Raw genomic sequence first — 104,332 nt, 5'->3', positions numbered from 1 at the left:
GAACCCGGAAGCTAAGACCCACAGCGCCGATGGTACTGCACCCGGGAGGGTGTGGGAGAGTAGGTCACCGCCGGACAACCATTAGGTCGAGAGCCCCAACCAGCCATGGTCGGGGCTCTCCCGCATTTAACCCCCCTTCCACCTGCCCGGACGCCACAACGCTCTCCCACCTCCCGCACCCCTTAGCGTGTCCCTCTCCCACATCCTGCCGCCCAGAACGGGACGCTCTCCCACTACCTGTCGCCCGGAACGGGACGCACTCTCACTACCTGTCGCCCGGAACGTGACGCTCTCCCGCCACCCGTCGCGTAGAACGGGACGCACTCTCATTACCTGTCGCGTAGAACGGGACGCTCTCCCGCCCCCCGACGCCGGCGCGGCACCCCCAGGCCAGGCCGCCGCCCTCGACGCCGGCCACACTGGCAGAGCGTCGGAGATTTACCCGCCGGAAGTGACAGAGCGTCGGTGTTTATCCGGCAGGGAATGCTAGAGCGTGGCAGTGGGAGTGCGGAAGGTGGGAGAGGGTTTCGACTCGCTCAACCAGCGCCCTCCCGTGCCGTAGGCCGAAACCCGGTCCGCCGCCGTCGTGCCCTCAACCGTGCGTCGCCGCAGGCGAGTCTTGGAGAGTAGGTCACGGCCGGAGAACCATAAAAATGCCGAGAGCCCCATCCAGTCATGACTGGGGCTCTCGGCATTTAAGGCTCACCTGGTGCGCACCGTTGCCGACGCTGTGCCCCCTCGGCTCGAGTCCGCCCTGACCGCAGTGATCTGCCGCGAAGGCCCGGGCTTGGTTGTCCAGGACCAGATTCCCAGGGAGTTGATTGTGGTGGTGCCGATGCGGGTAGCCGCACGGCCCGGTGTGACGTCGTAGAGCGCCACGCTGGCGCCGGTCGCTGTGCCGGTGTACTTGGACGTTCCCGCGAAGGTGATGTCCTTGTTCAGCCGGTGCCTGGCGCTGGTGATCGTGACAACGTCCTTTTGGACCGTCGGCTCGGTAGTCACCGGTGCTGCAGGCTGCGACGTTACCGGCGCCGCAGCCTCCGTGGGCTGCGTGGAGCCGCCGGTGCCCTCGGTGGGCTGGGTGCTCCCCCCGTCCGTGGTTGGAACCGGCCCGATGTGATGCGGCCGCACGGCCTCGATGGGATCGTTGGGATCGGGGTCGTTGGGGTTGTAGCCAACGCTGAACTGGGCCATCATGTCGTGGTCCTCATGCGGCAGGTTGTGGCAGTGGATCATGTACCGGCCCCGGTGATGCTCGAACTTCATGAGCAGGCGCACCGTCTCGCCTTCGCCTACATACACGGTGTCCTTGGGGCCGCGCTCGTACGGGAAAGGCGGCCGCCCGTTGCGGCTAAGGATCTGGAAGTCCACCAGGTGAATATGCAGCGGGTGGAACCAGCCTCCCGAGCTGTTTTCAACTTCCCAGATTTCGACGTCGTTGAGGCCGGGGTCCGCCAGGACCTTCTTGTATCCGCTCTTGATGACTTCGTCCCAGGTCATGCCCCCAATGGTCCAGATGTCGTTGTCCCTCTTCACCCGCATGCGGCGGGTTTTGACGGACTGGGACGGGGTCAGGCTCATGGCCGTGCTGCCGGCTAGCTGCGTCGGCAGCACCTTCGCGGCGGGACCGGACGTGTCCACCGGATCGCCGGTGACGTCGAAGGCCATGATCCTGCCGGTGTTGTCGTAATCGACGTTGTTTTTGTTCGAGAGGTTCCGCAGCTCGACGCGCTTGCCTGCGGGGTACTTGGAGAAGTCAATGAGGATCTCGTAGCGTTCGGCACCTGACTGCCGCCATGACGTGACCTGCTGGGCGGACGGCATCAGGCCGCCGTCGGTCGCAACCATGGTTACCGGGTCTCCGGTGCTCAGCTGGAACCTGTAGGAGCGCGAGATGGACGCATTGAGGATGCGGAAGCGGTAAATGCGGCGCTGAACTTTCATGACCGGCCACGGCGCGCCGTTGACCAGGATCACGTCGCCCCACAGCCCGGAGTGGGTGTTGTCGTTGTAGCCTAGCTCTCCGCTGCGGGCAAACATGGCGTCGGAGATGGTCAGCGGCACATCGAACTTGCCCTGTGGCAGGAGGTTTCGCTCAACCTCGTCGTGAAGGTGGTACTGGCCGGCCAGGCCTGAGTACACGCTCTGGGCGGTGTTGTGGACAGCATGGTCGTGGTACCACAACGTGCGCGCGGGCTGGAAGTTCGGGTACTCGTAGTCCTTGCACATCCCGCGGCCGGTGATGTCGTTGGCGTACCCGTCGTACTGTGGCAAGGACGCGGAACCGTGAAGGTGGGTTGAAGTATCCAGGCGGTACCCCCACTGCGGGTGGAACAGCGGCAGGAGGTTATCCATTTCCAAGGTGATGCGTTCTCCCTGGTTCACCTTGATGGTGGGACCGGGGAAAGAGCCGTTGTAGCCCAGGATCGGCGTCTTCAGGCCTGGAACTATGCTGGCCATGCCGGCCGTCTGTTCGATCTGATAGAGGTGCGTCTTCTTGCCGTCGGCACCGATCGTATAGCTCTTAGGCTGGAGCACCGGCGGGATGGTGAGCTCCCGCTGGTAGGGCTTGGGCATGTTTCGCGGATCCAGCAGGCTTGCTGACTTGGCGCTGACCGACGACAACGGCACTGCGAGGCCTAAGGCCCCGATGATTCCGACGCCACCGATCTGGAGTGCTTGACGACGTGAAACTGGCATGATTTCCTCCGGCGGTCTGCTGAAAGTCCAATTGGTTTAGATGAAGAATGTAGGGTCCACCCTGCGAAAACCTTGCGAAAGCATGGGCCCTGAGGAATCAGGAACGGCTGGTTAGCTCCCGGGCACGATCGACTGCGCCGTGAGTTCTGTGCTGCGCCGTGGCGCGGCTTCGTGCTTGGACGACGACCGTCACGGCGGCGACGCCCAACGTGCCTGCCGCCAGGATCCACATCGCTGCGCCGGCAGGTTCGGGGACCCCCATGACGGAAAGATCCCACGGCTGCTGGACCGTAATCAGCCACTCCTGCTTCCTGCTGTCCGGCTGTTGGTCGGGCTGCTGTGACAGTGCCCAGCCATGAATGGCGTACAGGACCGCCGCCCCGCCGATGCTCATGAGCTTGGATGCCGGCCCTGAAGCCGGGCTGTCACCCGCGGACCCGGCCAGCGAAGCGACGAAGACGCAGCCGGACAGCAGCGCCAGCAGGGACATGGCTCCGTAACCGAGTTGCGTACGAGATGAGTATTCCAGCAGGGGCGTGTAGTACAAGACAGCCAGCACGGCAGCCAGCCCGACGGCGGGAACGTACGGCGTCGCTGTGGCGGCAAGAAACGGCCGGAGTGCAAGGCGGAGCACTTCCGCACCCCCAACAGATCCGTCAGCCCTGTGGTTTATGACCTGGGCGGCCAAGGTGAGCGGAGAAGCCGGAACCAGGAGGAGGGGAATGACCGTCATCAGAGCCATCTGGGTCAAGACATGTGCGCTGATGAGATACTCCTGTTGGACGCGGAGGCCTCCGCTTGTAACAGTGAAGAGGAGCGCCATGCCCAGGGTCCACAACATTAAGCGATAGCGAGGCCAGGGGCGGCCCTGCCGCCGCAGCCGTCGTGTTCCGGCCAGGTACAAGAAGACAGCAAAACCGCAGGCGAGGGTCCACATCGGGTCGGGTTTCCAGCTGAGGAACGGGTCGACGAGAGAAGGTATCCTCAGTGTCTCTTCCGAGAAGCCGGTACGGGTGACCGCGGGCGGCGGCGTACGGGCCAGCGCGGCCGCCATTCCCGACGCGGCCCCCATGACCGCCAGCTCGGCGACGGCCAGGACGGTGAATGTCATGGCGCCGCCGGCCGGATTTTTGTCCAGCCGGCGGATGACCCATCTTCGGTGCAGCGCCCCGAAAAGCCCCAGAACCACGAAGGCAACGCATTTGGCCGCGATGATGATTCCGTACGGCGACGCCAGTCCTTCGATGGAACCAACACCCGCCCACGCGGCCAAAAACCCTGTAACAGCCAAGGCCACGAAGGCGCCCAGCGCCAGCGTTGAGTAGCGCCGGACCACCGTGGAGACCCTGTCCGGGGTTAGCGCCCGGCGAAGGATGACGACGGCGATGAGGCCGCCGAGCCAGACGGCCGCCGCTCCCATGTGTATCACCACCGTGACAGTGCTGTCCGGGTGGCTCCCGCTTCCCGCGGCATGGGAGTTCAGAGCAAGCGGAAAGAGCCCGGCGAGGGCAAGCACCGCAGTGAGGGGCACATACCGCTGGCTCCGCGCTGCGAAACAAAGAAACGTCACGGCCGAGGCGATCAGAATGGTCAGGGCTCCCAGCCTGCCGGCGTCGACGTCGGCCAGGAAGCTGACGAATGCACCGCCGGAACCGTCCGAAAACAGCGCGAGGTTGGCCAGGGAGTGGAACGTCAGCAGGCTCGTCACCGAGGCGGCCGCCGTCCAGACCGCCGCCGAGAGGCCTGCGAGGTCAAGCGCCAGCCGAAAGGCATTTTCTTTGGGCCGGAGGGCGAAAAGTGCGAGCATAAGCGCCCCGATGGTGCAGGCGGCTGAGGCGTTGAATACCAGTTTGGCGATGGGCAGCCCCCACGCCACCGCCGGTCCGGTCCGATTCAGCGAGCCCGTATCGGCGCCCGCTTCGGCATAGTACGAAATCACCAAGGCAAGAAGGCCGCTTCCCAAAACTACCGCCGCGACGGCCACTGCCATTGTGCGTGACTTATTCATGGTTCTCCCTTAGCCGCTACCGTCGGGGAAAGTCTTGCCACGACTCCTTGGGATTTCCCTATGGACACCGGAGCCGGTCGCTGGTAATCGAGAGGCCGTCGGCAGCGCGTCGCAGGCGCGGGCCGGATCTGCACATGCAGCCGTTGTGAGGATTCACACGCCGGCCCCGCAAACGGCCTTGCCGTTAGTGGCAAGGACTGGCTCTCGCCTAGAATTGCAGGAGATACGCGGACGACGGGTGGTTTGCCCCGGGTCGCGCAGGACAATAAAACACGGACAAGAGCGGCTGCACATTGCGCCAGTGGTCGGCTCACTACAGGAGGAATCCACAATGGCTGAGCACAACGGCGGCAACCGCGGAGGAAATGACCGGGGACACTCGGGCAACAACCGCGGATCACAGGGCGGCCCATTCAGGGGGACCAACAACTCCGGTGGGGATCCCCGCGGATTCCGGGCCAAGGACGGCCGCGGCTCCGACGGTCCCCGCCGGGCTCCGGGAGGCGACGACCGTAAGCCGTTTGGCGACCGTCCGCGCCGTGAGGGCGAGGGCGAGCGCCGTAGCTTTGACAGCGGCGAGAAGAAGCCCTTTGGCGACCGTCCGCGCCGTGATGGCGGGGGTGATCGCCGCAGCTTTGGCGCTGGTGAGCGCAAGCCTTTTGGTGACAGGCCGCGGGGCGAGCGTGACGGCGAGCGTAAGCCGTTTGGCGATCGTCCGCGCCGTGAGGGTGAGGGTGAGCGCCGCAGCTTTGGCGCTGGTGAGCGTAAGCCTTTTGGTGACCGTCCGCGGGGCGAGCGTGACGGCGAACGTAAGCCGTTTGGCGACCGTGACCGTAAGCCGTTTGGTGACAGGCCGCGCGGCGAGCGTGACGGTGAGCGCAAGCCGTTCGGTGACCGTGACCGCAAGCCGTTTGGTGACCGTCCACGTCGTGAGGGCGAGGGTGAGCGCCGCAGCTTCGGTGACCGTGACCGTAAACCCTTCGGCGACCGTCCGCGCCGTGAGGGCGAGGGGGAGCGCCGCAGCTTCGGCGGCGGCGAGAACCGCAAGCCGTTCGGCGACCGGCCGGACCGGGCCCCGCGCAGCTTTGACCGCGGTGACCGCGGTGACCGCGGCGATCGCGGCGATCGCAGCTTTGACCGCGGCGATTCGGGGCCGCGTCAGTTCGGCCGCGACAGGGCAGAAGACCGCCCCGCCCGCGTGCCCAACGCCCGAGACCTCCGCAGCGCCAACCGCCCGGACCGCGAACGCTCTCCCGAGATTGACGAGGACGTCACGGGCAAGGAGCTGGACCGCGCCACGCAGCACCAGATCAAGACCCTCGAAGCGAAGAGTGCTGAATGGGTGGCACGCCACCTGGTCATGGCCGGACGCCTCATCGACGACGAGCCGGAGCTGGCCTTCCAGCACGCACTGGCAGCCAGCCGTCGCGGCGGCCGCCTTTCGGCCGTCCGCGAAGCCGTGGGCCTGACGGCCTACGCCGCCGGACACTACGGCGAGGCACTGCGCGAGTTCCGGACGTACCGCCGGATCAGCGGCTCCAACGTCCACCTTCCCGTCATGGCGGACTGCGAACGCGGACTGGGACGCCCGGACCGGGCGCTGGACGTCGTGCGCTCGGAAGAAGCCCAGGACCTCGACGCTCCCGGCAAGGTGGAACTGGCGATCGTTGCATCCGGCGCTCGCTCCGACCTTGGCCAGCTGGATGCGGCCGTAGCCGAACTTGAGATCCCGCAGCTGGACATTAACCGGGCCTTCTCCTACAGCCCCCGCCTGTTCCGCGCCTATGCAGACGCCCTCGCGGCAGTGGGCCGCGGAGCAGAATCCGAGAAGTGGCAGCGGCAGGCCGCCGTCGCCGAAGATGCCCTCGGCATGGGCATCTCCGAGGAGCCGGACATCATCGACCTCGGCTGGGATGAGGAAGAAGAAGCCCGCGAGGAAGCCGAGCGCAAGCGGCTGATCGCCCACGCCGCCGCAGACACGGCTCCCCAGGAGGCCCGGACTCCTGCCGCGCAGGCCGCCGGCATCACGGCGGCTGACGAAACTGCTCCTGCCGGGCCCGACGCTGCGTCCGCCGATGAAAACCTCGACGACGTTGAATCGGACTACTTTGAGTCCGACGACGCCGAGTCCGACGTCGACTCCGTAGAAGCGGAACTGGACGAGGACGAGGACGAAGACGCCGAGGCTGAGGCATCTGCCGAGGAGCCCCGGCACCAGGGTTCGGAGGACTAGGCGCGCATGAGTGAAGCCCATCTGATTTCGCGGTTCGACGCACTCCTCTCCGACCTGGACGGCGTAGTCTACGCCGGACCGCACGCCATCCCCGGAGCGGTCGAGTCGCTGCGGCGGCTGGCCGGCATCGGCGTTGGCCTCGGCTACGTGACCAACAACGCCTCGCGCACGCCGGCCCAGGTGGCCGCGCACCTGCGTGAGCTCGGGGCCCCCGCGGAAGACCACCAGGTGGTGAGTTCGTCGCAGGCGGCGGCGGAACTGCTGGCAACGCTCCTCCCCGCGGGCGCCGCAGTCCTGATCACCGGCAGTCCGGCGCTGGCCCACGAGATCGAGCTCGTGGGACTCAAGCCTGTGCACGGCGCCGAGGATAAGCCGGTGGCCGTGGTCCAGGGCTTCAATCCCGGAATCGGGTGGAAGGACCTCGCCGAAGCGTCCTACGTCGTGGCCGGCGGCGCTCTGTGGGTCGCCACGAACACCGACATGTCCATTCCGCAGGCCCGCGGGATTGCGCCTGGCAACGGTACCCTCGTGGCGGCCGTCGCCGCAGCAACACGCCAGACGCCCCTCGTCGCGGGCAAGCCCGAGGCGCCGCTCTTCCATGCCGCGGCGAAGCGGCTTTCCGCGGAGCGGCCGCTGGTGGTGGGCGACAGGCTGGACACGGACATCCTGGGCGGTAACAGGGCCGGCTTTGCCACGGTCGCCGTCCTGACCGGCGTCGACACCCTGGAAACCATCCTGGCTGCCAAGACGGACGAACGGCCCGGGTACATCATCCACGACCTGACCGGGCTGTACGAGCCGTATCCGGAGGTCAAGAGCGACGACGGAACGTACCGTTGCGGCGACGCAGCAGCGTCCGTGGACGGCAACGGCGTCCGGATCAGCGGTGACAAGGCGAACCTCGATTCGTGGCGTGCGGCATGCGCCGCATGGTGGGCGGCCCACCCGGATGCGGCGGAGCCCACGGCTCCCGGGCTCGAGTGGCTGGATCAATAGACTGGTGCCATGACCGAGCTGAATCAGAACGCCCTCGCCGGGGCCGCTCCGGACGTCGCCTGGCCCGAACTGCCACTTTCCCAAGCGGAAGACACCGAAGCCACGGTCACGGACTCCGCACCGTCCGCCAGCGCAGCTTCCGACAATACGGTCCAGGCAGTCCTCCGCCGGGTCAGGGACATTCCGGGGCTTCCGGTCTCCGAGCACCCTGCCACCTACGCGGACATGCATGACGCCCTGCTCGAAGCGCTGAACGAGGACACCCCGTCCGCGCCGGATGCCGGGCGCGGTGCCGCCTGACCATGGGCAGACTCGACCAGATACTCGTCAGCAGGGGACTGGCGCGGTCCCGCACGCATGCCGCGCGGCTCATCGCCGAGGGCAAGGTCTCGTCGGCGGGCGACGTGCTCGCTAAGGCGTCACTGCAAGTGGCCGATGACCGTGAGCTGACCGTGGCGGAAGACTCCACGGACGTGTACGTCAGCCGCGCCGGCCACAAGCTGGCCGGGGCGCTTGACGCGTTTCCCGCCGTCGCCGTCGCCGGCAAAAGGTGCCTTGACGCGGGTGCGTCCACCGGAGGTTTCACTGATGTCCTGCTGCGGCGGGGCGCCGCGCACGTGGTGGCGGTCGACGTCGGGCACGGCCAGATGGTGCCGCAGCTCCGAAGCGACCCCCGCGTGACTGTCCACGAAGGCCTGAACGTCCGCTACATGGATCCGGACGCGATCGGCGGCACGGCGGAGCTGACCGTGGCGGACCTGTCCTTCATTTCCCTGACGCTGGTGCTGGCACCGCTCGCAGCGTGCACCAGCCGCGGCGGCGACCTCGTGCTCATGGTCAAGCCGCAGTTCGAAATCGGCAAGGACAGGCTGGGGCGCACCGGCGTGGTCACGTCAGAGCGCGAACGGCGGATGGCTGTCGGTAAAGTGGCGGGAGCCGCCATCGACGCCGGGCTTGAACTGCGCGGACTGGCCGCGAGTCCCTTGCCCGGGCAGGACGGAAATGTCGAATACTTCCTGTGGATAAAACGAAGAATTGCCGAAGACTTGCCTAAGATCGAAGAGCGGGATGCAGCCGTGGCTGCGTTGCTGGGAAATATCTGGCCGAACCATTAGAGAGCGGAACCCGATGAGCAGGCGTGTACTGGTACTTGCCCACACCGGCCGCGAAGAATCCTTGAAGGCTGCCTGGGAGGCGTGCGCCCAGCTGCACGCCTCGGGCATCATCCCCGTGATGCAGAAGTCGGAGCTGGGGGACATGGAAGGGTTTTTCGGCCGGCTGGAGCAGCCGGTCGAGATCCTGCACGATCACATCCAGCTGCCCGACGTCGAACTGGTCATGGTGCTCGGCGGGGACGGCACCATCCTGCGCGCCGCGGAACTGGTGCGGGAAGTGGACGTACCGCTGCTCGGGGTGAACCTTGGCCACGTCGGCTTCCTGGCCGAAAGTGAGCGCGCGGACCTTGCCCAGACTGTCGAATGGATCGCCAGCCGTGAGTACACGGTGGAGGAGCGGATGACCATCGACGTCCAGGTCTGGGTCCGGGGCCACAAGATCTGGCACACCTGGGCGCTTAACGAGGCGGCCATCGAAAAGGGCAACCGGGAACGCATGCTTGAAGTGGTCACTGAGGTGGACGAACGTCCGTTGACGTCCTTCGGCTGCGACGGCGTGGTCCTGGCGACTCCTACGGGCTCCACCGCTTATGCCTTCTCCGCCGGCGGTCCCGTCGTGTGGCCGGAAGTGGAAGCCCTGTTGATCGTCCCCATCAGTGCCCATGCCCTGTTCGCGAAGCCCCTGGTGGTGTCGCCCCGGTCCCGGCTGGCCGTGGAAGTGCTGAACCGGACGGACGCCCAGGGCGTGCTGTGGTGTGACGGCCGGCGCTCGGTGGACCTGCCACCCGGCGCCCGCGTTGAGGTGACCAGATCCGCCACGCCGGTCCGGCTGGCCCGGACGCACCAGACGCCGTTCTCGGCGCGGCTGGTCCGCAAGTTTCAGCTGCCCATCCATGGCTGGCGCGGACCCGCTCCGCAGTCAGAGGCCATCCATACCGGCCCCGTGCCCATTGTGCACACGCCCCGGCCCATGACGCCCCCGTCCGCGCAGCATTTTGCCGCGCCCGGTGAAGAATCCGATCCGCCAACGGAGAAGTGAACCATGCTTGAAGAACTGCGAATCCGAGATCTGGGCGTCATCACCGACGCCACGTTGCCGCTGGGCCCCGGGCTCAGCGTGGTCACCGGCGAGACCGGTGCCGGCAAGACCATGGTGGTCACCGCCGTCGGACTGCTGCTCGGCGCGCGATCGGATGCGGGCGCCGTGCGCAGCGGAGCCAAGAGCGCCTCCGCCGAAGCCGTGGTGCGGCTCGACGCCGGGCACTTCGCCCTGGAACGAGCCAGGGACGCGGGCGCGGAGATCGAGGAGTTCGACGGCGGCGCGGAACTGCTGCTGGCCCGGCGCCTGGGCGCGGACGGACGCAGCCGGGCCTTCCTGGGCGGCCGGGGCGCGCCGGTGGGCGTGCTCGCCGAAATCGGCGAATCGCTGGTGGTGGTGCACGGCCAGTCGGACCAGATCCGGCTCAAGGGCTCCGCGGCGCAGCGTGAAGCCCTCGACAGGTTTGCGGGGGAGAACCTCGCCGCCACGCTAAGCGGCTTCCGGGAACTGTACGGCTCGTGGAAGTCCAGCCAGGCCGAGCTCGAATCGCTCCGCAGCGCCGCGAGGGACCGGCTGCGCGAGGCGGAGTCGCTGGAGGCGGCGCTGGCGGAGATTGATGCCGTGGACCCGCAACCGGGCGAGGACGACGCGCTCAAGGCCGAGGCCGTGAAGCTCGCCAACGTTGAAGAACTTCGCATCGCCGCCACCACGGCGCATCAGGCCATCATTGCCGAGGACTTCGCAGAGACCGGCGATGCCACGTCCCTCGTGGACGCGGCCAAGCGGACGCTGGAGCACGTGGCCGAGCACGACGAGGAGCTCGGCTCGGCGGCAGCGCGCCTCGCCGAAGTGGGCTTCCTGCTCAACGACATCGCCACGGAACTGGCCAGCTACCAGGCCGGGCTGGATTCGGAGGGCCCGGAGCGGCTGGCCGAGATCGAAGACCGCCGGGCGGCCCTGGCCAAGCTGGTCCGCAAGTACGCGCCGAGCATCGACGAAGTCCTCGTGTGGGCGGAAAACGCCCGTGTCCGCTTCGACGAACTCCAGGATGACTCCACCCGGATCGAGAGCCTCGACGCCGAAGTAGTGCGGGCCGAGGCTGAACTCAGGAAACAGGCCACGGCCATCAGCAAGATCCGGGCCAAGGCCGCCAAGGAGCTGTCAGCACGGGTCAGTGCTGAGCTGAAGGCCCTCGCTATGGCCGATGCCACGCTGGTGATCACCCTCGAAGCCGCCGGACAATTGGGGCCGCACGGCGCGGACGAGATTTCCTTCCTGCTGCGGCCTCACTCCGGCGCGCCTGCGCGGCCGCTGGGCAAGGGCGCCTCCGGTGGTGAACTTTCCCGCGTCATGCTCGCCATCGAGGTGGTGCTGGCTGCCGTTGACCCCGTGCCCACGTTCGTCTTCGATGAGGTGGACGCCGGGGTGGGCGGGCGCGCCGCCGTCGAGATCGGCCGGCGGCTGGCGATGCTGGCACAGCATGTGCAGGTTCTGGTGGTCACCCACCTGCCCCAGGTGGCGGCCTTCGCCGACCAGCACATCCGCGTGACCAAGACCTCCGTGCGGGGCTCCGACGGCGGCACCGCCACCGGGTTCACCTCCAGTGATGTTCAACTCCTCGACGAGGCGGAACGGGTCAGGGAACTGGCTCGGATGCTCGCCGGCCAGGAGGACTCCGAAACGGCCCAGGCCCACGCCCAGGAGCTGCTGGACGACGCCAAGCTGCTGCCGCAGCGCGCCTGAGGCGGGGCGGGGCGATGTGTGCCCGCTGATTCCCGACCGAACCGCCTGCCTGATCCGTGCCCGCCCTTGCCCACGGCGTGCGGACACGGGAGACTGAAGCGTTTGGGGATGCGTTATCCGACCCGTGGAAGGCTCAATTGATGATAGGCTCGAATTCCGTGGTGCAGCGATCAAATTCCCGTGTAAATTCCCGGTTCCCGGGCTCGTCCAAGACGACCAAACACATCTTCGTCACCGGCGGTGTGGCGTCCTCGCTAGGCAAGGGACTGACGGCTTCGAGCCTCGGCCACCTGCTGCGGGCACGCGGTTTGTCTGTAACTATGCAGAAGCTCGATCCCTATCTGAACGTGGATCCGGGCACGATGAACCCCTTCCAGCACGGCGAGGTCTTCGTCACAGACGACGGCGCCGAGACCGACCTCGACATCGGACACTACGAGCGCTTCCTCGACGAGAACCTCGAGGGCTCGGCCAACGTGACCACCGGCCAGGTCTACTCCACGGTGATTGCCAAGGAACGCCGCGGCGAATACCTCGGCGACACCGTCCAGGTCATCCCGCACATCACCGATGAGATCAAGCGCCGCATGCGGCTTCCCGCCGAGGGCAAGAACGCGCCGGACGTCATCATCACCGAGATCGGCGGCACGGTGGGCGACATCGAGTCGCAGCCTTTCCTTGAGTCCGCCCGCCAGGTCCGCCAGGACGTCGGCCGCGGCAACGTCTTCTTCCTCCACGTTTCGCTCGTCCCGTACATCGGTCCCTCGCAGGAGCTGAAGACCAAGCCGACGCAGCACTCCGTGGCAGCACTCCGCTCCATCGGCATCCAGCCCGAGGCGATCGTCATCCGTTCGGACCGCGAAGTTCCCGACGCCATGCGCGAGAAGATCGGCCGCATGTGCGACGTCGACATCGACGCCGTGGTGAACGCCGCCGATGCCCCCAGCATCTACGACATCCCCAAGACGCTGCATGGCCAGGGCCTGGACTCCTACATCGTCCGTGCTTTGGACCTGCCGTTCAAGGACGTCGACTGGACGAGCTGGGACAAGCTGCTCGAAGCCGTCCACAACCCCAAGCATGAGGTTGAGATCGCGCTCGTGGGCAAGTACATCGACCTTCCGGACGCGTACCTCTCCGTGACCGAGGCCCTGCGCGCCGGCGGCTTCGCCAACAACGCCAAGGTCAGGATCCGCTGGGTCCCCTCGGATGAGTGCGAGACGCATGAAGGCGCCGTCAGGTCGCTGGAGGGCGTTGACGCCATCTGCGTGCCGGGCGGTTTCGGCATCCGCGGGCTGGAAGGCAAGCTGGGCGCGCTGAAGTTCGCCCGCGAATCCCGGCTGCCGGTGCTGGGCCTGTGCCTGGGCCTGCAGTGCATGGTCATTGAGTACGCCCGCAACGTGGTGGGCCTCGAAGGAGCTTCCTCCAGCGAGTTCGAGCCGGACTCCAAGTATCCGGTGATCGCCACGATGGAAGAGCAGCTGGACATCGTTGAAGGCAGGGGCGACCTCGGCGGCACCATGCGCCTGGGCCTCTACGAAGCGAAGCTCGATGAAGGTTCCGTCATTGCCGAAACCTACGGCACCACCACGGTCAGCGAACGCCACCGCCACCGCTACGAGGTCAACAACAAGTACCGCGAGCAGATTGCCGCCCAGGGCCTGGTGTTCTCCGGAACATCGCCCGACGGCAAGCTCGTGGAATACGTGGAGCTGCCGCGCGAGGTGCACCCGTACTACGTGGCAACGCAGGCCCACCCGGAGCTGAGCTCACGGCCCACCAGGCCGCACCCGCTGTTCGCCGGACTGGTCAAGGCTGCCCTGGATCACCAGAGCGGCGGCGCCGACAACGGCACCCTGCCCAACGGAACAACGGCGCCCGGCGACGCGGCAACTGCGGACGCGGACGCCGCTGACGGCAACCCTGCCCGCACGGTCACCGCAAAGTAAATAGAGCCACAACGTAAGGACGGCGCGATGCCCGGTAATTCTGAAAATGCTCCTGCTGCCCGGCAGGTTTCGGATGCGCCGAGCCCGCGCCGTCTGTTGTCTACGGAAAAGGTCTACGAGGGACGGATCTGGGACGTCGTCAGTGACAGCTTTAAACTCACTGACGACGGCGATGCCCTGGTCCGCGACTACATCGCCCACCCGGGTGCCGTCGCCGTGCTGCCCATGAATGACGCCGGCGAGGTGCTGTTGATCAAGCAGTACCGGCATCCGGTGGGAATGGACCTCTGGGAGATCCCGGCCGGCCTACTGGACGTCGAGGGGGAAGACTTCGTCGCAGGCGCCGCGCGGGAACTCGCCGAGGAAGCCGACCTTGTGGCGGGCACCTGGAATGTCCTGGTGGATTTCTTCAATTCGCCCGGGTCCTCCAGCGAGGCGATCCGCATCTACCTGGCCCGCGGGATCACCGAGGTGCCGCATCACGAGCTCCACGTGCGCACGGACGAGGAAGCGGAAATCGAACTGCACTGGATTCCGCTCGAGGACGCCGTCGCGGCCGTCCTGGACGGCCGCCTGCACAACCCGTCCGCCGTCGTCGGGATCCTCGCTGCCGCGGCGGCGATGGCCGACGACTTCGGAAACCTCCGCCCGGCTGACGCGCCCTGGCCCGCCCATCCAAGCCAGCGCTGATGACCGCGGGCACGGCAGCAACAGAAAGGCCTCCGGCCGGCACCTCCGGGGAACCAGTGCAGGAAGGACCCGCGCCCCAGCAGGAAGGGCCCCGGCAACCGGCGCCCCCGCGCCCCCGAACGGCCATCGACCGTGCCGTGACCGACTACCTCCAGCACATGGGCGTCGAGCGCGGACTGGCCGCCAACACGCTCGCGGCTTACCGCCGTGACCTAGCCCGCTACTCGAATTACCTCGCCGCCGCGGGCCTCAGCCGCCCGGGCGATGTGACCCGCCACCACGTGACGGGCTTCGCGCAGGCGCTGTCCGACGGCTCCGACGGCGGGACGCCCCTGGGCGTGCGGTCCGCGGCCCGGACGGTGGTCGCCGTCCGCGGGCTGCACAAGTTCTGGGCGCTGGAAGGCACCACGACGGCGGATCCCGCCAGCGATGTCCACCCGCCCATGCCCGGGAAAAGGCTGCCCAAGGCCATCACCGTTGACGAGGTCACCAGGATCCTGGAAGCGGCCGGCACGGACACCGCCACCGGCCTGCGGGACCGGGCACTGCTCGAATTCCTCTACTCCACCGGGGCCCGCATCAGCGAAGCCGTGGGGCTCGACGTGGACGACATCTCGCTGCAGCCCGCCGAGCACGGGCCCGCCATTGTGCGCCTGTTCGGCAAGGGCTCCAAGGAGCGGCTCGTTCCGCTGGGTTCGTACGGGGCCCGGGCGCTGGACGCCTACCTGGTCCGCGGCCGCCCCCTGCTGGCAGCCAAGGGCAAGGGCACGCCGGCGCTTTTCCTTAACGCCCGGGGAGGCCGCATCAGCAGGCAGAGCGCTTGGACCATCCTGAAGGCCGCAGCGGACAAGGCCAACATCACCAAGGATGTTTCCCCCCACACCCTGCGCCACTCCTTCGCCACCCATCTGCTCGAGGGCGGGGCGGACGTGCGCGTGGTCCAGGAACTCCTCGGCCACGCGTCCGTGACCACCACGCAGGTCTACACCCTGGTGACCGCAGACACGCTGCGCGAAATCTACGCCGCCGCCCACCCGCGGGCGCTGGGCTAGCCCTCCGGCAATCGCCGATCCCGATGGGCCCCGTGCCTACCCACACCGCTGCGGTTTGCGCCGCGACGGCACTTCCGCGGCTAGGCTGGTCTGCATGACTTCTGCGCCCGTCACCCTGTGCTTCCTCCTCCGGGCGCGCCCGGATGACGGGACCGAAGTTCTGCTGGGCCTGAAAAAGACCGGATTCGGAATTGGGAAGATCGTCGGCCTGGGCGGGCACGTGGAAGCGGGGGAGACGGACGCCGAGGCCGCCTGCCGTGAGGTCTTTGAAGAAGCCGGCGTGGTGGTTCACGAGGAGGACCTGCTCGACGTCGGAACGGTCGAGTTTGTTTTTCCGGCCCGGCCCGATTGGAACATGTCCACCCGCTTGTTCACCGCGCGCCGATGGAGCGGCGACCCCGTGGAGAGTGCCGAAATTATTCCGGAATGGTTCCTGGTTTCCGCGCTTCCCCTGGAGCGCATGTGGCAGGATGCAGAGCACTGGCTCCCTGTGGCACTCCGGGGCGAAGTGGTCGATGCCGTCATCACCCTGAACGAGGACAACGAGACCGTGGCGTCCGCTGAATATTCTTCGCGCGGTGTGTAACCGCTCCGTAGATGGCGGAAACTAAACGGTTAGCCTGCCTCGTCAGGACACTTCTTCTTACGTTTGGGGGATGCGTGGAATCGGAACGCGAGCTGGCGTTCATCGCCGTTCACAGGGACAGCTATCCGCGGGTTTACAAGTTTGTGCGGCGGCGGGTGGAATCGGCGGAGCTTGCCGAAGAGCTCGCCGCGGACGTGTTCCGCGTTGTGTGGCAGAAATGGGGTGATGAGCCCAGAACGGACATCGCGTGGCTATTGACGGTGGCCCGCAACCTGATCGGAAATGCCTACCGTAGCCGTGACAGGCTCCTGGCGCTCCAGGCAAAACTCCGGGCATCCGCTGAGCTCTGCTCCGGCGCGGAGTCCGAGGACCTGGTGGTCCACGACGCGCTGGCCGCCCTGCGCGACAGTGAGCGTGACATCCTCCAAATGGCCTATTGGGACGAGCTGAGCACGGCTGAGATCGCCGGCGTTCTGGGGTGCGGCGAATCCGCTGCAAAGGTCCGCCTGCACCGTGCCAGGGCCGCTTTCCGTAAGCAAATGCCAGTGACCGCCGGGTTGGTCCCACAGAAGATGGGTGCATGAGATGGATCCGATCAAAAGCCTGATTTCCGGGTCAGACCCGCTCCGCCACGATCCCGCCGCGGTGCCCGACGCTGAGGTGGCTGTGCGCAGGGTGCTCAACGACGCTCCGATGTTCAGCGACAGCCTGTCGGCTAATGTTTTGCGGTTCGAGGACCGGAAAAGGCGCCGGGCGCGCATGGCCGGCGTGCTGACCTTGGCGGCAGTGGCTGTGACCGCCGGTGTGCTCGTGGCGACGAACCTCGGACCGCTGGTATCGGCTCCTGAACCTGCGCGCACGGTTGTGCCGTCGCCGGTTGAATCCACCGTGCCGGCCACACCAACTCCGACAGTTACGCCGTCCGCGACACGGGCTGCGACAGCAACGCCTACGCCGACACCGACACCAACCCCTCCTGCCGCCGCACTTACGTGGACCACCTTCACGGACGCCACCGGCCAGGCGACCTTCGAACACCCGCTGGGATGGACTATGTCCGAGGCGCCTAAAACAATCGAGGGGGCTCCCTATAACGTCGTCGAACTGAAGGATGCCGCGGGCAAGGCCAAGGCCACCCTGCGGTTGCTGTACGACTCGGCGGGTGGTCCGGCGTGCCCGGACCCGAAGCCATACCGGACCCTCGATTCAGTGGTCGTTGACATTCCGCAGCGAGTCGCGAAGCGTTCGGGCCAAGGTCCCTCCGCTTTTGTCTTCCGTATCATCGAGGGGGACAAGGTCTATGGCTCCCTGGCACTTGCTGACGAGGACCTCGCTCCGGCGCCCACGACGTGTGGTTTGCACAACGGCATCATTGGCCCGGAGAACGTTCCGATCCCTCAGTTTGGCGACACCGAATGGCTCATGGCAGACGGAAAGGACGCACCGCTCACGTTCGACTCCGTTGCCGAGGCGAAGGCGTACATGGGGACGCAGGAGTATCAGGACATGAAGCGCATGCTGATTTCCCTGTCCTTGACGCCGACCTTCACCCGCTTCTCATTCGACGGGGGCAAGTCCTCCTTCAATCTGCCGCTTGGCTGGACGGCCAGGAACGTTGCGGCCGGGAACGCTGACTTCCCTGCTACCGGCGTGGATGTCTTCGATGAATCCAACAAGCGGGTGGCCAGCCTCCTCATCGGTGGTGCCGGGGGCTTAGGCGGTGCCTGTACCGAGAAGTATCCGGTGACAGAACTGGACACGGGCCCGAGCTCGTTGAATGAACAGTGGGCTATGTCTGCCCAGGTCCGCTTCTCCTACCGCGTCCTGGACCGTACCGCTGCAGGCCAGGGTCTGAGCTACCAGGTGGGACTGGTGGACAAGGACAGCGGCACCCTGCAGGACAGCTGCCTGATGTACACGGTGGTTTCAGGTGAGCCGCGGGGCATGCTGACCTTCGCAGACAACGCTGTCCAGGACGCCGCCGAACCACGGTTTGCCAGCATGGCAGAGGCCCGGGCCTACCTGGAGACGCCTGAGTACAAGAAGCTGAAGGCCATGATCCAAAGCCTGCAGATCACCTCCTGAGCCCCAACGAACAACGCCGGGCGGGTCACCCCTGAAAGGTGACCGGCCCGGCGTCGTGCGTTCTGCGGAAGTGGAAGCTACGGAACGTGCCGTTCCTCCGCGCCGTTGTAGGCGCTCAGCGGACGGATCAGCGAGTTCGAGTCCAGCTGCTCCATGAAGTGGGCGGTCCAGCCGGTGATCCGGCTCGCGACGAACAGCGGCGTGAACATGAGCGTGTCGAAACCCATCAGGTGGTAGGTGGGGCCCGCTGGGTAGTCCAGGTTCGGCTTGATTCCCTTGGCCTCGTCCATGGCTGTCTCGAGCCCGTTGTACAGTCCGAGCAGTTCCGGGCGGCCGTAGTGCGCAATCATCTTGTCCAGGGCGGCCTTCATGGTGGGCACCCGGGAGTCACCGTGCTTGTAGACCCGGTGCCCGAAGCCCATCACCTTTTTCTTCTGTTCCAGGGCGTGTTCCATCCAGGCTTTGGCGCGGGTGGCTGCCTCTTCGAGCGATTCTTCGGGACGGATGCCGATCTCGTCGAAGGTGTGCATGACGGCTTCGTTGGCGCCGCCGTGCAGCGGTCCCTTGAGCGCACCGATGGCGCCGGTGACGGCCGAATGAAGATCGGACAGAGTGGACATGATCACGCGTCCGGCGAACGTGGAGGCGTTGAACGAGTGCTCCGCGTACAGGATCATCGAGACGTTGAAAGCGTCCACCACCTCGGGAACAGACTCCTCCCCGAACGCCATCCACAGGAAGTTGGCGGAGTAACCCAAGTCATCCCGGGGCTCCACCAGGTCCTGGCCGCGCCGGCGTCGCTGGTCGTAGGCAACCACCGCGGGCATGGCCGCGAACAGGTCCACGGCCTTGGCCATGTTGGCTTCCCTGGACGAATCCTCGGAGAGCTCATGCCGTGCGCCCATCACGGACGCCGCCGTCCGGCAGACATCCATGGGGTGTGCCGTGGTAGGGATGGCGTCAACCACCTGCTTGACCACCGGATCCAGGCGCCGGCCGGCCCGCTCGCGGGCTGTGAAGGCCGCCAGTTCCTCGGCGTTGGGGAGCTCGCCGTTCCACAGCAGGAAGGCGACCTCCTCGAAGCTGCACCGTGCTGCCAGTTCCTGGACGGGGTAGCCGCGGTACAGCAGTGAGTTGGTGTCGGGATTGACCTTGGAGACGGCGGTGTAGTCCACCACGACGCCGGCGAGGCCCTTCTTGATCTCTTCTTCAGCCATGCTGAACTCCTTCGTTCCTTGCGTCTGTACACCGGCCGCCGCGGCCGGTGATCGGGGGTGGAATGCGGTCAGTGGGTTCCGGGGACCCGGAAGTTGAAGACGCCGGTGTCAAAGCGGTTGTAAGCCTCGTAATCGACGAGGTCATACAGCCGCGCGCGCGTCAGCATACTTCCTACCTGTGCCTCCTGCGTTCCGTCAGCCTTGATCGATTCCAGCGTACGCTCCGCAGCGCCCATGGCACTACGGAGCAGGGTCACCGGATATATCACCATGTTCACGCCCACGCCCTGCAGCTGGTCCACGGTGAACAGCTCGCTCTTGCCGAACTCGGTCATGTTGGCCAGGATCGGCACGTCAACCGCGTCCCGGATGGCCTGGAATTCGCCGAGGTCCTTCATGGCTTCCGGGAAGATCGCGTCAGCGCCGGCATCCACCAGGGCCTTAGCCCGTTCCTGCGCTGCCTCCAGCCCGTCCACCGCACGGATGTCGGTGCGGGCCATGATTAGGAAGTTAGGATCGCGGCGCGCGTCGGCGGCGGCCCGGATGCGTTTCGTGGCGGTGTCCAGGTCCACCACGTTCTTGCCGTCCAGGTGGCCGCAGCGCTTCGGGTTGAACTGGTCCTCGATGTGGCAGCCGGCCAGACCCGCATTCTCGAGTTCCTGGACGCTCCGGGCCACGTTCATCGGCTCGCCGAAGCCGGTGTCGGCATCCACGATGGACGGCAGGTCGGTCATGCGCGCGATCTGCCCGGCGCGGGTGGCCACCTCGGTGAGGGTGGTCAGCCCGATGTCCGGCAGGCCGAGGTCGTTAGCCAGGACGGCGCCGGAAATGTAGACGCCGGCGAAGCCCTTTTCCTCGATCAGCCTGGCCGAGAGTGGGTTGAAGGCACCCGGGAACTGTTGGATGGTCCCGGACGTGAGCAGCTCACGGAAGCGGATGCGTTTCTGTTCCGGGGTGGTCTTGGAATACAGCATTTAGAACAGCCCCTTGGGCGCGGCGGCGAAGTCGATGACGCCTGGTGCGGCGCTGATGTTCAGCTGGTCAAGCTCGCCGGCCGCCAGCTGCGGAAGCCGGGCAGCGGCGTCGAGGAACCGTTCGATTTCCGCGTCCTCCACCAATCCGGCTGCGAGCGTGCGGAACTTGTTCACGTACTGCTCGCGGGCGAACGGCCGGGCGCCCAGCGGGTGGGCGTCGGCGACGGCGATCTCGTCGGTGACGACGGTGCCGTCGGCCAGCGTGATCTCCACGGAGCCGCCGAAGGCTTTCTCGGAGATGTCCAGGGAGTGATAGCGGCGGGTCCATTCGGGATCTTCCACCGTGGAAACCTTCTGCCACAGCTCCACGGTGGCCGGGCGGCTGGCGCGTTCGGGGGAGTAGGAGTCCACATGGTGCCAGGAGCCGTCCTGCAGGGCCACGGTGAAGATGTACGGGATGGAGTGGTCCAGGGTTTCGCGGCTGGCGGTGGGGCTGTACTTCTGCGGATCGTTCGCGCCGGAGCCGATCACGTAGTGCGTGTGGTGGCTCGTCCTGATCAGCACGGACTGCACGTTCGCCGGGTCTGTGGCTTCCGGGTGTTCCTTGTGGAGTTTCCGGGCGAGGTCGATCCAGGCCTGGGCCTGGTACTCGGCGGAGTGTTCCTTGGTGTAGGTGTCCAGGATGGCGCGCTTGGCCTCGCCCGCTTCAGGCAGCGGAACCGTGTAGGACGCGTCCGGGCCGTCGAGCATCCACGCGATCACGCCGTCTTCGCCCTCGTAGATCGGCACGGGGGACGTCTGGCCGCGCATGGACCTATCAACCGCCTCAACGGCCATCTTGCCGGCGAACGCGGGGGCGTGGGCCTTCCAGGTGGAGATCTCGCCCTTGCGGGACTGACGGGTTGCCGTGGTGGTGTGCAGGGCCTGGCCTACCGACTGGAAGATCGTTTCGACGTCGAGCCCCAGCAGTGTGCCGATGCCGGCCGCGGCGGACGGGCCGAGGTGCGCGACATGGTCAATCTTGTGCTTGTGCAGGCAGATCGCCTTCACCAGGTTGACCTGGATCTCATAGCCGGTGGCGATGCCCCGGATGAGGTCCTGGCCGGAGGAGCCCACGTGCTGCGCCACAGCGAGGATGGGCGGGACGTTGTCGCCGGGGTGGGAGTAGTCGGCAGCCAGGAAAGTGTCGTGGTAGTCCAGCTCGCGGACCGCCACTCCGTTGGCCCATGCGGCCCATTCGGGGGAAACGCGCTCGCCGATGCCGAACACCTTCGAGCCCTTGCCGTTGGTCGAGGGGCCATGGGTGAGCGCCTGTGCACGCGCGGCGATGATCGGGGCGCGGTTCAGCGAGGCAATCGCTACGGAGGCGTTGTCGATGATGCGGTTGATCACCATGTCGGTGACGTCGTCCGAGACCGCCACGGAATCGGCAGCCACCACGGCAATCTTGTGGGCGAGCTGGTCCTCGCGGGGGAGGTTTTCTTCGCTTTTGTATACGCGGACGTGGTGTTCCTTGACCATGGGGGCTCCTTCTTAGTGAGGTGTATGGGTGGCTTTTACGTGGGAAAGGCTGCGGTGCAGGTGCACAGTGGTGGCGGCCTGGGCCAGCCGCGGGTTGCCGGCCGCTATCGCCTCGGCGATGGCGGCGTGTTCGGCAGCGGCCGCCGTGAGCCGCGCGTGATCGTCGGCGGCCAGCCTGCGCACCCGGACCAGGTGCACCCGCAGGCTCCGCATCGCCTGCGCCAGGTAAGAGTTGGCGATGGCGGCATCGATCGCCGAATCAAGCCGGCCCACGAGCTCGTAGTACTGGTGGCGGGCCGGGTCCGAGGCATTGATGAGTGCCGGGGCTTGGAGCAGTTCGCCCTGCAGCTGCAGGAAGACGGCGGAATCACCGCGTTCGGCTGCCAGCGAGGCAGCCTTTCCTTCGAGCGTTTCGCGGAGCTCGAAGAGTTCGTCGATGTCATCCAGCGAGATGTCGGTGACGACGACGCCGCGGCCGCCCGCCGTCGTCGTGAGTCCTTCGGCGGTGAGCCTGCTCAAGGCCTCGCGGAGGGGCGTCCGGGAAATGCCCAGCCGCTCGGACTGCTCCACTTCGGCCAGGACGGTCCCGGGGCGGAGGCGCCATTCGATGATGTCGTCGCGCAGTGCCGCATACGCTCTGTCGCTGGCGCGCATCCCGCCTCCCTCCGTTGGTGACCGTCATCAGTGTATACATAGGTGGCCTCCTAAGCCTAGCTTTTGCAGAAAAGCAACAGAGAATGGCCAAGTTTGTATACACAGGCCGGAGGCGCTGCGTGGGATCTGCTGGTTGAGTCTGTCCGAAAACCTCAGGCCCTGGCCCAGCGGTATTCGTTTTCCGGGCGTCCCGGCGCGCCGTACCGGGCGGTCCTGGAGACCGTGCCGGCGTCGGCCAGATACTCCAGGTAGCGCCGGGCCGTCACGCGGGACATGCCGAGCGCCGTCATGACTTCGGTGGCCGAGACCGCCCCCGGCTGCTTTCGGATGAAGTCGCGGACGGCGCCGAGTGTCGAGGGCGCCAGGCCCTTCGGAAGGGGCAGCTCAGACGGCGCCCTGAGGCTGGCAAATGCCTGGTCGACGTCGCTCTGCGAGGCGCCGGCTTTCGCCGAGCCCGCTTCCGGGGTGGCAAGCTGCTCGCGGAACTGACGGTAGCTGTCCAGCTTGTCCGCGAACGTGGCAAACGTAAATGGCTTGATGAGGTACTGCACGACGCCGATCGACACGGCGTTGCGGACGATGGCCAGCTCCCGGACCGCCGTGATGGCGATGATGTCGGCAAAGTGGCCGGAGGAGCGCATCCGGCGTGCAATATCGAGTCCGTGCAGGTCCGGGAGGTTCATGTCGAGGAGCACCAGTTCCACGGGGCTGCCGGCGGCAGCGAATTCCGTGAGCATCCGCAGTGCAGACTGTCCGTCGGGAGCGGTGCCGGCCAGAGTGAAGCCCTCCAGCCTGCCCACATAGGCGGCATGGGCCGCCGACGCAATCGGCTCGTCCTCGACGACGAGGACTCGGATGTCTGTCACGCTTGTTCCTCCGGGAGGCTGTGGGGATCCGGCGCGGGCAGCGCGATGTGGAAACGTGCACCGCCGGTGCCGCCGGAGTTGGTGATGGTCATCGTACCGGCCAGACGCTGAACGGCCTGCTTCACGAGCGCCAGCCCCAGGCCGCGGCCGAAGGGGCCGGCCTCCTTGGTGCTGAAGCCGTACCGGAAGATGTGGTCGACGGCATCCGGTTCAATGCCCTTTCCGGAATCCTGCACGGTGACTTCCAGCCCGCCGCCGTCCGCATCCACCTGCAGCTCCACTCGCCTCGGCGTGGGGGCGTCGGCCGCGGCGTCGATGGCGTTGTCCAACAGGTTGCCAAGGATGGTGACGAGGTCCTGGACGGCGAGGCCTGCCGCGACTGCTGCGCCGGATGCCTTCACGGTAAGTTCCACACCGCGTTCGTGGGCCTCGGCGGCCTTGCCCATGATGAGCGCGCTGAGCACGGGCTCCTGCACTGAGCTCACCATGTCATCTGTCAGCTGCTGGCTCAGCTCGAGATCTTGGGTGGCGAATTCAAGCGCATCTCCGGTGCGGCCGAGCTCCAGGAGCGAAACCATGGTGTGGAGCCGGTTCGCGTGTTCGTGGGTCTGGGCCCGCAGCGCGTCCGATAGCGTCCGCATGGTCTCGAGCTCGCTTCCCAGGGACTCGATTTCGGTGCGGTCCCGGATCGTGGCTACTGTTCCGAACACCGCTGGTTGGCGCCCGGCGGGGGAGTCCGGACCTACCGCCGGGCCTTGGTTCACCACCAGGACGCCGGAGTCAGTCAGGTGGATCTCGTCGTGGGCCGTGCGGCCCGATTCGAAGAGGTTCTTCAGGCTGGGCGCCAGCGGAAAGTCGGCCAGGAACGGGGCCTGCGCCGGATCATCGCCGGAGTCCCGCGGCTCCAGCCCCAGCAGCTCGGCCGCCTGGTCGTTGTACATCACCACGCGCCCCTTGGGGTCGATCAGGATGACGCCTTCGCGGACGGAGTGGAGCACGGATTCGTAGTAGGCAAAGAGCTGGGCGAGCTGCTCTGGCCCCCAGCCGCGGGTTACCCGGCGGAGATATCGCCCCAGCAACCAGGATGTCAGCGATCCGCCCACCAGCAGGGCCCCCGCGATGGCCAGCAGGGCCGGGATTCTGCCGGCCACCGCAACGTCGATGTTCCTGACGGTAACTCCGGCCGCCACCAGGGCCTTTACCGAGCCGTCCGCGTCCTTGACCGGAGCGATCGTGCGTACCGAGGGGCCCAGGGTGCCGGCCGTGATCTCGGTGAACACGCGACCCTCGAGGGCATCGGAAATCGAGCCAATGTACGGCTGGCCGAGCTCCTCGTCCCGCGGGTGCGTCCACCGAGTCCGGTCCGGCGCCATGATGGTGATGAAGTCGGCGTCAGCGTCGTCCATCACTTTGAGCGCATAGGGCTGGAGCCGGGCGGACGGATCAGGTGACGCCGAGGCCTGGAGCACCAGGGGGTTGTCGGCAACGGAGATGGCCAGGGCCGCCATCCGGCGTCCCGTTTCGTCGTACGTGCGGTCCCGGGCGTCCACGAAGGCGGCGGTCCCCACGATTGCGGTGAGCGTCAGCACGAACAGCAGGTTGGCCACGAACAGCCGACTGGCAATGCTCCAACGGTGGATCACAACACCTCCTATGACCAATATGAACGCAACGGTGAGCCAAGTCACTTGGTGGCTAATGATGGAAATCACAAAGGACCGACGCGAAGAGCCCAGAGACTGTGCCGAAGCGTCTTCCAGATTATCCATAAGGAGACACATCATGGCTTCTCAACGAGGAGAGTCGGCTGCACCGGCCAAGACCGGGCGCAAGGGACTGGACAAGTCCCACTACCTGTACATTGCCGTCATCGCCGCCGTCATCCTGGGCGCAGTGGTGGGGCTGCTGTTCCCGGAGGTCGGCAAATCGCTGAAGCCGCTGGGGGACGGGTTCATCAAGCTCATCAAGATGATGATCGCCCCGATCATCTTCTGCACCATCGTTTTGGGCATCGGCTCCATCGCCAAGGCCGCCACGGTCGGCAAAGTCGGCGGGCTCGCCCTCGGCTACTTCGTTCTCATGTCGACGTTCGCACTGGCCATTGGACTTGTCGTCGGCAACCTGATCCACCCGGGCGAAGGCCTGAAGCTGGCGCCGTACGATCCCAACAAGAAGGCTGAAACCGACAGCACCGTAGCTTTCCTCCTTGGCATCATCCCGGGCGACATTCCGGTCCTGCCCACGCTCTTCGCCGCCATCCTCGTGGGCTTCGCCCTGCAGAAGATGGGCGCCCAGGGCGCCCCTGTCCTCAAGGCCATCGGACACGGCCAGGCTGTGGTGTTCCGCATCCTCATCATGATCATGTGGCTGGCTCCGGTCGGTGCCTTCGGCGCCATCGCCGCGGTTGTCGGCGCCACGGGCTTCCAGGCCATCGTGAGCATGTTCACCCTGATGGCCGCCTTCTACGTCACCTGTGCACTGTTCATCGTCGTGATCCTCGGCGGCCTCCTGCAGGCGGTGGCCGGCGTGAACATCTTCAAGCTGATGAAGTACCTGGCACGCGAATACCTCCTGATCTTCTCCACCTCATCTTCCGAGGCCGCACTGCCCCGCCTGATCGCCAAGCTCGAGCACCTGGGTGTCTCCAAACCGGTCGTCGGTGTCACCGTTCCCACCGGTTACTCCTTCAACCTTGACGGCACTGCCATCTACCTGACGATGGCCTCCCTGTTCGTGGCCAACGCCATGGGAACCCCGCTGGACCTCGGTGCCCAGGTCTCCCTGCTGATCTTCATGATCATCGCCTCCAAGGGCGCTGCCGGCGTCACCGGCGCAGGCCTGGCAACACTGGCCGCCGGCCTGCAAGCCCACAAGCCCGAACTCCTGGGCGGCGTCGGCATGATCGTCGGCATCGACCGCTTCATGTCCGAAGCCCGGGCCCTGACCAACTTCACCGGAAACGCCGTGGCCACGGTTCTGATCGGAACCTGGGTCAAGGAGATCGACAACCAGCAGGTTGGCCGCGTCCTGTCCGGCGAGGAGCCCTTCGACGAGCAGACCATGATCGCAGGCCACCACGAGGTCTCCGAGGTCCGCGAAGCACCGGCGCAGCCCGTTCCGGCCCACGCCTAAAGCCCCGAATACCAAAGGCGCTCCGGCGCCGGCCAACCGTCCGCACAGGCCCAGCCTGTGCGGGCGGTTCTGCGCAGGCGGAACAGCAACCTTCGACCTCAGGTAAAAGGTCAAGGCTCAAACGCCGTCAAAAGTCAAGTTCCACGGAATGCCGTGTCGGGCGCTGTAACCTTGGGTGGAAGCAGCATGGGCGCTAGGCAACTAGCGGCCCGGGCGTTCAGCGGCACAGAACAATCACCGTCATCGAAAGTGTGGATAGATACGTGAGCAGCGAACAGGGTTCAGCAACTCTGGAAGGCACGGAACTCGACTTGGAAGACGCCGTGATGGGTCCCACAGGACGTCCCCACCGCGAATTTCCGGAGCCCGCGCCGCTGTCCTCCCATGGACCGGCGCGCGTGATCGCCATGGTCAACCAGAAGGGCGGCGTGGGTAAGACCACGTCCACCATCAATCTCGCGGCAGCGCTGGCAGAATATGGCCGCCGCGTGCTCCTGGTGGACTTCGACCCCCAGGGTGCATTGTCCGCCGGGTTGGGCGTCAACCCCCACGAGCTGGACCTGACGGTATACAACGTCCTCATGGACCGCAAGGTGGACATCCGCGACGCCATCCACCAGACCGGCGTGGAAAACGTTGACCTACTGCCGGCCAACATCGACCTTTCTGCTGCCGAGGTCCAGCTGGTCAACGAGGTTGCCCGCGAACAGGTGCTGGACCGGGCGCTGAAAAAGGTCGAAGACGATTACGACGTCGTCCTCATCGACTGCCAGCCGTCCCTCGGACTGCTCACCGTCAACGCCCTGACAGCCGCCCACGGCGTCATCATCCCGCTGATCTGCGAATTCTTCGCGCTGCGGGCCGTGGCCCTCCTGGTCGAGACCATCGACAAAGTGCAGGACCGCCTCAACCCGCGGCTGCAGGTGGACGGCGTGCTCGCCACCATGTACGACGCCCGCACCCTCCACAGCCGTGAGGTCATCACTCGCCTGGTGGAGGCATTCGGCGACAAAGTCTTCGAGACCGTCATCAAGCGGTCCATCAAATTCGCAGATGCCACCGTGGCAGCCGAGCCCATCACCAGCTACGCCGGCAACCACATCGGCGCCGATGCCTACCGCCGCCTCGCCAAGGAACTCATCTCGCGCGGCGGCGCGCCCTAGCCTGGATGACAGCTGAGTCGGCGGCGCCGTTCGCGCAGCGCGGCCAGCAGGCGGACGCGGACGACGGCGGGACCCCGCCGGAGGCGGGCGGCGCACAGGGCGCGAAGAAGCCCGGCTTCGAGGTGCGGCTGGCCAACTTCACCGGCCCGTTCGACCTCCTCCTGGGCCTGATCTCCAAGCACCAGCTGGATATCACCGAGGTGGCACTTGCCACGGTGACCGATGAGTTCATCAAGTACATCCGGAACCTGCAGAAACTGGGGGAGGAGTGGGCGCTCGATGAGGCCAGCGAGTTCCTCGTCATCGCCGCCACCCTGCTGGACCTGAAAGCCGCGCGCCTTCTTCCGGCCGGCGAGGTCGAGGACGACGACGACATCGCCCTGCTGGAGGCGCGGGACCTGCTTTTTGCGCGGCTGCTGCAGTACAAGGCCTTCAAGCAGGTGGCCGCCCTGCTGGATGCCACGCTCGAGCTGGAGGCGCGGCGGTACCCGCGGCAGGTGGCGCTGGAGGAGCACTTTGCGGCCATGCTGCCGGAGCTCGTCTGGAAGCACACTCCGCAGCAGTTCGCGGCCCTTGCCGACACGGCACTGAAACCCAAGACCGCCGCGCCCACGGAAGTGGGGCTGGCCCACCTCCACGGCAGTCCCGTCAGCGTTAAGGAACAGGCGGAGCTGATCGGACTGCGCCTCCAGCAGGGGAGGCCGCTGTCCTTCCGGGCCTTGATTGCGGATGCGGAATCCACGCTGGTGGTGGTTGCCCGGTTCCTGGCCCTGCTTGAGCTGTTCCGGGACCAGGTAGTGGCCTTCGACCAGCTTGCGCCGCTGGGTGACCTCACCGTCCGCTGGACGGCGTCCGGCGATGAGTGGAGCAGCGACCACCTGACCGAAGAATATGAGGAGCAGCCGTGAGGAAACCCGTGCAGGAACCGTCGTCCGAGGACACCGGCGGCGGCACCGATATCGCGGCGCTGCCGGGCGGAGCACGCGCGGCGCTTGAGGCCGTGCTGATGATACTGGACCAGCCGGCATCGGCAACTGACCTCGCCGCCGGACTCAATCTGACGGTGGCCGCCGTGGAGGAGATGCTGCTGGAACTGCAGCGCGAGTATGACGGCTATACTGTTAAAGCCCCGGATATGGAAATTGCCAGTAACGCTGGCTTCACCTCCACCCCCCGGGGCTTTGAATTGCGGAATGTCGCCGGCGGCTGGCGCATCTACTCAAGGGCTGAATTCGCTGACATCGTCGGTGCGTTCGTCTTGGAGGGACAGACGGCCAGGCTGACGCAGGCGGCGCTCGAGACGCTCGCCGTCATCGCGTACCGGCAGCCCGTTTCCAGGGCGAGGGTGTCTGCAATTCGCGGAGTCAACGTTGACTCGGTCGTGCGGACGCTCACCCAGCGGGGGCTGATCGAGGACTCCGGAACAGATCCGGAGTCGGGCGCTCTCCTCTACCGCACGACGTCGTATTTCCTTGAACGTATGGGAATCGGCTCGGTGGCTGAGTTGCCTCAGCTTTCACCGCACCTTCCGGGGCTTGAAGGAATTGAAGAGTTCTACGACGCCGGAAGAATGTAGGCAGTTTGCCTGCGCAACAGTATTCACCAGGGCAGATTTAATCTGCACGGCTGGCTAGTGTTGTCCTAGGACAACCGTTGCCGGTCACCACAACGAAGGACGGGTCATGACACAGGCGGGACGCCAGGGTTCACCACGTAACAGTTCGGGACGCAAAGGTCCGGAACGAAATTCAGGGGGCAGCGCAGGACGCGGCGCCCCCAGCCCCCGGGGCGGCGGATTCGGCGCCGGCCAGCGGGACTTCTCCAAGGGCGGCGACCGCCCGTATAAGGCACCCAAGCCGCGGGAAGAGCGTTTTGTCGATCCCGACGAAGCGCCCGCAGGCCAGACGGGCCGGCCTGCCGCAGGCGACTGGAAATCCAGCGCCAAGCCGGCAGCCAGGAAGCCCGGAGCGCGCAAGCCCGGGGCAGGAAAGACGCCCGGCACTCCCGGCGCGCTCAAGCCCAAGCCGCGGTCCGCTGCAGCCAAGACGTTCGGCACGCGCGCCTTCGGCGGCGAACGGTTCGGCCAGAGCCTCGGCGCCGTCCGCAAGCCTTCGCGCAAGCGCGGCCCCAGCGGCCCCGTGCCGCAGTCCGAACTGCACGACGCCGACGGCGTCCGGCTGCAAAAGGTCATGGCGCAGGCAGGAGTGGCTTCGCGCCGCGTCTGTGAAGAGATGATCGCCGAAGGCCGCGTGGAAGTCGACGGCCAGGTAGTCACCGAACTCGGTGTCCGCGTCGATCCCAAGACATCCGTGATCCACGTTGACGGACTCCGCATCCAGCTGGATGAGTCCCTCGTATACATGGTCTTCAACAAGCCCAAGGGCGTTGTGTCCACCATGGAAGACCCGGACGGGCGTCCCTGCATCAGCGACTTCGTCCGCAACACCCACGGGGAGCGGCTCTTCCACGTCGGCCGGCTGGACGTCGCCACCGAGGGACTGCTGCTGCTGACGAACGACGGCGAACTCGCCAACCGCCTGACGCACCCTTCCTACGAGGTTCCCAAAACGTACCTGGTCCAGGTCCGGGGTCCGTTCCCGCAGGGGATCGGCGCGCAGCTGAAAGCCGGCGTCGAACTTGAGGACGGCATCGCTTCGGTGGACTCGTTCCGGCTTGTTGACTCGACCCCCGGGCACGTGCTGATTGAAGTTGTGCTGCACTCGGGCAAGAACCGTATTGTCCGCCGGCTTTTCGACGCCGTTGGATTCCCCGTGCTGCGCCTCGTGCGCGTCAAGGTGGGGCCCATCGGCCTGGGCGACCAGCGCCAGGGCAGCATCCGCAACCTCGGCAAGCAGGAAGTCGGCCACCTGCTGGCATCCGTGGGGCTCTAGGGCATGTCTGCATTCCGCACGCACGGCCGCGGGCACCTCAACGGCCCGGTCGCCGTGATCGGCACCGGGCTGCTTGGCGCGAGCATCGGCCTAGGCCTCCGCGGCCGGGGCGTCGCCGTGTATCTCTCGGACCCGTCGCCTACCAACCAGGCCGTTGCCGTAGACATCGGCGCCGGCCTGCCGCTGGAGGCGCTCGGCCAGGAGCAGCCGGAACTCGTCGTCGTTGCCGCCCCGCCGGACGTGACGGCGGACGTCGTGGAACGTGCGCTGGCCGACTACCCGCAGGCCACCGTCGTCGACATCGCCAGCGTCAAGGCGGCGGTCCTGGACGAACTGCGCCGCCGGGGCGTGGACCTGACGCGGTACGTCGGGACCCACCCCATGGCGGGACGCGAGAAGTCCGGACCTGTTGCCGCCCGCGGCGAGCTCTTCACGTCCATGCCGTGGGTGGTGTGCCCTTCCGAGGAGTCTTCTCCCGGGGCGCTGCAGGCCGCGCGCGCCCTGGCCGGTGACCTCGGCGCCGTCGTCTCGCAGTTCACTGCTGACGAGCACGACGAAGCCGTGGCGCTCGTATCCCACCTGCCCCAGGTCATGTCCTCGCTGCTGGCCAGCCGGCTGCAGGGTACTCCGCTGCACGCGCTGTCCCTCTCCGGAAACGGGCTGCGGGACGTCACGCGCATCGCCGCCAGCGACCCCACGCTGTGGGTGCAAATCCTTGGTGCCAACGCGGAAAAGGTCGTCGGCATCCTGCACGGAGTCCGCGAAGACCTGAACAGGCTTATCGGCACGCTGGAGGAACCCACGGCTCCGGGAGCACGCCTGGACCTGGCCCAGCTGATCAGCGAAGGCAACGCCGGGCAGGCGCGGATTCCCGGAAAGCACGGCGGACCGCCACAGGCATACTCCTGGCTGACTGTCCTCGTGGACGACAAGCCGGGGCAGATCGCCCGGCTCCTGACGGAGATCGGCGAGATCGGCGTAAACGTGGAGGACCTGCGGCTTGACCATTCTTCCGGTCAGAACGTCGGCATGGTGGAATTGTCGGTTCTCCCCAGCAGGCACGATCTCCTCATCGAGGCACTTAATGACCGCGGATGGCGGGTACTGCAGTAAATGACACAGGAACTGATTGATACTTTGCCTGCCCTGCGCCTGGGACGGCCCCTCGTCGTCGCCATTGACGGGCCGTCCGGCTCCGGAAAGTCCAGCGTCAGCAAGGAAGTGGCCCGCCGGCTGAACCTGGCCTACCTGGATACAGGGGCCATGTACCGGGCGCTGACCTGGTTCTGCCTTGACCGCGCGATCGACCTCACGGATGCAGGGGCCGTCGAGCTTGCCGCTGAGGAGCTGCCGCTCGACATCAGCACCACGCCGCATGAGGAGTACGTACGGGTTGACGGGGCCGACGTCACCGAAGCCATTCGGGAGCCGGCGATCTCCTCGGCCGTCAGCGCCGTGGCCACGACGCTGGGAGCCCGGACCGAACTCATCCGGCGCCAGCGTGCGCTGATCGAAAAGCACCACCGCCGCATGGTGGTGGAAGGCAGGGACATCACCACCGTCGTCGTGCCCGGTGCGCAGGTGCGCATGCTCCTGACCGCTAGCGAGGAAGCCCGCCTGCGCCGGCGCGGCATCCAGCTGGGCGGCACCCAAAGCGCGGAGGAGCTGGCCGCGCAGGTGACCCAGCGCGATGCCAAGGATTCAGCCGTGGTCAACTTCACCCAGGCCGCGGACGGTGTTGTCACCCTCGATTCGTCGGACCTGGACTTCGAGGAGACTGTGACCGCGGCGCTGCGGATCGTCACCAAGGTCATTAACCATGAGTGACTCCTCCGGCGCCACCGGCAGCGGAGTCGCAGGCAGCCGGGTTCCGGCGGCCTGGACCATGGGATGGAGCCGGCCCGTTGGCTGGCTGCTGGACCACGTCATCTACCGCACCTCCGTCACGGGCCGCTCCAACGTGCCGGCAGACGGCCCGGTGATCTTCGCAGGCAACCACATCAGCTTCCTGGACGGCCCCGTCATGTTCGGCGCGTCCCCGCGCCCCATGCACATCCTCGTCAAACAGGAGATGTTCAAGGGCTTCCTGGGACGCGTGCTGAGGGCCTCCGGCCAGCTTCCGGTGGACCGCGCAGGGGACCGGTCCGCGCTTCAGCTCAGCAAGGCAGTGCTCGACGCCGGCCGTTGCGTCGGGATTCTTCCCGAAGGCACGCGGGGGAGCGGCAAAGCCTCCGGAATCAGCAACGGAGTGGCATGGCTTGCCCTGAACTCCGCGGCAGTGGTGGTCCCCGTGGCCATCCTCGGCACGCGGAAGGGCGGCGAACACCTGGACACGGTTCCCAGGCCGGGCCGGAGGCTGCATGTCAGCTTCGGTGAGCCCCTCCGCATCGGCCGAAAACCCAACGAAACCGGGCGTGCTTCAATGGACAGGGCGGGAATGGAAATCCGCGCTGCGCTGGCGAAACATGTCCAGGACACCATTTACCTCAGCGGGCAGGCTTTGCCCGACGCGGATTTCCCGCAAGAACGTTCCAACGCAGTAGCCGGGTCGCCGGCAGATCACCACTAAGGAAAGTGCAATGAGCGATACGACTCAAACCTCCGGCCTCTCGGGCGCCGGCGAAGACGAATACACGCCCACCGGCACCGACCAGGTGGCTGAGCATCTTGCAGCCCTGGACGATGACGAGGCGGAGCTCCGCGCGGCCTCCCTTCGGGCCGGGCTGGACGACTACGAACTCGACGAAGAAGACGCCGCGCTGCTCAGCGGCCGCTACGACGACGAGGACTTTGAAGGACCGGTCAAGCTCGATCCCGTCCTGGCGATCATCGGACGCCCGAACGTGGGCAAATCCACCCTCGTCAACCGCATTCTGGGCCGCCGCGAGGCCGTCGTGGAGGACACCCCGGGCGTGACCCGCGACCGCGTGATGTACTCCGCCCACTGGAACGGCCGTAACTTTACGGTCGTGGACACCGGCGGCTGGGAGCACGATGCCCGCGGCATCCACGCCCGGGTGGCGGAACAGGCCGAGATGGCGGTGGAGCTGGCCGACGCCGTGCTGTTCGTCGTTGACTCCGCCGTGGGCGCCACTGCCACGGACGAAGGCGTCATGAAGATGCTGCGCAGGAGCAAGAAGCCGGTCATCATGGTCGCCAACAAGGTGGATGACTTCGCCCAGGAAGCCGACTCCGCCACGCTCTGGGGCCTGGGATTCGGCGAGCCGTATCCCGTGTCCGCCCTGCACGGCCGCGGCGTGGCTGACCTTCTGGACCATGTCATGGACACGCTGCCGGAATTCTCCACCATCGAGGGCCTGGAACGCTCCGGCGGCCCCCGGCGTGTGGCCCTGATCGGCCGCCCGAACGTGGGCAAGTCGTCCCTCCTGAACAAGCTGGCCGGTTCCGAGCGCGTCGTGGTGGACAACACTGCCGGCACTACGCGTGACCCGGTGGATGAGTTCATCGAACTCGGCGGCCGCACGTGGCGCTTCGTCGACACGGCCGGCATCCGCCGCCGCCAGCACATGGCCCAGGGCGCCGACTTCTACGCCTCCCTGCGGACGCAGAGCGCGCTCGAAAAGGCGGAGGTCGCCGTCGTGCTCCTCGCGGTGGACGAGGTCCTCAGCGAGCAGGACGTCCGCATCCTCCAGCTGGCCATCGAATCCGGACGCGCCATGGTGCTGGCATTCAACAAGTGGGACCTGCTGGACGACGAACGCCGCCGTTACCTCGAACGCGAAATCGAGCAGGACCTGGCGCACGTCGAGTGGGCGCCGCGCGTCAACATCTCGGCCAAGACCGGCTGGCACAAGGACCGCCTCGTGCCCGCCCTGGACCTTGCCCTCGAAAACTGGGACAAGCGCATCCCCACCGGCCGGCTCAACGCGTTCCTGGGCGAATTGGTGGCAGCCCACCCGCACCCCGTCCGCGGCGGCAAGCAGCCCAGGATCCTCTTCGGCACCCAGGCCTCCAGCCGGCCGCCGAAGTTCGTCCTGTTCACCACCGGCTTCCTGGACCCGGGATACCGCCGCTTCATCACCCGGCGGCTGCGCGAAACGTTCGGCTTCGAAGGCACACCCATCGAGGTCAACATGCGCGTCCGCGAAAAACGGGGCAAGAAGCGTTAATTAGGACACACCGTGCCCGTGGCGGGCGAAAATGTCACGGGCACCCTCCGGAATCGTGTAAGCTTTTGGAGGTGGTTCGGCCGGACTGCTGAGGTGAAATTCTTTGGAACATCACTGAAGCGGAGAACGGCAGAACTGACGGGCTGTAGCGCAGCTTGGTAGCGCACTTGACTGGGGGTCAAGGGGTCGCAGGTTCAAATCCTGTCAGCCCGACCAACCAAAACCCCGCCAATCCGGCAACGGACTGGCGGGGTTTTTTGTTGTCCGGAATCCGGTGACCCGGCACTGCCGGGACCTGCCCTACTTGAGGAAGCGGGAGGTCCTGCGGTCGGCCAGGATCTTGCCCTTGGTCTGGCACGTGGGGCAGTACTGAAGCGCGGAGTCAGCGAAGGACACTTCACGCACGGTGTCGCCGCAGACCGGGCACGGCAGGCCGGTGCGGCCATGAACGCTCATGGCACTCCGCTTCGCATCCTTCAGATCGCCGGGCGCCTTTCCCATGGCCTCCTTCACCGCTGCGCCCAGGACACTGTGGATGGCGTCGTACAGCACGCGCACACTCTCCTGGTCCAGCGAACTGGCGATGGCAAACGGCGAAATTCTTGCCGCATGCAGGATCTCGTCGCTGTACGCGTTGCCGATGCCGGCCATGACGCCCTGGCTCCGCAGTACGCCCTTGATCTGCTGCGAATGCGACGCGAGAATTTGGGCGAACTCCCCGGGACCGAAACCTGCGTCCAGCGGATCGGGGCCCAGCGCGGCAATCCCCGGAACGTCGCGGGGATCGCGCACCACGTAGACCGCCAGGCTCTTCTTGGTGCCGGCTTCGGTCAGATCGACGCCGATGTGCTGCCCTTCGGATCCGGCGAACCCCATCCGCGCGGCGATGGGGCCCTTCCCCAGACGAAGCGGGGCCGCTGACGGGGATTCCGTGTACCGGACCCACCCTGCCCTGGCGAGGTGAAAGACCAGATGCAGGCCGTCGGCGTCCATGCTGATGAATTTTCCGAAGCGTTCGACGCCGGTGACGGTCCGGCCGAGCAGGGCCGTGTAGGGCGGATCGGCGGTCTTCAGCACGGCCACGGACAGCACCTGGAACTTCTCCAGCACAACGCCCCGCAGACGTCCGCTCAGGAAAGACGTCAAGGCGGCCACTTCCGGGAGTTCTGGCATGGCACCACTTTGCCACAGCCGGGCAGCGGATTGGCCGTTTCGGCCTGCCTCCGGTGGCGGGGGAGTTGTGCCTATACTTTCAGCGGTGGCTGTTCCCTACGCCTCCGTTGACATCTGTGATTGACCCGATGAAAGGCCCCTGATGAGCAACATTCCCTCTGATCTGTCCTACACCGCCGAGCACGAATGGGTGTCCGCTCCGAATGCTGACGGTGTGGTCCGCGTGGGGATTACCGACTTCGCCCAGGATGCACTCGGGGACGTCGTTTACGCCCAGATGCCGGAAGCCGGAACCGCCGTTAAGGCAAATGACGTAATTGGCGAGGTTGAATCCACCAAGAGCGTCAGCGACATTTACGCCCCGGTCTCGGGCGAAATCGTTGCCCGGAACGAATCCCTGGACACCGATTCGGCCCTGATCAACTCCGATCCCTACGGCGACGGCTGGCTCATCGAGGTCAAGCTGGCCGAAGCCGACGCGGTGGACTCCCTGCTCAGTGCATCGGAGTACGAACAGCAGGTAGGCTAAAGCTAACCGGTCCCGCTGTCCGGCCATTGGAGTTCAATGGCCGGCCACCGGTCGGTACACCGGATTTGCCAGGCACTTCCGGACGGCATGCGTTGATTGCAGGGGGACATCTGCAACGAAGGAGGAGGAATCCATGGTTGGCGGCGAACAGAACCACACCAATAGCGATTACGGCACGGGCGTGGGCAGGGCTTCGGAGACAACCTCGATCAACCTCACCCCCGTCCATGATGAGCCCACGATCGTACCCAAGCTCTCTCCGGAGGAGCGCTCCGCGGTTGAAGCGTTGCCCTCCGGTTCCGCACTGCTCGTGGCCCACAGCGGGCCGAACTCGGGTGCCCGATTCCTGCTTGACTCCGACGTCACCACGGCCGGGCGGCACCCGGACGCCGACATCTTCCTCGATGACGTGACGGTGTCCCGCCGCCACGTGGAGTTCCGGCGCACTGCCCGGAGCTTCGAGGTGGTGGACACCGGCAGCCTGAACGGCACATACGTTAACCACGACCGCGTGGACAGCGTGGAACTGAAGTCCGGAAACGAAGTCCAGATCGGCAAATTCCGACTCACCTTCTACCTGAGCCCTGCCCGCGCAGCAGGACGCGTCTGATTCGGAGCGGCTGCCTGTGGCAATGGCACAACCGGACCGCCGGGGACCGCTGGTCCTGAACATCGGGGAAGTGCTCGCTCAGTTGAGCGGTGACTTTCCGAGCATGACGGCGTCGAAAATCAGGTTCCTTGAGGAAAAAGGGCTCATCAATCCGCGGCGCACGCCCGCGGGATACCGGCAGTACTCGGACAGCGACGTCGAGCGCCTCCGCTTTGTCCTGTCGCTCCAGCGGGACCAGTACCTGCCGCTGAAAGTGATCAAGGACTACCTTGACGCCATCGACCGGGGGGAACGCCCCGAGAACCTCCCGCCCGGGGTGACGGTGTCCCCGCGGATCGTGTCCGATGAGCTCGCCGCTGAATTGCAGAACAAGGCCCGCAGGCTGAGCGAGGAACAGTTGCGCGCCGAGTCGGGTGCCAGCGTGCCCCTCCTGCAGTCCCTCCTGAGCTTCGGCCTGATCGGCCACACCAACGGCAAATTCGACGAACATGCCCTGCAGGTGGCCCGCGCCTGCGTCCAGCTGGAGGGACACGGCCTAGAGCCCCGGCACTTGCGCCCCTTCCAGGCGGCCGCCGAGCGGGAATTCGGCCTGGTGGAACGCGCCGTGGCCACGTTGACGTCGCGCAGGGACGCGGCTTCGCAGGCGCGGGCAGCCGAGGCGGCCCGTGAAATCAGCGACCTCTGCCTGACGCTGCACCGGGCGCTGGTTCAGGACCGTATTTCGCGGATGGAAATCTGATGATCGAAGTAGAGATTGTGGGCGTACGCATCGAGTTGCCCTCCAACCAGCCCCTGGTTCTGCTTCGGGAGATGCACGGCGAACGTCACGTGCCGATCTGGATCGGCACGCCGGAAGCAAGTGCGATCGCCCTGGCACAGCAAGGTGTCGTACCGCCGCGGCCCATGACCCATGACCTCCTCGTGGACGTCGTGGAAACCCTGGGGCACGCGGTGGTCAGCGTGAACATCGTGGCAGTGGAAGACAACATCTTTTACGGCCAACTCCAGTTCGACAACGGCGCCACTGTCAGCTCCAGGGCGTCAGACGCACTGGCCATCGCCCTGCGGGCAAAATGCCGGATCTGGTGCGCCGATTCCGTCATGGATGAGGCCGGCGTGCGGATCACCGAACACGACGACGGCGAGGACACCGAGCCCGGCCCCACCGTGGATGAGGAACGCGAGCTGCGCAGGTTCCGTGAGTTCCTGGATGACGTGGAACCCGAGGACTTCGACGGCTGAAGGTCACGTTAAGGTTAAAGTTGAGGCTGAAAGTTTCGACACGCCCCAAGAATGACCCGAACGTCTTTGACCTTGGGCCGTGGCAGGCCTAACGTCGAAGGTACCAAGTTCCCATTGCATACAACAGCCGCGCAAGTCACACTGGAAAGTGCTACTCCGGTCAAATTACATGCGTGATCTTCATGCCTGTAGAAGCTGTTGCGGCAAGTTCCCCAAGGGAGCTCATGACAAGGAGGATCCACGTGAGTCCGAAAGGCGAAGCAGGCGAGCTGAAGCAGCCCTCCACGGCCGGCGTAGCTGTGCCCGCGAGCGGCGCTCAGGGCCTTCTCTTCACTGAGGACCTCCCCGTCCTTGACGAGGACGCTGGCTACCGCGGGCCCACGGCCTGCAAGGCTGCCGGCATCACGTACCGCCAGCTCGACTACTGGGCCCGCACCGGACTCGTGGAGCCCGCCGTACGCGGGGCCGCCGGCTCGGGTTCGCAGCGGCTTTACGGCTTCCGCGACATCCTCGTTCTGAAGGTCGTCAAGCGGCTCTTGGACACCGGCGTCTCACTGCAGCAGATCCGCTCCGCAGTGGAACACCTGCGCGAGCGCGGAGTGGAGGATCTGGCCCAGATTACCCTCATGAGCGACGGCGCGAGCGTCTACGAATGCACCTCGGCCGACGAAGTCATTGACCTCGTCCAAGGCGGACAGGGCGTCTTTGGCATTGCTGTGGGCCGCGTGTGGCGCGAAGTTGAAGGAAGCCTGGCGTCCCTGCCCAGTGAGCACGCCAGTGAGCAGACGTTTCCCGACGACGAACTGAGCAAGCGCCGCGCAGCCCGCAAAATCGGCTAACCCTCCGGGGCCGGGCACTCCGAAACCAGCGCATACGGCGAAGGCCGCCTCCCTGTCGGGGAGGCGGCCTTCGTTGATTTCTTCCTGCCGGCGAAGCTCCTTTGTTCCGTACCGGATGCCCTTAGCGGTGGCTGCGGGTGCGGCTGCCCTTGTTCAGTGACATGAGGTTGCCGAGCAGCGTGTCGTAGAGGCCGGCCGCGGACTTGGCGGAGTCGCCGGGCCAATGATGCACCGAGTGTGCCGCACCCTGGATCTGCTGCCAGTTGGCCTGTTCCGGGATGTGCGGCGTCAGGAGGAGGTCGCCGAACATGGACTTCATTTCGGCGAGTCGGAACGCATGCTCCGAGGACCCCGTCCGGACCCGGTTGGCCACAATGCCCGCCGGGGAAAGATTGGGGGCGAACTCCTGCCGGAACAGCTGGATGGCGCGCATGGTCCGCTCCGTGCCGGCCACCGAGAACAGACCCGGCTCCGCAACCAGGGCAACCTTGTTGCTGGCGGACCACGCCATGCGGGTCAGCCCGTTCAGCGACGGCGGGCAGTCCACCAGGACCAGGTCGTATTTGTCCGCGCCGGCCAGGACCGCGGAGAGCCTGCGCAGGTCCCTTTTGCCGAGATCGGGACGGTCGTAGATTCCGGTGTAGGCGGATCCCACTGCCACATCCAGCACGGCGGGGCCGGAGCCGTTGCTTTCCGCACGCCCGACCCAGCCGCTGGGCAGGACATTCTCAGGAAGCCTGGCCTTGCGCGGGTTGCGGAGCATCCGTCCGATGTCCAGCCTGTCGCTTGGCTGGACTCCCAGGGCAGTGCTGGCGTCGGCATGCGGATCGAGGTCCACTACGAGCGTGGGAATGCCTGCGGCCAGCGCCGCGGACGCCAATCCGGTTGTGACCGATGTCTTGCCGACACCGCCTTTGAGGCTGCTGATGCTGACTACTTGCACTTGAAAAACCAATACCTAACGCCGGTTGCCGAGTTGGGGTAGTTTACGTTCCGGTACTGCCGGAACCGGGGACAGGCTTCCGCCGCCCCATTCATCATATGTTGACCCCGCCCCGAAACCGTCCTTATCCGGCCCGGGCATGGCACATCTCCGGGCAGCTCCGGCGCGATCGACGCGCAGGAATGAATGTGGCCCCGACATGACGGATAATTCTGTGATGGTAGACACAATGATTTGTGTTTCAATGCGCCCGTCTTACACACTGTGACCACTTACCGATACACCCGCAATGATGCAGGAGAAGTATGTTTTCCAAGATTCTGGTGGCCAACCGCGGCGAAATCGCTATCCGCGCTTTCCGCGCCAGCTATGAGCTCGGCGCAAAAACCGTCGCCGTGTTCCCCAACGAGGACCGTAACTCGATCCACCGCCAGAAGGCCGACGAGGCGTATCTGATCGGTGAAGAGGGCCACCCCGTCCGCGCCTACCTGGACGTCGACGAAGTGGTGCGCGTGGCTAAGGAGTCCGGGGCGGACGCCATCTACCCGGGCTACGGCTTCCTGTCCGAAAACCCCGACCTTGCCCGGGCCGCAAAAGCGGCCGGCATCACGTTCGTCGGGCCCCCTGCGGAGGTGCTCGAGCTTGCAGGCAACAAGGTCGCCGCCTTGGAGGCTGCCCGCAAGGCCGGCGTCCCCGTGCTGAATTCGAGCGCACCGTCGAAGGACCTCGACGAACTGATCGCAGCCGCGGACGAGATCGGCTTCCCGATCTTCGCCAAGGCCGTGGCCGGCGGCGGCGGACGCGGCATGCGCCGGGTGGACACCCGCGAAGCCCTGCCCGAAGCCCTGCAGGCTGCCATGCGCGAGGCCGACGCCGCGTTCGGCGATCCCACGATGTTCCTTGAGCAGGCCGTGCTCCGCCCGCGCCACATCGAGGTGCAGATCCTGGCGGACGCCGAGGGCAACGTCATGCACCTCTTCGAACGTGACTGCTCCATTCAGCGGCGCCACCAGAAGGTGGTGGAGATCGCCCCGGCGCCCAACCTGGACGAAGGCATCCGGCAGGCGCTGTACCGCGACGCCGTGAAATTCGCCAAGGCCCTGAACTACGTCAACGCCGGAACGGTGGAGTTCCTCGTCGACACCGTGGGGGAGCGCGCCGGTCAGCACGTCTTCATCGAAATGAACCCCCGCATCCAGGTGGAGCACACGGTCACGGAGGAGGTCACCGACGTCGACCTTGTCCAGGCACAGATGCGGATTGCCTCCGGTGAGACCCTGGCCGACCTTGGCCTTTCCCAGGACACGGTCTTCCTCAAGGGCGCGGCGCTGCAGTGCCGTATCACCACCGAGGACCCGGCCAACGGCTTCCGCCCCGACGTCGGAAAGATCACCGGCTACCGCTCGGCCGGCGGTGCCGGCGTAAGGCTCGACGGCGGCACGGTCTACTCAGGTGCCGAAATCAGCCCGCACTTTGACTCGATGCTCGTGAAGCTGACCTGCCGCGGCCGGGACTACCCCGCAGCGGTCGCCCGCGCGCGTCGCGCACTGGCGGAGTTCCGCATCCGCGGCGTGTCCACCAACATCTCCTTCCTGCAGGCCGTGCTGGACGATGCCGACTTCATCGCCGGCAACGTCGCGACATCCTTCATCGACGAGCGTCCGGAGCTGCTGAAGGCTCGCGTCTCCGCCGACCGCGGCACCAAGCTGCTGACCTGGCTCGCCGAGGTCACCGTCAACAAGCCCAACGGCGAGCTCACCGTCCACTCCGATCCGGCCGTGAAGCTGCCGGCGGTCAAGGGTACGGAGCCGCAGCCCGGCTCACGCCAGCGGCTGCAGGAGCTCGGGCCGGAAGGATTCGCCCGCGCCCTGCGCGAGCAGGCTGCGGTAGCGGTCACCGACACCACCTTCCGGGACGCACACCAGTCGCTGCTGGCCACCCGCGTCCGCACCAGGGACCTGGTAGCCGCCGGACCCGCCGTGTCCTCGCTGCTGCCCGGGCTGCTTTCCGTGGAGGCATGGGGCGGCGCCACCTACGACGTCGCCCTGCGCTTCCTGGGCGAAGACCCCTGGGACCGCCTCGCGGCACTGCGGAAGGCGTTGCCGAACATTTGCCTGCAGATGCTGCTCCGCGGCCGGAACACGGTGGGCTACACGCCGTACCCGGAAGAGGTCACCGAGGCGTTCGTGAACGAGGCGGCCGCCACCGGCATCGACATCTTCCGGATTTTCGACGCCCTTAACGACGTCAACCAGATGGCACCTGCCATCCGCGCCGTCCGCGCCACCGGAACGGCCGTCGCTGAGGTAGCGCTCTGCTACACGGCCGACATGCTGGACCCGGACGAGAAGCTCTACACCCTGGACTACTACCTCGAGCTGGCGCAGAAGATCGTGGACGCCGGCGCCCACATCCTCGCGATCAAGGACATGGCAGGACTCCTGCGCCCCGCCGCGGCCGCGAAGCTCGTCACGGCGCTCCGGGAACGGTTCGACCTCCCCGTCCACCTGCACACCCACGACACCGCCGGCGGGCAGCTTGCCACCTTGCTCGCCGCGGTTGACGCGGGCGTGGACGCCGTGGACGTCGCGTCGGCGTCGCTGGCCGGGACCACCAGCCAGCCGTCGGCGTCCGCGCTGGTGGCGGCGCTGGCCCACACCGAGCGGGACACCGGGCTGAGCCTCGCCAACGTCAGCTCGCTGGAGCCGTACTGGGAAGCAGTGCGCAGGGTCTACGCTCCGTTCGAGTCCGGGCTTCCGGGCCCCACCGGCCGCGTGTACCAGCACGAAATCCCGGGCGGGCAGCTCTCGAACCTCCGGCAGCAGGCCATGGCCCTGGGCCTGGGGGAGCGCTTCGAGGCCATCGAGGACATGTACACCGCCGCAGACCGCATCCTGGGCCGCCTGGTGAAGGTGACCCCGTCTTCCAAGGTGGTGGGCGACCTCGCCCTGCACCTCGTGGGGCTCAACGCCGACCCGGCCGATTTCAACGAGAATCCCCAGAACTACGACATTCCGGACTCGGTCATCGGCTTCCTGTCCGGCGAGCTGGGCGATCCTCCGGGAGGCTGGCCGGAGCCGTTCCGCACGAAGGCCCTGCAGGGCAGGAGCATCAAGGTCCGCGATGCGGAGCTCAGCGCCGAAGACAGCGCAGCACTCCGCGGCGATTCGAAGACCCGCCAGCAGACCCTGAACAGGCTGCTCTTTGCCGGACCCACGAAGGATTACCAGAAGAGCGTGGAGACCTACGGCAATGTCTCCGTCCTGGACACGCGGGACTACCTCTACGGCCTGCAGCGCGGCGCGGAGCACGTCATTCAGCTGGAGAAGGGCGTCCGCCTCATCGCTTCGCTGGAAGCCGTTTCGGAACCGGACGAGAAGGGCATGCGCTCGGTCATGTGCACGCTCAACGGCCAGTCCCGGCCGGTCCTGGTGCGCGACAAGTCCGTGGTCAGCAACGTGAAGGCCGCGGAGAAGGCCGACCCCGCCCAGCAGGGCCAGGTCGCCGCTCCGTTCGCCGGAGCCGTGACCGTCACCGTCAAGGCGGGCGACACCGTCAAGGCAGGCGACACCGTTGCCACCATTGAGGCCATGAAGATGGAGGCATCCATCACGACGCCGGTGGGCGGCAAAGTGACGCGGCTGGCGATTTCCGCCGTGGAACAGGTACAGGGAGGGGACCTGCTGCTCGTGGTTGAGTAGCCAAGGGTCCGCTGCGGGGCAGTACTTCTGTGCACCCAGCGAAGCCCTACCGGTAGGCTGGGATCCTGAGTGAAGGTTGTGGGGACGGCATAAGCCGCCCCCACAGCCTTTGCAGACCGAGTTGACCACACTGAGCGGGAGTCATGACGCAGACGAATACGCCAAAGCCCGCGCCGCGGCCTGACCGGAGTCCCCGGGCTGCAGCACCTGCGCCGGAGCAGAGTCCGGAGCAGGTGGGGCCGGTGCAGCAGAGTCCGGAGCAGGTGGGGCCGGAGCAGCAGAGCCCGGCGCAGCACAGCCCGGACCAGGACGCGGTTAACGCGGGCGAGGCAACTGGCGCTCCGTCCGGCGAAATCAGCGTCGTGACCGTGTCCGACGCGCAGGACCGCACGTCTGCAGGGTCGCTGTCGGCCGTCAACAGCATTCCGCGGCCGGCTGCGGCGCCAGCACTGCCGGCGGTTACTTCCGGCCCGGGCCTGGTCACCGGACCGGCTGAAACCGGCGCCGAGGGGTTCCCTGCTGTCGGCAGCCCGGTGCAAGCTGCTGCACAAATACCTATAGAACAGGTGCCCGGGGACACGCTGGCACCGCCGGAACCCGCAGCAGAGCAGGCCCTTACGGCAGCGCCTGCACCTGAACATGTCAGCGAACGCCGGGAACGCGCCGAAGGGCCGGAGCCCGCTGCGGCGCTGACAGCCGACCGCCTGCTGAACAAGACCCCAGCCGCGCCGGTCGAGGGCTGGCGCCGGTGGCTGTTCCAGGCGACCTTTGGCTACGTGAACCTGGGCGATCCGGACGGAATCCGGATCCAGCGCGCCATGGAACACCGCATCGCCATGCGCCTGGGGGAGCGGACACGCTACGTCCCGGTCCTTTCCCGCAAGGGCGGGGTCGGCAAAACCACGGTCACCACCCTGCTGGGCATGGTCCTCGCGGACCTGCGCGAGGACCGCGTCATCGCCATGGACGCCAATCCGGACCGCGGAACCCTGTCAGACCGTTCTCCCGGGCGGGCGGACTTCACGGCCCGCCAGCTGGTCAAAGACAGGTTCACGGTCAACTCCTTCGCGCAGCTGTCGAATTACACCGCCCGGGACGGTTCGCGGCTCGACGTCCTGGCCTCGGACACCGATCCCATGGTGGCCCACGCGTTCGACGACGCCGACTACCGTGCCGTCACGGACATCCTCGGCCGCTATTACTCGATCGTGCTGACGGATTCGGGCACCGGCATGGTGCACTCCGTCATGAAGGGCACTCTCGAAAAGGCGGACGCCGTGGTCCTCGTCTCGGGCGGCAGCGTGGACGAAGCGCGGCTGGCCTCCGAGACGCTGTCCTGGCTGGAGGCCCACGGCCGCCAGGACCTCGTAGCCAAGGCCACAGTCGTAATTAACATGGCGGCAGGCGACCGGACACTGGTCAACATTGATGAGATCGAGCAGCACTTCCTGTCGCGGGTCAAGAATGTGGTCCGGATTCCGCACGACCGGCACCTTGCCGAGGGCTCACGGATCCAGCTCAGCCAGCTGAGGCCCGCAACACGGGGCGCGGCCGTGGAGCTCGCCGCTTTGGTGATGGACGAGCTCCAGCAGGCCTGACCCCACGTAGCCAGCAGCGCATCAGGGCCCCGCCGGAAATCCGGCGGGGCCCTGATGCGCTGCGAATGGTGTCCGCCGTGGCTAGGCCGGGGTGGGCTTCGGCGACTTGTACATTTCGTCGATGACGTCCTCGAAGTCCTTCATGACCTGGGCCCGCTTGACCTTCATGGACGGGGTCAGGTGGCCCGACGCCTCCGTGAAGTCGCTGGGCACGATCCTGAAGGCCTTGATCGCCTCCGCCTGGGATACGGACTGGTTGGCATGGTTGATGAGCTCCTGCACCGCGGCCTTCACCACGGCGTTGCCTGCCGCGTCAGTGGCGGTGGTTTCTGCCGGCAGTCCGTGACGCTGCAGCCACCCGGGAAGGGCTTCCTCGTCGAGTGTCACCAGCGCGCCGATGAAGGGGCGGTTGTCGCCCACCACGAGCACCTGTGAGACCAGGGCGTCTGCCCTGATCTGGTCCTCGAGCTGGGCGGGCACCACGTTCTTGCCGCCGGCCGTTACGATGATTTCCTTTTTCCGGCCGGTGATGGTCAGGAAGCCGTCGCCGTCCAGCTGGCCGATGTCCCCGGTGCGGAACCAGCCGTCCACGAACGCTTCCGACGTCAGGTCATCACGTTTGTAGTAGCCGCGCATGACGCACGTGCCCTTGGTGAGGATCTCGCCGTCGTCGGCTATCTTGACGGTGTTGCCGGGAATCGGCGCGCCGACGGTGCCGATCTTGATCCTGTCGGGCGTGTTGACACTGATGGGCGCCGTCGTCTCGGTGAGGCCGTAGCCTTCGAGGATCTGCAGTCCGATGCCCTGGAAGAAGTGGCCGAGCCGTTCACCCAGCGGACCTCCGCCGGAGACGGCGTGCGCCACCTGGCCGCCCATGGCTGCCCGGAGCTTGCTGTAGACGAGCCTGTCGAAGATTGCGTGCTTGATCTTGAGGCCGAATCCGACGCCGCCGTCCTGCCTGGCGCGGGAATAGGCGATGGCCGTGTCGGCGGCTTTGTGGAAGATCGCGCCCTTTCCGCCGTCCTCTGCCTTGGTGAGGGCCGAGTTGTACACCTTCTCGAACACCCGGGGCACGGCAAGGATGAACGTGGGCTTGTAGCTCTGCAGGTCGGGCAGCAGGTGCTTGATATCGGGCGTGTGGGCAACGGTGACACCGGCCGCGACGGACAGGACGGAGATGAACCGCGCGAACACGTGCGCCAGGGGGAGGAACATGATGGTCCTGGCGTCCTGGTTGACGATCTGGCGCAGCGACGTGGCCAGCGCGTTCTCGGACAGTTCCACGAAGTTTCCGTGGGTGAGTTCGCAGCCCTTGGGCCGGCCGGTCGTCCCGGAGGTGTAAATGATGGTGGCGAGGTCGCTAAGGCCGGCGGTTCGCCGTCGTGATTCGAGATCGTCATCGCTGACGCCGGTTCCGGCGGCGCGGACGGCGTCGAGGCCGCTCCCTTCGAGCTGCCACACGTGGGCCAGCGCGGTGAGCCCCTCCGACGCTGCGGCCTGCCTGATGACGTTCTCGTGATGGGCGGACTCGCCAAAGGCCGCCACCGCGCCGGAGTCGCCCAGGTTCCAGGCGACCTGGGAGGGCGAGGACGTTTCATAGATCGGGACCGACACGCCGCCCGCGAACCAGATGGCGAAGTCGACCAATGCCCATTCATAGCGCGTCCGGGACATGATTCCCACCCGGTCGCCGGCGCCGACGCCGCTGGCCATGAGGCCCTTGGCCAGGGCGGAGACGTCCGCGAGGAATTCCTTGGCCGAAATGTCCTGCCACTGGCCGGCGGCATCAAGCCGCGAAAACAGTGCAGGGTCCGACGCCTTCGAGGCTTGGCGCAGCACTAGATCGGTGATGTTGGTGTCAGGGGAGACGTTTGCCAGGGGCGGAACGGTGAATTCGCGCACGATAGCTCCTTTGATATCCGTAGGCCGCAGCGGGTAGTCCTAACCTTAGTACGCCGCCCATCGAGGTCGCGCGCAAACTACCTACTCGCCAGTAACTTTACGGCGGCATGCCGTAACGGTCCAGCATGTCGCCGCCGGACGACTGGAAGTCAGGACACCTAGAATGGGAGATTATGCAGCCACCGCCCACTGAACAGTCCAGCCAAGCCGACCTCCGCGGCAGGACCGGACACTACCGAATCCCCGCGTGGCAGCGGCGGCCGCTAGGACAGCTGGGCCGTGGGATGAACCACCGGATGTTACGGCAGCAGCTGCGACTGCGGCGCCGCGGGCTGGCCATCGGCATCGATATCGGCGGCACCAAGGTCGCGGCGGGCGTGGTCGATGCTGACGGAAGGATTCTCCGCGAAGCCCGGCGTTCCACTCCCGGAAGCGATCCCCGTGCAGTGGAACAGGTCATCGTGGAGCTGGTGGAGGAGTTGAGCCGGGGCTCGCGCATCAGGTCGGTGGGCATCGGCGCTGCCGGCTGGATGGACCTCGACGGCGGCACGGTCCTCTTCAGCCCGCACCTCGCCTGGCGCAACGAACCGCTGCGGGACAACCTGCAGCGCCTGCTCCGCCGGCCGGTCATGCTGGTCAACGATGCCGACGCCGCGGCGTGGGCGGAATGGCGCTTCGGTGCCGGGCAGGGCCAGGACCGCCTGGTGTGCATCACACTGGGGACGGGCATAGGCGGTGCCATGGTGATGGACGGACGGGTGGAGCGCGGCAGGTTCGGCGTCGCGGGTGAGTTCGGGCACCAGATCATCATGCCCGGCGGTCACCGGTGTGAATGCGGCAACCGCGGCTGCTGGGAACAGTACGCCTCCGGTAACGCCCTCGGCAGGGAAGCCCGGGAACTGGCATTGGCCAATTCCCCGGTGGCGCAGGAACTCCTGAAGGCAGTTGCAGGCCAGGCGGAGCGGATCACCGGTGCCACGGTGACCGAGCTGGCCATCGCCGGTGACGCCGCGTCCAGGGAGCTCCTGGAGGACGTGGGGGACTGGCTGGGACTGGGGCTGGCCAACCTTGCCGCTGCCCTGGACCCGGGAAAATTCGTGATCGGCGGCGGGCTGTGCGCCGCCGGAGAGCTGCTCGTGGCGCCGGCGCGGAAGTCATTTGCCCGGAACCTGACCGGGCGCGGGTTCCGTCCTGCCGCGGAAATCGACCTTGCCGCCCTCGGGCCGAACGCCGGCTTAATTGGCGCGGCGGACCTATCGCGCGTGAACAGCCGGACGCACGTCTGACCCCCGGGGCGTAACCGGGGCGTCCACCGGCGGCCCCAGGCCCGTCAGTCGCTTCCGCGACCGGCGGCCAGCCTAGCGCCGTCAGACGCGCGCGCCGTCGTCGTTTTCGTCCTTCTCCTGGGGCAGCTTCATGATCAGGTACACCACCGCTCCGGTGAATGCGGCCACCATGCCCAGGATTGCCAGCAGGGGTGCGGAACGCCAAAACATGGCCGACAGCACCAAGGCGATGGGTGCACCCACAGCGGCGACCCACGCCAGCATGGTCAGCGGATCCGTGGCCGAAAGCCGGGGAGGCTCCTCCGGCACAAAGGCACCGTCGTCGTCTTCGACGCCGTAGTCGCGCGGGCCTTCCGCAGCGGGTGGCCCCGCGGGTTCGCCCGGCTGGGCGGCGTCCCGCTGCCGGGCGGCAGCCTCGCGTTCCGCGGCCGACAATTCCGTCGGAGCCCTGGCGGCGAGCCCCAAAGGATCAAAATCCGTGAAGCGCTTTGCCGGGCTGTGTTCGGGACCGGAGCCAGGCTCGCGATCTTGTGGCGTCGCAGCGCCGCCGCTTTCTGAACCGGCTTCGTCCTGGGTCCCGGCACCGATGCCCGGGGCGGGTGTGTCGCCCTGGAGCCTGGCCACGAGGTCAAGCCAGACGGCGTCGTCCTGGTTCGCGCTCGGATCGGACGGGTTTGAGTCGGGCCTATTCATCGGGTGCGCCCTTCTGGCTGGCTGTCGCGGACTGGTTCGGAGCCTGGCTGGATTCGGCCACCACGGAGCGGATGAAGTCCACCGAGCCGCTGAAGATTTCCTCGGCGTCGTTGTCAAGCGTGGCCACGTGGTAGCTGTTCTCCAGCCTGCTGACCTGCAGCGGGGCGTGGGTCAGTCCCCGCCGGAGCGCCGTGATGCTGGAATCGGAAACAACGTGGTCCACGGTGGATCGGAAGACCCGCACCGGCGCCGTGACGCGCGGGAGCAGCCGGAGCGTGTCCTTGAACATCTTGTTCAGCTGGTGTGCCGCCGCCACCGGCGTCCGGGCATAGGCGCCTTCGTCCACGCCGGGCTTGAGGATGTCGTTGGCTATGGCCGGTGTGCTCTTGAGCACCAGCTTGAGGATGCCGGCGAGTGGAGCGCGGGGGTCGTCAATGACCAGGCCGGGATTGACCAGGATGGCTCCGGCAACGGGACGCGTGGCGGCAATCCGCAGCGCCAGCGCGCCTCCCATGGACAGGCCGGCGGAAAAGACGTGGTCACACTCGGACTCGAGTTCCACATAGGCAGCATCCATGGCATCGTGCCATTCGGTCCAGCGGCTGCGGGACAGCTCCTGCCACGTGGTGCCGTGGCCGGGGAGCAGGGGCATGCGGACAGCGAAGCCCGCGGCGGCCAGGGCTGCGGCCCAGGCCCGGACTCCGTGCGGGCTGCCGGTGAACCCATGGGACAGGGCCACGCCGATGCGCGGACCCTCGCCGGAAAACGGGCTGCTGAACGGACTGTGGTCCGGAACTATGCTCATGACGTCTCCGACGATAAGTTGCTTCGCGCGTGCATCTCGAAGAACCGCGCCGAGCCTTCAAAAATTTCCGGGGCGTCCACGTCAAGCGTGGCCACATGCCCGCTGTTCTTCAGCGGAACAACGTCCAGGGTTGTGGATCCCAGCCGCTTCCTGATAATCGCGAGGGACGTGGGCGGCACCACGATGTCGTTCCGCGACTTGAAGACCAGGACGGGCGCGGTGACTCGCGGAAGTCCGCGGGCCGCGGCCGCGAAAAGCCTTTTCAGCTGGTGGACAGCCGCCAACGGCGTCAGGGAGTAGTCGCCGTCCTCGGTGGGGGACGACGTCGGATCCTCTTCCTCGATGGGAATCGTGGTCCGCTGGAAGTGCTTGAGGAGGCCGATAACGCGGACGCGGCGGTCGTAGAAGCTCAGGCCCGGGTTCACCACCGCCACACCGGACACGCTGTGGCGGGCGGCGGTCAGCAGCGCGACGGCGCCGCCCATGGACAGGCCTGCCACGTAGCAGTCGTCCGTCTTCGCTTCGAGCTTCAGATATGCCTCTTCGAAGGCGCTGTGCCAGTCCCGCCATCCCGTCCGGGCCAGATCCTGCCAGCGGGTCCCGTGGCCCGGGAGCAGCGGCACCGATACGGCGAAGCCGCGCCCGGCCAAGAACTCGGCCCACGGAAGGATGCTCAACGGGCTGCCCGTGAAACCGTGGCAAATGGCAATGCCGATGCGGGCGTTGGGTCCGTGGCCCGGGTAGCTGAAAGCGGCGGGCGTAGTCCGGGCGCTGCTTTCTGTCATGAGACCATCGTGTCACTGTTCCGGACAATTCTCACTAGAGTAGGGTTGCATTGCAGTGCTGGCCGGGCCCTTTGGAGCGCCTGCCAGTTGCCTTCCGGAGGGGTAAGACACGTGTTCTATTGGGTCATGAAAAGGATCTTCCTGGGGCCGGTGCTCCGCACCCTCTTCCGGCCGTGGGTCAAAGGACTGGACAACGTTCCGGCCGAGGGCGCGGCGATCATCGCGTCAAACCATCTGTCGTTCTCGGATTCCATTTTCATGCCGCTCATGGTGCCGCGGCCCGTCATCTTCCTCGCCAAGTCGGAGTACTTCACCGGGACCGGCCTCAAGGGCAGGCTGACCGCCCTGTTTTTCCGGCTCACCAACCAGCTCCCCATGGACCGCTCCGGCGGCGCGGCCTCGGCTGCGTCACTGGAGACGGGCATGGATGTGCTGACGCACGGCGGACTGCTGGGAATCTATCCCGAGGGCACGCGCAGCCCCGACGGGCGGCTCTACCGCGGGAAGGTGGGCGTGGCCCGGCTTGCGCTTGCGGCCGGCGTTCCCGTTATTCCCGTGGCCATGATCGGAACCGACAAGGTTCAGCCGATCGGAAAACGGCTCCCCAACATCCGCCGCATCGGCATGATCTTCGGCGAACCGCTGGACTTCAGCCGTTATGCGGGCATGGCGGAGGACCGGCTGATCCAGCGGTCCGTGGCCGACGAAATCATGTACGAGCTCATGCGGCTCTCCGGCCAGGAATACGTCGACGAGTACGCCGCCGTCGTCAAGCTGCAGCTGGCCGGGAAAGCCATTGCCGCAACGGATGAGCCCGGAGCCGGGGCAGCCGGGCCGGAACCTGAGGCCACCGCGGCCGGGGCCACCGCGGCCGGTCCTGCGGCAGGTCCCGCGGCAGCGCAGGCCGGGGGAGGACCGGACGGTTCGCCCGCAGGGCCCGAGGAATTGCCCGGGACTGTGCCCGGTGCGGAATCCAAGCGCGACTCCGGCGACGGTGACGACCTCGGAACCTCCCGGTCAGCCTGAGCAATACACCCAGGCCGGCGCCGAGACTCTGTGACGCCATGCCCGGGGTCGATGACAGATCAGGTGTCCGGATGCCGGTTGCGGCAACTACTCTTAGTAGTGTGACTGAGCTATCTGCAAAACCTGCCTCTTCCCTGACCAGCACCTCACAGAGCGGTGCAGCCAACTATCCGGGACTGGACAACTGGCGGGATCTTCCGGTTTCCCAGCAGCCGAGCTGGCAGGACCGGGATGTCTTCGACGCCTCCGTCAAGGAACTTTCGGTGCTTCCTCCCCTCGTGTTTGCCGGTGAGGTCGATATCCTTCGGGAGCGCCTCGCTGCTGCCGCCCAGGGCAAGGCGTTCCTGCTCCAGGGCGGTGACTGTGCCGAGACGTTCGGCGACGCGACCGCGGACAAGATCAGCGCACGGGTAAAGACCATCCTGCAGATGGCGGTAGTCCTGACGTACGGCGCCGCGATGCCGGTCATCAAAATGGGCCGGATGGCAGGGCAGTTCGCCAAGCCGCGTTCCTCGAATGACGAGACCCGCAACGGCGTGACCCTGCCGGCGTACCGCGGGGACATCGTCAACGGGTACGATTTCACCCCGGAATCCAGGGGCCACGATGCCAATCGGATGCTCCGCGCCTATCACACGTCCGCCTCCACGCTGAACCTGATCCGCGCCTTCACCCAGGGCGGTTTCGCGGATCTGCGCCTCGTCCACCAGTGGAACAAGGGCTTCACGGAAAACCCCGCCCACGCGCGCTACGAATCGCTGGCACGGGACATCGACCGCGCCATCAAGTTCATGGCGTCCTGCGGCGCGGACTTCGAGGCGCTGAAGCGCGTGGAGTTCTACGCCAGCCACGAGGCGCTGCTGCTCGACTACGAACGGGCCCTGACGCGCATCGACTCGCGCACCGGCTTCCCCTATGACACCTCCGCGCACTTCCTCTGGATTGGCGAGCGGACCCGCGGGCTGGACCACGCGCACGTTGACTTCCTGTCCCGCGTCCGCAACCCGATCGGTGTCAAGCTTGGGCCCACCACCTCCGGGGACGACGCCCTGCGGCTGATCGACAAGCTCGATCCGGAGCGGGAGCCCGGCAGGCTCACGTTCATCACCCGCATGGGTGCGGGCAACATCCGCGAAAAGCTTCCCGCCGTCGTGGAAAAGGTCACCGCTTCCGGCGCCCAGGTCCTCTGGGTCACGGACCCGATGCATGGCAACACGGTCACCTCGCCTAACGGGTACAAGACCCGTAATTTCGACGACGTCATCGACGAGGTCCGCGGGTTCTTCGAGGTGCACCACGCCCTCGGGACCGTGCCGGGCGGCCTCCATGTCGAGATGACCGGAGACGACGTCGCGGAGTGCCTGGGCGGCGCCGACCCCATCGACCAGGAGGCATTCCTGGACCGCTACGAGTCGGTGTGCGACCCGCGGCTGAACCACATGCAGTCGCTGGAAATGGCCTTCCTCGTGGCCGGGGCTCTGTCCCGGCGCTAGCCCAGGCCCGGTCTACGGGCAGACAGTAAAACCGGCGCCGGGGACTTCCCCTGCGCCGGTTTTTCGTTGTCTTGGCTAAACCACCGTGAGCGTGACGACGGAGCCTTCGGGCACTTCGGTGTCCACGGGGTCCTGGTCCCGCACCGTGCCGAAGAATCCGCCCAGGATGTTGTTCACCCGGACCTCGAAGCCGCGTTTCTCCAGGGCCTCACGGGCGTCACTCACCTGCTCGCCAATGTAATTCGGCACCTTCACCAGCTTGGGTCCCTCGGAAATTGTCAGCGTGACGGTCTGTCCGCGGGTCAGGGTTCCGGACGCCGGCTCCTGTGACACGACGGCGCCCTTGGGGACGTTCCTGTCGTTGACGGTTTCATCCGCCACCACCGCCTTCAGCCCGGCTGCCTCGATCGCCTCGACTGCCGTGCCCTGCTCCTCGCCGCGGACGTCCGGAACCGGAATGGGCTGAGGGCCTTTCGACACCGTCAGGCCGACCGGGGTGCCGTGTTTGACGGCCGTCCCGGGCGCGGGCGTCTGGCCAAGGACTGTGCCGGCCGCCGCCTTTTCGTCGAATTTCTCCGTGATTTTACCCAGGGCCATTTCGGCGCGGTTGAGTTCATTCTTGGCGGCGTCGAGGGTTTTTCCCGCCAGCGGCGGCAGGGGGAAAAGCTGGGGGCCCTTGGACACGAACAGCGATACAGGCTGGAATTTCCTGATTTCCGTCCCCGCTGCGGGTTCAGAGCCCACCACCAGACCGGCCCTGACGTCGTCGTCGAACACGTCCTGCGTGCTGGACTGGAAGCCGGCGGACCGGAGGAGCGCCTGGGCTTCCGCCACGGTCCTGTTGGCCACCGTGGGCACAGTGCCAGGAGAGCCTGGCCCCATCCCGAAGAACCAGCCGGCACCCGTAGCCAGGAGCGCCGCGATGATCAGTAACACCATCCAGATAGCTCCGCGCCGCCTGGAATTGCCCTCCCGCAACGTGCGGACCGGAGTGGCCGCGGCCCGGGCCCTGGCCTTTTGCTCGTCCCGGTCCAGCCTTCGCAGTTCCCTCTTGCTCAGGGCGGCGGGAGGGGCCTCTTCCGCGTCGACCGGTTCGAACGCGAACCCGGGCGGGAGCTGACGGGCGGCGGGGAAGACCGCCGTGGGGTTGCTGGTGTGCGAGATGATCTCCGTGGGCCGCTGAACTGCTGGCCCCTGGACTGCAGGACCCTGCGCTGTGGGTATTGGTGCCCCGGTGCCGCGCGCAGGCGGCGTTTGTGCCGGCGGCGTGTGGATGGGGGAGAGTAGCTCGGTGCGGTTCCCGAGGGACGGCATGCGGTCCGGCATGGGGCGTGCCGCGTCCGCGCCGCGCGCGGCAGGGACCATGCCCGCGGTGCCCGGCGTTGCCGATGCAATGGCGGCGCCCAAGGCCGCAGGAGGCTGCAGGTCGAGTTCGGCGTCAGAAAGGTTGGTCCGGATGTGCCGAAGCTCGGCCAGGAGCGCGTTTCCATCCACCGGGCGTTTTTCGGGGTCGTTGGCTGTGCACCACTGCACCAGCTCGTCAACTTCTTCCGCCAGCCCGGGAACCAGCCCCGATGGCGGTCCCACGGTTGAATTGACGTGCTGGTAGGCGACCTGAATGGGGACCTCGCCGTCAAAGGGCTGCCGGCCGGTCAGCATTTCGAACAGCATGATTCCGGTGGAGTAGATGTCGCTGCGCGCGTCGGCGGTCTTACCGAGCACGAGCTCGGGCGAGAGATACCCCACCGTGCCGATCAGCGCGCCGGTACTCGTGTTCGTGGTCACCGCCCGGGCCAGGCCGAAGTCGCCGATCTTGATCCGGCCGTCATCGGCGATGAGGACGTTCTCGGGCTTCACGTCCCGGTGGATGAGGCCTGCCGCGTGGGCGGATCCGAGCCCCTCGACCACCGGGTCAATCAGTGCTAGGGCGAGCCGGGGAGACAGGGCCCCCTTGGTGTTGATGACGTCCCGGAGCGTGTGGCCTTTGATGTACTCCATGACAAGGTAGGCCGTGCGGCCGTCGTGCCCCTGGTCCAGGACGCCCACCACGTGGGGGTGGGAGAGCTTCGCGGCCGCCCGAGCCTCGCGGGACAGGCGGTCCAGGAAGTTGCCGTCGTTGACCAGGTGCGGGTGGAGGACTTTTAAAGCCACATCCCGGTCCAGCCTCAGGTCCGTCGCGATGTAGACGGTGGACATTCCGCCCCTCGCCAACCTCGAAGTGACCTGGTAGCGATTGTCTACCAGGGAGCCAACGAGACTGTCTGACACGTTTTCCTGCACCTTAAGATACTAATTGCTGCACGGAAACGGGTCCCGACCAACATGCGATCCGGACCCGTATCGTTATCCTCAGCCCGGCGCCAGGGTGGTGCCGGCTCGTGAGGCTAGCTGAAGTTCTTGCGGTGCGCCTTGATGGCTGCGACGTAGTTCTTGGTGTCGGAGTACATGCCGTACTTGCTGACGGAGTACTGGCCCTGGTAGTAACCGGCGATCGCGTAATCCAGGTTCTTACTGGTCCGGATCAGCTGCCGGATGATGGCAACACCGGCGGTCGCATTGTCATACGGGTCCAGCAGATTGAGCTTGCGTCCCACAAGGTCGGATGCCCACTCGCCGGAGGACGGGATGACCTGCATCGTCCCGATGGCGTTTGCCGGAGACACTGCACGCTGGTTGAATCCGGATTCCTGATAGGCGAAAGCCTGGGCCAAAGCGGGGTCCACGCCCATCCGGCGGGCCGTGTCGGCCACGATGGACTGCATCTGTGCCAGGGACGGAACCGGTGAGGCGTTCAGCAGCGCCTTGTTCTTGTTGGCGGAGCTGACCACGGCGGCCGGGTACGTGAACCCGAGGAAGGAACTGGGCACCAGCGGTGTCACGCTCGACGCGGGCTGGACGGCCGACGTCTTTCCGGGAATGACGAGCTTGTGTCCGGGATAGATAACGCTGGTCAGTTTGAGACGGTTCGCCGACAGGACGTCGGCCAGCCGCACTCCGTGCCTCGATGCGATGCCGGACAACGTATCCCCGGCCTTGATGACATACGAGCCTGAGCGCGTGGCAGCCGGGCTGGCGGCGGCAGTTGCCGGCGGCTTGGCGGCAGGCGCTGCTGCCACGGGCGATCCGATGCGGATCTTCTGGCCCGGATAGATGACGGATGACAGCTTCAGGCCGTTCCAGCTGAGAACCTGGGAGAGCTTGACGCCGTGGCGGGCAGCGATGCCGCCCAGCGTGTCCCCGGACTTCACCGTGTAGGTCCTGCTGCTCGTGCTGGCAGGAGAAACCGTGGCCGCCTTCTTCGCAGCTGTGGTGGCCGCGCCGGTCAGCTTGAGCCGCTGGCCCGGATAGATCACGGAGTTCGATTTGAGATTGTTGAGTTTGAGCACGGCCGACGTGCTGAGGCCGTACCGGCCGGCGATGCCGCTGACAGTGTCGCCACGGACAACCGTGTGGGCTGCCGGGGTCACGCGCGCCGGCTGCAGGCCTGCCGGAATCGTGGCCGGTACGGATGCGGCGGGAATGATGCCAGCCTTGACGGCGGCGGTCTGTGCCTGGATTGCCGCGGCGAGCGTCGCCGGAATGGCGCTGGGCCGGGTCTCCGCGGCTGCTGGCTGGGCAACAGCAAGGGAGGAGAGCATGACGGCGGGCAGGGTTGCCGTCGTCGCCGCAATCATGGGCAAGCTCGGCCGGGGAGGCTGCTTGGGTGAGCGGGTCGTCGTCATGGAAAGATCCTCTTCTCAGCGGCGCATACTGTCCGTCAGGCCAGTGTGACTATTGATACTAATGTTACTCGAGATAGTCCTGTTACATATGTGACCTATGAGAATCTCTCATGAATTCGCGATTAGCACAAGAATTGGCGGATGTGCAGAATGTCAGGGTCTCCGGGAGTGTCGCGCCCGGAAAGCACTTGAAACCATCCGGGGTGCCCGCTTGACTAGGCGAGCGGGCGCCCGGCGTGGCAACCTTGACCCGTGAGTACTGTAGAGAGCCTTGTTGGCGATTGGTTGCCCCTGCCCGACGTCGCCCAGTTGCTGGATGTTTCCATTACCAAAGTCCACGGGCTGCTCGATGAGCGCGCGCTGGCAGCGTTAAGGGTCGGCGAACGCCGCATCAGGTCGATCCCGGCGGCCTTCATCCAGGACGGGCACGTCGTGGAAAGCCTCAAGGGCACGATTGTGGTGCTGGCCGATGCCGGCTATTCCGACGAAGAGCTCATTACCTGGCTCTTCACTTCCGATGACTCGCTCCGCGGGCGGCCGATTGACGCCCTGCGAGAGGGCCGAAAGACCGAAATCAGGCGACGGGCTCAGTCCCTGGCCTGGTAGGCGCCTTCGGCCGGACCGCCCGGCAACCTGCTCCGGCCGGACCCGCGCCAACTCCGCGCGCGGGCCGGCGCCGGCTGGTAGCTCAGGCGGCCCGGCTCACGGTTGCTTCGGCCAGCTTGCGCAGCGCCGTCTTCGGGAGGTCTTCCAGCGGAAGAAGCTCCAGGGCGGCAAACGCGGCTGCGCCGAATTCCTCGATGAGCGTTTCCGTTGCCTGCAGTGCCCCGCAGTCCGCAATGATCCTGCGGATCTCCGCGACGTCGTCGTCGCTCAGGTCGGGACTGCCCAGCCTGGAGTCGATGAAGGCGGACTCCTCGGCGGAGGACAGGTCCAGTGCGAAGGCCACCAGGACGGTCCGTTTCCCTTCGCGGAGGTCGTCACCGGCGGGCTTCCCTGTGGTGACGGGGTCGCCGAAAACGCCCAGGACGTCGTCGCGAAGCTGGAAGGCTTCTCCCAGCGGAAGGGCGAAGGCCGAGTAGCCCCGGAGCAGTTCGTCGGAGGCTCCGCCCAGCGCGCCGCCGAGGGCGAGCGGGTGCTCGGTGGAGTACTTGGCTGACTTGAAGCGGATAATCGACTGGGCCCGGCTGACGGCGCCTGCGCGGTCCCGTACGGGGCCGGCCACCTCTTCCAGGATGTCAAGGTACTGCCCGGCCATCACTTCGGCCCGCATGAGGTTGAAGATCAACCTCGCCCTGCTCCCGGATGCGGCATGCTCGCCGATCTCCGTGAAGGCCTCTTCGCTGAAGGACAGGCACAGGTCCCCGGCAAGGATGGCAGCGGCGTGACCGAACCTTTCGCTGTCCAGTGCCCAGCCCTGCGCCTCGTGGAGCTGCATGAACCTGCGGTGGACGCTCGGGCCGCCCCGCCGTGTGTCGGACCGGTCAATGATGTCGTCGTGGATCAGCGCGGCGGCCTGGAAGAGCTCAAGCGCCGCCCCCGCAGTAACGACGTCGTCCGCCGACGCCGGTCCGCCGGCCCCGCGCCATCCCCAGTAGCACATGAGGGCACGAAGCCTCTTGCCTCCGGTGACAAGGTTGGAGATCGAACCCATGATGGGGTCGATGTCCGGCGAGATCGAGGCCATGACGGACTGCCTCGTGGTCAGGAAATCGGTGAGCCGTCCCGCAACAGCAGCGACAAACGCTGTCTGCTCGACGCGCAGCTGCTCTGCCACGGTCACTTGACGGACTCAGGAGCCACGTTGGCGCCGATCGTAAAGGTGGATACTCCGGCAACCTCGGGCACTGCGATGTTGACCGTTTCGTTTCCGGCGCGGACGAAGTCCTTGGAGGCCACACTGCCGACCAAATTGCCCGGCACAGCTTTGAAGCCCTGCGCCTCAAGCGCTTTGGTGTAAAAATCGACGACGGCGGCCGGCTTAGCAGCAAGGGAACCCACCAACGCGACTGTTGCGGGGGAGGAAGACTTATCGAAACTGGAGGCGACGATCTTTGCCCCGGGCATGACCGGCAGGAGCTTTTGCGGGAATCCCGCAACGAGGGCACCCACTGCTGCCGAGGTGCCCGGCGAAGCCGAGGGGCTTGGAGGCGCCGTGGTGCTCGCCTGCGCTGATGCCAAGGAGGTGGAAGCCGAAGCTTCAGGGGACGGAGCGGCGCCGGGCGATGGCGCACTGCACGCCGACACCGCCAGCAGTACCGTGCCGGCCGCAAACAGGCCAAGGCGTGCAGGCATGGGCGTTCCAGAGACCTTCACAGGTGTATTCCTCCTGGGGTTGATGCCGGATTCAGCCTCCAGTTTAGTCAGTCGCAGGGCATAGGATTGCAGTTGTGGGGCCGGACCAGGATAAAGAGCAAGTTGAAGCGCGTCTTCGAGACCTCCGGCGCAGCAGCATTATGCACGTGGACATGGACGCCTTCTTCGTCTCCGTCGAACTGCGGTCACGCCCCGAACTTCGCGGCAAACCGGTCATCGTGGGGTATCCGGCGGACCGCTCCGTGGTGCTGTCAGCCTCCTACGAAGCCCGCGCGTTCGGCGTGAAGTCCGCAATGCCGATGGTGGTCGCCCACCGCATGTGCCCCCAGGCCGCGATCATCGAGCCCCGGCATAAGCTCTACTACGAAGTCTCCGGCCAGTTGATGTCCATTTTTGAGTCAATCACCGAGCTCGTCGAGCCCCTCAGTGTGGATGAGGCGTTCCTGGACGTCGGCGGAGCGATCCGCCGACTGGGTCCGCCGCTGCAGATTGGGGAGCTGATCCGGACCCGGGTCTCCAAGGAACTGGGAATCACGGCCTCCGTGGGGATCGCAGCCAGCAAGTTCGTGGCCAAGATCGCCTCGACCCGGTGCAAACCGGACGGCATATTGCTGATCCGGCCCGAGCAGACCGTGCCCTACCTGCACAGCCTCCCTGTCAACGCGCTCTGGGGCGTAGGTGCCAAGACTGCGGACGTGCTTGCACGGATGGGAATCCGCACCGTAGCCGACGTCGCCGCGACGCCCGTCTCATCCCTCAAAAAAGTGCTTGGCGCCAGTGGCGAGCATGTCCACCGGCTGGCGTGGGGGATCGATCCACGCGTAGTGACTCCCGTGAGGCTGGAGAAGAGCATCGGGGCCGAGGAAACATTCGCTGTTGACACGGCCGACGATGTCCTGCTGCACCGGGAACTGCTGCGCCTCTGCCACCGGACTGCAGAACGGCTGCGCGCTTCCGGCCTGGTGACACGAACCGTTGCCCTGAAACTGCGCTATGCCGATTTCTCGACCGTCACGCGAAGCCGGACGGTCCACGCGCCGCTGGACAGCGCCCAGCTCCTCTACGCTGTGGCGGTGCAGCTGCTGGAGTCGCTGGGGGACCGGTCCATGACAGTCCGGCTCGTCGGCATTCGCGCCGAGCATCTCGAGGCGGCGGCCCAGACCTCGCTGCAGCTGAGCTTTGACCGGCGTGACGACAATTGGCGGGCAGCGGAACAGGCACTGGACCGCGTGACCGAGAAATTCGGCAGTAAATCGGTGTTGCCGGCACGGCTTCTGGACCCCGGGAGCGGCGCCCGCTGAGGCGTTTCCGGGCGCGGCCGGGGAGCAGCGACTTTTACCGGATTTCCAAGGTCAAATCGGGTTGCGGTCCGTGAACAGCGTCTTTCAGATCAGCGCCCAACAAACTATCCTTAGATATACAAAGATTTGAACGTCTGGACATGAGTGGATCACCTGACCCGCCCGCGTCCGTATGCTTGGATCCATGGATCTGCCAATGTCGGGAGGCCGGGAACCTGTACAGCATGCCGGTCGTTGACGTGGCAGAAACAACTGGTCCCGACCAGTCCGGACGTTGGCCTACTTAAGGAGGTCGTGATGCCGCTCTCGGAGCACGAACAGAAGCTGCTCGAGCAACTCGAGAGGCAACTGCATGAGGACGATCCCAAGTTTGCCAATTCCATGGGCTCGGATCCGGGCCGCACATGGTCTACCCGGCACATTGTGATTGGCGTACTGGCCACGCTGGGAGGAGTTTTGCTCCTCCTCGTGGGGGTTTCCCTGCAGAACATCTTCGTCGGTGTCCTCGGATTTATCGTCATGGGGGCAGGGGTGTACTTTGCCACGATGCGCAGCGCCGCGGCCGGCAAGGCAAAGACCGCCGGGCGGGGCAAGAAGTCGAAAGGCAAGAGTTCCTTCATGAACAGCCTCGAAGAGCGCTGGGATGAGCGGCGCCGCGGAGAGTCCTGAGCTACCGCACTCCACTTCGCACCACCTCCACTTGGCTCCACTCCGATCCTGCGCCGCCTCCACTTGGCTCCACCGGTTCACGACCAGGCCCGAAACAAAGACCCGCTCCGGCGGGTCTTTTGTTTTTAATCCTGGCGCGGCGATTTTCCCTCCACTTCACACCCCTCCGCGAATCCCGCGAAATTTAGCGGAAATAGTTTATCTAAGCGGCAGAGAAAAGCTCGTGTTGCGTTGACTGTGGGGCGAAGTGGAGTAAAGTGGAGCACGTAAGAGGGTAGTGGCAGCGCGGGGGTTGTTCGGCTTCTGACGGCAGACGGGCGGTGGGGACGTGTTCCTGGGGACACACTCGCCGCGTCTGGACGAAAAGGGGCGGATCATTCTTCCCGCCAAGTTCCGTGAGGAGCTTGCCGGCGGACTTGTACTCACGCGAGGCCAGGAGCGTTGCATCTACGTCTTCAGCGAGCAGGAATTCGCGAGGGTTCACGAGCAGATCCGGGAGGCTCCCATCTCCAACAAACAAGCTCGTGACTACATCCGGGTCTTTCTCTCTGGAGCCTCCGACGAGGTGCCTGACAAGCAGGGGCGCGTGACCATCCCTCCCGCGCTCCGGGAGTATGCAGGGCTTGGCAGGGAGCTGGCGGTGATCGGTGCCGGCACCCGCGCTGAGATCTGGGACGCCCAGGCGTGGAATGTGTACCTGGCAGAGAAGGAAACCTCCTTCTCCGAGACCGACAACCCCATCGCCGGCATTCTCTAAGATGCCGGCACGATACAACCCAAGTTTCTTGGACGAGATCTCCAGCCGCCCATCCAACCGACTTCCTGGCTCACTTCCCCGGAGCCAGGCCGTCTGGAGGATAGGCGCGGATGGGGATCTGGCTCAAGAAACCACGCGAGGCGCACAAGGAAGGACGAAGGTATGAACGAACACGACCAGGCCAAACCTACGTCCGAACGCCATGTGCCGGTCCTCAAGGACCGGTGCATCAATTTGTTGGCGCCGGGATTCGAGGCAGCACGCCAGCGGGGCGAAACCCCGGTGGCCATCGATGCCACGCTGGGAATGGGCGGACATTCGGAAGCGATGCTGCAGCGCTTCCCGGACCTCCACCTGATCGGCATTGACCGGGACGAAGAAGCGCTGGCCCTGGCCGGCGAACGGCTCAAACCCTTCGCTGCCCGTACCGACCTTGTTCACGCCGTGTATGACGAAATTGCCGACGTCCTGGCGGACCTCGGCATCCCGGAGGTCCACGGCATCCTGATGGATCTCGGCGTCTCCTCCCTGCAGCTCGATGAACGTGAACGCGGCTTTGCCTACTCCTTCGACGCGCCCCTGGACATGCGAATGGATACCAGCCGCGGGCAGACGGCGGCGGATGTGGTCAACAACTACAGCGAAGAGGACCTGGTCAGGATCATCCGCAAGTGGGGCGAGGAGAAGTTCGCCGGCCGCATTGCCAACAGGATTGTCGCTGCCCGGGCCGTGAAGCCTTTCGCCACCACCGGCGAACTGGTGGAACAAATCCGGGCTGTGGTTCCGGCGGGTGCCGCCAAGTCCGGCGGGCACCCCGCGAAGCGGACGTTCCAGGCGCTCCGGATCGAGGTCAACGAGGAACTCGAGGTTCTCGAGCGTGCGGTCCCGGCGGCGGTGGAAGCCATCGCCCTTGGCGGTCGGATTGTGGTCATGTCCTATCACTCCTTGGAGGACAAGATCGTCAAAAGCGTCTTCCAGGCGCGTTCCAAGTCGTCCGCTCCGCTCGGCTTCCCGGTGGAGCTCGAAGAGCACAAAGCCGAACTGAAGACCCTGACCAAAGGCACTGAGGTGCCTACCGCCGTCGAGATCGCGGAGAATTCGCGCGCAGCTTCAGCCCGGCTGCGCGCCGTGGAACGCATCAGAGCCAGGAGAGCCGCATGAGCACCGCAGCTGTCAAGAACCTCACCCTTCCGTCCGGGCGCAGCATTCAGGAGGAAGGCGCACGCAAGGCGAGGACCCCGCTGTCGCTGGTCCGCTCGTTGCCGAAGAAGCGCCGCGCCCCCTTCGTGGTTCTCTGCTTCGGGATGCTCGCAGTGGCGCTCCTGGCAGTCCTGGTCCTCAACATCTCTGTCTCCACCGCCCAGTATCAGCTCGTGAAACTCCGCAGCGAGCAGACGGCGCTCACGAAGCAGAACCAGGATCTGACACAGCAGGTCCAAAACTTCGAGGCTCCCCAGAATCTCGCTGCCAAGGCCTCAGAATTGGGCATGGTTGCTTCCACCGGCAAGGGCCAGATTGATCTGTCCACCCTGACTGTCAGCGGAAAGGCCAAGCCGGCCGTCAAGGGTGACTCCGCAGGTGCAGTGATTGCCGCTCCGGCTGTCCCTGGCCAGCTGAACGTTGTCCCGCCGGCGAGCACCAGCGATCCGCTGGAAAGCAGGAAGCCCGCGGACACCAAGAGTCCTGAGGACAGCAAGAAGACCGAGGACAGCAAGAAGGCTAAGGCCCCCGCGGCCGCGAAGCCGGCGGCGGTCCTCAACGGGGGCACCATCCCGGCGCCGGAACAAAAAACGCCGGGGCAGTAACACCGACGGACGCGGCGACCAGCCGGCAAGGCAAGCAGTAAGGGATGATCGTGGCGCAAGGCACCGGCAAGTCAGGCAGGCAGAAAGTCCCCAACGCCACGAAGAGGCTCCGCCTGGGACTGAGCATCATGCTGGCCCTGCTCGTCGTGGTGGGCGGAAAGCTCTTCCTGGTCCAGGGCCTTGACGTCGGCGGTATGGCTGAGGCCGCACTTGATAACCGGCTGCGTCCCACCGTGCTCCCCGCGGAACGCGGCAGCATTGTCGATGAAAACGGCACGGTGCTGGCCAACAGCGTCATCCGCTACAACATCACGGTTGACCAGGCCGTCAACACCAAGACGGAATCCTTCAAGCGGATTGAACGGGTGAACGGCAAGGAAGAGCTCGTCACCGTCTCCCGGGACCAGGGGATTGCCGAGCTCGCCACCGTCCTCGGCATGGACACCCAGGACGTCCGGAACGCCGTTACTGGTGAGCGGACCTACTATGTTGTGGCCAAGGACCTGAAGCCCGACGTCGAAGACCGCGTGTCCAAGCTGCAGATCCCCGGCATATTCTCTGAAGGAACCAGCAAGCGCGTCTACCCCAACGGTTCGGTGGCCGGCGGCATCGTAGGGTTCCTGGAGAACGGCACCAGCGGCCAGGCCGGACTGGAACAGACCCAGGACGAAATCCTGCGGGGGACTCCCGGCAAGCGCCTGTTTGAGATCGGTGCCGACGGACTCCGCATCCCGGTGGGAGTGGACCAGCTGACACCGGCGCAGGATGGCAAGGACGTCAAACTCACCCTGAACTCCGATATCCAGTACTTCGCGCAGCAGGCCATCCAGAGCCAGGCGGACAAGCTCAGCGCCGAATGGGGCGTCATCATCGTTTCCGACGTCAAAACCGGCAACCTCATTGCGATGGCGGACACCAACGCCCCCGATCCCAACGATCCCGGCAAGGTGGCGGCGAAGGACCGCGGCGTTCGCTCGGTCACGGCCGCCTACGAGCCCGGATCCGTAGAAAAGATGATCACCGCCGCCGCCGTGATCGAAGAAGGCAAGTCACACCCCCTGGATACGTTCGTCATTCCGCCTTCCTACGTGGTGGACGGCCAGCAGTTTGACGACTCCTTTTCCCACGGCACCGAGAAACGGACGCTGGCAGGCATCCTCGGCTGGTCCATGAACACGGGCACGGTCATGGCCGGACAGCGGCTCACCAAGGACCAGCGCCACGACTGGCTGCAGAAGTTCGGGATCGGCGAAGCCCCGAACATCGGACTGCCTGCAGAGGCCAAAGGCATCCTGACGCCCGCCGACCAGTGGGACGGCCGCCAGGAGTACACGGTGCTCTTCGGCCAGGGTGTGTCCCAGTCCACCCTTCAGACGGTCCGCGCCTACCAGTCCATCGCCAATGGCGGCGTGATGCTGCAGCCAAGGCTCATCGACAGCTACATCAGCCCGGACGGAACCGAGGAGAAAGTACCTGCCCAGCCCTCGCGGAAGGTCGTCTCCAAGGAGACGGCACAACAGGTCCGCGACATCCTCGAAAGCGCCGTCACGGAAGGCCAGATCAAGGAAGCCGCGATTGACGGCTACCGTGTGGGCGCCAAAACCGGAACCTCGCAGTCGCCCTGCGATGACGGCACCGCGGGCTTCTGCGGCTACACGGCCTCAATGGTGGGGATGGCGCCGATGGACGATCCGCGGTTTATTGTGGAGGTGGTCCTGCAGCGGCCCAAGGGATCCATTTACGGAATCACCAACGGGCCGGTGTTCCGCTCGGTCATGAGCCAGGTACTGCGGACGTACAACGTTCCGCCGTCCACCGGCGAACCGGCCAGGCTGCCGCAGTACGCCAAGTAGCACGCCCGCTAACAAAGACCGCGGCGCACCTGAACACATCGTTCTGTCGTGTCCGCTGGTCCACTAGTACCAACGGAGATTGACTTGTCAGACCACAATGCCCCCGGCACTGCCGATGCCCCGGACGGAGAAGAGTCCCGCAGCGGATTCCGGCCCAAGGCCGTCGCCGCAGTCGAGCTGGGTGTCATCGGCCAGTCGGTCGGCGTCACCGTGGCCGGCGCCTCGGCGTCAGTCCCCGTTTCCGGCATCTCGCTCAATTCGCGCACCGTGGAGCGGGGAGACCTGTACGTGGCGCTACCTGGTGCTGCCCGCCACGGCGCCGACTTCGCTACTCCGGCGATCGAGGCCGGAGCGGTTGCCGTCCTGACCGACGGCGCCGGCGCACGGCTTCTCGCCTTGTCGCCCGATATCGCCGTGCCTGTGCTCGTAGTGGACCAGCCACGCACAGTGGTGGGAAGCCTTGCCGCACTGATCTACCGGAGCCAGTCCGCTGATAGCCCTTCCCCGGCTCTCTTCGGAGTCACGGGCACCAATGGCAAAACCACCACAACCTACTTCGTCAACGCCCTGCTGCAGGCACTGGGCAAGAAGACCGGGCTGATCGGCACCATCGAGATTGTGGCCGGCGGCAAACCGATTCCCAGCCTCCTCACGACGCCGGAGTCCACGGATGTCCACGCCCTGCTTGCCCTCATGCGGGAGCGGGGCCTGGATGCAGCCTCCATGGAAGTGTCCTCACACGCAGTGTCCTTCCGCCGCGTGGACGGCGTGGTCTTTGACGTCGTCGGGTTCACCAACCTGACTCAGGACCACCTGGACCTGCACGGCACCATGGAGGACTACTACCGGACCAAGGCAGAACTCTTCACGCCCGAACGCGCCCGCGCAGCCGTCGTGACGGTCGACGACGAATGGGGACGCCGGCTGGCCGCCGAGGCAGGGCTCCCGGTCACCACCCTCGCCACCCTTCCGCCGGGCGGGGGGGAAACGGGCACGGCCGGGGCGCCCGCCGACGCCGACTGGACGGTGGCCGATCCTCGGCCCCGCGGCCTGGGCACGGAATTCACGCTCCGCAGCAGGACCGGGACCGAACTCCGCGCCCACACGGGGCTGCCCGGCGCATTCAATGTCTCCAACGCCGCCCTGGCCCTGGCCATGGTGCTCGCGGGCGGTGCGGACGCGGCAGCCGTGCAGGCGGCGCTCGACGCCGCCGACCCCTTCACCGTCGCCGTGCCGGGCAGGATGCAGCTCATTTCCACCAAGCCCGCAGCAGTAGTGGACTTTGCGCACAATCCTGATGCCTTGGCGCGTGCCCTCGAGGCCGTCAGGTCCCCGGACTCCGCCTCGAAGGTCATCGTTGTCTTCGGTGCCACCGGGCAGCGCGACCAGGGGAAACGGCCGGCCATGGGAGCCATCGCGGCCAGGCTTGCCGACATCGTGATCATCAGCGACGACGACCCCCACGATGAGGACGCCGCGGCGATCCGGGCAGACGTACTGGTCGGAGCCACTGACGCCAAAGAGGCAGAACAGCTCGATTGCCGGATCCTGGAGGTCTTTCCCCGCGACGCCGCCATCCGCGCGGCGGTCGAACAGGCGGCTCCGGAGGACACCATCCTCATCGCCGGGCGCGGACACGAAGTGTGGCAGGAGGTCAAGGGAGTCAACCTTGCCCTCGACGACAGGGTGGAACTCCGGAACGCCTTGACGGCACGAGGATTCACCGTTCTTGAAGATGACCGGATAGAGTCCTAGACCGACATGATTGCACTAACTGCGGCGGAAATCGCCGAAATCACCAACGGCCGGCTGCTTGCCGACCCCGACGTCACTCCGGGATCCGTAGTGACCGACTCGCGCGAGGTCATCAACGGTTCGCTGTACGTGGCCAAGCCGGGCGAAAACGCCGACGGGCACGCGTTTGTGGGCGTGGCGTTCGACCAAGGCGCCGTGCTTGCCCTTGCCGAACGCGAAATCGCCGATGACGCAGGCCGCATCTATCCGTCGGTCATCGTCGACGACGCCGTCCTGGCCATGGGCGCCCTTGCTGCGGAGCAGGTCCGCCGGATCAGGGCCCGCCGCGAGGCCTCCGGCGAACAGCTCACGGTCATCGGCATTACCGGTTCGGCAGGCAAAACCACCACGAAGGACCTGCTGGCAGGAATCCTCTCCACGGAAGCCAACACGGTGTCGCCCCAAGGGTCCTACAACGGCGAAGTGGGCGTGCCCCTCACGGTCTTCCAGGCCGGTTTCGACACCCGGTTCCTTGTCATTGAAATGGGCGCTACGGGCATCGGGCACATCCGGTACCTGGCCAAGATGGTGGCCCCGGAGATCGGCGTCGTGCTGGGCGTCGGAACGGCACATGCCGGCGAATTCGGCGGCGTCGAGAACATTGCGACCGCCAAGGGCGAGCTCGTTGAAGCCCTGCACTCCACCGGCACCGCTGTGCTGAACCTGGACGATCCGCGGGTCGCAGCCATGGCGGAACGCACCCCCGCCGCGGTGCTCGGCTTCTCTGCCCGCGATGCCGCAGCCACGGGTCCCGTTGCTCGTGCGCAGCACCTCGACACAAATGCGTCCGGCCACCCCGAGTTCGACCTTGAACTGCCGGGGGAGCCGGCCGTCCGGGTGAGCAGCAGGCTCATCGGAGAGCACCATGTCTCAAACCTGCTCGCCGCAGCAGCAGCCGCACACGCCGCCGGTATCCCGGCCGCACGCATCGGCGCTTCGCTCAGCTCGCAGTCAGCCGCAAGCCGCTGGCGCATGGAACGGACTGAGCGCCCCGACGGCGTCACCGTCATCAACGACGCGTACAACGCCAACCCGGAATCCATGAGGGCGGCACTACGGACCCTCGCCGACCTCGGCCAGGGTCGACGCACCTGGGCGGTGCTCGGAGCGATGCTCGAACTCGGTGAGGATTCCATCCGCGAGCACACCGCCGTCGGCACGCAGGTGGTCCGGCTCAACATCTCGCGCCTGGTAGTAGTGGGACGCGAGGCGCGTTCCCTGTATGTATCAGCCGTCCAGGAAGGGTCCTGGGGCGACGAATGCATCTTCGCCGAGACCGCGGACGAAGCCTATGACCTGCTCCAGGCAGAGCTCGAACCGGGCGACCTGGTGCTGTTCAAATCCTCGAACAGCGTAGGACTTCGCCATTTGGGCGATCGGATAGCATTACCCCCACAAAACCCCGCAACTGCCAACGAAGGGAGCGAGCTGCTGTGATTGCACTACTAATCGGCGCTGGCCTGGCCCTGCTGATGGCATTGGTAGGAACCCCGCTGTTCATCCGCCTGCTGGTCCGCAAAGGCTACGGCCAGTTCATCCGGGATGACGGCCCCACGTCACACCACACCAAGCGCGGAACCCCCACCATGGGCGGCGCCATAGTTGTCGGGTCGGTGCTGATCAGCTACGGACTCACGCACCTCATCATGTGGCTCCTGAACCCCAGGTCGGCGGGCCCGTCGGCCTCGGCCCTGCTCCTGCTGTTCCTCATGGTGGGCATGGGCCTGGTCGGCTTCCTGGACGACTTCATCAAGATCTCGCGCCAGCGCAGCCTCGGACTGAACGCCAAGGCCAAGCTGATTCTTCAGGCAGCCGTGGGCGTCATCTTCGCGGTGCTGGCGCTGTACTTCCCGGACCCGGACGGACTCACCCCGGCGTCCACCAAGATTTCCCTGGTCCGCGACATTCCGTGGCTTGACCTCGCCTTCGGCGGCTCGGTGCTCGGCGCAATCCTCTTTGTGCTGTGGTCCAACCTGATCGTCACCGCCGCCACGAACGGCGTCAACCTGACCGACGGGCTCGACGGACTGGCCGCGGGAGCCTCGGTGATGGTCTTCGGCGCGTACACACTGATGGGCATCTGGCAGAGCAACCAGGCATGTGGTTCGCCCCGCCAGGCCGGGAGCGGCTGCTACTCCGTGCGGGACCCGCTGGACCTCGCGCTGCTTGCCGCGATCATGAGCGCGGCGCTGGTCGGCTTCCTGTGGTGGAACACCTCTCCTGCCAAGATCTTCATGGGAGACACGGGATCCCTGGCCATCGGCGGGGCCATCGCGGGGTTCGCCATCCTGTCCCGCACCGAGCTGCTGCTCGCCTTCATCGGTGGCCTGTTCGTGCTCATCACCCTCTCGGTCATCATCCAGGTGGGCTACTTCAAGGTCACCAAGGGCAAGAGATTCTTCAAGATGGCCCCGTTGCAGCACCACTTCGAACTCAAGGGCTGGGCGGAAGTCACCGTGGTGGTCCGGTTCTGGATACTGGCCGGACTCTTCGTGGCCGCAGGGCTGGGCATCTTCTACGCAGAATGGGTGGTCCTGCTGTGAGCAGCAACGAAACCGCCGCGGACAGGCTCAAAGACCTCGTCAGCTGGGACTCCGACTGGGCCGGACTACGCGTCGTGGTCACCGGAATCGGCGTCTCAGGCTTCGCTGCTGCGGACACACTGATTGAGCTGGGAGCCCGCGTGGTGGTGGTGGATGCCTCGGCGACCGACATCGCCACCGCCAAGGCCGATACGCTCAAGATCGTCGGAGCCGTGGACGTGATGCTCGGCGCAAGCGCTGTCCGCTCCGTGCCGAAGATCGACGGAATGAAGCCGGACCTGGTTGTGACATCGCCGGGCTGGCGGCCGGACCAGGCGCTGCTGGCCGCCGCCAAGCGGGCGCACATCCCGGTGTGGGGCGACGTCGAACTCGCTTGGCGTGTGCGCGTCCGTGAGGGGCGCAAGACGGCCGACTGGCTGACCATCACCGGCACGAACGGAAAGACGACGACCGTCGGCCTGACCGAGTCGATGCTGCGCGCAGCGGGGCTCAAGGCCCTGGCGGTCGGAAACGTGGGCACCCCCATCCTCGACGCCCTGCGGGATCCGGTCGAATACGACGTCTTGGCGGTGGAGCTTTCCAGCTTCCAACTGCACTGGTGCGAATCGGTGTCCGCCGTGGCGAGTGTCTGCCTCAACGTGGCCGAGGACCACGTCGACTGGCACGGCTCGTACGAGTCGTATCTTGCCGACAAGGCAAAGATCTACGAACACACCCAGAAAGCCTGCATCTACAACGCCGAGCAGATCGAAACCGAACGGATGGTGGAGGACGCCGACGTCGTGGATGGCTGCCGCGCCGTCGGGTTCACCACCCTCACGCCGGCCATCAGCATGCTGGGCGTCGTCGAAGGCTTGCTTGTGGACCGGGCGTTCATCGCGGAACGCAAGGACAGCGCCGCCGAGCTGGCATCGATGTCGGATCTCGGCCCGGTCGCTCCGCGCCACATGGTGGCCAACGCGCTGGCGGCCGCCGGCCTGGTGCGCGCCTACGGGCTCAAGCCCGAGCACGTCCGGGAGGGGCTGAAAGCCTACATTCCCGGAAGCCACCGCATCCAGCCCGTGGCCAAGCAGAACGGTGTGCTCTGGATCAACGACTCCAAAGCCACAAATCCGCATGCCGCAGCGGCATCACTGTCCGCCTTCGACCCCGTGATCTGGATCGCCGGTGGCCTCTCCAAGGGCGTCAACTACGACGCCCTCGTCCGTGACAACTCCAGGCGGCTCAAGAGCGTGGTGCTCATCGGCACCGACACTGCGTCGCTGGAAGACTCCCTGCGGCGACACGCTCCCGATGTCCCGGTCATACGGCCGGCCACGGGCCACACTGAAATGGTGCAGTCTGCCGGAACCGGGCACGACGCCGCGCCGGCTTCTCACGGGACCGGCGAGGACGTCATGGCACGGGCCGTCGCTTCGGCGGCGGAGCTTGCCACCTCGGGTGACACGGTGCTGATGGCCCCGGCGGCTGCCTCCATGGATCAGTTCTCTTCCTATGCTCACCGTGGCGACGCCTTCATCGAAGCAGTCCGCGAGCTCGTGGAAGGGCAGGCCCAGACCGGCAAGGAGTAAGAATGGTCAGCACGCCCACACGTCCCGCGGCCGCCACAACGCGAACCGCGGACACGGCTCGTGGGGCTGGCGCTGAGACTGCCGGCAAGGCCCCAGGACCTAAGAGGCAGGGACCTCAGAAGCAGGGATCGAAGAGGCTGGGGCCGAAGATGCCGGGGCCGACGACTCCGGCGCTTGCGAGGCTGATGCGCTGGTACCGCACGTTCTGGTCAGTCCTGGAGGGGACCGGGAAGTCGCGTAACGGCTCCACGTACTACCTCATCCTCGGCACCACCCTCGCCCTGACGGCCATCGGCATCATGATGGTGCTCTCGGCATCCAGCGTGGAGGCCATTGCGGCAGGAGAGTCGCCGTACACGGCGGCCCTCAAGCAGGGGCTGTTCGCTGGGATCGGCATCTTCCTGATGTTCATGCTGTCCCGGATCAACGTGGTCTGGCTGAAGCGCCTTGCCTGGCCGGGCATCATCGTGGCCTACGGCCTGCTCGGGCTGGTCCTGCTGATCGGCACCAGCGTCAACGGCAACAAGAACTGGATTGAGGTAGGTCCGTTCTTCACCCTGCAGCCGTCCGAGGCGGCCAAGCTGGCCCTGGCGCTGTGGATGGCCACGGTGCTCGCCAAAAAGGCCCAGCTGCTGCAGCGCTGGCTGCATGCCGTCATACCGGTGGCCCCGGTTGCGCTGGGCATCATCGGACTGGTTCTTGCCGGTAACGACCTTGGCACCGGCATGATCATCATGATGATCATGGCCGCGGCCCTGTTTTTCGCCGGGGTGCGCCTGTACCTGTTCGGCTTCGCCGCGATCGCCGGCATAGCGGCAACGGCCGTCATGGCCATGACCAGCTCAAACCGGATGTGCCGCATCACCTCGTGGTGGACGGGACAGTCCTGCGGTGACGGCACCGACGCCAATTACCAGTCAACCAACGGCCTGTACGGGCTGGCCTCTGGCGGCTGGTTCGGCGTCGGGCTGGGGCAGAGCCGCCAGAAGTACAGCTGGATCCCGGAAGCCCACAACGACTTCATTTTCGCCATCATCGGCGAGGAACTCGGGCTGGTGGGGACCGTCGTCGTACTGATTCTCTTCGCCATCCTGGGTGCCGCGATCTACCGCGTCGTGGTGGCGCAGGAGGACCTGTTCCATCGGGTCCTCGCAGGCACCATCATGGTGTGGCTCCTGGGCCAGGCAACGGTCAACATGGCAGTGGTCACCGGCCTGGTCCCGGTGATCGGCGTTCCGCTGCCGTTCATTTCCTACGGCGGATCGGCCCTGCTCATGTCGCTCTGCGCAATCGGCGTAGTGTTGTCACTGGCCCGGGTCCAGATGGCGCCCAACCTCCGGCCCCGGAAAATGCTGGGCCCGCTCCGGATACCCGGACGCAAGAAACCCCGTACGAAAGCGTAAACAGCACCTGATGAAAACCGAGTCATTGTCCGTGGTCCTCGCCGGCGGCGGTACGGCAGGCCATATCAATCCGCTACTGGCCATCGCCGCCGCCATCCGTGATGCGCGTCCCGATGCCCGGCTGCTGGCCGTCGGAACGTCCGCGGGCATGGAGACCCGGCTGGTTCCGGCCGCGGGCGTCGAGCTCGCCACCATTGACCGCGTGCCGTTTCCGCGCAGGCCCTCCGTGGACCTGCTGCGCCTGCCCGGCCGCCTGGCCGGCGCGGTCAAGCAGGCCGGGCGGATCCTCGATGACGCGGGCGCGGACGTCCTCGTGGGAGTCGGAGGCTACGTCTGCACGCCGATGTACCTGGCCGCCTGGCGCCGCAAAATTCCCATTGTCATCCACGAAGCCAACACCCGCCCCGGCCTGGCCAACAGGGTGGGTGCGCGGCTGAGCAGGCATGTGGCCGTGGCCTTTGCCGGCACGCCGCTGAAGCACGCCCGGCATGTCGGCATGCCGATGCGGCGCGAGGTCTCCGCACTGGTCCGTGCCACGGCGCGCCAGAATGCCCTCGACGCGCTGGGCCTACAGCCGGACAAGCCGGTGCTGATCGTGACCGGCGGCTCATCCGGAGCCCAGAGCATCAACCGGACCGTGGCCGCCTCCCTCCAGGACCTGTCGGACGCCGGAATTCAGACGCTTCACATCACCGGGCGCGGAAAGTCGGTTGAGGACAGCGAGGGCAACCCCCTGCAGGCTGACGGATACCGGCAACGCGAATACGTGGACGGCATGGAGACGGTCTACGCCGCCGCGGACCTGCTGCTCGCCCGGGCCGGAGCAGCCACCGTGAGCGAGGCGGCCGCCGTCGGCGTTCCCGCAGTCTTCGTGCCGCTACCCATCGGCAACGGCGAGCAGGCACTGAACGCGGACGGACTCGTGAAAGCCGGGGGCGCCCTGATGGTGGCGGACCGGGACTTCACCCCTGACTGGGTCCGGACCCAGCTCATTCCGCTGCTGACGGACCGGGCCAGGCTCGGCTCCATGGCGGCCAACTCCGAAAACCTTGGCATCAGGGATGCCGATCGGCTCATGGCCGATCTTGTACTGGAAGCGGTATCCAAATGACCAGCAACGGCCCACTTCACCAGGACGCGCTTGGCCGCGTCCACTTCATCGGTATCGGCGGCGTGGGCATGTCCGCCGTGGCCAGGATCATGGTGGCCCGCGGCGTGCCGGTGAGCGGATCCGATGCCAAGGACCTGCCCGTGATGGCCGACCTGGCGGCAGCCGGGGCGAAAGTTTCGGTCGGGTACGCGGCCGCCAACCTCGGCGACGCCCAGACCGTGGTGGCGGGCTCCGCCATCCGCGCAGACAACCCAGAACTGGCCGCCGCGAGGGCCGCCGGACTTCCGGTCCTGCACCGCTCAGAAGCCCTGGCAGCCACCATGGCCGACGACCTCGTGGTTACCGTGGCCGGCACGCACGGGAAATCCACCACCACATCCATGATCACGGTGCTGCTGCAGGGCGTGGGGTTGGACCCTTCCTTCGCCATCGGTGCCAACGTCCCCGCCCTTGGCGTCAACGCCGCCAACGGCAGTTCCAAGGTGTTCGTGGCCGAGGCCGACGAATCCGATGGGTCGTTCCTCAACTACCGCCCGCGGATCGCCGTGGTCACGAACGTTGAACCGGACCACCTGGACCATTACGGCACGGCCGAGGCCGTCTACGAATCGTTCGACCAGTTCACGGCGCTGCTCCCCCCGGAGGGCGTCCTCGTGGCATGCGCGGACGACTCCGGTGCGCTGGCGCTGGCCCTGCGGACCCGCGAACGCGGAAACACCCGCGTTGTTCTTTACGGCACCTCTGACGTCGCCGACCTCCGGCTGCACGACGGCGGCCCCGGCAACGTCGCGATCTCGACGGCGGCCGGAGAGTTTCCCCTCACCCTGCAGGTGCCGGGCCGGCACAACGCGCTCAACGCCGCGGCGGCGATGGCAGTGGCCCTGGAGCTGGGCGTCGAGGCAGGCTCCGCCGCGGCGGCCCTGGCGGGTTTCTCCGGCGCGTCCCGGCGGTTTGAATTCAAGGGGGAAGGCAGGGGGGTGCGGGTCTACGACGACTACGCCCACCACCCCACGGAGGTCCGTGCGGCACTAGCGGCCGCCCGCTCCGTTGCCGGCCCGCACAAGGTGCACGTGCTCTTCCAGCCGCACCTGTTCTCCCGGACCAGGGAATTCGCCGCCGACTTCGCCGAGGCCCTCAACGCCGCCGACACCGCTCTGGTGCTGGACATCTATCCTGCCCGGGAGGATCCCATTCCCGGAGTGAGCAGCGGACTCATCGCCCAGCACCTCGGTCCTGGCGGGCGGCTGGTGAAAGCCGGCGCCGCGGCCGTGGAGGCGCTCACCTCCGCCGCGCAGCCGGGGGACATCATCCTCACGGCGGGGGCCGGGGACGTGACCGCCTACGGCCCGCTCATCGTGGAGTCCCTCAGTGGCTAGCAGCCGCCGACCCACGTACAAGCCCGTGCAGCCGGGGAGCCGGGACAAGGCGCCGGACACAGGCGAGGCCGCGCAGCCGGGCGTGATCTCGGCGTCCAAGAGCGCACCCCCGCCCGCGGCGCCGGACAACCAGCGGGCGAAGCGGCCGTCCGGAACCCAGGGGTCCACCCAGCAGGCCCCTGGACGGCAGTCCGTGCCGGCTGGTACGGGCGGGCAGCAGCTCTCCGGCGGCAAAGCCGAACCGGGCAACGTTCTGGTCTTTCCCGAGCCCAGGGGCAAACGCCTCAGGCGCAATGTCATTGTGGCGGCGTGCATCATTGCCGCACTCGTTGCGGGCCTGCTGCTGGCGGCGGTCTACTCCCCGGTGCTCGCGGTACGGACGGTGACGGTCAGCGGCACGAAGCTGCTCAAGCCGGCCCAGGTCCAGGCGGCGCTCAAGCCGCTTCTGGGTACGCCGCTGCCTCAGGTGAGCGATGAGGACGTCAACGCGCTGCTGAAGCCGCTCGTTCAGATCAAATCGGTGACCACCCAGGCGCATCCGCCTTCCGTCCTCGTGGTCCAGGTGCACGAGCGGGTGCCCGTGGCCCTGGTCAAACGCGGCAAGGAATACCTGCTGGTTGATGTGGACGGCGTGAGGCTCGGCGCCACGGCTGCTCCGGAATCAGTGAAGCTGCCGGTCATCGACGGCGGAGCCGGCACGATCGGCAAGGACCTGTTCCAGGCGACCACCGCCGTTCTGGGCGCGCTTCCCGCGAATGTCTTGGCCAAGCTGTCCAACGCTTCGGCCAAGTCCGTGGATGCCGTTGAACTGAAGCTCGTGGACGGCCAGACGATCATTTGGGGCAATGCGGGGGAGAAGGAGTTGAAGGCGCGCGTCCTGGAAGCGCTCCTGAAGGTTCCGGCCGATCCGGCAAGTCCCGTCAACATCTATGACGTGAGTGTGCCGCGGCACCCGGTGACGCGCTAAACGGTTCTATTTCGCGGTGATTAGTACGACACGCGGCGGCGGTTATTGAATGTACGAGGCATAGGAAATAGCGTCACAGACATGAGTTACTTGACATAACTATAACCTTCAACTCGAAGGTTAAGGTTCGGAACTTCAAGCTCGACTCCATCAGTTTTCGCAACAGAACACGAACAAGGGACACGTAACGTGGCAGCTCCGCAGAATTACTTGGCCGTCATCAAGGTCGTCGGCATCGGCGGCGGTGGCGTGAACGCAGTCAACCGCATGATCGAGGTGGGTCTCCGCGGTGTCGAATTCATCGCCATTAACACCGATGCCCAGGCCCTGCTGATGAGCGATGCCGACGTGAAGCTTGACGTCGGACGCGAACTCACGCGCGGCCTTGGCGCCGGGGCGAACCCCGAGGTCGGCAAGCAGGCTGCCGAAGATCACGCCGACGAGATCGAGGAAGTCCTTCGCGGAGCCGACATGGTGTTCGTCACGGCCGGCGAGGGCGGCGGAACGGGAACCGGCGGCGCGCCGGTTGTTGCCCGCATCGCACGCTCCCTCGGCGCGCTGACCATCGGCGTAGTGACACGCCCGTTCACTTTCGAAGGCCGGCGCCGCGCAGGGTCGGCCGAGGCAGGCATTGACGCCTTGCGCGACGAAGTGGACACGCTGATCGTCATCCCCAACGACCGCCTGCTGTCCATCAGCGACCGCAACGTTTCCGTCCTGGATGCGTTCCGCTCCGCTGACCAGGTCCTGCTGTCCGGTGTCCAGGGCATCACGGACCTCATCACCACGCCTGGCCTGATCAACCTCGACTTTGCCGACGTGAAGTCGGTCATGCAGGGTGCCGGATCCGCACTCATGGGCATCGGTTCGGCCCGGGGCGAGGACCGTGCGGTCAAGGCCGCCGAGCTCGCCATCGCGTCACCTCTGCTGGAAGCGTCGATTGATGGTGCCCACGGCGTTCTGCTCTCCATCCAGGGCGGTTCCGATCTGGGCCTGTTCGAGATCAACGAGGCAGCCCGCTTGGTGCAGGAAGTAGCCCACCCCGAGGCGAACATCATCTTCGGTGCCGTGATCGACGACGCCCTGGGCGATGAAGCAAGGGTCACGGTGATTGCCGCCGGATTCGACGACGTCAAGGCCACCTCGCCGTCCATGGACCAGTCGCAGCCCCAGTCGGCCCCGCAGCGCCCGGCCGTGCCGGCCACCGCACCGGCGAGCCAGGCGCCGTCGAACCACCAGCAGGTCCACGTCCAGCCCGTGCACGCCGGAGTCGGCGCCGCCGGCCTCAGCAACTGGGGCCAGCACCGCCCGTCAGCGGTTCCCGCCGACTCAGGATTCGACGTCGACCTTCCGTCGGTTGTCGAGCCTGACCTCTCCGGCAGCCGCTCGGACGACCTGGATGTCCCGGATTTCCTGAAGTAGGAGGCCGGCTGCCGGCTCTGCCGTCCCCGCGTCCTCTGCCTGTTGCTCTCCTGATTGTCGGTGTTCTGATTGTTTTTGTGGCGTGCTGAAGTCCTGCCCGGCGTGTCTGTGGCGTTCACAGACACCGGGGCGGGCAACCTCGCATTGCACGTGGGCGACGACGCGCCGTCAGTCATGCACCGTCGGGAAGAGCTGGAACGCGCCGCGGGAATCGCGCCGCGCCGGTTCCAGTACATGAACCAGGTGCATGGAAACCATGTGTCAGTCATCGAAGCAGGCTGTGAGGCGCCGACGGCGGATGCCATGGTGTCCAGCAGCCTGCCGCTTGCGGTGATGGTGGCTGACTGCATTCCCCTCGTTCTGGTGGGCGCCGGCGCTCCCGGCCCCGTCCTTGGCGTGGTCCATGCGGGACGTCCCGGGATTTCCGCCGGCATTATCCCGGCCGCCGTGGAGCAGATGCGCGCGGCGGGTGCTGCCGACATCCGCGCCTGGCTAGGTCCGTCCGTCTGCGGGCGGTGCTATGAGGTGCCGGCGGAACTGCGGGCCGAGGTTGCCGCCGTCGTTCCTTCCGCGTGGTCAGATACCGCCTGGGGAACCCCTTCCCTCGACCTGCCGGCAGGTGCCGCGAGCCAGCTCGAATCTGTGGGCGTGCCCATTGAATACCGGGGCCCGTGCACCCTCGAAAACAACGCCCTGTTCAGCTACCGCAGGGATACCCGAACAGGGCGGTTCGCCGGGCTGGCGTGGACACATGACTGAGACGGACCAGGCGCGGGAAGATCCGCGGACGGATCAGCTCCGACAACGCCTGGAGGCCGTCAGACGGCGGATCTCCCTGGCGGCGGCGGCAGCGCACCGCACCGAAGATCCTCCGCGGCTGATCGTAGTCAGCAAGTTCCACCCCGCCGAGGACGTCCGCCGGCTGGCGGGGCTCGGAGTAACTGATTTCGGTGAAAACCGCGACCAGGAGGCATCGGAGAAGGCATCCCTGCTCCTGGACCTGGACCTCCGGTGGCACTTCGTCGGCCAGCTGCAGAGCAAAAAAGCCAAGACCGTGGTCCGGTATGCCCACGCCGTCCACTCCGTGGACCGGGCGCAGCTCGTGACGGCCCTGGAACGGGCCATGGCCGCCGAGCAGGAAAGGTCCGGGCGGGGCAGCCTCGATTGCTTCATCCAGGTAAGCCTTGACGAGGACGCCGGTGCCCACCGCGGCGGCGCGGCACCTGCTGACGTTCCGCTGCTGGCTGAACAGCTGGAAAATGCGGGCGGCCTTCGGCTCGCCGGCATCATGGCGGTTGCGCCCCTGGGTGCCGATCCGGACCGGGCATTTCAGAAACTCTCGGGGATATCAGCCCAGCTGAGGGGCGACTACCCCGCGGCTACGGGAATTTCCGCCGGCATGAGCCAGGACCTAGAGGCGGCCATCCGGTTCGGTGCGACACACCTCAGAATTGGTTCGGATATTCTCGGTTCACGCCCGGCCGTGCGGTAGCGTCTGAGTATTGGAAGTGAATGGCGGGCACTTTTGATGCTGTCAGGACTTTGGGCGGCCCGCTTACGGACACGATTAGGAGTCGACCATGGCCGGCGCTCTGCGCAAGACAATGATCTATCTTGGGCTCGCCGATGGCGATGAATACGAGTCTGAGCTTTCCACCCAGCAAAAAGACGAGGACCACTCAATGGAGCATGACCGTGAGGAACGCCGCGCCCCGGCGCCGGTCCGCGAGGTCGTCCGTGAAGTGCCACCAGCTGCCGAAGAGGAATACCGCGCACCCGTGACACCCATCAAGCGTGCGGCTTCGAGCCGCGAAGAGACCACTGGCCTGCGGCAGATCACCACGATCCACCCGCGGTCCTACAATGACGCCAAACTCATCGGCGAAAGCTTCAGGGACGGCATTCCCGTCATCATGAACGTCACCGACATGGGTGAGGCCGACGCCAAGCGCCTGGTTGACTTCTCCGCAGGCCTCGTCTTCGGCCTGCGCGGAAGCATCGAGCGCGTAACCAATAAGGTCTTCCTGCTGTCGCCGTCGTACATCGAGGTCATCGGCGACGACAAGAAGGCCAGCGAGACCACCGCCAGCTTCTTCAACCAAAGCTAAAAAGGCTCTCCGGGTGCCAGGCAGGGACACCTGCCTGGCATCCGTGCTGAAATAGTGGAAGCACAACACACGCAAGATCCACAGGACACTGCGGTATCCGGAATGAATCATGGAGATATTGGTTAGCTCATGGGAATAGTATTCGGGCTCGTCTATATCGTGCTGCTGTTCATCTTCGTGGCCCTGATTGTCCGCCTGGTCTTCGACTGGGTCCAGATGTTCTCCCGCGAATGGCGCCCCCGCGGCGTTGCCCTGGTGGCGGCCCACGCCGTGTACTCCGTCACGGACCCGCCTCTGAAGGTCCTGCGGCGGGTCATTCCGCCGCTACGGCTCGGGGGCGTCTCGCTTGACCTTGGTTTCCTGGTGCTTTTCATTGCACTCAGCGTGGCCATGGCTTTGACCAAATCCTTCGCATAACCCCATATCATCTTGCAGCGCAACGGCCGTTCGTGAAATGGAACGCCGCCCGCGCGGAGAATCTCCGGTTTGACATCACGGTGTTGAATTAGAGGAACCAGACCATATTTAGGTACCGTAGTTTTGACGGCCGGAAGGCCTACTGACTAACTAGACCAACGAGGTGACCAGATGGCTTTGACGCCAGAAGACGTTGTCAACAAGCGCTTTCAGCCGACCAAGTTCCGCGAAGGCTACGACCAGGATGAAGTTGATGACTTCCTGGACGAAATCGTCGTCGAACTCCGGCGCCTGAACCAGGAGAACGACGAACTTCGCAAGAAGCTCGCCGAAGGCGGTTCGGGATCGCCCGCAGCCTCCGCAGCGGTCGCACCGGTGGTTGAGAAGGTCCCGGCGCCCGCCAAGTCCGACAAGGATGAAACGCGTGCCAAGGCTGAAGCTGAGGCGAAGGCCGCTGAACTGGCCAAGAAGAAGGCCGCCGAGCAGGCAGCCCCGGTCCAGGCCCCCGCCGCCGCGGCCCCGGACGCCTCCGCGTCCGCTGCCGGCCTGCTGGCCATGGCACAGCAGATGCACGATCGCCACGTTGCGGACGGCCAGGAGCAGCGCGACAAAATCATCGCCGAAGCACAGATCGAGGCCAGCAGCCTCGTCAACGACGCCCAGGAGAAGTCCCGCAAGATCCTCGGCGCCCTGGAGCAGCAGCGGTCCGTCCTGGAGCGCAAGGTGGAGCAGCTTCGCGGCTTCGAGCGCGACTACCGCTCACGCCTGAAGGCCTACATCGAAGGCCAGCTGCGCGACCTGGATGCCCGCGGTTCTGTCGCTGCCCCTGAGGTCGGCGAAAGCAGCGCTGCCGTTTAGCACGTATTCTGAAAGCCGGTGGCTGAGGATTCCTCGGCTACCGGCTTTTGTGATTAACAACGGGTTCCCGAATGAAAGCACCATGACTGACGAACTAGCCGCTGATGCAGCGCACCCAGCCTCCTCTTCACCGCGGCCACAGCGCGCCGTGCTGCTGTCCCTGTTCGCAGGCTTCGCGGGGTTCGCGTACGTCTTTGATCAGCTCACCAAGCTGTGGGTCACGTCCAACATGGTCGAAGGTGAGCGGATCCCCGTGCTCCCGCCGGTGCTGCACTGGTACTTCATCCGGAATTCCGGGGCCGCGTTCTCGATCGGCGAGAACGTGACCTGGGTGTTTACGATCATCATGGTGGGTGTGGCTATTGCCATCCTGTTCCAGCTTCGCAAGCTCGGTTCGGCCTGGTGGGCGCTGGCCTTGGGACTCCTGCTCGGCGGCGCGCTGGGCAACCTGACCGACCGTCTCTTCCGGGCGCCGTCCTTCGCCATGGGCCACGTCGTCGACTTCATTCAGCTGCCCAACTTCGCCATCTTCAACATCGCGGACTCCGCCGTCGTCTCGTCCGTGGTCATCATCTGCCTCCTGACGCTGCGGGGCATCGCCCTGGACGGGTCGCACCACGCGGTCGCCAAACGGGACGGAACCAAGGATGTCTGAGCGCGTCGTCGTGCCCGACGAGCTTGACGGCAGCCGGATCGACGCCGGCCTGGCCAAGCTGATGGGCATGTCGCGCTCCCTCGCGGCCACGCTGATCGCCGAGGGGAACGTTCTCAGCGGCGGGAAGCCCGTGGGCAAATCCGCCAAACTCACGTCCGGCGCCGTGCTGGACGTGACGGTCCCGGAGCGTCGGGACCCCCTTGAAGTAGTGGAGGAAGTAGTGGAAGGCCTGAAGATTCTGCTGGACGACGACGACTTTGTGGTTGTCGACAAGCCGGTAGGGGTCGCGGCGCATCCGTCTCCCGGCTGGGTGGGGCCCACGGTGGTGGGCGGACTCGCCGGCGCTGGATACCGCATTTCCACCTCCGGCTCCCCGGAACGCGCGGGCATCGTCCACCGGCTCGACGTCGGAACCTCCGGCGTCATGGTGGTGGCCAAATCGGAACAGGCGTACACGGCCCTCAAACGGGCCTTCAAGGAACGCAGTGTGGACAAGGTCTATCACGCCGTGGTCCAGGGCCTCCCGGACCCGCTGCAGGGAACCATCGACGCCCCCATCGGCCGGCATCCCGGCCACGACTGGCGTTTCGCCGTCATTGAGGACGGCCGCCCCTCGGTCACGCACTACGAAGTTCTTGAGGCCTTCGGGAAGGCTACCCTCGTGGAGGTGCACCTGGAGACGGGCCGCACCCACCAGATCCGGGTCCACTTCGCCGCCCTCCGGCACCCGTGCGCCGGCGACCTGACCTACGGGGCAGACCCCCGGCTCGCCGCCACCCTCGGCCTCACCCGCCAATGGCTGCATGCCCGCCAGCTTGGCTTCGACCACCCGCGGACAGGGGAGCGTGTGACAGTCACCAGCGACTACCCCGAGGACCTGTCGTACGCGCTGGAAGTTCTGGAGTCCGGCAAGGCCTGACCATCAATGTCGGCGGGCGGCACTAGAATGGTCCGGTGACTTCCAGCAATGACTCGTTCGTCCACCTGCACACCCATACCGAATACTCCATGCTGGATGGTGCGGCCCGCCTGGGGGAGCTGTTTGACGAAACCGAACGCCTGGGGATGCCTGCCCTGGCCACAACGGACCACGGCTATCTGTTCGGCGCGTTCGATTTCTGGCGCAAGGCCACGGACAAGGGCATCAAACCGATCATTGGCGTCGAAGCCTATGTGACTCCCGGAACCGCCCGCGGCGACAAGAGCCGCGTCCGCTGGGGCGAGGAAAGCCAGCGCAAGGACGACGTCTCCGGCGGTGGTTCCTACACCCACATGACCCTCCTGAGCTATAACAACGTCGGTATGCGGAACCTGTTCCGTGCCTCCTCGATCGCCTCACTGGACTCTGTCTTCGGCAAATGGCCCCGGCTGGACCGTGAGCTGCTGAACACGTACTCGGAAGGGCTCATCGCCACCACGGGCTGCCCGTCCGGTGAGGTCCAGACACGGCTGCGGCTCGGCCAGTACCGCGAAGCGCTCGAGGCAGCCGCAGAGTTCCGCGACATCTTTGGCGCGGAGAACTACTTCTGCGAGCTCATGGACCACGGCCTGGATATCGAGCGCCGCGTCACGGGCGATCTGCTGCGCCTGGCCAAGGACCTGAACCTGCCGCTGGTGGCCACCAATGACCTGCACTACACGCACGAGCACGACGCGAAGGCGCATGAGGCCCTGCTGGCCATCCAGTCGGGTTCCACCCTGCTCGAGCCGACGTACGACAACGGCGGCTCCCGCTTCGCGTTCTCCGGCAGCGGCTACTACCTGAAGTCGCCGCGGGAAATGCGTGAGCTTTTCCGCGACCACCCGGACGCGTGCGACAACACGCTCCTGATCGCCGAGCGCTGCGAGGTTTCATTCAACACCGGCGCCAACTACATGCCCCGGTTCCCCTGCCCCGAGGGGGAGGATGAGACCTCCTGGTTGGTCAAGGAAGTCGACAAGGGACTCCATTACCGCTACCCCCTGGGCATCCCGGACAAGGTCCGCAAGCAGGCCGACTATGAGCTGGAAGTCATCACCTCCATGGGCTTCCCGGGCTACTTCCTCGTGGTGGCCGACTTCATCAACTGGGCCAAGAACAACGGCATCCGGGTAGGTCCGGGGCGTGGCTCGGGTGCAGGCTCCATGGTGGCGTATGCCATGCGCATCACCGATCTTGACCCGCTGCACCACGGACTGATCTTTGAGCGCTTCCTCAACCCGGACCGTGTCTCCATGCCCGACTTCGACGTCGACTTCGATGACCGGCGCCGCTCGGAAGTGATCGACTACGTCACGCGCAAATACGGCGACGAGCGCGTGGCCATGATCGTCACCTACGGCACCATCAAGACCAAGCAGGCCCTCAAGGACTCCTCGCGAGTGCTGGGCTACCCGTTCAGCATGGGCGAGCAGCTGACCAAGGCGCTGCCGCCCGCCGTGATGGCCAAGGACATTCCGCTGGCCGACATCCAGAACAAGGAAGCCAAACGCTACAGCGAGGCCGGTGACTTCCGCCAACTGATCAGCACCGACCCCGAGGCCGCCAAGGTTTTCGAGACGGCGCTGGGCATCGAGGGCCTGAAGCGGCAATGGGGCGTGCACGCCGCCGGCGTCATCATGTCCTCGGACCCCATCATTGACGTGATTCCCATCATGCGCCGCTTCCAGGACGGCCAGGTCATCACGCAGTTCGACTACCCGACGTCCGAGGGCCTCGGCCTGATCAAGATGGACTTCCTCGGCCTGCGGAACCTGACGATCATTTCCGACGCCCTGGAAAACATCAAGATGAACCGCGGCGTCGACCTCGACCTCGAAACCCTCGAACTTGACGACGCCGCGTCCTACGAGCTGCTGGCACGCGGCGACACCCTGGGTGTGTTCCAGCTCGACGGCGGCCCCATGCGGTCCCTGCTCAAGCTGATGAAGCCCGACAACTTCGAAGACATCTCCGCGGTGCTGGCCCTCTACCGGCCTGGTCCCATGGGCGCCAACGCGCACACCGACTACGCGCTGCGCAAGAACAAGATCCAGGAGGTTATCCCGATCCACCCGGAGCTCGAGGAGCCGCTCTCCGAGATCCTGGGCGGCACGTACGGGCTGATCGTGTACCAGGAGCAGGTCATGGCCGTGGCACAGAAACTCGCCGGCTATACCCTCGGCCAGGCCGACATCCTCCGCCGCGCCATGGGCAAGAAGAAGAAGTCCGAGCTGGACAAGCAGTTCGCCGGCTTCTCGCAGGGCATGCAGGACAACGGCTATTCCATGGCCGCGGTCAAGACCCTCTGGGACATCCTGCTGCCCTTCTCCGACTACGCCTTCAACAAGGCGCACTCGGCCGCATACGGCGTGATCTCCTACTGGACCGCGTACCTGAAGGCGCACTACGCCCCCGAATACATGGCCGCCTTGCTCACTTCAGTCGGCGATGACAAGGACAAGTCCGCGATCTACCTCAACGAGTGCAGACGGATGGGCATCACGGTGCTGCCGCCCGACGTCAACGAGTCGGCCCTCAACTTCACCCCTGTTGGCAATGACATCCGCTTCGGCATGGGCGCCATCCGCAACGTCGGCGTAAACGCCGTCGAGGCCATGGTGGCGGCCCGCGAAAAAGAAGGCGCCTACACGTCCTTCAAGGACTACCTCATGAAGGTCCCGGCCGTAGTCTGCAACAAGCGCACCATCGAATCCCTGATCAAGGCAGGCGCGTTCGACTCCCTGAAGCACCACCGGCGTGCCCTGGCCATGATCCATGAAGAAGCCATCGACTCCGTCATCACCCTCAAGCGCAACGAGGCGATCGGCCAGTTCGACCTCTTCGCCGGCTTCGAAGAGGCCGAATCCGAGGCGTCGCTGAGCATCGAGATTCCCGACCTCCCCGAATGGGAGAAGAAGGACAAGCTGTCGTTCGAACGAGACATGCTCGGGCTTTACGTGTCGGACCACCCGCTCCAGGGGCTCGAAGGGCTCCTGAGCCAGCACGCCGACCAGTCCATCACCTCGATCATCGCGGAGGACGGCCCGCACGACGGCGCGATCGTCACCATCGCGGGCATGATCACCTCGCTGAGCCGGCGGATCGCCAAGGCCAGCGGCAACGCTTATGCCCGGGCGGAGATCGAGGACCTGGGCGGATCTATGGAAGTGATGTTCTTCGGCCAGGTGTACGGCCCCATCGCGTCGGTCCTCGCCGAGGACCTGATTGTAGTGGTCAAGGGCCGGCTGCAGCGGCGGGACGACGGCGCCATCGCCTTGAACTGCATGGAACTGTCCGTGCCGGACCTCAGCGAGGGCACCAATGGCCCCATCGTGATCACGATGCCCACGCACAAGGCCACGGAGGCCGTGGTCACCGAACTCGGCGACGTGCTGCGCAACCACCGGGGCAACTCCGAGGTCCGGGTCCACCTGCAGGGCGACACCCGCGTGGAGGTCATGGGCCTGCCCGTGCACCTGCGGGTCAACCCCAACCCGTCCCTCTTCGGAGACCTCAAAGTGCTGCTGGGCCCTGCCTGCCTGGACGCCTAAATTTCGTAATCGAGCGGGACCGGCTGCCCGTACGCTCCGGAGTGGTACAGCAGCGGAGTGCCGTCTTCGCCCACTTCGCCCTCGACGACTTCCACCACCACCACTGCGTTGTTTTCGAAGGAGAGCCGCATCTGGATCTTTCCGACCAGCCACCCGGCCACATCCTTGAGCACGGGCACATCATGGGGCCCCAGGGCCCAGTGATCCCCGGCGAAGCGCTCCTTCGTGCGAGCAAATCGGTCAGCCAGCTCCTGGTTCTCCAGCCCCAGCATGTGGACGCCGATGTAGGTCGTATTGGCAACGGCGGGCCACGAGCTCGAGCTGCGGGCCATGTTGAACGTGAAGCGCGGCGGCTTGGCGGACAGGGATGCCACCGAGGTTGCCGTGAACCCGTAGGGCACGCCGTCGTAATTCACCGTGATAATTGCCACGCCCGCCGCGTGGCGCCGGAACATTTCCTTGAACGTGCCCTCGAAGGCGGTGTCATCTGAGGCCACTGTGATCTATCTCCCTGCTGAACCTGTTTGCTGATGTGTCTCTACTACAAGACTATTGGGCTTCCCCGGCGTTGCGTCATCCGGCGGGTGTCCAACCCGGTTTCCGCAGTGCGGACCAACATTTGTTAACGTTTCTTCATGACACAGCCTGCAACCGCACCTCCGGCCCGCCGCCATGACAAGCCGGGGGCCGGCCCGGAAGGCGTGCAACGGAGCTGGCCGTGGGCCGCGGGCATCATCGGGGCGGGCATCCCGGCGGGCCTGCTGTGGTGGCTCCTGGCTCCGGGCGGAATGAACTTTCTGTCCGGCAACGCTGCGCTGGCGTCGGGCACCAACAGCGCGGGCTGGCTCCCGCGGGACCTCGTCCTGGCCGGATTGTTCGTGTTCGCCGGCAGCCTTGTGGCCGTGCTGCTGTCCGGACGCAAGGACGGCGGAACGCGCCGCCTGCTGGTGGTCTCGGTGGCCGCAGGCGGCGCAGGGGCCGTCCTCGCCTGGCAGACCGGAGTGCTGGCAGGCCTCTGGCTGGGGCAGCCCGAGGACACGTCGGCGAATGCCAGCGTCGCCTTCTCGTTACGATCACACACCGTCCTGCTGCTCTGGCCGGCGGCCGTCGCCGCCGGCTATTTCGCCTTGCGCGTGATCAGCCTGCTGGGCAAGTCAAGAGACCCGGCCACCGAGCAGGGCGCAGGGCAGGGTTCCTAGCAGAGGCCGCCGCCCGGCACCGGACTGGACGGCATCCCGTAACACCGCAGGCGTGCGCGCCGCGGCGCGTAAAATGAACGGGTGACCACTTCTCCGGACAGCTCCGTACGCCCGACTTCCCCCGCCGTCGAACCCCGCAGTGCCGAATCCCGCAGTGTCGAATTCCGCACCGTTGACCTGCGGGGCCGGCGCCTGAGCCTCGCGGAGCTCCGCGAGGCAGTGCCGCGGGCACGGCACCAGACCGTGGCCGATGCAGAGCAGAAGGTCACGGACATCATTTCTGCCGTCCGCCAGCGCGGCTTTGCCGCCCTCGCTGACTTTGCAAAGGCGTTCGACGGCGTGGACCAGGCACATCCGCGAGTTCCGGCGGAGGCGCTCCAGTCAGCCCTGGACGGCCTAGACCCGGCTGTGCGGTCCGCCCTTGAAGAGTCCATCAGCCGGGCGCGGCGGTTCGCTGACGGCCAGCGGCCGGCCGACGTCGACGTCTCCCTCGGCGACGGCGCAGTGGTGAGCCAAAAGTGGGTTCCGGTGGCCCGCGTAGGCCTGTACGTGCCCGGCGGCCTTGCCGTCTACCCGTCGTCGGTCATCATGAACGTTGTACCTGCCCTGGCCGCAGGGGTGGAGTCCATCGCGCTGGCGTCGCCGCCGCAGAAGGACTTCGGCGGACTCCCGCACCCCACCATCCTGGCCGCCGCGGCACTCCTGGGCATCGACGAGGTGTACGCCATCGGCGGGGCCCAGGCCATCGCCGCGTTTGCCTACGGCGTTCCCGGCGCGGAGGGCGAGCCGGCCCTGGAGCCGGTGGATGTGGTGACCGGGCCCGGGAACATCTTCGTGGCCACGGCCAAGCGGCTCGTCAAGGGTGTCGTGGGAATCGATTCCGAGGCGGGCACCACGGAAATCGCCATATTGGCGGATTCGACGGCACGGGCCGCCTTCGTGGCCGCAGACCTGATCAGCCAGGCCGAACACGATCCGAAGGCCGCGTCCGTCCTGATCACGGACTCCCTCCAGCTTGCCGCGGAGGTGCGGGAGGAACTTGAACAGCAAGGAGCCTCAACCAAGCACAGCCAGCGCGTGCGCGAGGCCCTGTCCGGGCCGCAGTCCGGCGTCGTCCTCGTGGACGACCTCGAGCAGGGGATTGCCGCGTGCGACGCCTACGCGGCAGAACACCTTGAGATCATGACGGCGGATGCCGCCAAGGTGGCCTCGCGGATCCGGAACGCCGGCGCCATCTTCGTCGGGGATTACAGCCCCGTCAGCCTCGGCGATTACTGCGCCGGGTCAAACCACGTGCTGCCCACCAGCGGAACTGCGGCATTCTCGTCAGGGCTGAACGTGACCACCTTCCTGCGCGCCATCCAGGTCATCAACTACACGGAGTCCGCGCTGGAACAGGTCAGCGGACACATCGTCAGCCTGTCCGGGGCGGAAGACCTCCCGGCGCACGGAGACGCCGTGACAGCCCGCTTCAGGAACGGCCGCTAACCACTAGATGTAGTAATTACAGGCTTGTTATTCAGCTACATGTAGCCGTAAACTGGATCCGGAACAAGCTCCGGCCCATCTGAAGCCGGAGCGCCATGACGCACCGGGGAAGGAACAGCGTGTACTGTCCGTTTTGCCGCAACCCCGATTCCCGCGTGGTGGACAGCCGCATGGCCGATGACGGCTCCGCCATCCGGCGCCGCCGGCAATGCCCCGAGTGCGGGCGCCGTTTCACCACGGTCGAGACCACCAGCCTCTCGGTGATCAAGCGGTCCGGCGTGGGCGAGCCCTTCAGCCGCAGCAAGGTCATCAACGGCGTCCGCAAGGCCTGCCAGGGCCGGCCGGTCAGCGAGGACGACCTCGCCCTGCTGGCGCAGGAAGTCGAAGAAAACATCCGGGCCTCGGGCGCGGCGGAGATCGATGCCCACGAGGTGGGCCTGATCATCCTCGGCCCACTGCAGAAGCTGGACAAGGTGGCGTACCTTCGCTTCGCCAGCGTCTACCAGGCCTTCGAATCGCTGGAAGACTTCGAGTCCGCCATCGCACTGCTTCGCCATGAGGCCGAAGTGGAAGCCAAGGGTGCGGACGCGAAACGTTCCGAAGGCAAGAGCTCCGAAAAGAGCCCGCTCTAAGCTCCGGTGGCGGCAGCGGAGGGGAAGCCGCAGCCGCCACCGGCTCCACTAGGACAAGAGAAGGCGGCAGACAACGTGTCTGCCGCCTTTCTTTGTGGCCGGTCCGGTGCTGTGGGAGCCTCCGCTACGGGCGGTGCCCCGGAGCTACTTCGCCAGGTCGTGCTGCAGTGCGATTTCGATGGCAGCTCCGACGATGCCGGCCTCGTTCTTCAATTCGGCGGGAACGATCGGGGTGCGCAGCTTCAGGTGCGGCAGGTATTCGTCTGCACGCTTGGAGATGCCGCCGCCGACGATGAACAGCTCGGGGGAGAAGAGGAACTCAACGTGGGAGAAGTAACGCTGGAGGAGCACGCTGTACTCTTCCCAGCTAAGGCCGTCCCGTTCCCGCGCCACGGCTGAGGCTTTGCTTTCGGCATCGAAGCCGTCAATCTCGAGGTGGCCGAGTTCAGCGTTGGGCACCAGCTGGCCGTTGAAGATGAACGCCGAGCCAATGCCGGTGCCAAGCGTGATGACGAGGACCGTGCCGCGGATTCCGTCGCCTGCGCCGTAGCGGGCTTCCGCGAGGCCTGCGGCGTCGGCGTCGTTGATGACCTCCACGGGGCGGCCCAGCCGGGCCGTCAGCAGCGCGTCGATGTCGGTGTCGATCCAGCTCTTGTCCACGTTGGCGGCGGAGTGGACCACGCCGTGCTGGATAATGCCCGGAAAGGTCACGCCAACCGGGCTGTCAGTTTCGGGGGCGTCGGGGCGCGCCGACAGTTCTGCAACCACCTGCGCCACAACTTCCGCGACCGCTGCCGGGGTTGCCGGCTGGGGCGTGGCCAGCCGGAACCGGTCGCCGATCAGTTTGCCCTTCTTCAGGTCGACGATGCCGCCCTTGATTCCGGTTCCGCCGATGTCGATGCCAATCAGCGGTGCGTTCTTGCGGGTCTTTTCGTCCTTCTTGGCCAATGGGATTCCGTTCGTGGCAGGGTAGGGGGCTCGGGAGGGCAGGGGTGGCTTGCCGGATGGGGCCGCGGCGCGGCCGGCCGGCGTCAGGGAAGCGTGAGGATTTCGGCGCCCGATTCGGTGACCAGGAGCGTATGTTCGAATTGGGCGGTGCGCTTGCGGTCCTTGGTGACCACTGTCCAGTCGTCGGCCCACATGTCCCATTCGACGGTGCCGAGGGTCAGCATGGGCTCAATGGTGAACACCATGCCCGTTTCGATCACGGTGTTGTAGGCCGGCGCGGCGTCGTAGTGCGGAATGATGAGCCCGGTGTGGAACGCCTCTCCGACGCCGTGCCCGGTGAAATCGCGGACCACCCCGTAGCCGAAGCGCTTGGCATAGGACTCGATAGCGCGGCCGATCACGTTGATCTGCCGCCCGGGAGCCACCGCCTTGATGGCCCGGTTGAGGGATTCCTTGGTCCGCTCGACGAGCAGGCGCGATTCCTCGTCCACGTCGCCCACCAGGAAGGTGTGGTTGGTGTCGCCGTGCACTCCGCCGATAAACGCCGTGATGTCGATATTGAGGATGTCGCCGTCCTGGACCACCGTGGTGTCCGGAATTCCATGGCAGATCACTTCATTGAGCGAGGAGCAAAGGGACTTCGGGAAGCCGCGGTATCCGAGCGTGGAGGGATAGGCGTTGTGGTCCAGCAGGAACTCGTGGCCGATCCGGTCCAGTTCGTCGGTGGTGACGCCAGGCGCGATGTGCTTTCCCACTTCCACGATCGCCTGCGCGGCTATCCGGGCAGCGATGCGGATTTTCTCGATGGTCTCGGCCGACTTCACCTCGGAGCCGGTAAATTTCGCCGGGCCGGGCTTGCCGACGTACTCGGGCCGCGGGATTGACGCGGGTACAGGCCGCTGCGGGCTGACAGATCCCGGAGTGAGCGTGCCGGTGGGTGCGGTCGAGGCTAAGGAAGGCATAGATTGATCATATAAGGCAGCGCAGATTGCCATGTAAATTTATGCGGCATCCCGGCCCCGGTTGCGGTTTACGTTACGTGGATCACGTCGGCGGGGGCCCGGCGGCCACCGGAAGCGAGGAACGTCGATGCCCGAGTACTGGTACAACGTGAACACCCACGAGGTCGAAGAAGACGCGTTGTCGGACTGGAGCCAGCTGATTGGCCCCTACAAGACCCGGCAGGAAGCGGAGCACGCCCTCGAAAAGGTCAAGGCACGCAACGAAGCCTGGGAAAAGGGCGACGAGGACTGACCAACTGCCCCCCCGCGATGATGCGTGCTAGAAGCGGATGCGTCCTAGAAGGAGTGCTCCGGACCCGGGAACTGGCCCGAGCGGACGTCGTCGCCGTAGGCCTTGGCGGCATCGCTCAATGTTGTCCGCAGGTCCGCGTACTGCTTGACGAACTTGGCCATCTTGCCGCCGCGGAGCCCCGCCATGTCCTGCCATACCAGAACCTGGCCGGTGGTTACGTTGCCGGCCCCGATACCGATCGTGGGCACCTGCACTGCCGCGTCCACAGCCGCTGCGGTCTCGGCGGGAACCATTTCCATGAGGATGCAGAACGCGCCGGCGTCGGCGAGGGCGGCGGCATCCTCGATCAGCCGCGCGGCGTCATCGCCGCGGCCCTGCACGCGGTAGCCGCCGAGGGAGTGCTCGCTCTGCGGCGTGAAGCCGATGTGCGCCATGACCGGAATGCCCGCCTGCACCATGGCCTTGACCGTTTCCTCATAGAACTTGCCGCCCTCGATCTTGACGGCGTGCGCCAGGCCCTCCTTGAGGAAACGGACGCCAGTGGCAACCCCCTGCTGCGGCGATACCTCATAGCTGCCGAAAGGAAGGTCCGCCACCACCAGCGCCCGCTTCGCCGAACGCGAGACGGCGCGGCACAACGGCAAAAGCTCATCGACGGTGACGGGGAGGCTGGTTTCGTTGCCGAACACATTGTTTGACGCCGAATCGCCCACCAGCAGGACCTCGATGCCGGCCTGGTCGAAGATCTCGGCCGAGTACTGCTCGTAGGCGGTCAGCATCGCGAAGCGTTCACCGTTGGTCTTGGCCTGCTGCAGGTGGTGCGTGCGGATTCGGGACACGGCCTTTTTGGGGGTTTCCGACGCCGGCGCCGCAGCTCCCGCGGGTCCGTTGCCGTAAGGTGCCGGTACTTCCGCGGACGTGCTTGAGTCGGAACTGCTGCTTGAGGCCATGGCTAGAGCGTAATGCGAGACGCCGGGTCCTAGCTACCGGGCGGCGGGGGCCTCCCGGTGATTCGCGTCACAACCTGGCGTACGAGCGTGCGCCGCGGACGGCCGCCGGACACCGCTGGGGCACACCTATCGTGTTAACGCTGTGTTACGCGCCGCAGCTGCGCCAGCACCGCGCCGAAATGCTTAGTAAAGTGATTCGAGAGCTGCCGCGGCTTCGTCATCAACGGACCCGGGGCATGGACGTTGACCCGGAGAAGAGGCCTTCATGGACCGCCAGCAAGAGTTTGTCCTGCGCACGATCGAAGAGCGTGACGTACGGTTCGTGCGCCTGTGGTTCACCGACGTCGTGGGTTCACTCAAGTCTGTGGCGCTGGCGCCGGCAGAAGTCGAGGGGGCCTTTGAGGAGGGCCTGGGCTTCGACGGCTCGGCCATCGAGGGCTTGGCCCGGGTGTTCGAATCGGACATGCTGGCCCAGCCGGATCCGTCCACGTTCCAGATCCTGCCGTGGCGCGGCGAAACAGAGCAGACGTCCCGCATGTTCTGCGACATCCTGACGCCCGACGGCGAGCCGTCTGCCGCCGATCCGCGCAACGTCCTGAAGCGCACCCTGGCCAAGGCCGCAGACATGGGCTTCACGTGCTACACGCATCCGGAAATCGAGTTCTACCTCCTCAAGTCCCAGGAGCCCGGTCCGGACGGTTCACCCATTCCGGTGGATGAGGGCGGCTACTTCGACCACGTCCCCGGCGGCGTGGCACAGGACTTCCGCCGCACCGCGGTGACCATGCTCGAGTCCGTGGGCATCTCCGTGGAGTTCAGCCACCACGAGGCCGGGCCGGGACAGAACGAAATTGACCTTCGCTACGCGGACGCCCTCCAGACGGCGGACAACATCATGACGTTCCGGACCGTCATCAAGGAAGTGGCGCTGCAGCAGGGCACGTACGCCACCTTCATGCCCAAGCCGTTCACGGCGCACCCGGGCTCCGGCATGCACACGCACTTCTCGCTCTTTGAGGGCGACACCAACGCGTTCTACGAGGCCGGTGCCGAGTTCCAGCTCTCGGAAACCGCCCGTCAGTTCATCGCCGGCATCCTGAAGCACGCCCCGGAATTCACCGCCGTGACCAACCAGTTCGTGAACTCGTACAAGCGCCTGTGGGGCGGGGGAGAGGCGCCCAGCTACCTGAGCTGGGGCCATAACAACCGCTCGGCCCTGGTCCGTGTTCCGCTGTACAAGCCGGGCAAGGGTCAGTCCGCCCGCATCGAGTACCGCGGCATCGACTCGGCAGCCAACCCTTACCTCGCCTACGCGGTGCTCCTGGGTGCCGGGCTCAAGGGGATTGAGGAAGGCTACCAGCTTCCCGCCGCGGCGGAGGACGACATCTGGTCGCTGAGCTCGGCGGAGCGCCGGGCCATGGGCCACGATCCGCTCCCCGCGAGCCTGCATGACGCCATCCGCGCCATGGAGGATTCGGAACTCATGCCGCAGATCCTGGGCGAGCAGGTCTTCGAACACTTCCTGCGCAACAAGCGGGCCGAGTGGCAGGACTACCGCCTCCAGGTGACGCCCTATGAGCTGCAGCGCAACCTCGCCATCCTTTAGGCGGCTGCCGTGAGCCTCGCCCGCCGTCTTATTTCGGCCGGCTTCAGCGACCTGGAAAAGGGTGAGCGGTTCCTGGCTGCCCGCGAACTGGAAGGCATTGACCAGGACGTGCTCTTCGCCGGGCTCCAGCTGGCCGCGAACCCGGACGCCGCCCTGCAGTCCCTGGTCCGGCTTATCGAGAAGCACCCGGACCTGAGGAAGCTGGCAGCGGCAGACATTGATACCAGCGAGCCGCTGTACCGCGTCCTCGGTGCCAGCGAGGCGCTGGGCGAATTCCTCATCCGCCATCCGGAGCATCTGGACGCCTTCGACGTGACCGCCAGCCCGGAACCGCTGCAGGCGGCGCCGGACCAGCTGCGGGCCCAGCTGCTCAGGGCGGTCCGCGCAGACCCGAAAGCATCCCGGCCCGTGGCGGGGATCTCCGGCCCCGAAGCCTACGAGGCGCTGCGGACCGCGTACCGCCGGGGCGTGGTGGACCTGGCGGTCAAGGACCTGTGCGCCGCCGATCCGCTCGACTTCATGCCAGCCGTCGGGGCCGAGCTCGCGGACCTTGCCGGGGCAGCCATCGAAGCCGCCCTTGCCGTATCCCGGGCTGAGGCCGCCGCACAGTTCGATCCCGCCGAGGTCGCGGACGTGGCCCTGGCCGTGATCGGCATGGGCAAATGCGGTGCCCGCGAACTGAACTACATCTCCGACGTCGACGTCATTTATGTGGTCGAAGCCGGGCAGCCGGACGACGCCCGGGCCAACACCATCGGCACGGCGCTGGCCTCAGGCATCTCGCGCGCCATTTCGTCTCCGGCGCGGGAACCCGGCCTGTGGGAAGTGGACGCCAACCTCCGGCCCGAGGGAAAGTCCGGGCCCCTCGTCCGGACACTCGCCTCGCACCAGAGCTACTATGCGCGCTGGGCCGAGAGCTGGGAATTCCAGGCGCTGCTCAAGGCCCGGACCATCGCCGGCGACGCCGATCTTGGCACGCGGTATGAGGACGCGGTCTCGCCGCTGGTCTGGACTTCGGCGAGCCGGGAGGGGTTCGTCGAGTCCGTGCAGGCCATGCGCCGCCGCGTCACGGAACACATTCCGCCGGCGGAGGAACAGCGCCAGATCAAGCTCGGCAGGGGCGGGCTCCGGGACGTCGAGTTCACTGTGCAGCTCCTCCAGCTGGTCCACGGGAAGTCCGACGAATCACTGCGGCGCCGCGACACCACATCGGCGATCGCCGCCCTCTCCACGGGCGGCTACATCGGCCGCGCGGACGCCGCCGAGTTCGATCACGCCTACCGCTACCTGAGGCTGCTCGAGCACCGCATCCAGCTGTTTCAGCTGCGCCGGACCCACCTCATGCCCGTGAAGGAGGACGCGCTCCGGGCGCTGGCCAAGGCAGTCCTGGGGCCATTCTCCAGCGACCGTCCCCACCCGGACGCACTCATGGCCGCCTGGCAGAAAACGAAGCGCTCGGTCCGGGAGCTGCACGACCGGATCTTCTACCGCCCGCTCCTGAACACTGCCGCCAAGCTCAGCAGCGAGGACGCCCGCCTGACGCCTGAGGCTGCGCAGGGCAGGCTCGCAGCGCTGGGCTACCGCGATCCGCAGGGCGCCATGCGGCACATCGAGGCGCTCACCGCGGGCGTCAGCCGGCGCGCCGCCCTGCAACGGCAGCTGCTGCCCATCCTCTTAGGCTGGCTCGCCGAGGGTGTGGATCCCGACGCCGGCCTCCTCGCCTTCCGCCGGGTCAGTGAGGCCTTGGGGACCACGCACTGGTATCTGGGCATGTTGCGGGATTCCGCGGCGGCGGCGGAGCGGCTCTGCCACATGCTGTCCAATTCACGGCTCATTGCCGACCTTCTTGAGGTCTCGCCGGAATCCGTGGCATGGCTGGGGACTGACAAGGAACTGGCGCCGCTCAGCTTCGAGGCCCAATGGCAGGAAATTGCGTCGAAAATGTCCCGGCACGCGGATCCGGAAAGCGCCATGAGGCTCATCCGGCTGATCCGCCGTCGGGAAATCCTGCGCATCGCCATAGCCGACTCGGCCGGCCTGCTCGCGCAGGACCAGGTGGGGGAAGCCCTCGCAGAGACGGACCGGGCGGCCATCTGCGGCGCCTTGCGTGCGGCCGAGAACATCGTCGCCGCTTCCGGGCCGCTGAAGACGTCCGTTCTTGTCGTGGCCATGGGGCGACAGGGCGGCCGCGAGATCGGCTACGGCTCTGACGCCGATGTCATGTACGTCCACCGCGCGCTGCCGGGCGCGTCGGATGATGAAGCGCAGCACCAGGCCGCGAAGATCGTTGGGCATCTGTCGAGCCTGCTGACGCAGCCGCTAAAGCCGGCAATCATGGCAGAGCGGGTTCTGGCCGTAGACGCCGACCTGCGGCCCGAAGGCAAGAGCGGCGCGATGGTGAGGTCGCTCGAGTCCTACGCCGAATACTACCGGCGGTGGTCACTGGTGTGGGAAGCGCAGGCCCTCCTTCGTGCCCGGCCGATCGCCGGGGACGACCAGCTCGCCGCGGATTTCCGCCGGCTGATTGACCCGATCCGGTACCCGGCATCGCTCGCCGAAGCTGACGTCCGCGAAATCCGGCGGATCAAGGCGCGGGTCGAATCCGAGCGGCTGCCGCGCGGCGCGGATCCGGCCCGGCATCTCAAGCTCGGCCGCGGCGGGCTCAGCGACGTCGAATGGCTGGTTCAGCTCCTGCAGCTCCAGCATGCCGGACAGCACCCCGGGCTGCGCACGACGTCGACTTTAAAGGCGATCGAGGCAGCGGCTTCCCTGGGGCTGCTCGAGGCAGCCGACGCCGGGCTGCTCGCAGACGCGTGGCGGCTGGCCAGCCGGATCCGTTCCGCGAATGTGATCTGGACGGGCCGTGCGTCGGACCTGCTACCCTCCTCCCGGCGCGACCTGGAGGCGGTTGCCCGGTGGTGCGGGTACGAGGAAGGGATGGCAACGGCTTTCGAGGAAGACTACCTGCGCGTCAGCCGGCGCGCACGGGGTGTCTTTGAGAAGGTCTTCTACGGCCAGTAACTAGCCAACGGAGGAACGAATTCAGGCAGCCGGGAAGGGCTGACACGTGGTGGGCCAAGTGCTAGGTTGGGGCGCATGGCTACCCAAATCTACCTGAACCTGCCCGTCAAGGACCTGGACAGGTCGGTCCAGTTCTTCACGGCCCTGGGGTTTTCGTTCAACCCGGATTTCACCGATGAGAATGCCACCTGCATGATCATCAACGACGACGCCTACGTCATGCTCCTCGTCGAGGGATTCTTCAAGACCTTCACGTCCAAGAGCATCGCGGACGCCACCAGCAGTACGGAAGCGATCATGGCCTTCTCCGTGGACAGCCGCGAAGGCGTGGACGACATGTACCGGAAGGCCATCGCCGCAGGCGGCACGGAGTCCCAGCCGGTCCAGGACTACGGCTTCATGTACAGCCACAGTTTCCAGGACCCGGACGGCCACCTGTGGGAAGTGATGTGGATGGACCCGGCCGGGCCTCCGGCGGATGCCCCGGCGCCGCCGGAGGGATAGGGACGGCGCCGCCAAGGGGGATAGGGACAGCGCCGCGCGGGTAGGCTCAGCTCATGCTTTCCACCGTATGGCTGATTTCCCTCCGCGACCTTGATGCCGATGCCCGGTCCATCCACCTCGGCGAAGTGGCACGGATGGAAGTGGGGCCGGGCCAGGGCGACTTCGTGGGTGATCCCCTGCGCATGATGCTGGTGGGGCTTGAGGAAGAGTCCCGCAGGCCCTACGTCATTGAAGCGGGCGGGGAGGCAGTGGGCGTGCTGACGCTCCAGTCGGGAGCCGCCAGGCTCGCCGGATGGCCGGACGACGATTCCGTGTGGCTGCTGCGGGGTTTCCTGATTGACCGGCGCCGGCAGGGCGCAGGCCTGGGGAAGGCCGCGGCTGCCGCGGCTGTGGTTACCGCCGCGAGACTGACGGCGAGGACGGGAAGCGGCCAGACCGGCGTCGTACTTTCCGTCAACGAACGCAACGGCGCAGGCCAAGCCGCCTACCTCAAGGCGGGATTCGAGGATGCCGGCAGGTATCTGGGAGGCGACGCCGGGCCGCAGCGGACCATGTACGCCGCGTTCTGAGCCGGCTGCCGCCGTCACCACGGGTGCAGGCCGGGCATCCGAACCATTGCACGGTACGCGTTGCGTGCCTACTCTGTGTCTTGGCAGTGTTCTTCAAACCTTGTTGGGGGAGGGCTTGAAAGAGTCTTCGTCTCGGGGACACTCGCCGGAAAAGGCTGGCTCCACGGTCTCAGCACGCCTGGAGCCGGCTTTCGGCGTTCTGTCCCGGCGCCGTCAGCAGGACCGCAGTGTGACCACCACGGAGTGCGGAAAAGGAAATTGGGCGAACCGGAAGGCGTACCAGGCAGACGGGCCCCGGCGGCATCCCCGGAAGGACGGGGAAACGGCCCGCGGGGCACGGCGGGGCAGGACGCGGACCATGCCCGGGCGCAGATGAAAGGCAGCCGCGCCAGGAAGCACCGGAGAATCGAGCTGCTGCTCATCGGGGCAGGCGTGGCCGCCACCCTTATCGCCGCGGCTTACCAGTACTTCGGCATCAGGAGCACACTGGAAAGCAGTACGGCAGCGTCTTTGTATGCCCAGCAGCAGGAGATTGACAAGATCTTCGTGGAAAATGTGGACCTTCAGCCGTACTTTTGGCGCCGGCAGGAACTGCCTGACCCCGCCGCTATCCAGGATCCTGCCGCCAGGCTGGAGGCGCAGCAACTGGCCGCCAGGTCTGAAGCCACGGCCCACCGGATACTGGATCACTTTGCCCACTTGAAGTACCAGATGGGAACGCAGGCCTTCACCTCGGAACGGGCTGACTGGGAGGCTTATATCAGGCGAAGTTTCGCGGACTCGCTCGTCCTGTGCCGGGCCCTGTCCGGGGACAGGGAGGCCTTTGGCGGTGCCGGACCCGACTCGCTGTGGGGACTTTACGCGGAGGAGCCCTGCCGGGGAATTTGAGATCCGTGGGCCGGCTCACCCCTGTGGCTGATCCTCCGCCGGGGGTCGGATGGGGCGCGCCCCTACTTCGCCGCTCGTGGCTCTTTAATGCCAGGCCGGGTGTGCGTAGAGTGTGCCCAACGGTACCGAGCAAATGTCGGGGGAATCTTGAAACGACTATTCGCACCATTCGTCCTACTCCTCTTCGCCGCTGGCTGCGCGGCGCCCAGCACGGCGCCCACCACGGCCCCGGCCACCAGCACGCCCGCGGATGCGGGGACCGCATCGGCGGAGGCCACACCCGCACCCACTGTTCTTCCAGCGGCGAAATTTACGCTCAACACCCAGACCGGAGCGAAGATCACTTTCGAACTCCCCGCACCCGCAGCAGACCCGGCGCTAGAAACGCTTGAGGCGTTCCGGAAGAAAACGGGCGGCAAGCCCGTGTCATACGTCGTTGCGGATGTGGACAACCGGGCCGGTACTGAACCCGTGAAGATGTACCAGATCAACGCATTCGACAAGGACGGCCGGGAATACACCTTCGGCGCCGTTTCGGAGGTCCTTGATACATGGAAACCGACTTATCGCAACGATTTTGAATATAAGCTGCCGGACGGCAGGATCGTGGATAATGCGACGGGCAGCGCTTTGAGCAACGAGGCGTCCGAGTTGCACGACGCCAACTTGGATGGCGCTGACGTTGCCAAACAAGCGAAGATCGTCCTCGCTTCCATTGACGTTGACCTGCCAGACAAGTTCTCGAGGGTTTCGATACAGCCTTCAGGATCCGGGCAGGGCGAGGACGCCACCCCAGTTCCGGGGTAAATGGTCATTCGACGAAAGCAACCTCCGCACATGGGGGATGTGCGGAGGCTGCCGTGTCTAACGCTACCGGCGGGTAGGTTAGTCACTCAACTGGACTAGAGAGCGTGTCAGCCGATTCGTTCCTCTGGCTGCCGTATCAGCCGTCTACCGTTTCCGTGGAGCCGGCGCACGGCGCCGATGGCCGGGAAGCAGGAGCAGCTCGGATGGGTCCGCAGACGGCAAAAGGCCGGCCCCAGGTGGTGAAACCCGGGGCCGGCCTTGCTGTAGCGAGATTCTTGCGGACTACCTGCGGACTAATGCCGCTCTAGCCGCGTGATCTAGCTAGACGCCGTAGTAGAGCTCGAACTCGTACGGGTTCGGGCGCAGCGACAGCGGGCGGATCTCGTTCTCGTACTTGTACTCGATCCAGGTGTCGATCAGGTCCTGGGTGAACACGCCGCCGGCCTGCAGGAACTCGTTGTCCTCGGCCAGGGCTTCCAGGGCTTCCTCAAGCGTGCCCGGAGCCTTGGGGATGTCCTTGGCTTCCTCGGCGGGGAGCTCGTAGAGGTCCTTGTCGATCGGTGCCGGGGGCTCGATGCGGTTGCGGATGCCGTCGATGCCGGCCATCAGCTGGGCAGCGAAGGCCAGGTACGGGTTGGACGAGGGGTCCGGAGCGCGGAACTCGATGCGCTTGGCCTTCGGGTTGGAACCCGTGATCGGGATGCGGATACCGGCGGAGCGGTTGCCCTGCGAGTAAACCATGTTGACCGGAGCTTCGAAGCCCTTGACCAGGCGGCGGTAGGAGTTGACCGTCGGGTTGGTGAACGCCAGCACAGCCGAGGAGTGCTTCAGGAGGCCGCCGATGTACCAGCGTGCCATGTCGGACAGGCCCGCGTAGCCCTTTTCGTCGTAGAACAGCGGCTCGCCGCCGTTCCAGAGCGACTGGTGGCAGTGCATGCCCGAGCCGTTGTCACCGAAGACCGGCTTCGGCATGAACGTGACGGACTTGCCCCAGGCATCGGCGGTGTTCTTGATGACGTACTTGAACTTCTGCAGGTCATCAGCCGCGTGGGTCAGCGTGGTGAACTTGTAGTTGATTTCAGCCTGGCCGGCGGAGCCGACCTCGTGGTGGCTGCGCTCGACCTCAAGGCCGGCCTCGTCCAGTGCAACACACATGGCGTCGCGCAGGTCAGCCTGCTTGTCCGTGGGGGAAACCGGGAAGTAGCCGCCCTTGACGGGGGTCTTGTAGCCGAGGTTTCCGCCTTCTTCCTCGCGGCCGGTGTTCCAGTGAGCTTCTTCGGAGTCGATCTTGTAGAAGCTGCCCTGCGGGGAGGACTGGTACTGGACGTTGTCGAACACGAAGAACTCTGCCTCGGGGGCGAAGAACGCGGTGTCGGCGATGCCGGTGGAGGCGAGGTAGGCTTCGGCCTTCTCGGCAACACCACGGGGGTCGCGGTGGTAGGGGTCACCGGTGCGGGGGTTCACGATGGAGAAGTTCAGCGCAAGGGTCTTCTCCATGCGGAACGTGTCCAGGAATGCGGTGGTGACATCCGGAATGAGCTGCATGTCGGACTCTGCGATGCCCTGGAAGCCGCGGATGGACGATCCGTCGAAGAGCTGGCCGTTGACGAAGAAATCAGCGTCCACGCTCTTGGCGGGCACGTTGAAGTGCTGCTGAACGCCAGGAAGATCGGTGAAGCGAATATCAACGAACTTAATATCTTCGTCTTTGATGAACTTGAGGACTTCGTCCGCAGTCTTGAACATCTATGCTCCTTACGCATATGTAATAACTGGCTGGAAAGCCATGTGGCCCAGCGCAATCCGAAGGGGCGAAAACACAAAAGTGTCCCCGCTCCCAGCTCGCTAGCAACTGTTACCACCCTAGGGACACGGGATTTCTCGTCCGTGTCCGCATTGTTTCCGGCAGGTTACAGAACCGCCTGATAAGTAAACGCTATATGGAGTCCACACTGTGGTCCATCCGCATCCACAGTGTGAGCGTCCGTGGCGGGGCGGGCGGCTCGCTAAACTGGAACGGTGGTAGATCGCAAAGACATCGGCTCCTGGCTCAGCGGGCCGGACACTTCCGGCATTTCGAAGTACCCGGGGGAGCGCCTTGGCCTTCCCGAATCGGGCCCCGGGTCCATCGCCCGGGCCGGACGCAGAATCCTGGCGATCACCATCGACTGGACCATCGCGCTGCTGATCAGCAACTTCTTCTTCGCCGGAAACTCCTGGGCCACGCTGGCTGTCTTCGCCGCTGAGCAGATCCTGCTGATCGGCACGCTGGGCTACAGCATCGGGCACAGGGCGCTGGGGATCCACGTGGTACGACTGGGCGGTGCGCCGGCCGGGCCCGTCGCGGCGCTTGTCCGCACACTGCTCCTCTGCCTAGTGGTGCCGGCGGTCATTTTCGATCCCGACCACCGCGGTCTGCATGACAAAGCCATGAACACGGTTCTCGTACGGATGTAGCTGCGCTTTGACGCAGCTCGTCTAGCGGACCGCAGTCTCTTCCCCGGCCAGCTCCTGAGCGGGGGACGCCCCGTGCGGGCCGGCCGCCGTAATTTCGGAAGCGCTCGTATCGGCTGCTGTAAGGTGCCCGCGGCGGTCCGCCCAGCGCTCAAAAAGCACGGTGGCAAAGGGGAAGACTGCCGACAGCCCGGCGAACACCGCCACGACGAACGGCCAGCGCTGCAGCCGCCACAGGACCAGGGCGGCGATGCCGTACCCGATGAACAGTGCGCCGTGCACAGGGCCGGCGATCTCCACGCCGAGTTCGGTGGTCCGGGCGATCCACTTGAAGTACATTCCGGTCAGGAGGGCAGCCCAGCTGAACGCTTCGGCTACAGCCAGAAGCCGGAAGACGCGGATGACGGCAGGCGTTGACGGATATTTCATGAGGGCTCTCCGGCTTCAGTTCGTGTCGGGCTGGCATGGCGATTCTGACAAAAGCGCCCCGGAGCCGCCGCTGATGCGGCGGCCGCCGGGGCGGTTCAAGTGTGTTTAGCGTCCGCGCTGGGGGCGGGCCTTGTAGGGATCGATGCCCTTGGGGATGGGAAGCCGGCCGCCCAGTGATGAGATGCGCTTGGAAACCGCGCTGACCTCGGTCTTGGTGAGTTCCTTGTTCAGCTTGTTCATCTTCTTTGCAACCTGGCTGATCGGGACCTGGCCTTCTCCGCGGCCGCTCTCAATGATGTGGACCGTGACGTTGGGCAGGATCCGGACCAGCTTCTTCCGCTCGGCCTCGACCAGGGGCCTGACACGGTGCGTCGGTCCCTCCGAGACGAGGACGACGCCGGGGCGGCCGATGGCGCGGAAGACCGCATCCTGCGTGCGCGGATTGACGGCGACCGGCTGCTCTTCCGTGATCCAGCCCCGCTTGAGCGTGCTCAGCGCGGCGCCCGATGCTCCCGGCTGGTTCTCGATCTGAGCGAACGCAGCACGCTCTGCCCGTCGTGACAGGATCAGGGTGGCGGCGAGGAAGCCGAGCGGGATGCCGATGATGAGGGCGGTGATCCAGTTTTCCAGCAGCAGGCCGATGATGAGGCTGACGGCCACAACGCCAAGGAACGCCAGCAGCATGAGCCACGGCACCATGGGATCGTGGCGGCGGGTCATGTTGAAGACTTCGCCGATCTGCTTGAGCCGGCTGGGCTTCTTAACCTTTGCCGCTTTGGGCTTGCGCGAGAAGAGGCCGCGCTTGGGAGCGTCAGCTGCCGGTGAATTGCTGGAATCAGGGGATTTCGCCATAGTGCCTTAATTCTACGTGATCCACGACAAAGGGCCGGACGCCGGTGAACCCGGCCCCGGCCCCCGGCCAAGGAAAAGAGATGTTTCTTTAGGAGCGCACCGCGAGCAGTGAGCTGGCTTCCTGGCGGGTGCTGCCGGAGCTTTCGATGTGTGCCAGTTCGGCCGGGATTTCCCAGCCCTTCTTGCGCATCGCGGTGGCCCA

At 66.0% G+C, this 104,332-nt stretch carries 92 protein-coding genes, 1 tRNA gene and 1 pseudogene; 67 read left to right on the top strand and 27 right to left on the bottom strand.

Annotation, left to right across the window (positions count from 1 at the left end):
* Nucleotides 1-702: 702 nt before the first annotated feature.
* The 3 genes from CXQ90_RS18020 to CXQ90_RS23060 form a co-directional block, all read right to left on the bottom strand.
* Nucleotides 703-2,700 (bottom strand): multicopper oxidase family protein, encoded by a 1,998-nt coding sequence (locus CXQ90_RS18020; protein WP_104140729.1) that lies wholly within the window; start codon nucleotides 2,698-2,700, stop codon nucleotides 703-705.
* A gap of 97 nt (nucleotides 2,701-2,797) precedes the next feature.
* On the bottom strand, nucleotides 2,798-4,708 hold the full coding sequence (locus CXQ90_RS18015) for a cytochrome c oxidase assembly protein (protein ID WP_104140728.1): 1,911 nt from the start codon (nucleotides 4,706-4,708) through the stop codon (nucleotides 2,798-2,800).
* Between the two features lie 397 nt (nucleotides 4,709-5,105).
* Entirely contained in the window at nucleotides 5,106-6,062 is a 957-nt protein-coding gene (locus CXQ90_RS23060; RefSeq protein WP_258064587.1) for a hypothetical protein, read from the bottom strand.
* Between CXQ90_RS23060 and CXQ90_RS23055 the strand changes: the two genes are divergently transcribed.
* The 12 genes from CXQ90_RS23055 to CXQ90_RS22485 all read left to right on the top strand — a co-directional run bounded on the left by CXQ90_RS23055 (nucleotide 6,051) and on the right by CXQ90_RS22485 (nucleotide 18,196).
* Nucleotides 6,051-6,941, top strand: a complete 891-nt coding sequence (locus CXQ90_RS23055) for a hypothetical protein (protein ID WP_258064586.1) — start codon at nucleotides 6,051-6,053, stop codon at nucleotides 6,939-6,941. The two genes, CXQ90_RS23060 and CXQ90_RS23055, sit on opposite strands and share 12 nt — an antisense overlap.
* 6 nt (nucleotides 6,942-6,947) lie before the next feature.
* On the top strand, nucleotides 6,948-7,937 hold the full coding sequence (locus tag CXQ90_RS18005; protein ID WP_104140726.1) for an HAD-IIA family hydrolase: 990 nt from the start codon (nucleotides 6,948-6,950) through the stop codon (nucleotides 7,935-7,937).
* Nucleotides 7,938-7,946: 9 nt separating this feature from the next.
* Nucleotides 7,947-8,237 (top strand): hypothetical protein, encoded by a 291-nt coding sequence (locus tag CXQ90_RS18000; RefSeq protein ID WP_104140725.1) that lies wholly within the window; start codon nucleotides 7,947-7,949, stop codon nucleotides 8,235-8,237.
* A 2-nt stretch (nucleotides 8,238-8,239) separates the two neighbouring features.
* The gene (locus CXQ90_RS17995) at nucleotides 8,240-9,052 is read left to right on the top strand and encodes a TlyA family RNA methyltransferase (protein ID WP_104140724.1); all 813 of its coding nucleotides are present in this window, start codon (nucleotides 8,240-8,242) and stop codon (nucleotides 9,050-9,052) included.
* A 13-nt stretch (nucleotides 9,053-9,065) separates the two neighbouring features.
* Complete coding sequence (locus tag CXQ90_RS17990; RefSeq protein ID WP_104140723.1) at nucleotides 9,066-10,091, top strand: NAD kinase; 1,026 nt, start codon at nucleotides 9,066-9,068, stop codon at nucleotides 10,089-10,091.
* A gap of 3 nt (nucleotides 10,092-10,094) precedes the next feature.
* Nucleotides 10,095-11,834 (top strand): DNA repair protein RecN, encoded by a 1,740-nt coding sequence (gene recN, locus CXQ90_RS17985; RefSeq protein ID WP_104140722.1) that lies wholly within the window; start codon nucleotides 10,095-10,097, stop codon nucleotides 11,832-11,834.
* A gap of 140 nt (nucleotides 11,835-11,974) precedes the next feature.
* A complete protein-coding gene (locus CXQ90_RS17980; RefSeq protein WP_104140721.1) occupies nucleotides 11,975-13,783 on the top strand; it encodes a CTP synthase in 1,809 nt (602 codons plus the stop codon).
* Nucleotides 13,784-13,810: 27 nt separating this feature from the next.
* Nucleotides 13,811-14,473 (top strand): NUDIX hydrolase, encoded by a 663-nt coding sequence (locus CXQ90_RS17975; protein ID WP_104140720.1) that lies wholly within the window; start codon nucleotides 13,811-13,813, stop codon nucleotides 14,471-14,473.
* The gene (xerD, locus tag CXQ90_RS17970; RefSeq protein ID WP_258064585.1) at nucleotides 14,473-15,525 is read left to right on the top strand and encodes a site-specific tyrosine recombinase XerD; all 1,053 of its coding nucleotides are present in this window, start codon (nucleotides 14,473-14,475) and stop codon (nucleotides 15,523-15,525) included. Before CXQ90_RS17975 ends, xerD begins: the two co-directional genes overlap by 1 nt.
* Before the next feature lie 94 nt (nucleotides 15,526-15,619).
* A complete protein-coding gene (locus CXQ90_RS17965) occupies nucleotides 15,620-16,111 on the top strand; it encodes an 8-oxo-dGTP diphosphatase (protein WP_104140719.1) in 492 nt (163 codons plus the stop codon).
* Between the two features lie 74 nt (nucleotides 16,112-16,185).
* Entirely contained in the window at nucleotides 16,186-16,695 is a 510-nt protein-coding gene (locus tag CXQ90_RS17960) for an RNA polymerase sigma factor (RefSeq protein ID WP_104140718.1), read from the top strand.
* Nucleotide 16,696: 1 nt separating this feature from the next.
* Nucleotides 16,697-18,196, top strand: a complete 1,500-nt coding sequence (locus CXQ90_RS22485) for a hypothetical protein (protein WP_181038618.1) — start codon at nucleotides 16,697-16,699, stop codon at nucleotides 18,194-18,196.
* Between the two features lie 77 nt (nucleotides 18,197-18,273).
* On the opposite strand, the gene CXQ90_RS17950 is transcribed toward CXQ90_RS22485, so the two are convergent.
* From CXQ90_RS17950 to CXQ90_RS17925, 6 genes are all read right to left on the bottom strand, one after another.
* Nucleotides 18,274-19,413 carry a bifunctional 2-methylcitrate synthase/citrate synthase gene (locus CXQ90_RS17950; protein ID WP_104140717.1) on the bottom strand — a complete coding sequence of 380 codons (1,140 nt, stop codon included), beginning with the start codon at nucleotides 19,411-19,413 and terminating at the stop codon, nucleotides 18,274-18,276.
* Nucleotides 19,414-19,481: 68 nt separating this feature from the next.
* Complete coding sequence (gene prpB / locus CXQ90_RS17945; RefSeq protein ID WP_104140716.1) at nucleotides 19,482-20,387, bottom strand: methylisocitrate lyase; 906 nt, start codon at nucleotides 20,385-20,387, stop codon at nucleotides 19,482-19,484.
* The gene (locus CXQ90_RS17940; RefSeq protein ID WP_104140715.1) at nucleotides 20,388-21,908 is read right to left on the bottom strand and encodes an MmgE/PrpD family protein; all 1,521 of its coding nucleotides are present in this window, start codon (nucleotides 21,906-21,908) and stop codon (nucleotides 20,388-20,390) included. It lies immediately after the preceding gene.
* Between the two features lie 12 nt (nucleotides 21,909-21,920).
* Entirely contained in the window at nucleotides 21,921-22,562 is a 642-nt protein-coding gene (locus CXQ90_RS17935) for a GntR family transcriptional regulator (protein ID WP_104140714.1), read from the bottom strand.
* A 152-nt stretch (nucleotides 22,563-22,714) separates the two neighbouring features.
* Complete coding sequence (locus CXQ90_RS17930; RefSeq protein WP_104140713.1) at nucleotides 22,715-23,428, bottom strand: response regulator; 714 nt, start codon at nucleotides 23,426-23,428, stop codon at nucleotides 22,715-22,717.
* The gene (locus CXQ90_RS17925; RefSeq protein ID WP_104140712.1) at nucleotides 23,425-25,071 is read right to left on the bottom strand and encodes an ATP-binding protein; all 1,647 of its coding nucleotides are present in this window, start codon (nucleotides 25,069-25,071) and stop codon (nucleotides 23,425-23,427) included. Before CXQ90_RS17925 ends, CXQ90_RS17930 begins: the two co-directional genes overlap by 4 nt.
* Before the next feature lie 139 nt (nucleotides 25,072-25,210).
* Between CXQ90_RS17925 and CXQ90_RS17920 the strand changes: the two genes are divergently transcribed.
* The 10 genes from CXQ90_RS17920 (at nucleotide 25,211) to CXQ90_RS17875 (ending at nucleotide 34,960) form a co-directional block, all read left to right on the top strand.
* Nucleotides 25,211-26,560: a cation:dicarboxylase symporter family transporter gene (locus tag CXQ90_RS17920; protein WP_104140711.1), complete on the top strand. Its 1,350-nt coding sequence runs from the start codon at nucleotides 25,211-25,213 to the stop codon at nucleotides 26,558-26,560.
* Nucleotides 26,561-26,823: 263 nt separating this feature from the next.
* Nucleotides 26,824-27,723 carry a ParA family protein gene (locus CXQ90_RS17915; protein ID WP_104140710.1) on the top strand — a complete coding sequence of 300 codons (900 nt, stop codon included), beginning with the start codon at nucleotides 26,824-26,826 and terminating at the stop codon, nucleotides 27,721-27,723.
* Between the two features lie 5 nt (nucleotides 27,724-27,728).
* The gene (locus tag CXQ90_RS17910; RefSeq protein ID WP_104140709.1) at nucleotides 27,729-28,631 is read left to right on the top strand and encodes a ScpA family protein; all 903 of its coding nucleotides are present in this window, start codon (nucleotides 27,729-27,731) and stop codon (nucleotides 28,629-28,631) included.
* A gap of 8 nt (nucleotides 28,632-28,639) precedes the next feature.
* A complete protein-coding gene (locus CXQ90_RS17905) occupies nucleotides 28,640-29,299 on the top strand; it encodes an SMC-Scp complex subunit ScpB (RefSeq protein ID WP_104140708.1) in 660 nt (219 codons plus the stop codon).
* A 106-nt stretch (nucleotides 29,300-29,405) separates the two neighbouring features.
* On the top strand, nucleotides 29,406-30,614 hold the full coding sequence (locus CXQ90_RS17900; RefSeq protein WP_104140707.1) for a pseudouridine synthase: 1,209 nt from the start codon (nucleotides 29,406-29,408) through the stop codon (nucleotides 30,612-30,614).
* A gap of 3 nt (nucleotides 30,615-30,617) precedes the next feature.
* Nucleotides 30,618-31,727: a prephenate dehydrogenase gene (locus CXQ90_RS17895; protein ID WP_104140706.1), complete on the top strand. Its 1,110-nt coding sequence runs from the start codon at nucleotides 30,618-30,620 to the stop codon at nucleotides 31,725-31,727.
* Nucleotides 31,728-32,441, top strand: coding sequence for a (d)CMP kinase (gene cmk / locus CXQ90_RS17890; RefSeq protein WP_104140705.1), 714 nt, complete (start codon nucleotides 31,728-31,730; stop codon nucleotides 32,439-32,441).
* A gap of 58 nt (nucleotides 32,442-32,499) precedes the next feature.
* Nucleotides 32,500-33,183 (top strand): 1-acyl-sn-glycerol-3-phosphate acyltransferase, encoded by a 684-nt coding sequence (locus tag CXQ90_RS17885; RefSeq protein ID WP_104140732.1) that lies wholly within the window; start codon nucleotides 32,500-32,502, stop codon nucleotides 33,181-33,183.
* Between the two features lie 10 nt (nucleotides 33,184-33,193).
* Complete coding sequence (gene der, locus CXQ90_RS17880) at nucleotides 33,194-34,744, top strand: ribosome biogenesis GTPase Der (protein WP_104140704.1); 1,551 nt, start codon at nucleotides 33,194-33,196, stop codon at nucleotides 34,742-34,744.
* A 139-nt stretch (nucleotides 34,745-34,883) separates the two neighbouring features.
* A tRNA-Pro gene (locus CXQ90_RS17875) sits at nucleotides 34,884-34,960 on the top strand.
* 84 nt (nucleotides 34,961-35,044) lie between these two features.
* Here CXQ90_RS17875 and CXQ90_RS17870 read toward each other — a convergent pair.
* Complete coding sequence (locus CXQ90_RS17870; RefSeq protein WP_104140703.1) at nucleotides 35,045-35,917, bottom strand: DNA-formamidopyrimidine glycosylase family protein; 873 nt, start codon at nucleotides 35,915-35,917, stop codon at nucleotides 35,045-35,047.
* Between the two features lie 142 nt (nucleotides 35,918-36,059).
* Between CXQ90_RS17870 and gcvH the strand changes: the two genes are divergently transcribed.
* The 5 genes from gcvH (at nucleotide 36,060) to CXQ90_RS17845 (ending at nucleotide 39,137) form a co-directional block, all read left to right on the top strand.
* Nucleotides 36,060-36,446, top strand: coding sequence for a glycine cleavage system protein GcvH (gcvH, locus tag CXQ90_RS17865; protein WP_104140702.1), 387 nt, complete (start codon nucleotides 36,060-36,062; stop codon nucleotides 36,444-36,446).
* Between the two features lie 133 nt (nucleotides 36,447-36,579).
* The gene (locus tag CXQ90_RS17860) at nucleotides 36,580-37,056 is read left to right on the top strand and encodes an FHA domain-containing protein (protein ID WP_104140701.1); all 477 of its coding nucleotides are present in this window, start codon (nucleotides 36,580-36,582) and stop codon (nucleotides 37,054-37,056) included.
* A 22-nt stretch (nucleotides 37,057-37,078) separates the two neighbouring features.
* A complete protein-coding gene (locus CXQ90_RS17855; RefSeq protein ID WP_104140700.1) occupies nucleotides 37,079-37,795 on the top strand; it encodes a MerR family transcriptional regulator in 717 nt (238 codons plus the stop codon).
* The gene (locus CXQ90_RS17850) at nucleotides 37,795-38,298 is read left to right on the top strand and encodes a bifunctional nuclease family protein (RefSeq protein WP_104140699.1); all 504 of its coding nucleotides are present in this window, start codon (nucleotides 37,795-37,797) and stop codon (nucleotides 38,296-38,298) included. The genes CXQ90_RS17855 and CXQ90_RS17850 overlap by 1 nt, the downstream gene beginning before the upstream one ends.
* Before the next feature lie 242 nt (nucleotides 38,299-38,540).
* Nucleotides 38,541-39,137: a MerR family transcriptional regulator gene (locus CXQ90_RS17845; protein WP_056628244.1), complete on the top strand. Its 597-nt coding sequence runs from the start codon at nucleotides 38,541-38,543 to the stop codon at nucleotides 39,135-39,137.
* Nucleotides 39,138-39,258: 121 nt separating this feature from the next.
* Here the strand turns inward: CXQ90_RS17845 and CXQ90_RS17840 are convergent, their stop codons facing one another.
* Nucleotides 39,259-40,080, bottom strand: a complete 822-nt coding sequence (locus CXQ90_RS17840) for a ParA family protein (protein WP_104140698.1) — start codon at nucleotides 40,078-40,080, stop codon at nucleotides 39,259-39,261.
* Nucleotides 40,081-40,385: 305 nt separating this feature from the next.
* Between CXQ90_RS17840 and CXQ90_RS17835 the strand changes: the two genes are divergently transcribed.
* Both CXQ90_RS17835 and CXQ90_RS17830 read left to right on the top strand, forming a co-directional pair.
* Nucleotides 40,386-43,781 (top strand): pyruvate carboxylase, encoded by a 3,396-nt coding sequence (locus CXQ90_RS17835; RefSeq protein ID WP_104140697.1) that lies wholly within the window; start codon nucleotides 40,386-40,388, stop codon nucleotides 43,779-43,781.
* A 143-nt stretch (nucleotides 43,782-43,924) separates the two neighbouring features.
* Complete coding sequence (locus tag CXQ90_RS17830) at nucleotides 43,925-45,379, top strand: MinD/ParA family protein (protein WP_104140696.1); 1,455 nt, start codon at nucleotides 43,925-43,927, stop codon at nucleotides 45,377-45,379.
* Between the two features lie 81 nt (nucleotides 45,380-45,460).
* Here the strand turns inward: CXQ90_RS17830 and CXQ90_RS17825 are convergent, their stop codons facing one another.
* Entirely contained in the window at nucleotides 45,461-47,281 is a 1,821-nt protein-coding gene (locus CXQ90_RS17825; protein WP_104140695.1) for a long-chain fatty acid--CoA ligase, read from the bottom strand.
* A gap of 296 nt (nucleotides 47,282-47,577) precedes the next feature.
* Between CXQ90_RS17825 and CXQ90_RS17820 the strand changes: the two genes are divergently transcribed.
* Complete coding sequence (locus CXQ90_RS17820; protein WP_258064584.1) at nucleotides 47,578-48,567, top strand: ROK family glucokinase; 990 nt, start codon at nucleotides 47,578-47,580, stop codon at nucleotides 48,565-48,567.
* An 81-nt stretch (nucleotides 48,568-48,648) separates the two neighbouring features.
* Here the strand turns inward: CXQ90_RS17820 and CXQ90_RS17815 are convergent, their stop codons facing one another.
* Genes CXQ90_RS17815 through CXQ90_RS17805 form a run of 3 tightly spaced genes read right to left on the bottom strand, consistent with a single transcriptional unit; the run spans nucleotide 48,649 to nucleotide 50,850 of the window.
* On the bottom strand, nucleotides 48,649-49,260 hold the full coding sequence (locus tag CXQ90_RS17815) for a hypothetical protein (protein WP_104140693.1): 612 nt from the start codon (nucleotides 49,258-49,260) through the stop codon (nucleotides 48,649-48,651).
* On the bottom strand, nucleotides 49,253-50,065 hold the full coding sequence (locus CXQ90_RS17810) for a carboxylesterase (protein WP_104140692.1): 813 nt from the start codon (nucleotides 50,063-50,065) through the stop codon (nucleotides 49,253-49,255). The genes CXQ90_RS17815 and CXQ90_RS17810 overlap by 8 nt, the downstream gene beginning before the upstream one ends.
* A complete protein-coding gene (locus CXQ90_RS17805) occupies nucleotides 50,062-50,850 on the bottom strand; it encodes a carboxylesterase (protein ID WP_104140691.1) in 789 nt (262 codons plus the stop codon). The genes CXQ90_RS17810 and CXQ90_RS17805 overlap by 4 nt, the downstream gene beginning before the upstream one ends.
* Before the next feature lie 111 nt (nucleotides 50,851-50,961).
* Between CXQ90_RS17805 and CXQ90_RS17800 the strand changes: the two genes are divergently transcribed.
* Complete coding sequence (locus CXQ90_RS17800; RefSeq protein WP_258064583.1) at nucleotides 50,962-51,876, top strand: 1-acyl-sn-glycerol-3-phosphate acyltransferase; 915 nt, start codon at nucleotides 50,962-50,964, stop codon at nucleotides 51,874-51,876.
* A gap of 101 nt (nucleotides 51,877-51,977) precedes the next feature.
* Entirely contained in the window at nucleotides 51,978-53,369 is a 1,392-nt protein-coding gene (locus CXQ90_RS17795) for a class II 3-deoxy-7-phosphoheptulonate synthase (protein WP_181038616.1), read from the top strand.
* Nucleotides 53,370-53,444: 75 nt separating this feature from the next.
* Here the strand turns inward: CXQ90_RS17795 and CXQ90_RS17790 are convergent, their stop codons facing one another.
* Together CXQ90_RS17790 and CXQ90_RS17785 are read right to left on the bottom strand one after the other, a co-directional pair.
* Complete coding sequence (locus tag CXQ90_RS17790) at nucleotides 53,445-55,649, bottom strand: Stk1 family PASTA domain-containing Ser/Thr kinase (protein WP_104140689.1); 2,205 nt, start codon at nucleotides 55,647-55,649, stop codon at nucleotides 53,445-53,447.
* A gap of 104 nt (nucleotides 55,650-55,753) precedes the next feature.
* Complete coding sequence (locus tag CXQ90_RS17785) at nucleotides 55,754-57,091, bottom strand: lytic transglycosylase domain-containing protein (RefSeq protein ID WP_104140688.1); 1,338 nt, start codon at nucleotides 57,089-57,091, stop codon at nucleotides 55,754-55,756.
* A gap of 252 nt (nucleotides 57,092-57,343) precedes the next feature.
* On the opposite strand from CXQ90_RS17785, the gene CXQ90_RS17780 reads away from it, so the two are divergent.
* Nucleotides 57,344-57,697, top strand: a complete 354-nt coding sequence (locus CXQ90_RS17780; RefSeq protein WP_104140687.1) for an Rv2175c family DNA-binding protein — start codon at nucleotides 57,344-57,346, stop codon at nucleotides 57,695-57,697.
* Between the two features lie 82 nt (nucleotides 57,698-57,779).
* Here CXQ90_RS17780 and CXQ90_RS17775 read toward each other — a convergent pair whose 3' ends face one another.
* Together CXQ90_RS17775 and CXQ90_RS17770 are read right to left on the bottom strand one after the other, a co-directional pair.
* A complete protein-coding gene (locus tag CXQ90_RS17775; protein ID WP_104140686.1) occupies nucleotides 57,780-58,874 on the bottom strand; it encodes a polyprenyl synthetase family protein in 1,095 nt (364 codons plus the stop codon).
* Nucleotides 58,871-59,386, bottom strand: coding sequence for a hypothetical protein (locus CXQ90_RS17770; protein ID WP_104140685.1), 516 nt, complete (start codon nucleotides 59,384-59,386; stop codon nucleotides 58,871-58,873). Before CXQ90_RS17770 ends, CXQ90_RS17775 begins: the two co-directional genes overlap by 4 nt.
* A gap of 95 nt (nucleotides 59,387-59,481) precedes the next feature.
* On the opposite strand from CXQ90_RS17770, the gene dinB reads away from it, so the two are divergent.
* From dinB to dnaE, 23 genes are all read left to right on the top strand, one after another.
* A complete protein-coding gene (dinB, locus tag CXQ90_RS17765; protein ID WP_258064582.1) occupies nucleotides 59,482-60,708 on the top strand; it encodes a DNA polymerase IV in 1,227 nt (408 codons plus the stop codon).
* Nucleotides 60,709-61,005: 297 nt separating this feature from the next.
* A complete protein-coding gene (locus CXQ90_RS17760) occupies nucleotides 61,006-61,377 on the top strand; it encodes a DUF3040 domain-containing protein (RefSeq protein WP_104140683.1) in 372 nt (123 codons plus the stop codon).
* A 328-nt stretch (nucleotides 61,378-61,705) separates the two neighbouring features.
* Nucleotides 61,706-62,134 carry a division/cell wall cluster transcriptional repressor MraZ gene (gene mraZ / locus CXQ90_RS17755; protein ID WP_078028973.1) on the top strand — a complete coding sequence of 143 codons (429 nt, stop codon included), beginning with the start codon at nucleotides 61,706-61,708 and terminating at the stop codon, nucleotides 62,132-62,134.
* Between the two features lie 162 nt (nucleotides 62,135-62,296).
* Nucleotides 62,297-63,295, top strand: coding sequence for a 16S rRNA (cytosine(1402)-N(4))-methyltransferase RsmH (rsmH, locus tag CXQ90_RS17750; protein ID WP_104140682.1), 999 nt, complete (start codon nucleotides 62,297-62,299; stop codon nucleotides 63,293-63,295).
* On the top strand, nucleotides 63,292-63,939 hold the full coding sequence (locus tag CXQ90_RS17745) for a hypothetical protein (protein WP_104140681.1): 648 nt from the start codon (nucleotides 63,292-63,294) through the stop codon (nucleotides 63,937-63,939). Before rsmH ends, CXQ90_RS17745 begins: the two co-directional genes overlap by 4 nt.
* Before the next feature lie 50 nt (nucleotides 63,940-63,989).
* A complete protein-coding gene (locus CXQ90_RS17740) occupies nucleotides 63,990-65,792 on the top strand; it encodes a penicillin-binding protein 2 (protein ID WP_104140730.1) in 1,803 nt (600 codons plus the stop codon).
* Between the two features lie 84 nt (nucleotides 65,793-65,876).
* A complete protein-coding gene (locus tag CXQ90_RS17735) occupies nucleotides 65,877-67,547 on the top strand; it encodes a UDP-N-acetylmuramoyl-L-alanyl-D-glutamate--2,6-diaminopimelate ligase (protein ID WP_104140680.1) in 1,671 nt (556 codons plus the stop codon).
* 6 nt (nucleotides 67,548-67,553) lie between these two features.
* Nucleotides 67,554-69,023, top strand: a complete 1,470-nt coding sequence (gene murF, locus CXQ90_RS17730) for a UDP-N-acetylmuramoyl-tripeptide--D-alanyl-D-alanine ligase (protein WP_104140679.1) — start codon at nucleotides 67,554-67,556, stop codon at nucleotides 69,021-69,023.
* On the top strand, nucleotides 69,020-70,129 hold the full coding sequence (gene mraY / locus CXQ90_RS17725; RefSeq protein WP_104140678.1) for a phospho-N-acetylmuramoyl-pentapeptide-transferase: 1,110 nt from the start codon (nucleotides 69,020-69,022) through the stop codon (nucleotides 70,127-70,129). Before murF ends, mraY begins: the two co-directional genes overlap by 4 nt.
* Nucleotides 70,111-71,700, top strand: a complete 1,590-nt coding sequence (gene murD, locus CXQ90_RS17720; RefSeq protein WP_104140677.1) for a UDP-N-acetylmuramoyl-L-alanine--D-glutamate ligase — start codon at nucleotides 70,111-70,113, stop codon at nucleotides 71,698-71,700. The genes mraY and murD overlap by 19 nt, the downstream gene beginning before the upstream one ends.
* 149 nt (nucleotides 71,701-71,849) lie before the next feature.
* Nucleotides 71,850-73,103 (top strand): putative lipid II flippase FtsW, encoded by a 1,254-nt coding sequence (gene ftsW, locus CXQ90_RS17715; protein WP_104140676.1) that lies wholly within the window; start codon nucleotides 71,850-71,852, stop codon nucleotides 73,101-73,103.
* A 10-nt stretch (nucleotides 73,104-73,113) separates the two neighbouring features.
* The gene (gene murG, locus CXQ90_RS17710; protein ID WP_104140675.1) at nucleotides 73,114-74,214 is read left to right on the top strand and encodes an undecaprenyldiphospho-muramoylpentapeptide beta-N-acetylglucosaminyltransferase; all 1,101 of its coding nucleotides are present in this window, start codon (nucleotides 73,114-73,116) and stop codon (nucleotides 74,212-74,214) included.
* Entirely contained in the window at nucleotides 74,211-75,590 is a 1,380-nt protein-coding gene (murC, locus tag CXQ90_RS17705; RefSeq protein ID WP_104140674.1) for a UDP-N-acetylmuramate--L-alanine ligase, read from the top strand. The genes murG and murC overlap by 4 nt, the downstream gene beginning before the upstream one ends.
* Entirely contained in the window at nucleotides 75,583-76,557 is a 975-nt protein-coding gene (locus tag CXQ90_RS17700; protein WP_104140673.1) for an FtsQ-type POTRA domain-containing protein, read from the top strand. The genes murC and CXQ90_RS17700 overlap by 8 nt, the downstream gene beginning before the upstream one ends.
* 189 nt (nucleotides 76,558-76,746) lie before the next feature.
* Nucleotides 76,747-77,979: a cell division protein FtsZ gene (ftsZ, locus tag CXQ90_RS17695; RefSeq protein ID WP_104140672.1), complete on the top strand. Its 1,233-nt coding sequence runs from the start codon at nucleotides 76,747-76,749 to the stop codon at nucleotides 77,977-77,979.
* A 69-nt stretch (nucleotides 77,980-78,048) separates the two neighbouring features.
* The gene (locus CXQ90_RS17690) at nucleotides 78,049-78,738 is read left to right on the top strand and encodes a polyphenol oxidase family protein (RefSeq protein WP_104140671.1); all 690 of its coding nucleotides are present in this window, start codon (nucleotides 78,049-78,051) and stop codon (nucleotides 78,736-78,738) included.
* Nucleotides 78,731-79,471, top strand: coding sequence for a YggS family pyridoxal phosphate-dependent enzyme (locus CXQ90_RS17685; RefSeq protein WP_104140670.1), 741 nt, complete (start codon nucleotides 78,731-78,733; stop codon nucleotides 79,469-79,471). Before CXQ90_RS17690 ends, CXQ90_RS17685 begins: the two co-directional genes overlap by 8 nt.
* Before the next feature lie 88 nt (nucleotides 79,472-79,559).
* Nucleotides 79,560-80,087: a cell division protein SepF gene (locus CXQ90_RS17680; protein ID WP_104140669.1), complete on the top strand. Its 528-nt coding sequence runs from the start codon at nucleotides 79,560-79,562 to the stop codon at nucleotides 80,085-80,087.
* A 129-nt stretch (nucleotides 80,088-80,216) separates the two neighbouring features.
* Nucleotides 80,217-80,504 carry a YggT family protein gene (locus CXQ90_RS17675; RefSeq protein ID WP_104140668.1) on the top strand — a complete coding sequence of 96 codons (288 nt, stop codon included), beginning with the start codon at nucleotides 80,217-80,219 and terminating at the stop codon, nucleotides 80,502-80,504.
* 171 nt (nucleotides 80,505-80,675) lie between these two features.
* Entirely contained in the window at nucleotides 80,676-81,362 is a 687-nt protein-coding gene (locus CXQ90_RS17670; RefSeq protein ID WP_104140667.1) for a DivIVA domain-containing protein, read from the top strand.
* An 82-nt stretch (nucleotides 81,363-81,444) separates the two neighbouring features.
* Entirely contained in the window at nucleotides 81,445-82,017 is a 573-nt protein-coding gene (gene lspA / locus CXQ90_RS17665) for a signal peptidase II (protein WP_104140666.1), read from the top strand.
* A complete protein-coding gene (locus CXQ90_RS17660; protein ID WP_104140665.1) occupies nucleotides 82,010-82,936 on the top strand; it encodes an RluA family pseudouridine synthase in 927 nt (308 codons plus the stop codon). Before lspA ends, CXQ90_RS17660 begins: the two co-directional genes overlap by 8 nt.
* 35 nt (nucleotides 82,937-82,971) lie before the next feature.
* Nucleotides 82,972-86,529, top strand: a complete 3,558-nt coding sequence (gene dnaE / locus CXQ90_RS17655; RefSeq protein ID WP_104140664.1) for a DNA polymerase III subunit alpha — start codon at nucleotides 82,972-82,974, stop codon at nucleotides 86,527-86,529.
* Here dnaE and CXQ90_RS17650 read toward each other — a convergent pair.
* Nucleotides 86,526-87,026 (bottom strand): flavin reductase family protein, encoded by a 501-nt coding sequence (locus CXQ90_RS17650; protein WP_104140663.1) that lies wholly within the window; start codon nucleotides 87,024-87,026, stop codon nucleotides 86,526-86,528. The genes dnaE and CXQ90_RS17650 overlap by 4 nt on opposite strands.
* Nucleotides 87,027-87,164: 138 nt before the next feature.
* Between CXQ90_RS17650 and CXQ90_RS17645 the strand changes: the two genes are divergently transcribed.
* The 3 genes from CXQ90_RS17645 to nrdR all read left to right on the top strand — a co-directional run bounded on the left by CXQ90_RS17645 (nucleotide 87,165) and on the right by nrdR (nucleotide 89,848).
* Nucleotides 87,165-87,728, top strand: a complete 564-nt coding sequence (locus CXQ90_RS17645; protein ID WP_104140662.1) for a hypothetical protein — start codon at nucleotides 87,165-87,167, stop codon at nucleotides 87,726-87,728.
* 81 nt (nucleotides 87,729-87,809) lie between these two features.
* Entirely contained in the window at nucleotides 87,810-89,216 is a 1,407-nt protein-coding gene (gene hisD, locus CXQ90_RS17640; protein ID WP_104140661.1) for a histidinol dehydrogenase, read from the top strand.
* 119 nt (nucleotides 89,217-89,335) lie between these two features.
* Nucleotides 89,336-89,848: a transcriptional regulator NrdR gene (gene nrdR, locus CXQ90_RS17635; RefSeq protein WP_104140660.1), complete on the top strand. Its 513-nt coding sequence runs from the start codon at nucleotides 89,336-89,338 to the stop codon at nucleotides 89,846-89,848.
* Between the two features lie 144 nt (nucleotides 89,849-89,992).
* Here nrdR and ppgK read toward each other — a convergent pair whose 3' ends face one another.
* Both ppgK and map read right to left on the bottom strand, forming a co-directional pair.
* Nucleotides 89,993-90,796: a polyphosphate--glucose phosphotransferase gene (gene ppgK / locus CXQ90_RS17630; protein ID WP_104140659.1), complete on the bottom strand. Its 804-nt coding sequence runs from the start codon at nucleotides 90,794-90,796 to the stop codon at nucleotides 89,993-89,995.
* Nucleotides 90,797-90,879: 83 nt separating this feature from the next.
* Nucleotides 90,880-91,758 carry a type I methionyl aminopeptidase gene (map, locus tag CXQ90_RS17625; protein ID WP_104140658.1) on the bottom strand — a complete coding sequence of 293 codons (879 nt, stop codon included), beginning with the start codon at nucleotides 91,756-91,758 and terminating at the stop codon, nucleotides 90,880-90,882.
* Nucleotides 91,759-91,885: 127 nt separating this feature from the next.
* On the opposite strand from map, the gene CXQ90_RS22195 reads away from it, so the two are divergent.
* Nucleotides 91,886-92,050: an SPOR domain-containing protein gene (locus CXQ90_RS22195; RefSeq protein ID WP_146068929.1), complete on the top strand. Its 165-nt coding sequence runs from the start codon at nucleotides 91,886-91,888 to the stop codon at nucleotides 92,048-92,050.
* Nucleotides 92,051-92,094: 44 nt separating this feature from the next.
* Here the strand turns inward: CXQ90_RS22195 and panB are convergent, their stop codons facing one another.
* Nucleotides 92,095-93,000 (bottom strand): 3-methyl-2-oxobutanoate hydroxymethyltransferase, encoded by a 906-nt coding sequence (gene panB / locus CXQ90_RS17620; protein ID WP_104140657.1) that lies wholly within the window; start codon nucleotides 92,998-93,000, stop codon nucleotides 92,095-92,097.
* 265 nt (nucleotides 93,001-93,265) lie between these two features.
* On the opposite strand from panB, the gene glnA (CXQ90_RS17615) reads away from it, so the two are divergent.
* From glnA (CXQ90_RS17615) to CXQ90_RS17590, 6 genes are all read left to right on the top strand, one after another.
* Nucleotides 93,266-94,606, top strand: a complete 1,341-nt coding sequence (gene glnA / locus CXQ90_RS17615; protein WP_078028948.1) for a type I glutamate--ammonia ligase — start codon at nucleotides 93,266-93,268, stop codon at nucleotides 94,604-94,606.
* Nucleotides 94,607-94,615: 9 nt separating this feature from the next.
* Entirely contained in the window at nucleotides 94,616-97,627 is a 3,012-nt protein-coding gene (locus CXQ90_RS17610) for a bifunctional [glutamine synthetase] adenylyltransferase/[glutamine synthetase]-adenylyl-L-tyrosine phosphorylase (protein ID WP_104140656.1), read from the top strand.
* Between the two features lie 75 nt (nucleotides 97,628-97,702).
* The gene (locus tag CXQ90_RS17605; protein ID WP_104140655.1) at nucleotides 97,703-98,131 is read left to right on the top strand and encodes a VOC family protein; all 429 of its coding nucleotides are present in this window, start codon (nucleotides 97,703-97,705) and stop codon (nucleotides 98,129-98,131) included.
* Between the two features lie 53 nt (nucleotides 98,132-98,184).
* Nucleotides 98,185-98,700 carry a GNAT family N-acetyltransferase gene (locus CXQ90_RS17600; RefSeq protein ID WP_104140654.1) on the top strand — a complete coding sequence of 172 codons (516 nt, stop codon included), beginning with the start codon at nucleotides 98,185-98,187 and terminating at the stop codon, nucleotides 98,698-98,700.
* A gap of 372 nt (nucleotides 98,701-99,072) precedes the next feature.
* Nucleotides 99,073-99,588, top strand: a complete 516-nt coding sequence (locus tag CXQ90_RS17595) for a hypothetical protein (protein WP_104140653.1) — start codon at nucleotides 99,073-99,075, stop codon at nucleotides 99,586-99,588.
* 147 nt (nucleotides 99,589-99,735) lie between these two features.
* A complete protein-coding gene (locus CXQ90_RS17590; RefSeq protein WP_104140652.1) occupies nucleotides 99,736-100,395 on the top strand; it encodes a hypothetical protein in 660 nt (219 codons plus the stop codon).
* 321 nt (nucleotides 100,396-100,716) lie between these two features.
* Here CXQ90_RS17590 and glnA (CXQ90_RS17585) read toward each other — a convergent pair whose 3' ends face one another.
* Entirely contained in the window at nucleotides 100,717-102,141 is a 1,425-nt protein-coding gene (gene glnA, locus CXQ90_RS17585; RefSeq protein ID WP_104140651.1) for a type I glutamate--ammonia ligase, read from the bottom strand.
* Nucleotides 102,142-102,414: 273 nt separating this feature from the next.
* On the opposite strand from glnA (CXQ90_RS17585), the gene CXQ90_RS17580 reads away from it, so the two are divergent.
* Entirely contained in the window at nucleotides 102,415-102,852 is a 438-nt protein-coding gene (locus CXQ90_RS17580; RefSeq protein WP_104140650.1) for an RDD family protein, read from the top strand.
* Nucleotides 102,853-102,873: 21 nt separating this feature from the next.
* On the opposite strand, the gene CXQ90_RS17575 is transcribed toward CXQ90_RS17580, so the two are convergent.
* The 3 genes and pseudogenes from CXQ90_RS17575 to CXQ90_RS23050 form a co-directional block, all read right to left on the bottom strand.
* Entirely contained in the window at nucleotides 102,874-103,278 is a 405-nt protein-coding gene (locus CXQ90_RS17575) for a DUF3817 domain-containing protein (protein ID WP_104140649.1), read from the bottom strand.
* 105 nt (nucleotides 103,279-103,383) lie between these two features.
* Nucleotides 103,384-104,130 carry a DUF4191 domain-containing protein gene (locus tag CXQ90_RS17570; protein ID WP_104140648.1) on the bottom strand — a complete coding sequence of 249 codons (747 nt, stop codon included), beginning with the start codon at nucleotides 104,128-104,130 and terminating at the stop codon, nucleotides 103,384-103,386.
* 88 nt (nucleotides 104,131-104,218) lie between these two features.
* Nucleotides 104,219-104,332 (bottom strand): annotated as a pseudogene (locus tag CXQ90_RS23050) (lipoyl synthase); the annotation flags it as partial.

The sequence above is a fragment of the Arthrobacter sp. ZGTC131 genome, from assembly GCF_002929275.1.
In the GTDB taxonomy this organism is placed as follows: domain Bacteria; phylum Actinomycetota; class Actinomycetes; order Actinomycetales; family Micrococcaceae; genus Arthrobacter.
Note: the sequence above shows the minus strand (reverse complement) of the source record. Positions and strands in the feature narration are given on the sequence as shown.

Coding starts and splice junctions, on each gene's coding strand:
- CXQ90_RS17950 (WP_104140717.1), bottom strand. CDS start 19,413: ATGGCTGAAGAAGAGATCAAGAAGGGCCTCGCCGGCGTCGTGGTGGAC.
- CXQ90_RS17675 (WP_104140668.1), top strand. CDS start 80,217: ATGGGAATAGTATTCGGGCTCGTCTATATCGTGCTGCTGTTCATCTTC.
- CXQ90_RS17835 (WP_104140697.1), top strand. CDS start 40,386: ATGTTTTCCAAGATTCTGGTGGCCAACCGCGGCGAAATCGCTATCCGC.
- recN (WP_104140722.1), top strand. CDS start 10,095: ATGCTTGAAGAACTGCGAATCCGAGATCTGGGCGTCATCACCGACGCC.
- CXQ90_RS17975 (WP_104140720.1), top strand. CDS start 13,811: ATGCCCGGTAATTCTGAAAATGCTCCTGCTGCCCGGCAGGTTTCGGAT.
- CXQ90_RS18000 (WP_104140725.1), top strand. CDS start 7,947: ATGACCGAGCTGAATCAGAACGCCCTCGCCGGGGCCGCTCCGGACGTC.
- CXQ90_RS17600 (WP_104140654.1), top strand. CDS start 98,185: ATGCTTTCCACCGTATGGCTGATTTCCCTCCGCGACCTTGATGCCGAT.
- CXQ90_RS17760 (WP_104140683.1), top strand. CDS start 61,006: ATGCCGCTCTCGGAGCACGAACAGAAGCTGCTCGAGCAACTCGAGAGG.
- murD (WP_104140677.1), top strand. CDS start 70,111: ATGGGTGGTCCTGCTGTGAGCAGCAACGAAACCGCCGCGGACAGGCTC.
- CXQ90_RS17575 (WP_104140649.1), bottom strand. CDS start 103,278: ATGAAATATCCGTCAACGCCTGCCGTCATCCGCGTCTTCCGGCTTCTG.
- CXQ90_RS17995 (WP_104140724.1), top strand. CDS start 8,240: ATGGGCAGACTCGACCAGATACTCGTCAGCAGGGGACTGGCGCGGTCC.
- CXQ90_RS17990 (WP_104140723.1), top strand. CDS start 9,066: ATGAGCAGGCGTGTACTGGTACTTGCCCACACCGGCCGCGAAGAATCC.
- CXQ90_RS17850 (WP_104140699.1), top strand. CDS start 37,795: ATGATCGAAGTAGAGATTGTGGGCGTACGCATCGAGTTGCCCTCCAAC.
- cmk (WP_104140705.1), top strand. CDS start 31,728: ATGACACAGGAACTGATTGATACTTTGCCTGCCCTGCGCCTGGGACGG.
- glnA (WP_078028948.1), top strand. CDS start 93,266: ATGGACCGCCAGCAAGAGTTTGTCCTGCGCACGATCGAAGAGCGTGAC.
- prpB (WP_104140716.1), bottom strand. CDS start 20,387: ATGCTGTATTCCAAGACCACCCCGGAACAGAAACGCATCCGCTTCCGT.
- map (WP_104140658.1), bottom strand. CDS start 91,758: ATGCCTTCCTTAGCCTCGACCGCACCCACCGGCACGCTCACTCCGGGA.
- CXQ90_RS22485 (WP_181038618.1), top strand. CDS start 16,697: ATGGATCCGATCAAAAGCCTGATTTCCGGGTCAGACCCGCTCCGCCAC.
- CXQ90_RS17685 (WP_104140670.1), top strand. CDS start 78,731: ATGACTGAGACGGACCAGGCGCGGGAAGATCCGCGGACGGATCAGCTC.
- lspA (WP_104140666.1), top strand. CDS start 81,445: ATGACTGACGAACTAGCCGCTGATGCAGCGCACCCAGCCTCCTCTTCA.
- CXQ90_RS17860 (WP_104140701.1), top strand. CDS start 36,580: ATGGTTGGCGGCGAACAGAACCACACCAATAGCGATTACGGCACGGGC.
- panB (WP_104140657.1), bottom strand. CDS start 93,000: ATGGCCTCAAGCAGCAGTTCCGACTCAAGCACGTCCGCGGAAGTACCG.
- murG (WP_104140675.1), top strand. CDS start 73,114: ATGAAAACCGAGTCATTGTCCGTGGTCCTCGCCGGCGGCGGTACGGCA.
- murF (WP_104140679.1), top strand. CDS start 67,554: ATGATTGCACTAACTGCGGCGGAAATCGCCGAAATCACCAACGGCCGG.
- CXQ90_RS17805 (WP_104140691.1), bottom strand. CDS start 50,850: ATGACAGAAAGCAGCGCCCGGACTACGCCCGCCGCTTTCAGCTACCCG.
- CXQ90_RS17570 (WP_104140648.1), bottom strand. CDS start 104,130: ATGGCGAAATCCCCTGATTCCAGCAATTCACCGGCAGCTGACGCTCCC.
- der (WP_104140704.1), top strand. CDS start 33,194: ATGAGCGATACGACTCAAACCTCCGGCCTCTCGGGCGCCGGCGAAGAC.
- CXQ90_RS17785 (WP_104140688.1), bottom strand. CDS start 57,091: ATGACGACGACCCGCTCACCCAAGCAGCCTCCCCGGCCGAGCTTGCCC.
- CXQ90_RS17900 (WP_104140707.1), top strand. CDS start 29,406: ATGACACAGGCGGGACGCCAGGGTTCACCACGTAACAGTTCGGGACGC.
- CXQ90_RS17920 (WP_104140711.1), top strand. CDS start 25,211: ATGGCTTCTCAACGAGGAGAGTCGGCTGCACCGGCCAAGACCGGGCGC.
- CXQ90_RS17870 (WP_104140703.1), bottom strand. CDS start 35,917: ATGCCAGAACTCCCGGAAGTGGCCGCCTTGACGTCTTTCCTGAGCGGA.
- ftsW (WP_104140676.1), top strand. CDS start 71,850: ATGCCGGGGCCGACGACTCCGGCGCTTGCGAGGCTGATGCGCTGGTAC.
- CXQ90_RS18020 (WP_104140729.1), bottom strand. CDS start 2,700: ATGCCAGTTTCACGTCGTCAAGCACTCCAGATCGGTGGCGTCGGAATC.
- CXQ90_RS17815 (WP_104140693.1), bottom strand. CDS start 49,260: ATGAATAGGCCCGACTCAAACCCGTCCGATCCGAGCGCGAACCAGGAC.
- CXQ90_RS17680 (WP_104140669.1), top strand. CDS start 79,560: ATGGCCGGCGCTCTGCGCAAGACAATGATCTATCTTGGGCTCGCCGAT.
- CXQ90_RS17940 (WP_104140715.1), bottom strand. CDS start 21,908: ATGGTCAAGGAACACCACGTCCGCGTATACAAAAGCGAAGAAAACCTC.
- CXQ90_RS18005 (WP_104140726.1), top strand. CDS start 6,948: ATGAGTGAAGCCCATCTGATTTCGCGGTTCGACGCACTCCTCTCCGAC.
- CXQ90_RS22195 (WP_146068929.1), top strand. CDS start 91,886: ATGCCCGAGTACTGGTACAACGTGAACACCCACGAGGTCGAAGAAGAC.
- CXQ90_RS17980 (WP_104140721.1), top strand. CDS start 11,975: ATGATAGGCTCGAATTCCGTGGTGCAGCGATCAAATTCCCGTGTAAAT.
- CXQ90_RS17595 (WP_104140653.1), top strand. CDS start 99,073: ATGAAAGGCAGCCGCGCCAGGAAGCACCGGAGAATCGAGCTGCTGCTC.
- CXQ90_RS17830 (WP_104140696.1), top strand. CDS start 43,925: ATGACGCAGACGAATACGCCAAAGCCCGCGCCGCGGCCTGACCGGAGT.
- CXQ90_RS17645 (WP_104140662.1), top strand. CDS start 87,165: ATGACACAGCCTGCAACCGCACCTCCGGCCCGCCGCCATGACAAGCCG.
- CXQ90_RS17935 (WP_104140714.1), bottom strand. CDS start 22,562: ATGCGCGCCAGCGACAGAGCGTATGCGGCACTGCGCGACGACATCATC.
- glnA (WP_104140651.1), bottom strand. CDS start 102,141: ATGTTCAAGACTGCGGACGAAGTCCTCAAGTTCATCAAAGACGAAGAT.
- rsmH (WP_104140682.1), top strand. CDS start 62,297: ATGAACGAACACGACCAGGCCAAACCTACGTCCGAACGCCATGTGCCG.
- CXQ90_RS17745 (WP_104140681.1), top strand. CDS start 63,292: ATGAGCACCGCAGCTGTCAAGAACCTCACCCTTCCGTCCGGGCGCAGC.
- CXQ90_RS17910 (WP_104140709.1), top strand. CDS start 27,729: ATGACAGCTGAGTCGGCGGCGCCGTTCGCGCAGCGCGGCCAGCAGGCG.
- CXQ90_RS17605 (WP_104140655.1), top strand. CDS start 97,703: ATGGCTACCCAAATCTACCTGAACCTGCCCGTCAAGGACCTGGACAGG.
- CXQ90_RS17885 (WP_104140732.1), top strand. CDS start 32,500: ATGGGATGGAGCCGGCCCGTTGGCTGGCTGCTGGACCACGTCATCTAC.
- murC (WP_104140674.1), top strand. CDS start 74,211: ATGACCAGCAACGGCCCACTTCACCAGGACGCGCTTGGCCGCGTCCAC.
- CXQ90_RS17660 (WP_104140665.1), top strand. CDS start 82,010: ATGTCTGAGCGCGTCGTCGTGCCCGACGAGCTTGACGGCAGCCGGATC.
- gcvH (WP_104140702.1), top strand. CDS start 36,060: ATGAGCAACATTCCCTCTGATCTGTCCTACACCGCCGAGCACGAATGG.
- CXQ90_RS17810 (WP_104140692.1), bottom strand. CDS start 50,065: ATGAGCATAGTTCCGGACCACAGTCCGTTCAGCAGCCCGTTTTCCGGC.
- CXQ90_RS17855 (WP_104140700.1), top strand. CDS start 37,079: ATGGCACAACCGGACCGCCGGGGACCGCTGGTCCTGAACATCGGGGAA.
- CXQ90_RS17670 (WP_104140667.1), top strand. CDS start 80,676: ATGGCTTTGACGCCAGAAGACGTTGTCAACAAGCGCTTTCAGCCGACC.
- xerD (WP_258064585.1), top strand. CDS start 14,473: ATGACCGCGGGCACGGCAGCAACAGAAAGGCCTCCGGCCGGCACCTCC.
- CXQ90_RS17770 (WP_104140685.1), bottom strand. CDS start 59,386: ATGCCTGCACGCCTTGGCCTGTTTGCGGCCGGCACGGTACTGCTGGCG.
- CXQ90_RS17895 (WP_104140706.1), top strand. CDS start 30,618: ATGTCTGCATTCCGCACGCACGGCCGCGGGCACCTCAACGGCCCGGTC.
- CXQ90_RS17820 (WP_258064584.1), top strand. CDS start 47,578: ATGTTACGGCAGCAGCTGCGACTGCGGCGCCGCGGGCTGGCCATCGGC.
- CXQ90_RS18015 (WP_104140728.1), bottom strand. CDS start 4,708: ATGAATAAGTCACGCACAATGGCAGTGGCCGTCGCGGCGGTAGTTTTG.
- CXQ90_RS17965 (WP_104140719.1), top strand. CDS start 15,620: ATGACTTCTGCGCCCGTCACCCTGTGCTTCCTCCTCCGGGCGCGCCCG.